This is a genomic window from Klebsiella sp. 18074 (assembly GCF_902705905.1).
Lineage (GTDB): Bacteria > Pseudomonadota > Gammaproteobacteria > Enterobacterales > Enterobacteriaceae > Klebsiella > Klebsiella terrigena.
This window is the reverse complement of sequence record NZ_CACSIS010000012.1, coordinates 56899-170325: the sequence shown is the minus strand read 5'-3', so window position 1 is coordinate 170325 and position 113427 is coordinate 56899. Positions and strand designations below refer to the sequence as shown.

Annotated in this window: 99 protein-coding genes and 2 pseudogenes (2 of these 101 cut by a window edge); 50 read left to right on the top strand and 51 right to left on the bottom strand. The window is 60.6% G+C overall.

What is annotated here, in order from left to right; genetic code table 11:
- The 6 genes in view from GVK32_RS13980 to GVK32_RS13955 are tightly spaced (at most 27 nt apart) and all read right to left on the bottom strand, a layout consistent with a single transcriptional unit that may run on beyond the window.
- On the bottom strand, nt 1-355 hold the 5' portion of the coding sequence (locus tag GVK32_RS13980; protein ID WP_159868771.1) for an L-2-amino-thiazoline-4-carboxylic acid hydrolase. 128 nt of this gene lie to the left of the window's left edge; only the first 355 of its 483 coding nucleotides appear in the window; it begins with the start codon at nt 353-355; its stop codon lies off the left edge, out of view.
- 17 nt (nt 356-372) lie between these two features.
- On the bottom strand, nt 373-1530 hold the full coding sequence (locus tag GVK32_RS13975) for a branched-chain amino acid ABC transporter substrate-binding protein (protein ID WP_159868768.1): 1158 nt from the start codon (nt 1528-1530) through the stop codon (nt 373-375).
- A 27-nt stretch (nt 1531-1557) separates the two neighbouring features.
- Nucleotides 1558-2277, bottom strand: coding sequence for an ABC transporter ATP-binding protein (locus tag GVK32_RS13970; RefSeq protein WP_159868765.1), 720 nt, complete (start codon nt 2275-2277; stop codon nt 1558-1560).
- On the bottom strand, nt 2270-3037 hold the full coding sequence (locus GVK32_RS13965; protein ID WP_159868762.1) for an ABC transporter ATP-binding protein: 768 nt from the start codon (nt 3035-3037) through the stop codon (nt 2270-2272). The genes GVK32_RS13970 and GVK32_RS13965 overlap by 8 nt, the downstream gene beginning before the upstream one ends.
- Nucleotides 3034-4143, bottom strand: coding sequence for a branched-chain amino acid ABC transporter permease (locus tag GVK32_RS13960; RefSeq protein ID WP_159868759.1), 1110 nt, complete (start codon nt 4141-4143; stop codon nt 3034-3036). Before GVK32_RS13960 ends, GVK32_RS13965 begins: the two co-directional genes overlap by 4 nt.
- A gap of 8 nt (nt 4144-4151) precedes the next feature.
- Nucleotides 4152-5102, bottom strand: coding sequence for a branched-chain amino acid ABC transporter permease (locus tag GVK32_RS13955; RefSeq protein ID WP_132511445.1), 951 nt, complete (start codon nt 5100-5102; stop codon nt 4152-4154).
- A 171-nt stretch (nt 5103-5273) separates the two neighbouring features.
- On the opposite strand from GVK32_RS13955, the gene GVK32_RS13950 reads away from it, so the two are divergent.
- The 4 genes from GVK32_RS13950 to GVK32_RS13935 all read left to right on the top strand — a co-directional run bounded on the left by GVK32_RS13950 (nt 5274) and on the right by GVK32_RS13935 (nt 10567).
- The gene (locus tag GVK32_RS13950) at nt 5274-6203 is read left to right on the top strand and encodes a LysR substrate-binding domain-containing protein (protein ID WP_159868756.1); all 930 of its coding nucleotides are present in this window, start codon (nt 5274-5276) and stop codon (nt 6201-6203) included.
- A gap of 226 nt (nt 6204-6429) precedes the next feature.
- Nucleotides 6430-8310, top strand: a complete 1881-nt coding sequence (locus GVK32_RS13945) for a beta-glucoside-specific PTS transporter subunit IIABC (protein ID WP_159868753.1) — start codon at nt 6430-6432, stop codon at nt 8308-8310.
- Nucleotides 8307-9725 (top strand): glycoside hydrolase family 1 protein, encoded by a 1419-nt coding sequence (locus GVK32_RS13940; protein WP_159868750.1) that lies wholly within the window; start codon nt 8307-8309, stop codon nt 9723-9725. Before GVK32_RS13945 ends, GVK32_RS13940 begins: the two co-directional genes overlap by 4 nt.
- A 2-nt stretch (nt 9726-9727) precedes the next feature.
- Nucleotides 9728-10567: a PRD domain-containing protein gene (locus tag GVK32_RS13935; RefSeq protein WP_159868747.1), complete on the top strand. Its 840-nt coding sequence runs from the start codon at nt 9728-9730 to the stop codon at nt 10565-10567.
- Between the two features lies 1 nt (nt 10568).
- On the opposite strand, the gene GVK32_RS13930 is transcribed toward GVK32_RS13935, so the two are convergent.
- The 5 genes from GVK32_RS13930 to GVK32_RS13910 form a co-directional block, all read right to left on the bottom strand.
- Entirely contained in the window at nt 10569-11573 is a 1005-nt protein-coding gene (locus tag GVK32_RS13930; RefSeq protein WP_159868744.1) for a LacI family DNA-binding transcriptional regulator, read from the bottom strand.
- 23 nt (nt 11574-11596) lie between these two features.
- Nucleotides 11597-13006 carry a sucrose-6-phosphate hydrolase gene (locus tag GVK32_RS13925; protein ID WP_159868741.1) on the bottom strand — a complete coding sequence of 470 codons (1410 nt, stop codon included), beginning with the start codon at nt 13004-13006 and terminating at the stop codon, nt 11597-11599.
- On the bottom strand, nt 13006-14376 hold the full coding sequence (locus GVK32_RS13920; protein ID WP_159868738.1) for a sucrose-specific PTS transporter subunit IIBC: 1371 nt from the start codon (nt 14374-14376) through the stop codon (nt 13006-13008). Before GVK32_RS13920 ends, GVK32_RS13925 begins: the two co-directional genes overlap by 1 nt.
- A gap of 94 nt (nt 14377-14470) precedes the next feature.
- A complete protein-coding gene (locus tag GVK32_RS13915) occupies nt 14471-15988 on the bottom strand; it encodes a carbohydrate porin (RefSeq protein WP_159868735.1) in 1518 nt (505 codons plus the stop codon).
- A 167-nt stretch (nt 15989-16155) separates the two neighbouring features.
- The gene (locus tag GVK32_RS13910; protein WP_123706892.1) at nt 16156-17079 is read right to left on the bottom strand and encodes an aminoimidazole riboside kinase; all 924 of its coding nucleotides are present in this window, start codon (nt 17077-17079) and stop codon (nt 16156-16158) included.
- A 255-nt stretch (nt 17080-17334) separates the two neighbouring features.
- Here GVK32_RS13910 and GVK32_RS13905 point away from each other — a divergent pair, with 255 nt between their 5' ends.
- The 3 genes from GVK32_RS13905 to GVK32_RS13895 all read left to right on the top strand — a co-directional run bounded on the left by GVK32_RS13905 (nt 17335) and on the right by GVK32_RS13895 (nt 19644).
- Nucleotides 17335-17976, top strand: coding sequence for a helix-turn-helix domain-containing protein (locus GVK32_RS13905; protein ID WP_159868732.1), 642 nt, complete (start codon nt 17335-17337; stop codon nt 17974-17976).
- Nucleotides 17977-18118: 142 nt separating this feature from the next.
- Nucleotides 18119-18502, top strand: a complete 384-nt coding sequence (locus GVK32_RS13900; RefSeq protein WP_159868729.1) for a DUF3302 domain-containing protein — start codon at nt 18119-18121, stop codon at nt 18500-18502.
- Nucleotides 18502-19644, top strand: coding sequence for an HlyD family secretion protein (locus GVK32_RS13895; RefSeq protein WP_159868726.1), 1143 nt, complete (start codon nt 18502-18504; stop codon nt 19642-19644). The genes GVK32_RS13900 and GVK32_RS13895 overlap by 1 nt, the downstream gene beginning before the upstream one ends.
- Nucleotides 19645-19704: 60 nt before the next feature.
- On the opposite strand, the gene GVK32_RS13890 is transcribed toward GVK32_RS13895, so the two are convergent.
- The 3 genes from GVK32_RS13890 to GVK32_RS13880 are packed head-to-tail and all read right to left on the bottom strand — an operon-like array spanning nt 19705 to nt 22709.
- Nucleotides 19705-20508: an ABC transporter ATP-binding protein gene (locus tag GVK32_RS13890; protein WP_159868723.1), complete on the bottom strand. Its 804-nt coding sequence runs from the start codon at nt 20506-20508 to the stop codon at nt 19705-19707.
- The gene (locus GVK32_RS13885; protein WP_200842877.1) at nt 20505-21533 is read right to left on the bottom strand and encodes an iron ABC transporter permease; all 1029 of its coding nucleotides are present in this window, start codon (nt 21531-21533) and stop codon (nt 20505-20507) included. Before GVK32_RS13885 ends, GVK32_RS13890 begins: the two co-directional genes overlap by 4 nt.
- Before the next feature lie 57 nt (nt 21534-21590).
- Nucleotides 21591-22709: an ABC transporter substrate-binding protein gene (locus GVK32_RS13880; RefSeq protein WP_159868717.1), complete on the bottom strand. Its 1119-nt coding sequence runs from the start codon at nt 22707-22709 to the stop codon at nt 21591-21593.
- A gap of 270 nt (nt 22710-22979) precedes the next feature.
- On the opposite strand from GVK32_RS13880, the gene GVK32_RS13875 reads away from it, so the two are divergent.
- Together GVK32_RS13875 and GVK32_RS13870 are read left to right on the top strand one after the other, a co-directional pair.
- Nucleotides 22980-23375 carry a hypothetical protein gene (locus tag GVK32_RS13875; RefSeq protein ID WP_159868714.1) on the top strand — a complete coding sequence of 132 codons (396 nt, stop codon included), beginning with the start codon at nt 22980-22982 and terminating at the stop codon, nt 23373-23375.
- A gap of 188 nt (nt 23376-23563) precedes the next feature.
- Entirely contained in the window at nt 23564-24067 is a 504-nt protein-coding gene (locus GVK32_RS13870; RefSeq protein ID WP_159868711.1) for an RcnB family protein, read from the top strand.
- Nucleotides 24068-24149: 82 nt separating this feature from the next.
- On the opposite strand, the gene GVK32_RS13865 is transcribed toward GVK32_RS13870, so the two are convergent.
- Nucleotides 24150-24740 (bottom strand): YSC84-related protein, encoded by a 591-nt coding sequence (locus GVK32_RS13865; RefSeq protein ID WP_159868708.1) that lies wholly within the window; start codon nt 24738-24740, stop codon nt 24150-24152.
- A gap of 539 nt (nt 24741-25279) precedes the next feature.
- Between GVK32_RS13865 and GVK32_RS13860 the strand changes: the two genes are divergently transcribed.
- From GVK32_RS13860 to GVK32_RS13850, 3 genes are all read left to right on the top strand, one after another.
- A complete protein-coding gene (locus GVK32_RS13860; RefSeq protein ID WP_159868705.1) occupies nt 25280-26458 on the top strand; it encodes a M20 aminoacylase family protein in 1179 nt (392 codons plus the stop codon).
- A 19-nt stretch (nt 26459-26477) separates the two neighbouring features.
- Nucleotides 26478-27254, top strand: a complete 777-nt coding sequence (locus tag GVK32_RS13855) for an ABC transporter substrate-binding protein (protein ID WP_041144462.1) — start codon at nt 26478-26480, stop codon at nt 27252-27254.
- Nucleotides 27255-27435: 181 nt separating this feature from the next.
- Nucleotides 27436-28389, top strand: a complete 954-nt coding sequence (locus GVK32_RS13850) for an aldo/keto reductase (RefSeq protein WP_159868702.1) — start codon at nt 27436-27438, stop codon at nt 28387-28389.
- 41 nt (nt 28390-28430) lie between these two features.
- Here the strand turns inward: GVK32_RS13850 and GVK32_RS13845 are convergent, their stop codons facing one another.
- The 4 genes from GVK32_RS13845 to GVK32_RS13830 form a co-directional block, all read right to left on the bottom strand.
- On the bottom strand, nt 28431-29219 hold the full coding sequence (locus tag GVK32_RS13845) for a MoaF C-terminal domain-containing protein (protein WP_159868699.1): 789 nt from the start codon (nt 29217-29219) through the stop codon (nt 28431-28433).
- Nucleotides 29220-29243: 24 nt separating this feature from the next.
- Complete coding sequence (locus GVK32_RS13840) at nt 29244-30020, bottom strand: SDR family NAD(P)-dependent oxidoreductase (RefSeq protein WP_159868696.1); 777 nt, start codon at nt 30018-30020, stop codon at nt 29244-29246.
- 87 nt (nt 30021-30107) lie between these two features.
- A complete protein-coding gene (locus GVK32_RS13835; RefSeq protein ID WP_159868693.1) occupies nt 30108-31841 on the bottom strand; it encodes an arylsulfatase in 1734 nt (577 codons plus the stop codon).
- A gap of 72 nt (nt 31842-31913) precedes the next feature.
- Entirely contained in the window at nt 31914-33104 is a 1191-nt protein-coding gene (locus GVK32_RS13830) for an anaerobic sulfatase maturase (RefSeq protein WP_159868690.1), read from the bottom strand.
- A 68-nt stretch (nt 33105-33172) separates the two neighbouring features.
- Here GVK32_RS13830 and GVK32_RS13825 point away from each other — a divergent pair, with 68 nt between their 5' ends.
- The 4 genes from GVK32_RS13825 to GVK32_RS13810 all read left to right on the top strand — a co-directional run bounded on the left by GVK32_RS13825 (nt 33173) and on the right by GVK32_RS13810 (nt 36633).
- Nucleotides 33173-33376 carry a hypothetical protein gene (locus tag GVK32_RS13825; protein ID WP_159868687.1) on the top strand — a complete coding sequence of 68 codons (204 nt, stop codon included), beginning with the start codon at nt 33173-33175 and terminating at the stop codon, nt 33374-33376.
- A gap of 152 nt (nt 33377-33528) precedes the next feature.
- Nucleotides 33529-34212 carry a LuxR family transcriptional regulator gene (locus tag GVK32_RS13820; protein ID WP_123706908.1) on the top strand — a complete coding sequence of 228 codons (684 nt, stop codon included), beginning with the start codon at nt 33529-33531 and terminating at the stop codon, nt 34210-34212.
- Nucleotides 34213-34328: 116 nt separating this feature from the next.
- Nucleotides 34329-35516 carry an MFS transporter gene (locus GVK32_RS13815; RefSeq protein WP_159868684.1) on the top strand — a complete coding sequence of 396 codons (1188 nt, stop codon included), beginning with the start codon at nt 34329-34331 and terminating at the stop codon, nt 35514-35516.
- A 1-nt stretch (nt 35517) separates the two neighbouring features.
- Nucleotides 35518-36633, top strand: coding sequence for a class II histone deacetylase (locus tag GVK32_RS13810; protein WP_159868681.1), 1116 nt, complete (start codon nt 35518-35520; stop codon nt 36631-36633).
- A gap of 51 nt (nt 36634-36684) precedes the next feature.
- On the opposite strand, the gene GVK32_RS13805 is transcribed toward GVK32_RS13810, so the two are convergent.
- From GVK32_RS13805 to GVK32_RS13790, 4 genes are all read right to left on the bottom strand, one after another.
- On the bottom strand, nt 36685-37236 hold the full coding sequence (locus GVK32_RS13805) for a DUF3156 family protein (RefSeq protein WP_159868678.1): 552 nt from the start codon (nt 37234-37236) through the stop codon (nt 36685-36687).
- Nucleotides 37214-38713 carry an APC family permease gene (locus tag GVK32_RS13800; RefSeq protein WP_123706912.1) on the bottom strand — a complete coding sequence of 500 codons (1500 nt, stop codon included), beginning with the start codon at nt 38711-38713 and terminating at the stop codon, nt 37214-37216. Before GVK32_RS13800 ends, GVK32_RS13805 begins: the two co-directional genes overlap by 23 nt.
- Nucleotides 38714-38897: 184 nt before the next feature.
- Nucleotides 38898-39263, bottom strand: a complete 366-nt coding sequence (locus GVK32_RS13795; protein WP_123706913.1) for a cupin domain-containing protein — start codon at nt 39261-39263, stop codon at nt 38898-38900.
- Nucleotides 39264-39276: 13 nt separating this feature from the next.
- A complete protein-coding gene (locus GVK32_RS13790; protein ID WP_159868675.1) occupies nt 39277-40578 on the bottom strand; it encodes an FAD-binding oxidoreductase in 1302 nt (433 codons plus the stop codon).
- Between the two features lie 156 nt (nt 40579-40734).
- Here GVK32_RS13790 and GVK32_RS13785 point away from each other — a divergent pair, with 156 nt between their 5' ends.
- From GVK32_RS13785 to GVK32_RS13750, 8 genes and pseudogenes are all read left to right on the top strand, one after another.
- Nucleotides 40735-42219 carry an aldehyde dehydrogenase family protein gene (locus GVK32_RS13785; protein WP_159868673.1) on the top strand — a complete coding sequence of 495 codons (1485 nt, stop codon included), beginning with the start codon at nt 40735-40737 and terminating at the stop codon, nt 42217-42219.
- A 135-nt stretch (nt 42220-42354) separates the two neighbouring features.
- A pseudogene (locus GVK32_RS13780) lies at nt 42355-43251 on the top strand (NAD(P)/FAD-dependent oxidoreductase); the annotation flags it as partial.
- Between the two features lie 333 nt (nt 43252-43584).
- Nucleotides 43585-44670: a YncE family protein gene (locus tag GVK32_RS13775; RefSeq protein WP_159868670.1), complete on the top strand. Its 1086-nt coding sequence runs from the start codon at nt 43585-43587 to the stop codon at nt 44668-44670.
- A gap of 59 nt (nt 44671-44729) precedes the next feature.
- Nucleotides 44730-46928: a TonB-dependent siderophore receptor gene (locus GVK32_RS13770; protein ID WP_159868667.1), complete on the top strand. Its 2199-nt coding sequence runs from the start codon at nt 44730-44732 to the stop codon at nt 46926-46928.
- Between the two features lie 127 nt (nt 46929-47055).
- Nucleotides 47056-48432, top strand: a complete 1377-nt coding sequence (gene pheP, locus GVK32_RS13765) for a phenylalanine transporter (RefSeq protein WP_159868663.1) — start codon at nt 47056-47058, stop codon at nt 48430-48432.
- Between the two features lie 186 nt (nt 48433-48618).
- Nucleotides 48619-49824 carry an MFS transporter gene (locus GVK32_RS13760; RefSeq protein ID WP_200842876.1) on the top strand — a complete coding sequence of 402 codons (1206 nt, stop codon included), beginning with the start codon at nt 48619-48621 and terminating at the stop codon, nt 49822-49824.
- A 17-nt stretch (nt 49825-49841) separates the two neighbouring features.
- A complete protein-coding gene (locus GVK32_RS13755; protein ID WP_159868638.1) occupies nt 49842-50870 on the top strand; it encodes a sugar phosphate isomerase/epimerase in 1029 nt (342 codons plus the stop codon).
- On the top strand, nt 50867-52018 hold the full coding sequence (locus GVK32_RS13750; RefSeq protein WP_159868635.1) for a Gfo/Idh/MocA family protein: 1152 nt from the start codon (nt 50867-50869) through the stop codon (nt 52016-52018). Before GVK32_RS13755 ends, GVK32_RS13750 begins: the two co-directional genes overlap by 4 nt.
- Before the next feature lie 38 nt (nt 52019-52056).
- Here the strand turns inward: GVK32_RS13750 and GVK32_RS13745 are convergent, their stop codons facing one another.
- Both GVK32_RS13745 and GVK32_RS13740 read right to left on the bottom strand, forming a co-directional pair.
- Entirely contained in the window at nt 52057-52473 is a 417-nt protein-coding gene (locus GVK32_RS13745; protein ID WP_159868632.1) for an Exc2 family lipoprotein, read from the bottom strand.
- A 52-nt stretch (nt 52474-52525) separates the two neighbouring features.
- On the bottom strand, nt 52526-52732 hold the full coding sequence (locus GVK32_RS13740) for a hypothetical protein (protein WP_159868629.1): 207 nt from the start codon (nt 52730-52732) through the stop codon (nt 52526-52528).
- A gap of 49 nt (nt 52733-52781) precedes the next feature.
- Here GVK32_RS13740 and GVK32_RS13735 point away from each other — a divergent pair, with 49 nt between their 5' ends.
- Nucleotides 52782-53762, top strand: a complete 981-nt coding sequence (locus tag GVK32_RS13735; RefSeq protein WP_159868626.1) for a LacI family DNA-binding transcriptional regulator — start codon at nt 52782-52784, stop codon at nt 53760-53762.
- Nucleotides 53763-53764: 2 nt separating this feature from the next.
- On the opposite strand, the gene GVK32_RS13730 is transcribed toward GVK32_RS13735, so the two are convergent.
- Nucleotides 53765-55009 carry a mechanosensitive ion channel family protein gene (locus GVK32_RS13730; protein WP_159868623.1) on the bottom strand — a complete coding sequence of 415 codons (1245 nt, stop codon included), beginning with the start codon at nt 55007-55009 and terminating at the stop codon, nt 53765-53767.
- A 77-nt stretch (nt 55010-55086) separates the two neighbouring features.
- Nucleotides 55087-56514 carry an MFS transporter gene (locus GVK32_RS13725; RefSeq protein ID WP_159868620.1) on the bottom strand — a complete coding sequence of 476 codons (1428 nt, stop codon included), beginning with the start codon at nt 56512-56514 and terminating at the stop codon, nt 55087-55089.
- 109 nt (nt 56515-56623) lie between these two features.
- Here GVK32_RS13725 and GVK32_RS13720 point away from each other — a divergent pair, with 109 nt between their 5' ends.
- Together GVK32_RS13720 and GVK32_RS13715 are read left to right on the top strand one after the other, a co-directional pair.
- Nucleotides 56624-57493, top strand: a complete 870-nt coding sequence (locus GVK32_RS13720) for a helix-turn-helix transcriptional regulator (protein WP_159868617.1) — start codon at nt 56624-56626, stop codon at nt 57491-57493.
- A 93-nt stretch (nt 57494-57586) separates the two neighbouring features.
- Nucleotides 57587-58367: pseudogene (locus GVK32_RS13715) on the top strand (hypothetical protein).
- Here GVK32_RS13715 and nfsB read toward each other — a convergent pair.
- From nfsB to GVK32_RS13700, 3 genes are all read right to left on the bottom strand, one after another.
- Nucleotides 58364-59017, bottom strand: coding sequence for an oxygen-insensitive NAD(P)H nitroreductase (nfsB, locus tag GVK32_RS13710; RefSeq protein WP_159868614.1), 654 nt, complete (start codon nt 59015-59017; stop codon nt 58364-58366). The pseudogene GVK32_RS13715 and the gene nfsB sit on opposite strands and share 4 nt — an antisense overlap.
- Nucleotides 59018-59156: 139 nt before the next feature.
- The gene (locus tag GVK32_RS13705; protein WP_159868611.1) at nt 59157-59525 is read right to left on the bottom strand and encodes an MmcQ/YjbR family DNA-binding protein; all 369 of its coding nucleotides are present in this window, start codon (nt 59523-59525) and stop codon (nt 59157-59159) included.
- Nucleotides 59525-60106, bottom strand: a complete 582-nt coding sequence (locus tag GVK32_RS13700; protein ID WP_123706931.1) for a TetR/AcrR family transcriptional regulator — start codon at nt 60104-60106, stop codon at nt 59525-59527. Before GVK32_RS13700 ends, GVK32_RS13705 begins: the two co-directional genes overlap by 1 nt.
- A gap of 191 nt (nt 60107-60297) precedes the next feature.
- Between GVK32_RS13700 and GVK32_RS13695 the strand changes: the two genes are divergently transcribed.
- Nucleotides 60298-61398: an MBL fold metallo-hydrolase gene (locus GVK32_RS13695; RefSeq protein WP_159868608.1), complete on the top strand. Its 1101-nt coding sequence runs from the start codon at nt 60298-60300 to the stop codon at nt 61396-61398.
- Between the two features lie 32 nt (nt 61399-61430).
- Entirely contained in the window at nt 61431-61772 is a 342-nt protein-coding gene (locus tag GVK32_RS13690; RefSeq protein ID WP_041144482.1) for a RamA family antibiotic efflux transcriptional regulator, read from the top strand.
- Between the two features lie 36 nt (nt 61773-61808).
- On the opposite strand, the gene GVK32_RS13685 is transcribed toward GVK32_RS13690, so the two are convergent.
- Nucleotides 61809-63953 (bottom strand): TonB-dependent siderophore receptor, encoded by a 2145-nt coding sequence (locus GVK32_RS13685; RefSeq protein ID WP_159868605.1) that lies wholly within the window; start codon nt 63951-63953, stop codon nt 61809-61811.
- A 153-nt stretch (nt 63954-64106) separates the two neighbouring features.
- Here GVK32_RS13685 and GVK32_RS13680 point away from each other — a divergent pair, with 153 nt between their 5' ends.
- A complete protein-coding gene (locus GVK32_RS13680; protein WP_159868601.1) occupies nt 64107-65729 on the top strand; it encodes an alpha/beta hydrolase-fold protein in 1623 nt (540 codons plus the stop codon).
- Here GVK32_RS13680 and GVK32_RS13675 read toward each other — a convergent pair.
- Nucleotides 65658-65906 (bottom strand): DUF1158 domain-containing protein, encoded by a 249-nt coding sequence (locus GVK32_RS13675; protein ID WP_159868598.1) that lies wholly within the window; start codon nt 65904-65906, stop codon nt 65658-65660. The two genes, GVK32_RS13680 and GVK32_RS13675, sit on opposite strands and share 72 nt — an antisense overlap.
- 496 nt (nt 65907-66402) lie before the next feature.
- On the opposite strand from GVK32_RS13675, the gene GVK32_RS13670 reads away from it, so the two are divergent.
- Genes GVK32_RS13670 through GVK32_RS13660 form a run of 3 tightly spaced genes read left to right on the top strand, consistent with a single transcriptional unit; the run spans nt 66403 to nt 73377 of the window.
- Nucleotides 66403-69126, top strand: coding sequence for a cation-transporting P-type ATPase (locus tag GVK32_RS13670; RefSeq protein WP_159868595.1), 2724 nt, complete (start codon nt 66403-66405; stop codon nt 69124-69126).
- A 53-nt stretch (nt 69127-69179) separates the two neighbouring features.
- The gene (locus GVK32_RS13665; protein WP_159868592.1) at nt 69180-70259 is read left to right on the top strand and encodes an efflux RND transporter periplasmic adaptor subunit; all 1080 of its coding nucleotides are present in this window, start codon (nt 69180-69182) and stop codon (nt 70257-70259) included.
- A 13-nt stretch (nt 70260-70272) separates the two neighbouring features.
- The gene (locus GVK32_RS13660; RefSeq protein WP_159868589.1) at nt 70273-73377 is read left to right on the top strand and encodes an efflux RND transporter permease subunit; all 3105 of its coding nucleotides are present in this window, start codon (nt 70273-70275) and stop codon (nt 73375-73377) included.
- On the opposite strand, the gene GVK32_RS13655 is transcribed toward GVK32_RS13660, so the two are convergent.
- Nucleotides 73374-74102, bottom strand: a complete 729-nt coding sequence (locus tag GVK32_RS13655) for a phosphodiester glycosidase family protein (RefSeq protein WP_159868586.1) — start codon at nt 74100-74102, stop codon at nt 73374-73376. The genes GVK32_RS13660 and GVK32_RS13655 overlap by 4 nt on opposite strands.
- 49 nt (nt 74103-74151) lie before the next feature.
- Nucleotides 74152-75267 (bottom strand): YbdK family carboxylate-amine ligase, encoded by a 1116-nt coding sequence (locus GVK32_RS13650; protein ID WP_159868583.1) that lies wholly within the window; start codon nt 75265-75267, stop codon nt 74152-74154.
- A gap of 363 nt (nt 75268-75630) precedes the next feature.
- On the opposite strand from GVK32_RS13650, the gene GVK32_RS13645 reads away from it, so the two are divergent.
- Genes GVK32_RS13645 through GVK32_RS13615 form a run of 7 tightly spaced genes read left to right on the top strand, consistent with a single transcriptional unit; the run spans nt 75631 to nt 83672 of the window.
- Entirely contained in the window at nt 75631-77295 is a 1665-nt protein-coding gene (locus GVK32_RS13645; protein ID WP_159868580.1) for an ABC transporter substrate-binding protein, read from the top strand.
- 18 nt (nt 77296-77313) lie between these two features.
- Nucleotides 77314-78267, top strand: coding sequence for an ABC transporter permease (locus tag GVK32_RS13640; RefSeq protein ID WP_159868577.1), 954 nt, complete (start codon nt 77314-77316; stop codon nt 78265-78267).
- 2 nt (nt 78268-78269) lie between these two features.
- Entirely contained in the window at nt 78270-79163 is an 894-nt protein-coding gene (locus GVK32_RS13635; RefSeq protein WP_159868574.1) for an ABC transporter permease, read from the top strand.
- 3 nt (nt 79164-79166) lie between these two features.
- A complete protein-coding gene (locus GVK32_RS13630) occupies nt 79167-80210 on the top strand; it encodes an ABC transporter ATP-binding protein (RefSeq protein ID WP_159868571.1) in 1044 nt (347 codons plus the stop codon).
- Nucleotides 80200-81210 carry an ABC transporter ATP-binding protein gene (locus GVK32_RS13625; RefSeq protein WP_159868568.1) on the top strand — a complete coding sequence of 337 codons (1011 nt, stop codon included), beginning with the start codon at nt 80200-80202 and terminating at the stop codon, nt 81208-81210. Before GVK32_RS13630 ends, GVK32_RS13625 begins: the two co-directional genes overlap by 11 nt.
- Before the next feature lie 19 nt (nt 81211-81229).
- On the top strand, nt 81230-82414 hold the full coding sequence (locus GVK32_RS13620; RefSeq protein ID WP_159868565.1) for an amidase: 1185 nt from the start codon (nt 81230-81232) through the stop codon (nt 82412-82414).
- Nucleotides 82404-83672, top strand: coding sequence for a Zn-dependent hydrolase (locus GVK32_RS13615; RefSeq protein WP_159868562.1), 1269 nt, complete (start codon nt 82404-82406; stop codon nt 83670-83672). The genes GVK32_RS13620 and GVK32_RS13615 overlap by 11 nt, the downstream gene beginning before the upstream one ends.
- Nucleotides 83673-83700: 28 nt before the next feature.
- Here GVK32_RS13615 and GVK32_RS13610 read toward each other — a convergent pair whose 3' ends face one another.
- Nucleotides 83701-85167 carry a PLP-dependent aminotransferase family protein gene (locus tag GVK32_RS13610; protein ID WP_159868559.1) on the bottom strand — a complete coding sequence of 489 codons (1467 nt, stop codon included), beginning with the start codon at nt 85165-85167 and terminating at the stop codon, nt 83701-83703.
- Nucleotides 85168-85493: 326 nt separating this feature from the next.
- On the opposite strand from GVK32_RS13610, the gene GVK32_RS13605 reads away from it, so the two are divergent.
- Genes GVK32_RS13605 through GVK32_RS13590 form a run of 4 tightly spaced genes read left to right on the top strand, consistent with a single transcriptional unit; the run spans nt 85494 to nt 88470 of the window.
- Complete coding sequence (locus GVK32_RS13605) at nt 85494-86348, top strand: transporter substrate-binding domain-containing protein (RefSeq protein WP_159868556.1); 855 nt, start codon at nt 85494-85496, stop codon at nt 86346-86348.
- Between the two features lie 47 nt (nt 86349-86395).
- A complete protein-coding gene (locus GVK32_RS13600; protein ID WP_041144499.1) occupies nt 86396-87037 on the top strand; it encodes an amino acid ABC transporter permease in 642 nt (213 codons plus the stop codon).
- Nucleotides 87038-87050: 13 nt separating this feature from the next.
- Complete coding sequence (locus GVK32_RS13595) at nt 87051-87716, top strand: amino acid ABC transporter permease (protein WP_128878819.1); 666 nt, start codon at nt 87051-87053, stop codon at nt 87714-87716.
- Nucleotides 87709-88470 (top strand): amino acid ABC transporter ATP-binding protein, encoded by a 762-nt coding sequence (locus GVK32_RS13590; protein ID WP_159868553.1) that lies wholly within the window; start codon nt 87709-87711, stop codon nt 88468-88470. The genes GVK32_RS13595 and GVK32_RS13590 overlap by 8 nt, the downstream gene beginning before the upstream one ends.
- Nucleotides 88471-88520: 50 nt before the next feature.
- Here the strand turns inward: GVK32_RS13590 and GVK32_RS13585 are convergent, their stop codons facing one another.
- Nucleotides 88521-89285, bottom strand: a complete 765-nt coding sequence (locus GVK32_RS13585) for an SDR family NAD(P)-dependent oxidoreductase (protein WP_041144502.1) — start codon at nt 89283-89285, stop codon at nt 88521-88523.
- A gap of 180 nt (nt 89286-89465) precedes the next feature.
- Here GVK32_RS13585 and GVK32_RS13580 point away from each other — a divergent pair, with 180 nt between their 5' ends.
- A complete protein-coding gene (locus GVK32_RS13580) occupies nt 89466-90803 on the top strand; it encodes an aspartate aminotransferase family protein (protein WP_159868550.1) in 1338 nt (445 codons plus the stop codon).
- A gap of 66 nt (nt 90804-90869) precedes the next feature.
- Here GVK32_RS13580 and GVK32_RS13575 read toward each other — a convergent pair whose 3' ends face one another.
- From GVK32_RS13575 to GVK32_RS13555, 5 genes are all read right to left on the bottom strand, one after another.
- Entirely contained in the window at nt 90870-91574 is a 705-nt protein-coding gene (locus tag GVK32_RS13575; RefSeq protein ID WP_076944871.1) for an ABC transporter ATP-binding protein, read from the bottom strand.
- Nucleotides 91561-92397 carry an ABC transporter ATP-binding protein gene (locus GVK32_RS13570; RefSeq protein ID WP_159868547.1) on the bottom strand — a complete coding sequence of 279 codons (837 nt, stop codon included), beginning with the start codon at nt 92395-92397 and terminating at the stop codon, nt 91561-91563. The genes GVK32_RS13575 and GVK32_RS13570 overlap by 14 nt, the downstream gene beginning before the upstream one ends.
- Nucleotides 92390-93223, bottom strand: coding sequence for an ABC transporter permease (locus tag GVK32_RS13565; RefSeq protein ID WP_132511510.1), 834 nt, complete (start codon nt 93221-93223; stop codon nt 92390-92392). The genes GVK32_RS13570 and GVK32_RS13565 overlap by 8 nt, the downstream gene beginning before the upstream one ends.
- The gene (locus GVK32_RS13560) at nt 93223-94272 is read right to left on the bottom strand and encodes an ABC transporter permease (RefSeq protein WP_227697850.1); all 1050 of its coding nucleotides are present in this window, start codon (nt 94270-94272) and stop codon (nt 93223-93225) included. The genes GVK32_RS13565 and GVK32_RS13560 overlap by 1 nt, the downstream gene beginning before the upstream one ends.
- 92 nt (nt 94273-94364) lie before the next feature.
- Nucleotides 94365-95933: an ABC transporter substrate-binding protein gene (locus GVK32_RS13555; protein WP_159868544.1), complete on the bottom strand. Its 1569-nt coding sequence runs from the start codon at nt 95931-95933 to the stop codon at nt 94365-94367.
- A 210-nt stretch (nt 95934-96143) separates the two neighbouring features.
- Here GVK32_RS13555 and GVK32_RS13550 point away from each other — a divergent pair, with 210 nt between their 5' ends.
- Nucleotides 96144-96842, top strand: coding sequence for a GNAT family N-acetyltransferase (locus GVK32_RS13550; protein ID WP_159868541.1), 699 nt, complete (start codon nt 96144-96146; stop codon nt 96840-96842).
- Between the two features lie 70 nt (nt 96843-96912).
- Here the strand turns inward: GVK32_RS13550 and GVK32_RS13545 are convergent, their stop codons facing one another.
- The 4 genes from GVK32_RS13545 to GVK32_RS13530 are packed head-to-tail and all read right to left on the bottom strand — an operon-like array spanning nt 96913 to nt 101658.
- Nucleotides 96913-98481, bottom strand: coding sequence for an FGGY family carbohydrate kinase (locus GVK32_RS13545; protein WP_159868538.1), 1569 nt, complete (start codon nt 98479-98481; stop codon nt 96913-96915).
- Nucleotides 98432-99850, bottom strand: coding sequence for an L-fucose/L-arabinose isomerase family protein (locus tag GVK32_RS13540; protein ID WP_159868535.1), 1419 nt, complete (start codon nt 99848-99850; stop codon nt 98432-98434). The genes GVK32_RS13545 and GVK32_RS13540 overlap by 50 nt, the downstream gene beginning before the upstream one ends.
- A gap of 31 nt (nt 99851-99881) precedes the next feature.
- Entirely contained in the window at nt 99882-100835 is a 954-nt protein-coding gene (locus GVK32_RS13535; RefSeq protein ID WP_159868532.1) for a transketolase family protein, read from the bottom strand.
- Nucleotides 100828-101658, bottom strand: coding sequence for a transketolase (locus GVK32_RS13530; protein ID WP_159868529.1), 831 nt, complete (start codon nt 101656-101658; stop codon nt 100828-100830). Before GVK32_RS13530 ends, GVK32_RS13535 begins: the two co-directional genes overlap by 8 nt.
- Nucleotides 101659-101973: 315 nt before the next feature.
- On the opposite strand from GVK32_RS13530, the gene GVK32_RS13525 reads away from it, so the two are divergent.
- The gene (locus GVK32_RS13525) at nt 101974-102924 is read left to right on the top strand and encodes a sugar-binding transcriptional regulator (RefSeq protein ID WP_159868526.1); all 951 of its coding nucleotides are present in this window, start codon (nt 101974-101976) and stop codon (nt 102922-102924) included.
- A 132-nt stretch (nt 102925-103056) separates the two neighbouring features.
- On the opposite strand, the gene GVK32_RS13520 is transcribed toward GVK32_RS13525, so the two are convergent.
- The 6 genes from GVK32_RS13520 to fepA form a co-directional block, all read right to left on the bottom strand.
- A complete protein-coding gene (locus tag GVK32_RS13520) occupies nt 103057-104148 on the bottom strand; it encodes an ABC transporter permease (RefSeq protein ID WP_159868523.1) in 1092 nt (363 codons plus the stop codon).
- A 2-nt stretch (nt 104149-104150) separates the two neighbouring features.
- The gene (locus tag GVK32_RS13515) at nt 104151-105677 is read right to left on the bottom strand and encodes a sugar ABC transporter ATP-binding protein (RefSeq protein WP_200842874.1); all 1527 of its coding nucleotides are present in this window, start codon (nt 105675-105677) and stop codon (nt 104151-104153) included.
- Entirely contained in the window at nt 105677-106285 is a 609-nt protein-coding gene (locus GVK32_RS13510; RefSeq protein WP_159868520.1) for a DUF2291 family protein, read from the bottom strand. Before GVK32_RS13510 ends, GVK32_RS13515 begins: the two co-directional genes overlap by 1 nt.
- A 12-nt stretch (nt 106286-106297) precedes the next feature.
- The gene (locus GVK32_RS13505) at nt 106298-107239 is read right to left on the bottom strand and encodes a D-ribose ABC transporter substrate-binding protein (RefSeq protein WP_159868517.1); all 942 of its coding nucleotides are present in this window, start codon (nt 107237-107239) and stop codon (nt 106298-106300) included.
- Nucleotides 107240-107365: 126 nt separating this feature from the next.
- Nucleotides 107366-108016 carry an enterobactin synthase subunit EntD gene (gene entD, locus GVK32_RS13500; RefSeq protein WP_159868514.1) on the bottom strand — a complete coding sequence of 217 codons (651 nt, stop codon included), beginning with the start codon at nt 108014-108016 and terminating at the stop codon, nt 107366-107368.
- 67 nt (nt 108017-108083) lie between these two features.
- Complete coding sequence (fepA, locus tag GVK32_RS13495) at nt 108084-110309, bottom strand: siderophore enterobactin receptor FepA (protein ID WP_159868511.1); 2226 nt, start codon at nt 110307-110309, stop codon at nt 108084-108086.
- Nucleotides 110310-110551: 242 nt separating this feature from the next.
- Between fepA and fes the strand changes: the two genes are divergently transcribed.
- The 3 genes in view from fes to entF are tightly spaced (at most 59 nt apart) and all read left to right on the top strand, a layout consistent with a single transcriptional unit that may run on beyond the window.
- On the top strand, nt 110552-111784 hold the full coding sequence (fes, locus tag GVK32_RS13490) for an enterochelin esterase (RefSeq protein WP_159868508.1): 1233 nt from the start codon (nt 110552-110554) through the stop codon (nt 111782-111784).
- Nucleotides 111785-111843: 59 nt separating this feature from the next.
- The gene (locus GVK32_RS13485) at nt 111844-112047 is read left to right on the top strand and encodes an MbtH family NRPS accessory protein (RefSeq protein ID WP_041144522.1); all 204 of its coding nucleotides are present in this window, start codon (nt 111844-111846) and stop codon (nt 112045-112047) included.
- Between the two features lie 10 nt (nt 112048-112057).
- A protein-coding gene (gene entF, locus GVK32_RS13480; RefSeq protein ID WP_159868505.1) for an enterobactin non-ribosomal peptide synthetase EntF crosses the window boundary here: on the top strand, nt 112058-113427 show its beginning. Its footprint extends 2512 nt past the window's final position; the window shows 1370 of its 3882 coding nt (coding positions 1-1370); it begins with the start codon at nt 112058-112060; its stop codon lies off the right edge, out of view.

Here is a 113427-nt window from a genome sequence, read left to right as displayed (position 1 = left end):
AGAGCAGGTGGCCAATCTCGCCGAGGCCCATTTCGTGATACATCTCGGCATAGCGGCAGCGGTTAACATTGTAGTTGTACTGCCGGTCGTCGGCGTCGAGCACGGTGACCTCCAGGGCATTGTCCTTTTCCCACAGATACTGCAGGGCGACAAAGCTCTGAATATCCGCGCCGTTGGGCTCCTGGTCGGCAAAGGCTTTCCCTGCCTCAATGGCGGCGTTCTCAATCGCCTCGCCGATGACCGCCTGGGCGCGCGCTTTGCCTATCTCGCGGACCAGGATGTCGTAAATCGGCTTAATTATCTCTGCTTCAATTTTGCGGCGGGCGAGAATGCCCAGCTCATTATTATCACTCATCACATTGCCTCACTGCGTTACTTCGTGGTGGCGCCGCCAAGCACGGTTTGCGGCTGCCATTTGCCGTCGACGACTTTGTAGACGGTAAAGGTTGGCGACTTCAGATTGCCTTCTTTATCAAAGGCAATTTGCCCGGTGACGCCGGAATAGCTGATGGCGCGCAGGGCGGGCAGGTAGACCGCCGGATCGACGGAGTCGGCTTTTTCCATCGCTGCCGCCAGCACGCGGGTGGCGTCGTAGGCGAACGGCGCGTGCAGCTCGATATGGGTGTGATAGCGCGACTGATAGGCCTGCTCAAAGGCCTTGCCGCCCGGCATCTGCTCCACCGGCAGCCCCGGCTCCAGCGCCACCACGCCGTTGCCCTCTTTCTGCGCCAGCTGCAGGAAGGTCTGGCTGACGAAGCCGCCCGCGCCCATCAGGGTGGCACTGATCCCCAGCTGCTTGATGCGGCGCGCCAGCGGTGCGGCCTGGCTATCGACGCCGCCGAAGAAGATAAGATCGGCGTTTTTGCTGCGGATTGCCGTCAGTACGGCGCTGAAATCCACCGTTTTGTCATCGACGTACTGACGATCGACGATATCGATCCCTTGGGCCTTCAGCGACTTAATAAACTCATCCGCCAGGCCCTGGCCGAAGGCGGTACGATCGTCGATCACCGCGATGCGTTTGGCTTTCAGGGTTTGCACCGCGTACTGGCCGGCAAACTGACCGCCGTCATCGTCGTGGCCCATCACCCTAAAACTGGTATCGAAGCCCTGTTTGGTATACGCATGACCGGTCGCCACCGGCGCAACCTGGGCGATCCCGGCGTCGTGATAGACCCGCGCCGCCGGAATACTGGTGCCGGTATTCCAGTGGCCGACCACCCCCGCCACGCCGCTGTCCACCAGGCGCTGGGCCACGGCTACCGCGGTGCGCGGGTCAGACTGGTCGTCCTCCGACTGCAGCTTAAAGGTCACCGCCTTGCCGCCGATCGTCGGGTGCTGCTTGTTGATATCGTCGATGGCCAGCTGAGCGCCGTTTTCCAGATCCTTACCAATACGCGCGGAAGGGCCGGTCAGCGGGCCGGCAAGGCCGATAGTGACGGTTTCGCCGGCGGCGGACCATGCGGCGGAAGAGGCAAAACCGCTGAGCACAATAGCGGCGCTAAGCGCACTGATTTTTGCTGTTTTCATTGTTTTTCCCTGATGTTGGTTGATGTGTTAAACGGGCATTTCGCCCAGATAAATCTGTGCTATGCGGTCGTCGGCCAGCAGCGTTCGCGATGGGCCGCGCTCCACGATGCTGCCGCTGTCCATGACCCACGCGCTGTCGGTGGCCTCTAGCGCCAGGCGCGCGTTCTGCTCGATCAGCAGCAGCGCCACGCCGCGTTGGCGCAGGGTGGCGATAACGCGAAAAACGTTCTCCACCATCAGCGGCGCCAGCCCCATCGACGGCTCGTCGAGGATCAGCAGTCGCGGGCGGCTGAGCAGGGCGCGGTTAAGCGCCAGCAGCTGCTGTTCGCCGCCGGAGAGCAGCCCGGCCAGCTGATGCTGGCGCTCGCCGAGGCGGGGAAAATGGCTGAAGATGTCGTCCATCTCCCGCTTAACCGCCGCGCCGTCGCGGCGCAGCCAGGCGCCCATCTGCAGATTTTCCAGCACCGTCATGCGGGCGAAAATGCCGCGACCTTCTGGCACCATCACCAGCCCTTCACGCAGCAGCGTTTCGGCCCGGCGCTTGCGTACCGGCCTGCCGTTGAAGACGATGTTGCCGCTAAACGGCTCCAGCCCGGTCACGGCGCGTACGGTGGAGCTTTTGCCCGCGCCGTTGGCGCCGATAAGCGTCGTCTGCTCGCCCTCTTTAACGCTAAACGACACCTCGCGTACCGCCTGGATGCCGCCGTAGTGCACCCCAAGACCGCTAACGGTTAACAGATCAGACATGCGCGCTTCCTCCCAGCCAGGCGGCGATAACCGCCGGGTCGCGACGTACGGTTTCTGGCGTGCCGCTGGCCAGCGTTTTGCCATAGTCCAGCACCATCAGGCGATCGCAGATCCCCATCACCAGCTTGACGTCGTGCTCAATCATCAGCAGCGTTTTTCCGTCGTTGCGGATGCGCAGCAGCAGCTCGCCAAGCGCCACTTTCTCCGCGGCGTTCATCCCGGCGGCAGGCTCGTCCAGCGCCAGCAGGCGCGGGTCGGTGGCCAGGGCGCGGGCAATCTCCAGCCGCCGCTGGTGGCCGTAGGCGAGGTCGCAGGCGCGGTAGTGGGCGAACTGGGCGATGCCGGTATACTCCAGCCAGTGCCACGCCAGCTCGCGGGTTTGCGCCTCTTCGGCGCGGGCGCGGCGGTGGCGGCTCAGCGCCGCCCACAGGCCGTTACGGGTGCGTACGTGGCGGCCGACCATCACGTTTTCCAGCACCGACATCTCGTTAAACAGCCGCACGTTCTGGAAGGTGCGGGCGATGCCGGCGGCGGTGACTTTCTCAATGTTCTTCGGGAAGTAGGGCTGACCGGCGATGGCGAACTCGCCGCTGTCCGCCGGATAGAGCCCGGTTATCAGGTTAAAGCAGGTGGTTTTACCCGCCCCGTTGGGGCCGATAAGACCGTAGATTTCGCCCTCGTTGATGGCGAGCGAGACGTTATCGACCGCCGTCAGGCCGCCGAAGCGCTTGGACATATGGCTGACGCTGAGCAGGCTCATGCTTTGGCTCCTTTATGTCCGGCGGGCCAGATGCCCTGCGGGCGCAGCAGCATCACCAGCACCAGCGCCAGGCCGTAGAAGAGCTGGCGCAAAATTTCCGGGTCAATCAGCACTTCGCCAAACAGCGCCTGCTGCAGCGGGGCGGCCTGACTGCGCAGCAGCTCGGGCAGGGCGGTCAGCAGAACGGCACCGAGGATAACGCCCGGGATATGCCCCATGCCGCCGAGCACCACCATCGCCAGCACCGCAATCGACTCCTGCAGAGTGAAGGATTCGGGGGAGACGAAGCCCTGGAAGGCGCCGAACAGCGCCCCGGCGACGCCGCCGAACGAGGCGCCGATGGCGAAAGCCAGCAGCTTATAGTTACGCAGATTAATGCCCATCGCCCGGGCAACGTCCTCATCCTCACGGATGGCGTGCCAGGCGCGGCCGATTCGCGAGTGCTGCAGGCGCAGGCAGACGAAGATAATCGCCACAATCACCAGCATCAGCAGGTAGTACCATAGCCACAGCGCCGGAACCTTAAAGCCGAACCAGTGATAGGCGCCGCTGAATTTAAGGCCGAACAGGCTCAGCGTATCGACGCCGGAAATACCCTTTGCGCCGTTGGTAATGTTCACCGGGCGATCGAGGTTGCGCATCAGGATGCGGATAATCTCGCCGAAGCCGAGGGTGACGATAGCCAGATAGTCTCCGCGCAGCTTGAGGGTCGGCGCGCCCAGCACGACGCCGCAGCCCGCCGCCACCAGCGCGGCGAACGGAATAATCAGCAGCCAGGAGGTGTGCAGGCCGTCCGGGAACCAGGCCAGCAGCTGCGGAAACGCCTCCAGCAGATGCGGGGAGGCGAGCAGCGCCGCCAGGTAGGCGCCGACGGCGTAGAAGGCGATAAAGCCCATATCCAGCAGGCCGGTGTAGCCGACCACGATGTTGAGCCCCAGCGCCAGCATGATGTACAGCAGGGCGAAGTCGATAACTCGCACCCAGTAGTTGCCGCCGAGCTGGCTGGCGACCATCGGCGCCACCAGCAGCGCGCAGATAAACAGGGTCATGCCGGACCAGAAGCGGCGGGATGCGGCGGGGGCCGCGACGAGTTGTACCGTTGTCATATTTTTTCCTATGCCCGATGCGCGACGCGCTCGCCGAGTAAACCGGCGGGACGGAACACCAGCACCACAATCAGCACCATAAAGGCGAAGATATCCTGATAGTTGCTGCCAAAGACGCCGTGGGTCAGGTCGCCGAGATAGCCGGCACCCAGCGATTCGATGATCCCCAGCAGCAGGCCGCCGAGCATCGCGCCGCGAATATTGCCGATGCCGCCGAGCACCGCCGCGGTGAAGGCCTTAATGCCGGGGAGGAAGCCCATTGAGAAGCTGGCGCTGCCGTAGTTGCTGGCCATCATGACGCCCGCCAGCGCCGCAAACGCGCCGCCGATGGCGAAGGTGAGGGTGATAATGGCGTTGGGGTTGACCCCCATCAGCGTGGCGATGCGCGGGTTTTCCGCCACCGCGCGCATGCCGCGGCCTAAGCGGGTAAATTCCACCAGCAGCCACAGGCCGAGCATGACCGCAAAAGCCAGCGCAACGGTGACGATGCCGGTCACGGTGACGATTGCCGGCGGATGTGCCGCGCTGCCGTGGGTCACGGCGATCGGCTCCATCGGCAGGATCTGCGGGAACATCTGCGGGTTGCGGGTCCAGATAATCATCGCCACGGTTTGCAGCAGCACCGACACGCCGATCCCCGAGATCAGCGGCGCCAGGCGCGGAGCGTTGCGCAGGCGGCGGTAGGCAAAGCGCTCAACCGCCATCGCCAGTAGGGCACAGACGACCATGGCCAGCATCAACGCCAGGCTCAGCTGGGCCAGCGGCGGCAGGCCGGGAAAATGGGCGTTCAGCGCGTTCATTGCCGACAGCGTCGTCAGCGCGCCGACCATCAGAATATCGCCGTGGGCAAAGTTAATGATGCGCAGGATGCCGTACACCATGGTGTAACCGAGCGCGATAAGGGCATAGATGCTTCCCAGCATGATGCCATTGATGAATTGCTGTATGAGTGTGTCCAACCGATTTACCCGACAATGTGCTCAAATTACGGCTACCATCTAATAAATGAATTAAATTGTAAAATACGGATATATTCTTTCTTATTATGATCGCGAATTTATCTATCTTAATGATATTTAATATAATTAAATAACATGTCGAATCTCACTTAGCGCTAAGAAAATCAATATATGAAAAAAACAGAACAATTGGCGGAGCGGGAAGGCTGGGCGGAAAGCGGCCTGGCCAACGATCCGCCGCTGCGGGCGGTGCGCGCCTTTGAGGCCATCGCCCGCCTCGGCAGTATCACCCAGGCCGCTCAGGAGCTGGCGATATCGCCGTCGGCGGTCAGCCATCAGCTGAAGGTGCTGGAGGGATACCTGCAGATCCCGCTTACTGAACGCCAGGGGCGGCGGCTCACCCTCAGCCTGCAGGGGCGGGAATACTACCGCTCCATCCGCGCGGCGTTTAACGTTCTGCGCCAGGCGACCGAGCATCTGGTCGATCAGGTCCAGAACCAGCAGGTCACGATCAGCCTGATCCCGCTGTTTGGTATGGGCTGGTTTATTCCTCGCCTGCCGTCATTCGTCCACGCCAACCCGCAGACCGAAATTAACGTGGTTTACGCCAACCACCGCAACTACCTCAGCGACGCTTCGGATATGTCGATTCGCTTCGGCAACGGGCGGTGGGCGGGATATCAGAGCGAAAAGCTGATTTCCGGCCGAATGGTGGCGGTATGCAGCCGGGCGTTTATCCGCCTGCACGGACATATTGATACCCCGGAGCAGCTGCTGCAGATGCCGCTGCTCCACGACGAGGAGCGCAGCACCTGGAACCAGTGGTTTGTGCAGCAGGGGGTGAAGCGCCCGCCGCGATCGACGGGACCGCTGTTTGAGGACGGGCTATTAACCCTCGCCGGCGTGCAGGCCGGGCTGGGCTGCGCGCTGATGCGCGAGCCGCTGATCGCGCCGTACCTGAACAGCGGTGAGCTGGTGAAAATCTTTGACGCGGCGATCGATGACGGTCGGGATTACTACCTGTGCGTGCGCCAGGACAGCGAAATGACGCCCAACGGCAGGCTGCTGCAGAGCTGGCTGCGCAGCGAAGCGCTGGGCTGAGGTCCCGGGGAACGCCGTTGGTTTAAGAATTTCCTCAACCTGGCTCACACTTTTGCGCAGACCCGATTGAAACCGGGCCGGGCCGCTTAGATAATCCGGCGAAATAGCCCATTTTTATTACGGCGTGCTACTGCGAAAGCAGGCAAGACCAAAATAGGAATGCTCTCCCGCTAAGGGGAGCGTCTCCGTTTTGGTCTTTTTTTTTGCCTCAACACCAGGGAACACTATGAACTATAACGAAACGGCAGACAGAATCCTCCACTGCGTAGGAGGCGCGGAGAATATCCGCACGCTCACCCATTGCGCCACCCGGCTGCGCATGGAGTTCAGCGATCGCGCAAAGGTTAACGCCGCGGAGATCGGTAATATCGCCGGCGTGATAAGCGTGGTAGAGAAAGGCGGCCAGTTCCAGATTGTTATCGGCAACGAGGTCCAGCAGGTCTTTCGCCGCCTGAAAAAGGCGCTGCCGGCGAGTAAAGACCACCCGGCAGGCGATAAAAAAGCGCCGCGACAGGGCGCAGTGGCAAGCGTGATCAGCGTCATCTCGACCACCTTTACCCCGGTTATCCCGGCCATTACCGGCGCCGGGATGATCAAGGCGCTGCTGGCTATTCTCAAGCTGACCGGCGTCATTAGCGAAACCAGCTCAACCTGGCAGCTGCTTAATATCATCGCCGACGCCGCATTCTTCTTCCTCCCGGTTCTGCTGGCCTACGGGGCCTCGATAAAGTTTGAGTGCAACCCGATCCTGGCGATGACCATCGCCGGAGTGCTGCTGCATCCGGGAATCGGCCAGATGCTGGCGGCGGGTAAAGCGGTGGACTTCGTTGGGATCAACGTCCTGCTCTCGGATTACGCCGGGTCGGTGCTGCCGATTATCCTGACGGTGTGGCTGATGTCGTGGGTGGAGCGCTTTGCCGAAAAGGTCACGCCGTCGATTATCAAATTCTTCATTAAACCGATGCTGATCCTGCTGATCACCGCGCCGCTGGCGCTGGTGGTGGTCGGCCCGGCGGGCATTTTGCTTAACGACCTGGTGGCCGCCGGCGCGGCGTCCATCGACCGTCACGCCAGCTGGCTAATCCCGCTGCTGATGGGCACGCTGCAGCCGTTCCTGATTATTACCGGTACCGCATGGGCGATGACGCCGATCGCCACCGGCCAGCTGAGCAAAAATGGCTACGAAATGATTAACGGCCCGGGCATGCTGGCCTCGAACGTGGCGATGGGGGCAGCGACGCTGTGCGTGGCGTTGAAAACCCGCAACAGCAACCTGCGCCAGCTGGCCTCATCATCGGGCTTTACCGCGCTGCTGGGGATCACCGAGCCGGCGCTGTACGGGGTGATGCTCAAGTTCCGTCGCGTGCTGATTGCCGCGATGATCGGCGGCGGCTGCGCCGGGATGTACGCCGGTTTAAGCGGGCTGGTGCGCTATGCCTTTGTCTCCCCGGGCCTCGCGGCGCTGCCGGCGTTTATCGGTGAAAATCCGCTGAATATCGTCCATGCCCTGGTCACCTGCGCCATTGCGATGGTAGTGACCTTTACCCTGACCTGGTTTATCGGCTTCGAGGATATTCCTCAGGAGAGCGACGACGCCAGCGCCGCACCGTCGCCGGCCGACAGCGCTCACGCCGCGGGCGATACCGCAATTTTAAGCCCGCTGCGCGGCCAGGTGGTCGCGCTGAGCGAAGTGAATGACGACGTTTTCTCCGGCGGCCTGCTCGGACAGGGGGTGGCGATTCGCCCGCAGGAAGGGTGCCTGAAGGCGCCGTTTAACGGCACGGTGATGATGTTCCTCCCCTCCTGCCACGCGGTGGGGTTACAGAGCGAAAGCGGCCTTGAGCTGCTGATTCATATCGGTATTGATACCGTTAACCTTAACGGCCAGCACTTTAGCTCGTCGCTGAAGCTGGGGGATGAGGTAAAGGCCGGCGATGAGCTGATTCGTTTTGATATTGCCGCCATTGAGCGCGCCGGCTACGACCTGATTACCCCAGTTATTGTGGTAAACGGTGATAAGCAGCACCCGCTATGGACCACCGGCGCGCCGCAGGTTGACTATGGCGACGCGCTGATGACGCAGGCAGCCGAGGAGGTACGGGGATGATCTATCGTCAGCAGGCCCGCTTTCCGCAGGGCTTCCTCTGGGGAGCCTCAACGTCGGCGTATCAGGTAGAAGGGGCGTGGAATGAGGACGGCAAAGGGCCATCGGTGGTTGATATGCTGAGCCATCCTCCGGGAACGGCGGATTTCCGCGTCGCCAGCGATCACTATCATCGCGTTGAAGAGGACGTCGCGCTGATGGCGCAGATGGGGCTAAAAGCCTACCGCTTCTCGGTGGCCTGGTCGCGGGTGATCCCCGACGGCGACGGCCCGGTCAACCCGGCCGGACTGGGGTTCTACCGGCGGCTGATTGACGCCCTGGTGCGTCATCAGATTGTGCCAATAGTCACCCTGTATCACTTCGACCTGCCCTGGGCGCTGGAGCTTAAAGGCGGCTGGATGAACAGGGAGACCGGGGAGGCGTTCGTGCGCTATGCCCGGCTGCTGTTCAGCGAGTTTGCCGACAAGGTGCCGCTGTGGCTGACCATCAACGAGCAGAACACGATGATCCTGCACCCCGGTGCCATCGGCGTGCCGGAGGACCGCGAGCTGCCGGGTAAAAAGGCGCTCTACCAGCAGAATCACCATATGATGCTGGCCCAGGCGCAGATCTTTGCGCTGTGCCATCGCGAATTTCCCGGGCTGCAAATCGGTCCGGCGATTAACACCACCTCGATGTACGCCGAGAGCTGCAGGCCCGAGGATGCCATCGCCGCCCATAACTGGGAAACGCTGCGCTGCTGGAGCTTTCTCGACGTGGCGGTGCACGGGCGCTACAACGCGCTGGCGTGGGCCTATCTGCAGGACCGGGGGCTGGCGCCGGAGCAGCGGCCGGAAGATGCGCTTATCCTGCAGCAGGGGCGGCCCGATTTTATCGCCATCAACTACTACTCGACGGCGACCATCGCCGCCAGCCGGGGAGACGGCGGCGACGTGGCCCCGCGCGCCGGCGATCAGCAAATTATGCTGGGCGAAGAGGGGGTTTATCGCCCGGCGGAGAACCCGTGGGTCGGCAAAACGCCCTACGGCTGGGTGGTTGACCCGGTCGGCCTGCGCCTGACGCTGCGCAAAGTCTGCGAGCGCTACGGCCTGCCTATCCTGATTAGCGAAAATGGGATGGGCGCTGCGGATAAGCTGGAGCACGACGGGACGGTCAACGACGATTACCGTATCGCATTTTTACAGGCCCATATCGAGCAGATGCGCCTGGCTATTGCCGACGGCGTGACGCTGATGGGCTACTGCCCGTGGGCGGCCATTGACGTGGTCAGCACCCACCAGGGCTACGCCAAACGCTACGGGTTCGTCTACGTCGATCGCGGGGAAAAGGAGCTGAAAGCGCTGCAGAGGGTCCGCAAACGCAGCTTCTGGTGGTATAAGGATGTCATTGCGCGCAACGGTAACCACGACGAGTCTTAGAGATGATTGTTCAGAAGGTGCTTAATAACAGCCTGATACTCTCTTCCGACAGCGATAACAGGGAGGTTATCGTGATGGGGAAGGGGATTGGCTTTAGCAGCAGGCCGGGAGATGAGATTGCCGAGGAGAAGATTGAAAAGCTGTTTGTGATGCAAACGCCAATCAACCGAAGCGGCTACCTGGAGGCGCTCTCGGCGATATCGGATGAGGTTATCGAGATGGCCGCCATGATTATCTCCCGCGCCAATATGCAGCTCAGCAGCAAAGTGCGGGAGCAGATTTTCTTCACCCTTGCCGACCACCTCGATTTCGCCATAGCGCGCTGCCGGAAGGGGATTGCGATTCAAAACCGGCTGCTGCCGGAAGTGCGGCGTTTTTACCCGCAGCAGTTTCGGGTCGCCAGCGAGGCGGTGGCGATGATTCACCAGCAGTACGGGATAGCGCTGCCTGAAGAGGAGGCGGGCAATATCGCCTTTCACCTGGTTAACGGGCAGAGCGAGGGCGATGACGTCGCGCAGACCATGCAGTCGGTGAAAATGCTCAAGGATATTTTTAGCCTCGTGCAGTACCACTTTAAGCAGGAGATCGACACCGGGTCGATTAACTACTCGCGCTTTCTCGTCCATATGCAGTTTTTCCTCCAGCGGCTGCAGGAGGGGGAGCTGGATACCGCCCGGGACAGCTTTCTGCTGGCGCAGGTCGTGAAGGAGTACCCGCACGCCTGGCGCTGCGCCGAGCTGATCCGTGACTACGTGCAGGCCCAGCTGGGAATGGCGCTGGGCGGCAATGAACTGCTGTGGCTGACCGTCCACCTGGTGAGGATCACCGGCTCGGACGAGTAGGCTAGCGGTGACGAATTTGCAGGGTCGCCGGCAGATAGCGCTGCAGCGGCTCCGGGGTGGCGCCGTCGATAAGCTGGCTGATCAGGTCATAGCAGTGCCAGGCCAGCTGGCGATTATCCTGCTGAACGGTATCAATGCGCAGCGACAGCGAGTCGTACAGATAGTGATCGTCGAAGCTGGCGAGGTGGATGCCGGAATCGAGTAGATTATGCTGGCTCATGTAGCGCAGCACCCCTTCCAGCAGGCCGCAGGCGGCGGTGAACAGCGCCTTCGGCGGCCGCCCCAGCCGCGCGCAGAGCGCGGCAAACATTTCATAGCCGGAGCTGGGATGATAGTTGCCGTTAATCACCCATTCAGGGCGGAGCTCAACGCCCGCCTGCGCCAGTCCCTGGGTAAAGCCGGCCAGCCGGTCCCGCGAAGGCGAGAGCCGCGGCTGGCCGCCGAGAAACCAGAACTCCTCGGCGTGCTGGGGAGCAATCCGCGAGATCAGCTCGGCGGTGGGGGTGATGGAGTCGGTCATCACCAGCGGCAGGCTGCTGCCGCTGGGGCTGCGGTCAAACAATACCACCGGCAGCTGCTCGCTGAGCTTGAGGTAATCCGCGTCGTTGTGCATGCAGGAGGCGACGATCAGGCCGTCAACCTGGCGGGCAATCATATTATTGACCACCATGCTTTCCTGGGCCGGGTTTTCGTCGGTGCAGGAGATAAGCAGCTGCACGCCCGCCTCGCGGCACAGCATTTCCAGCTCGTGGGAGAAGACCGCGAAGCCGTAGTTGGTGATTTCAGGCACCACCAGTCCGATGGTATGGCTGCGGTTATCGCGCAGCGAGCGGGCGTGAATACTCGGCTGATAGTGCTGCTCGCGGGCGATGGTCTGGACGCGTTCGCGGGTCTCCTGCGCCACGCGCAGCTCTTTGCCACGCCCGTTTAGCACGAGGCTGGCGGTCGCTTTCGAGACGCCCGCCAGCTCGGCGATATCTTTAATGGTAACGCGTTTGGTTTTCATCACGACAGCATACGCCCGAGAAATTAAAACGCTGATTCTACCATGCATGGCCGCAGCGGCCAGTAGCAGAATGCAGCCGGCGTCGCACCGCTGAAAATCATTTGCCCAGGATACTGCGGGAAATAGCGGCTGCTCATCACGCCTTCTCCGCCGTTAATGAAAATCTCAATGCTTGAGCTGTCGCATAAGATCCGCAGCGCACGCACCTCTCCCCGCCAGTAGCGGTAGAGCGCGTCGTCGCAGGCCAGGCTGCGGCGTTCGAGGCGAATGCCGTCGGCGTCGAGGGTGAGCCTGAGGGCGCCGCCGAAATCAATCTCCAGCGCGTCGCCGGGCGCCACCTCAAAAACCATGTCCATCGGCGCCAGCGGCAGGCCTGGCCCCTGCCAGCCGCGGGCCTCACCGCGCAGGTCCGCCAGCTCGCGCAGCGGATGCTGGTAGAGTTTGCCGTCGCGCAGCTCCAGCTCCCGCAGGCAGGTCATCTGGTGGATCCAGCCGTGGGCGAGGGTCGGCTGGCGCATCTCTTCGCCGTCCGGAACCCCCATCCAGCCGACCAGCAGCCGCCGGCCGTCGGCGGCCAGCATGGTCTGCGGGGCGTAAAATTCGAAGCCGGCATCGAGCTCATAAAGCGCGCCGTGGTCAAAGCGGGCGCTGGCGTAGTCGAAGCGGCCCGCTGTCCACACTGCGGGATAGGTGTTGAGGTAGCGGTCGGCCTCGCGGGCGATGCCCTGAGGGCAGCAGATCAGGATATGCCGGTCGGCGAGCGGGAAGAGATCCGGACACTCCCACATATAGCCGGCGTCGCGCAGGCCGTTGAGATCGCTGCCGGCAATTTCGCCTTCCGCCTCCCACTGGTGCAGATCCGCGGAGCTGAACAGCAGCACCTTACCGCGCTTTTGCAGATCCTGGGCGCCGAGGACCATGAACCAGCGGCCTTCATGCTGCCAGACCTTCGGGTCGCGGACGTGGCCGGTATAGCCCTTTGGCAGCGCCAGCACCGGGCCGGTTTTGCTAAAGGTACCGTCGCCGTTTTCCGTCGCCAGGCACTGCCACGCGGTTCTGCTGCCGTCTTCAAACTTCACGTTGCCGGTATAGCACAGGGTCAATTTTCCGTCGTTATCGACGGCGCTCCCCGAGTAGCAGCCGCTGCGGTCGTACTCTTCGTCCGGCATCAGCGCGATCGGCTCATGCTGCCAGTGCAGCAGGTCGGCGGAGCTCCAGTGCCCCCAGCACTTGAAGGTATGATCGCAGGCTAGCGGGTTCCACTGATAAAACAGGTGATAGCGTCCGGCAAATTCGATAAAGCCGTTAGGATCGTTCATCAGGCCGGTGGTGGGGGCCAGGTGCCACTGCGGATAGTGGCTATCGCGCAGCGCGCGCGGCTGGCCCTGCATCACGGCGCGTAAAATTGCCGGCAAACGTGAAGGAAGTGACATTATTCAGCGTCCGTTTTGTATTTCAGCAGCAGGGAAACGGTAAAGGCCACGCCGAAGGCGATAACCATCCCGATAATATAGTTCAGCAGCGAGCTGGCCTGCACGATAGCCATACCCGGGATCGCCGTCAGCCCGACCGCGGTCATGTAGACGTGCATCGATACTACCCACGCGCCGCCCGCCGCGCCGCCGATAAGGGCCGCGATAAACGGCTTCACGAAGCGCAGGTTAATACCGAATATCGCCGCTTCGGTGATCCCGAGCATCGCGGAAAAGGCCGAAGGCAGGGTAATGGCTTTGATTTTGGCATCTTTGGTTTTAAACCATACCGCCAGACAGGCGCCGCCCTGGGCAATGTTGGCCATGGCCCAAATCGGCAGCAGGAAGTTGACGCCGATCGACGGGTTGCCCAGCAGTCCGGCCTCAATGGCGTGGAAGCTGTGGTGAATACCGGTGATTACGATAACCGAATAGAGGCCGCCGAACAGCAGCCCGGCCAGCCAGCCGGCGTGGGCGATCAGGGTGCTAAGAACAAACGAGATACCGTCGCCCAGCGCGCGGCCGGCGGGGCCGATAATCAGCAGAGCGATAAAGCCGGAGATGATAACCGTCAGGAACGGCGTCAGGATCAGATCGAGGGCGTCAGGAATGACCCGGCGCAGTTGCTTCTCGACGATGCTCATAAACCACACTGCCAGCAGCACCGGGAATACCGTGCCCTGGTAGCCGATCATGGCGATTTCCAGACCGAAAAAGTTCATCGAATGGAAGCCGGAGGCCACGCCCCAGGCGTTGGTGAGCGCCGGGTGGGTTAAGATGCCGCCGAGGGTCGCGCCGAGATAGGGGTTGCCGCCAAATTCGCGCGCGGCGGTGAAGCCAATGAGGATCGGCAGAATGATAAAGGCCGCCGAGCTGCACATATCAAGAATGATATAGATGGCGTTACTCGGATCGACCCAGCCGTAGGTTTTTACCATCCCCAGCAGGCCCATCAGCAGGCCGGAGGCGACGATAGCCGGAATAATAGGGACGAAGATGTTCGACAGCAGGCGCGCAATGCGCTGGAACGGATTGAGCTTTCTCGCCGCAATACTGGCGGCTTCCGACTTGCTGGACTCGCCGATCCCGGCGACCTGGATAAACGCGGCGTAGACTTTGTTGACGATGCCGGTGCCAAAGATAATCTGCATCTGACCGGCGTTATTAAAGCAGCCCTTAACCCCTTCGATTTCGCCGATGGCCTTCTTGTCGGCCAGCGAATCATCGACCAGCACCAGGCGCAGGCGCGTGGCGCAGTGCGCGGCGCTGGCGATATTTTCCTTACCTCCCAACAGCGGAAGCAGCGAGCGGGAAATGTGTTCGAAATCCATAGTACCCTCTGAATGCATTATTATTTGTTGGTTTTATTTCCGCGCCAGCAGAGGACTGATGCCGCGGTTTTTAGCTGGTTTCAGACCCTTGCCGTCAGAACCAGGTCTCCATCTGAATACCGAAGTTCCACTCGCCGCCGGCGTTGAAACCGCTGCTGCCAAAGGAGTCATCGCTGGCGTAGTTATCCAGCTTTTTGCTCCAGTCCATCCAGGTCGCGAACAGGCGCAGCTCCGGGCGGTTAAAGAAATCACCGATTTTGCCGACTTTAAACGTTGGCGCGAAGGTCAGTTTATAGAAACTGCCGTTAACGGCGTTGCGGTCTTTATATCCTTCCGGATGCAGATCCATGTACTGGTAGCTTCCCTCATACGCCAGGGCAAAGTTCTGCGTCACTTCCTGGATCAGGCGCATGTTGAAGGTCACCCATTCATAGCTGTCGCCTTTGACGTAACGGTCTTTACTGCTTTGCGCCAGCACCGCCGGGGCGATATGCCAGCGCTCGCTAAGCGGCGTGGTGCCGTAGCTGGCGAAGCGCCAGGTATCGGCCTGGGAGAGCAGCGCGCCGTCGGAACCTATGCCCTTAACCTCTGCGCCCAGGCCGTGGCCGTAGAGCAGCGCTGTTTTGCTGGTCCCTTCACGCAGGCCGTAAAAACTGTCGTTGTGCAGCCCGACCAGCGCATGGACCCCGTTGTTGGCGGCGTCGGTCTGGATGGCGTCCCCGTTGGCGTCTTTACGGTCGTCGTTATCCTTTGCCCGCAGGCCGCTGACCATCACCTGCACCGGGCCGACGAAGTGGTTCATGCTCAGAATGTAGTTCTGCACGTTGTTGTCGACCTGCTCGAGGTCGCCAAAGTTGCGCCCGTAGAGCGAGAAGTTGCTGCGCGCGCTGTCGCTCCACTTCACGTCGTAGATACCGCCGCCGGTCCCGGCGAGGAAGACCACGTCGGAGTCCAGCCAGTGGATGTCGAAGTTGTCGCGGTCGAAGCGCTTACCGGCCCACAGGGTGGAGCCTTTAAACGGCCCGTCGAAGCTCGGGAGGTTGCCCAGCTCGGCGAACGCCTGGCGAATGTTTAAATCGCTGGAGTCGGCCGACCAGTCGTTATAGGTTTTTTGCCCGTCGGCAAGCATCGCCTTGAAGCGGGTGGTCGCGCCGTTATCCAGCGTCTGCTTATGCTCCAGGTTGAGCTCGACGTAGGTATCGGCCTCGTTGCCGAGGCGGCCAATCGCGCCGCCGGTTTCGCCGGCTGGCGTCAGATAAGGACCGCTTTTGCTGCTGGAGGCCGCATCGTTCATCAGCAGGCCGGAGCGGGCGTAGCCGTGGAACTCAAAGCCGCTCTTTTCATCGGCTTTCTTCTCCAGCTGGGCGGTGCGCTGGGCCACCTGCTGGGTGTTGTCCTGGGTTTTCTGCTGCTGCGTGGTGAGCTGCTCAACTTTCTTCTCGGCCGAGTCGGCGCGGTTTTCCGCAGTCTGCGCCCGGTTTTCCGCGTCCTGCAGGCGCTTTTCCAGGGCTATCAGGCGGGCTTCGATGGTGCTTAAATCCGTTTGCGCATGGGCCGAACCGGCTCCGGTTAGCAAAGTAATAAGGACGGCAAGTGTGCTTTTTTTGTACATGCTGTTCGCATCCCAAAGATAAAAATGAATGATGTGTTGTTTTGCTAAACCGGTTTAATTCATATGTTAAACGCGACATGTAACATAGCGAAACGAATTTTGCTAAACCGATTTAATAATTGTGACGGAGGCAACAAAGCGGGCCGTTGAGGACGGCCCGTGGGGGATCAAAACTGACGATTGAGATCGTGCTGCCAGGGGAGGGCGGTCATGGCGCCTTTGGCGGTGGTCGCCAGCGCGCCGCAGGTTTGCGCCAGCTGCAGCGCGGGCTCAAGCGACGCCAGGTCGGCCGGTATGCCGTTGGCGGCAAGGCCGGAGAGCAGCCCGGCGACGAAGGCATCGCCCGCGCCGGTGGTATCGACGCTGACCACCGGCTTCGCCGCAAAGTGGATCGTCTGCTGCTGAAAAGCCGCCAGCACGCCGGCTTTTCCCTGGGTGACCAGCAGCAGCTCCGGCCGGTAGCGCTGGGTTAAGATGGCGATACCCTGCGCCAGATCGCTGCTGCCGCTGATAAAGACCAGCTCCTCCTCAGAGAGCTTCACCACGTTGGCAAGCGACAGCGCCCTGTCGAGACAGGCCTGCAGCAGCGCCGGGTCCTGCCACAGGTCCTCGCGAATATTGGGGTCGAAGCTCACCCAGCCGCCGACGCTTTTGATCTGCTCCATCGCCGCGAAGGTGGTGCTCCGGCTTGGCTCAGCGCTGAGGGCAATAGAGCAGACGTGGAGCCACTGGCGGGGCGCGAAGGCCGGGAGATCCTCCGGCTGCAAAAAGAGGTCGGCGCTGGGGCGCACCATAAAGGTAAAGGTGCGCTCACCGTGGCTGTCGAGGTCGACCACCACGGTTGAGGTTCTCTGCTGTGGGTCGAGGCGCATATGGCTCACGTCGACCCGCTCCTGACTTAGCGTCTGGTGCATAAAGCGGCCGAAGGGATCGTCGCCGACGCGACCGATAAATCCACTCTCTCCGCCGAGGCGGGCAACGCCTACCGCGACGTTGGCCGGCGCGCCGCCTGGACACTGCAGTAGCCGCCCTCCGCTCTCCGGCAGCAGGTCCACCACCGCATCTCCGACCACCCAAACTTTTGCGTTCATGCTCATTCCACCTCGTTGCTAAACTATATTAAATCGGTTTAGCTTCATTAAAGCATAGCCCCATGCAGATCGAAACGCCGTGATGCCTAAAGTGGGAGACAGGACAAAAAAACGCGGCCCGCGGATTGACGCCGCAAACCGGCCGCCGAGCGTGGCAGGAACTCCAGCTGTGGACTTTTACTCTCTATAAATCTTATGTATATTTTGTCTGGCAATGATTTGTTCAGCGGATTTTTCTGACGGGGAAAGAACGGGGTGAATAGCAGCTTTGGCGATATCTACTCTTCCTACCAGAATCTGGAGCTGAGCACGCATCTCCCCGAGGTTATCGCCTGCGGCGAGGAGGTTGAATGGGCCACCGGCACGCGCTTTCAGCCCGCAGAGGGGTACATCTACTTCCTTTTGCAGGGGCAAATGACGCTGGCGGTGGGCGATGCGCAAAATCTGTTAGGGATTGTGATTGAGCATATGCCGCTCGGCCTGCCGGAACGCTACTTTCCGCAGCTGAACTGGCTCTATCAGTGCCAGGGCCCGTGTCGTTTTGCCAAAGTCACGGTCGCCGATTTTGAGCGCATATTCTTTCACTCGTCGCCAAAATATATGCAAGAGCTGACCACTATTCTGGTCTATATGGGCATCTTCGCGATTGATGCCCACAACGAACGGGGTAATCTGTCGGGTTTTCAGACCATCAAATCGATGCTTTCCCGCTACCTGTTCCGGACCGGGATTGACGCCGGGCAACGTGAAAGCCTGTCCGCCTTTATTATCAAACGCACCAACCTTTCGCGCAGCTACGTTTATCAGGTACTGGCCGCTCTGAAAGAGGGCGGATATATTACGGTGAAAAAGGGCCGGCTAATATCTATCGACCGAAAAATCCCTGATAAATTTTAATTATTCCGCGAGTGGTTATTTACTCCCTCCCGCAAGCTGCCGCGTAAAATAAACTCGCAGCACGCTGTATCGCTATTTCCACCCGGCCTCGGTACACCGTCGGGATGGTATTTATTTCTCTTATTGAACTCTGGAGTATTCGATGACTCTTGACTATATCGCTCTGGCCATCCTGATTGCGGTGGTGCTGATTCTATTTTACGGGATAATTGTGATCCACGATATCCCGTACGAAATTGCCAAAAAAAGAAACCATCCGCACCAGGATGCTATTCACTATGCCGGCTGGGTCAGCCTGTTTACGCTTCACTTGCTGTGGCCGCTGCTGTGGATCTGGGCGACCCTGTGGCGCGAGGAGCGCGGCTGGGGAATGCAGAAGGCGCAGCAGGAAAGTGGCGATCTGCATCGGCACCTGACTCAGGTATTAACCCGGCTGGATACGCTGCAGCAGGAATTAAATACCCTGAAAGGCCATCATCCGCTGCCGGTGGCTGCTGAAGGCGTCGCCACGAAGGAGGATAAATAATGGAAACGCTGCTGCTGCTGTGCTATGCCGCACTCTGTATCGCTATTTTTAAAATATTTCGTATTCCGCTCAATAAATGGACGGTGCCGACTGCGGTATTAGGTGGGATCGTTATTATCGGGGCGCTTATTTTAGGGATGAATTATAACTTCCCCTATACCGACACGGGCAAGCAGGTATTTCGTACGGTGCCCATTGTGTCTCAGACGCGGGGCCGCGTGACCAGCGTTCCGGTTCAGGCCAATCAGATGCTGAAGCAGGGCGACGTGCTGTTTACTATTGACCCCACTCCGTTCCAGGCCAAAGTGGATGATCTCAAGGCGCAGGTAAAAGCGGCCAGCCAGGACGCGTTATCGCTCGACTCGGCGCTAAATAGCGCCCGGGCCAGCCTGGATAAAGCCAGCGCCGAGCGCGACCGGGCCCAGCGGGAGTATGCCCGTTTTGCGGCCGGCCATGACAAGGGCGCCTTTTCCGATCAGATGGTCGATACCCGTCGCCAGACGTGGAAAGCGGACGAAGCCGCGGTAGCGGCCACAAAAGAGAACGTTGTCCAGGCGCGTAATGCCCTGCACTCCGTGGTTCACGGGGAAAATACCCGGGTTGCCTCGCTGCTGGCGCAGCTGCGGGAAGCCGAATTTAAGCTGGAGAATACCGTGGTGCGCGCGCCGTCTGACGGCTATGTGAGCACCGTGGGTCTGCGGCCCGGCACCATGTCGACGGCCCTGGGCCTCGCGCCGGTCATGACCTTCGTGCCGGTGACGGGGAATCAGTCTCGTGAATACGTCGCGGCGTTTCGGCAGAACTCTTTGCAGCGCCTGCAGGCCGGGGAGAAGGCGGAGCTGCTGTTCCCGGCGATCCCGGGCACCGTTTTCAGCGCGGAGATCGTCGAGGTTCTGCCAGCAATCGGTGAAAGCCAGTTTCAGGGCCAGGGCAAGCTGCTGACCACCGATGCGCTAAACGGCCACGGCCGGGCGCTGGTGGTCTTCAAAGTGAGCGATCCGCGCCTGCAAAATTACCGTTTACCGCAGGGGACCGACGTCGAAGCGGCGGTCTATTCCGGACACTTCGAGCACCTGTCGCTTATTCGTAAGATCCTGATCCGCATGAAAAGCTGGGAAAACTACCTCTACCTCGATCATTAATTGCCGCCTCAGGCCGACGCCCCGGTTCAGGGCGTCGGCGCTGCTCAAGGCCACCGCCGCCTACGCCGGCACCGCGCTGCCGACCAGTCCGTCAATAATCACCTGCATGACCCCCTGCGAGCAGGGCTCAATGCGTCCCCGCACGCCGTACACCTCGGCTAAGATCTCCGGCGTAATCACCCGCGACGGCGCCCCCTCGGCCAGCAGACGTCCCTCTTTTAGCATCAGCACGCGATCGGCATGGCGCAGGGCGATATTAATGTCATGCACCACCACCAGGGTGACGATATTGCGTCTTCGGGTCTCTCTGCGCACCAGATCCATCACGTGGAATTGATAGTTCAAATCCAGCGCGCTGAGCGGCTCATCGAGCAGCAGCAGCGCTGGCTGGCGGATAAGCGACTGGGCCAGGCCGACGAGCTGCTTTTGCCCGCCGGAAAGCCGGTCGAGGTAGCTGAGCGCCAGATGTTCAATGCCCAGCTGGCGCAGCAGGAACATCACCTGCTGCTGGCTTTGCGCGTCGTGCACGCCGCCGGCCGCGCGCTGGGCGACGATTATCGACTCCAGCACGTGCAGATGGACGCCCGCCGGCAGCGTTTGCGGCAGATAGACCACCTTTTCCGCCCGCCGGGCAAACGGCAGCGCCAGCAGGTTTTCCCCGTCAAGCGACAGCTCTCCCGTCGAGGGGCCCAGGCCGGTCATCGCCCGCATCAGGGTCGATTTGCCGCTGCCGTTGGGGCCCAGCAGCGCGGTGATTTCACCGCGCGGCAGCCGCGGTACCGTCAGATCGCGGATCACCTGGCGCTTCGAATAGCCGGCGCTGAAGCGCGACAGCGCCAGCCCCGTAGAGATGTGCGGATTCATACGTTCCCCCGGTGGCGCAGAATGATGCTCAGAAAGAACGGAACGCCAACCAGCGAGGTGACGATCCCGACCGGAATAATGGCGCCGGGGATCAGATTCTTCGACGCTACGGAGGCCAGCGACAGCACCAGCGCGCCGATCAGGGCGCTGGCGGGGAGATAAAAGCGGTGATCTTCGCCGAAAATCAGGCGTGCGATGTGCGGAGCGACCAGCCCGATAAAGCCAATCGGACCAACGAAGGCCACCGAAATCGCCGACAAAATGCTGATCCGCAGCAGGGTGGTTAAGCGCAGGCGGCGCACGTTAATCCCGAAGCTCATGGCCCGATCTTCGCCAAGGCGCAGCGCCGTCAGCTTCCATGAGCTCTGCATCGATAGCGGCATCACTACCGCCAGCACCGCCAGCAGGATGCCGACCTTCTGCCACGAGGCGCGGTCAATGCTGCCCATGGTCCAGAACACCAGCCCCTGCAGCGTGTCTTCGTTGGCGACAAACTGCAGCATGGAGACCAGCGCGTTGAAGGTAAAGACCAGCGCGATGCCGAACAGGATAACCCCGGAGGAGGCCACCTGGGTCCAGCGGGTAATGCCGTCCAGCAGCAGGGCGGCCAGCAGCGCGAAGATAAAGGCGTTGGCCGAGATAAACCACTGGCTGGGGATCCCCGGAATGCCGATCCCCAGCACGATGGCCAGCGCCGCGCCGAAGGCCGCCGCCGAGGAGACGCCGAGGGTAAAGGGGCTGGCCAGCGGATTGTTGAGGATGGTCTGCATCTCCGCTCCGGCGAGGCCGAGCGCGAGGCCAACAATAATCGCCATCAGGGCGTACGGCAGGCGGATATCCCAGACGATGACCCGCGTTCCGGCGCTGGCGCTGGCCGGATCGATCAGGGTTTGCCACAGCGTCTGCAGCGGCATCCCGGACGGACCCATCATAAAATCGAGCAGCAGAGAGGTGATAATCAGCGCCGCCAGCAGCAGCATAAAACCGATGCGGCGGCGCACGATGTGGCGGTAGTTGGCCATCACGTCCCGCCCGGCGCCTTGGGCTACGAGGGCGGATTCAGTCGTCGAGCTCATGGGCGCTTACTCACCTTGTTTCCAGGAAAAGACGAAGGGCAGGTCGGGCAGGGTGGTGAAATGGCGCACGATATAGCGGTAGCTGTCATCCGGGCTGAGGCTGCTAAAGGTCTGCGGATAGATATCTTTCGCCAGATACTCCATGCCGACGATATTCCACGGATGGCTGTAGAAGTGGTGATAGATCCCATAGGCCCGCCCGGCCTTCACCGGCGGGATAGCGCTGACGCCGTTCCGCGAGAGCAGAACCTGAGCCTGGGCGTTCACCTCCTGCTGGTTAACCCGGTAGCCCAGCGGCAGAACCTGGCTGTTGCCGCGTTTCGAACCGGTCATGATGTAGGCGTCGGGCTTCATGCTAATCACCTTCTCCAGCGCCACAAAGCCGGAGGCGCCTGGCAGCACCTGCGCGCCGATGTTATTGGCCCCGACCGCTTCAACCAGCCCGCCCCAGCCACTATGTCCGTGGGTAAAGCAGCAGGCGTCGCTGTTGCCCGCCAGCGCCTCCACGAAGACGTTCGCCTTCGGTGCGATGGCGGCGGTTTTCTGGCGAATGGCCTGCAGCTGCTGGCGATAGTAGTCGGTATAGGCTTTGGCGTTGTCTTCGCGGTTGAGCACCTGGCCCAGCAGGTCGATGCTCGGGGCGGTATCCTTCGCCGGATTCACTTCGTAATCGACAAACAGCACCGGAATATTAAGCGCGCCGAGCTTGCTGATAATGCCGCTCTCTTCCAGCGCCGGCTTCGCGCGCAGCTGGGCAATCATCAGGTCCGGCTGGCGGGAAATCACGCTTTCAAGGTCAATATTACCCTTATCGCTAAAGCCCATATCCAGAATGCTCGCCGACTGCGGCCACTTCTGCTGCAGCATCTTCCAGGTTTCAACATCTTGTTTTTTCGCCAGATTATTCCAGGCAACCAGCCGCTTAAAGGGGTTGTCTCGGTCGAGAAGCGCCAGCGCCATAATATCCCGGCCGTCCTGCAGGATGATGCGCTGCGGCTCGTGCTGGAGAGTAATGCGGCGGCCGTCGAGGTCGGTCACGGTGAGCGGGTACTGGGTGGCATAGCCGGACAGCGGGGCGGAGATTAGCGCAGTAAGAATAAGTGAACTTACTGATTTTATTGCCATAATGTGAGTTCCATTTGCTAATTATAAATATAATGATTTTGATAATTATTCTCGTGTGAGAATAAACGGCAGATATATGAAACGTCGATTTCATAGAATGTAACAACTTTGCTGGAGTTTATAAGAACGGCCGCGATCTGTGTTTAACTGCCTAAAAAACAGGCATTAAGCTCTAAGGGCAGTTTTAAGAACTATCCCTAAAGCCAAACGGCAGAATCTTGTGCCATGCTGAATGCGACTCATAACACTAAGCACGTTAGAGAGGAAATTATGAAAAAGGCAATGATTGCGTTATCTGCGATTCTGGTAGCAGCCCCCGTTTTTGCTGCAACCACCACCACACACGCTACTGATGAAACCGTCGCGGCGGCCCATGAAGGGGCTAACACGGCGAAGGAAAAGCTGCATAAGGCCCAGAATGAAGGCGATGAGCTGAAGCTCAAGTCTCAGCACGCGGCTGAAGGCAAAAGCGATAGCCTGGGCAGCAAGGTCAGCGAAGGCACACAGAAAACCTGGAACAAGACCAAAGAAGGTACCGAGAAGGGTTGGGATAAGACCAAAGAAGGTACTGAAAAAGGCTGGAATAAAACCAAAGCCGCCTCCGAGGAAGGCTGGGATAAAACCAAGCAGGGTGCTGACGATTTAAAAAAGAAAGTCACTGAGTAATCACTGACTGTTCTGCATAAAAGGGCCGCGCAAGCGGCCTTTTTTATTGGGTTCTCGCAGACGCCATATCCGCCAGATTATTAAGGTTACCGCCCGCGACAATATGCCAGGAATACTCCTGGTTATCCCGATACTCACCGTTTCTCCACAATCCGCCGGTAAAAAGGAAATATATCAGGAGGTGGACAATGAAAAAGATTATTACTCTGGCAGTTATTTTATCCTGCACGCTCACGTCGCTGGCCTACGCCGACGGCCCGAATGGCAACAACGCTCCCGGCCAGCAGCAGGCATGGAAAAATGAGTCCGGACACGGCAAAAGCGACGGCAATCGTCAGCAGGGGCCCGGCAACGGGCCGCAGGGAAACCAGGCGAACGGCCACCAGGATAATGGCAATCATCGCGGATCGAATCGCGGCGAACAGGGTCGCGTCGGCGCTTCGCAGCAGCATCATCAGGATCGCCACGAGCAGGAGCATTTCGCCTGGAACGGTCACGACTTCCGCAAAGGCCAGCCCGCGCCTGAGCGCTATCGCGGCAGCGCGTACCGGATGAATAACTGGAACGATCGCGGCCTGCCGGCGCCTCCTCAGGGGCAGCACTGGTCCTATATTGACGGCAACTACGTTCTGATTGCGGCGGCGACCGGGATCATCACCTCAATTCTGGTGAATGGTCTTCTCAACAACTAGCCGCTAGCCAGCGGCATCCCGGAGCGGTATTGCGTGCCGCCTCCGGGAGCGCCTGTCGCGAACCTGCGGCGGCGCGACTGCCCTATCTTTTATTCAGCTCGTCATCCGGCCAGTACTTATAGCCGTTAATCATCGCCTGGGCGGCCAGCCCTTTTTCGGTCATTTCGTAGACGTTAACTTTCGAAGGCAGGGACGCGGTCTCCTTCGCGACGCCGTTGGCCGAGGCGCCGACCGGCGCAATGCCCTTATCGTCATATTTCGCCGCCGCGTTGGCATCGGCTCCGACGACATAGCCCCGGGTGATAAAATTATTCAGCGCCGCTTTATCGTGGAAGACCATCACGGTGCGCTGTTGTTTTACCCCCATTCCCACGCCGGCACCGCCCTGGGCCATTTTCATATAGGTATCTTTACCGCTGTGGATATCTTTAACGACGCCATAGCCGCTGCCAAAGCCGAACAGCAGAATTTTGCTACTGTTGCTGGCAAATACCGCGTAGCCGTCGGCATGCTGAATATCGGCGCGGGCTTCCGGGTGCAGGGTATAGAGTTTGCTCAGCGTTTCGTTACGCATTTTTTGAATGCTGGCGCGCTGCTGGCTGGCGGTATCGCCCTGCGCGCTGCAGCCGGCGAGCGCCAGCGCCGATGCCAGAAAAAGGAGCTGATATTTCATTTTTACAATCTGCCGTATGGGTTGCGATAAACGGGATTAGGGCCGGCGATCGTAGAATGAAGTTATGATAAATACCCAGAACTTAAAAGTTTATATTTAAATTTTGCCTGTTTATTAGCTTATTACTCTGTTCTCTGCCGGAGTGAAATAGCCTGCCCGGCAGCGCGTTTTTTAATGCGCCAGGCGCCTACGTATTTTCCCCGGCGCCTTTGATAAGGCGCTGAATAATCATTAGTAAATAAGATGATGGCTCCCTCAGGAATTAGAAATGCTGCTTGCAATAACCGCTTATCCAGATAAGTTATTCACTCTGAGTATATTCTTCATCCTTCAGGTTTTGGCGCCGTCGGAACCTGAATTATTGAAAATATCCTGACCCAATGAATTTTGCTCTGCAGCGCGGCGAACGCCCAGGCGTTTACCCGGATTAGCGGCCGTACACCGCGCCCGACGGGGCGAAAACGGAGAGCGGCCGAACGATTGCCAACGCGAATGCAGGCAGAATGACGGCGGGTATATCTTATTTCCCGGAGACCGGCATGACAGATTTTGTAATTCCCGAAATTAAAGCAGCTGAAGATGAAATGATTGCGATCCGTCATTATTTACATGCCAATCCGGAATTAAGCCTCGAAGAGTTTAATACCAGCGAGCTGGTGGCCGGAAAACTGGCGGAGTGGGGCTATCAGGTGACCCGCGAGCTGGGAAAAACCGGGCTGGTCGGTTCATTGCGCAAGGGCGATTCGCCGCGCACCATCGGGCTGCGCGCCGATATGGACGCGCTGCCGATTTTTGAAACTACCGACCTGCCCTGGGCCAGCACCGTGGCGGGAAAAATGCACGCCTGCGGTCATGACGGCCACACCACCATCCTGCTGGCGGCGGCGAAGTATATCGCTTCTCCGGCCTGCGAATTTAACGGCACCGTGCACCTTATTTTCCAGCCCGCGGAAGAGGCCATCGGCGGGGCGGATTTAATGATTAAAGACGGGCTGTTCGAGCGCTTCCCCTGCGAGCGCATCTTTGCGCTGCACAACATGCCGGGGCTGCCGGTCGGCAAGCTCGGCTTTTATGCCGGCAACTTTATGGCCTCGGCGGATACGGTCAAAATCACCGTTCACGGCTACGGCGGGCACGGCGCTCATCCTGACCGCACGGTTGACCCCATTCTGGCCGGCGCGGCGCTGGTGATGGCCCTGCAGAGCATCGTCGCGCGCAACGTGCCGCCGGGAGAAACCGCCGTTGTCACCGTCGGCACCTTCCAGTCGGGCATCGCCTCCAACGTCATTCCTGAAAGCGCGGTGATGGAGCTGACCGTACGGGCGATGAAGCCCGGGGTCCGCGATCTGCTGATTAAACGCATCCACGAAATCACCGAGTTCACCGCCAAAAGCTACGGCGCAACCAGCGAGATCGAGGTTTATGACTCCTATCCGGTGCTGACCAACAGCGAGGAGGAGACGGCGTTTGCCAGGGCGCTGGCGCTGGAGGTCTTCGGCAGCGAGAAGGTGCTGCCGTCGATCGCGCCGATGAACGCCAGCGAAGATTTTGCCTTTATGCTGCAGGCGCGTCCGGGTTGCTACTTCCTGCTGGGCAACGGCGAGAAGGGCGGCAAGGGCAGCTGTATGGTGCATAACCCAGGCTACGACTTTAATGATGATATTATTAGTACCGGCGCGACGCTTTTCGCCCGGTTAGTTGAAACGCACTGCCGCTGATCTCTGGAGCTCGTAAATAATGAAAAAATCACTTCTGCTGTGGGTTGCGCTGATGGCCTCAACGTCGGCGCTGGCCGCAGAAAATAAGGAAATTCGCTTTGGCGTCGATCCGACCTTTGCGCCGTTTGAATGGAAGGATCCGCAGGGCAAGCTGGCGGGTTTCGATATTGATTTAGGCAACGCCATCTGCCAGCAGCTGCAGGCCAAATGCGTGTGGGTGGAAAGCAACTTCGACGGCATCATTCCGGCGCTGAAGGCGCGTAAATTTGACGCCATTCTCTCCGGTATGTATATGACCGAGAAGCGCAAAGAGCAGATTGGCTTTAGCGACAAGCTCTATAACGGCCCGGTGTTCCTCGTGGCGCGCAAAAATACGCTGAGCGGCAATACGCCGGAGCAGCTGAAGGGTAAAACCATCGGCGTGGAGCAGGGCTCGGCCCAGGAAACCTACGTTAATCAGCACTGGCGTCCGGCGGGAATTAATATCGTGGCCTATCAGGGCGCCGACAGCGTGGTGCGGGATCTGGAGTCCGGGCGTATCGACGGCGCGGTGCTCTCCGGGATGATGGCGGACTACAGCTTCCTGCAGCAGCCTCAGGGCAAAGATTTCGCCTTCGTTGGCGGTCATTTGCAGGACGATAAGCTGTTTGGCGCCGGGGCGGCCATTGGCCTGCGCAAGGATGACGACGCCTTGCGCCAGGAGATTAACGGCGCGATTGCCAAAATTCTTGCCGACGGAACCTATAAAAAACTGGCCGGGAAATATTTTAGCTTTGACGTCTATTCCGGGACATAATGCGGTTATGCAGGCGGCGGGCACGGAAAGCCCGCCTCAGGCTTCCTTTCTCTACTATCATTTCTGACCCTGGCCCGATAACGCAGGACGCAGAATATAAACGAGACCCTCACTCATTCGAGTTGAACCAGGCCGGGCGCGGGCAACCTGAAGGACGACGGGTCAATAAGGAGTGAACGGCATGATGACACGTCCATTGGGCAAAACCGGATTTTCCATTGCGCCGCTGGTCTTTGGCGGCAACGTTTTCGGCTGGACCTGCGATGAAAAAACCAGTTTTGCCATTCTTGATGCATTCGTTGACCACGGCTTTGACGCTATCGATACGGCGGACGTTTACTCCCGCTGGGCGGACGGTAATCAGGGCGGAGAGTCGGAAACGATAATCGGCCGCTGGCTGCAGGCGCGGCCGGGGATGCGTGAGAGGGTTAAAATCTTCAGCAAGGTCGGCTCAGATATGGGGCCCGATGGGCAAAAAGGGCTAAGCAAAGCCTGGATCCAGCAGGCGGTAGAACACTCCCTGCGCCGCCTGAATACCGACTATATCGATCTCTATTTTGCCCACTGGCCGGATCCGCAAACTCCGCTGGCGGAAACCCTGGAAGCCTTCCAGGCCCTGCAGCAGGCGGGAAAAATCCGCGCGACGGGCGCGTCGAACCTCGACGCGCAGCAGCTGTCGGCGGCGCTGGAGGTGGCGCGTAAGGGTGGCCTGCCGGCCTGGCAGGTGCTGCAGCCGGAATATAATCTCTATCACCGCTCCGCCTTCGAAGGCGCGCTCTGCGATCTCTGCATCAGCCGCGAGATTGGCGTGGTGACCTACTACAGCCTGGCCTCCGGCTTTTTAACCGGCAAATACCGCCAGCAGGCTGACCTGGCGCAGAGCCAGCGCGGCGGCGGTATCGCCAAATATCTCAATCCGCGCGGGATGCGCATCATCGATACCCTCGAAGAGGTTGCCGGGCAGCACAACGCTAAGCCGGCGGAGGTGGCTCTCGCCTGGCTAATGAGCCGGGAAGGGGTGACCGCGCCGATCGCCAGCGCTACCAGCATCGCCCAGGTTGAGAGCTTTGCCCGCGCCGCCGGGCTGACGCTCAACGCCGCGCAGCTGGCGCGGCTCGAGATCGCCAGCGCCTGATGGCCGCCTGCCGGAGCCGTCGGGCTCCGGCTTTCCCCCGGCTAGCGGTGCGTCGTCACGTTCAGCACCTGCGCGCTGGCGCCGACCGGAAAGTTGCTGATCGCGCTAAAATCACTTCCCTGATAACCCATGATCTTCCCGTCGGTACGCATCTGCTGCAGATCGATAAGGATCACCCCGAGAGTCGGAATAATTTTCTCCCGCCAGACGAAGAGATACAGATCGTCGGCGACCGCCACGTAGTGACAGCGATCGACATCCGCCAGCCCCTTCTCCACGCCGTCCAGGCACTGCCAGGCGTACAGATTCTCATTGAGATAAATGTGCTCGTAGCGCTCCGTCGGGCTATAGATGTACTGATTGCGCATGCCGATGAGCGCCTGGCTAAAGGCCGGCAGCGGCCCCGGGCGGCGGTCGAGGCGCGCAAAGTGGAAGGTCGCTTCAACGGCGGTCAGCGGGAGCCCCTGCTCGACGCGGCTAAATGCGTCGAGGCGGGCGGCGGGCTCCGTCGGCAGCTGGCCGTAAACGAGGGTGGCGTTGCCCGCGCTGAGGTTGCAAATGGCGCTAATACTGGCGTTTTCGGCGTCGGGATTGAGGAAGTCGATAAACAGAATATCGGGACGAATAGCCGTCGCGCGCCAGGCGACGGGTCGCCCGTTCCAGCGCAGCGTCCGGGCGTCTTCAATCACCAGCTGCTGCTCGCCACCGTCGGCGAGAGAGAAGGTCAGGGACTTCCCGGCGGGCAGCGCGGCGTCGGCCAGGAGGTTACCGTGGGGCGCAAAGCCGTCGGCAAGCGCGCCGACCTGAATAAACACAGCTTCTGCAGTCATAGGGATCCTTACGGTTTAAAAGGGTTAAGAAAACGCCAGAGTGGGAACATCGACCGCGCTGGCGCCGCCGTCGGCGACCAGCGTTGAACCGCTGATAATCGACGCCTGAGAGGAGCAGAGAAACCGGCAGGCGAGGGCAATCTCCTGCGGGCTGGCGGGGCGACGTAGCGGCACGTCGCGGCACGCCTGCTGATAGGCCTGCTCGAGGCTGATGCCCTGCGCCGCCATCAGCGGCTGCATCTCCTCGTCGGCCATCGGGGTGGTGACCCAGCCGGGGCAAATGGCGTTGGCGCGCACCCCCTGCGGGCCATAGTCCCGCGCTACCGAGCGCATCAGGCCGATCAGCGCGTGCTTGGCCGTAACGTATCCGCAGGCCTGCGGCCCGGCGGTGAGGGACGCAATCGAGGCGACAAACAGCACGCAGCCCCGGCTGGCGATCAGCGACGGCAGGCAGGCGCGGACGCTGGCAAAGGCGCTGTTGAGGTTGCCGTCGAGCGCCGCCCGCCACTGCGGGTCGCTGGTGTCGGCGGCGGCGCCGTAGCCCATTCCACCGGCGCTGCAGATTAAAACGTCGATCCGGCCCGCCCGTTCGCTAATCGCCGGCAGCAGGCGCTGTCGCCACTCGTCGCCGCTGGCGGCATCCCCCGCCAGCGCCACGGCGTCGGTCTCCGCCGCCAGCGCCTGCAGGGGGGCCTGACGGCGGCCGATAATCACCACCCTGTCGCCCGCCGCGGCCATCAGCCGGGCGCAGGCGGCGCCAATGCCGCTTCCTCCGCCGGTTATTACCACCACTTTGCCCATCACATCTCTCCCGAAAACGTCGTCTTTCTACCTTATGAAGGGGATCGCCGCCCGGCTATCGTCCAAAAGAACGAATGCCGGGGGCGATTAGTTGCTGTGGGTCACAGGGATCGCCAGCGGAGCCGGGACGGGCCGCATCGTTTGCGGATCGACGGCGAGATAGCGGCCGGTTTTACCGTCGATACCGGCATAGTCGATAAGCCTGCCGTCGGCGTGAACCACCATGGTGCGCCCAGCGAAGGCATCATAGGCCCGGCTCATCTCCTGCACCCGCTGCGGATATTGTGCGGCGACATCGTGGGTTTCCAGTGGGTCATTCTTGAGGTTAAACAGTCCCCAGGGCGCGTCGCCGGCCTGCGGGAAGGTGCGCACCAGCCGGCGCAGCTTCCAGTCGCCATCGATCCATGCGGCCTGGTTATGCAGCTCGACGCCGTAGCGGGAGCGCGGCGGCTGCTGGGTTTCACCGGTCAGATAGCGCTTGAAGCTAACGCCGACCATCGGCAGAACCGGCGCTTTCGCCAGCGGTTTGCTGGCGTCAATCCCGGCGAATTCGTACAGGGTCGGCGCAACGTCGTATACCGCCATGGTGCTGGCGTCGATTTTGCCGTTGCCGACGATGCCGGGACCGGAAATCATAAAGTCGGTATTGATGCCGCCCTGGCCGCTGGTGGTTTTGTGGTAGCGGGCGTAGGGGGCGTTGCTGACGTTGGCCCAGTGCGGGCCGTAGGAGACGAACGAGCCTTTGCGGCCAACGTTCTGGTAGCTGTTATCAAACTGCTTCCAGAACGCCGGTTCTGATTCGTAATAAAAGCCCTCCGCCGGGTTGGCGCCGTTGTCGGTTAAAAAGATCAGCAGGGTATTTTTGTCGCGTCCGGTCTGCTTCAGCGTCGCCATGAGCGTGCCAATCTGCGCGTCCATATTGGCAATCATCGCGGCGTAAACCTGCATCACTTTGGCGGTGTACTTCTGCTGCTCCGGGGTCAGCGCCCGCCACTCTTTATCCAGATCCAGCCCCGGCAGCGGTGCGTCGTCAGCCAGGATCCCCAGCGCCTTCAGGCGGGCAATGCGCTGGCGGTAGACCTCGGCATACCCCTGCTCGTACTGGCCTTTAAAGCGTTCAATCCACTCGTCGGGGGCCTGCAGCGGATCGTGCGGGGCGGTAAAGGCCAGCCAGGCGAAGACAGGCTGCGCCTGCGGCGTCTCTTTGATCCACTGATTCATCTGGCTGGCGTAGGCTTCGCTGGAGTAGAAATCGGCGGGGAGCGACACGCGCTGGCCGTCGCGGGTGTAGAAGGTGTGGAACGCCTCGACGGTGCCCAGCGGTATCGCATCGTCAAAGTGGCTGGTGCCGCCGCCCATAAAGGCGAAAGAGTGGCTAAAACCGCGGTCTTTCGGCGTGGCGCCGGGGACGAATCCCAGGTGCCACTTCCCGGCCATCAGCGTGTTATAGCCGGCGTCCTTAAACCGCTCGGCCATGGTGGTGACCCGGTCGGTAAGGCGCAGCTCGTAGCCCTCTTTGCCCAGGGTGCTGTCGTACCACCACATCCCGCCCATGCCGGCCTGCTGATTGGTGTTGCCGGTCAGGAGCATCGAGCGGGCGGGGGCGGACATCGGCGAAGTGTAGTACTGGCTCATGCGCACCCCCTGTTCGGCCATCGCCTGCAGGTTCGGGGTGGGGATTTCGCCGCCGAAGGGGCTGATATCGGAGTAGCCCATATCGTCAGCAATGATAACGATAATATTGGGACGTTCGGTGTCGGCGCTATGCGCCGCAGCGGAGAGGATCAGGCTCACTGCGGCGGTCACCGCTTTTTTATTCATCGTCTATTTTCCTTTCAGATTGGGGAGTCGATCGCCTCCCGGGTCGCGGGGGCGATAGCGGGCTACTCTCGGCTAGCCGGCGGTCTGCTGGCCGTCGATATAGGCGGCGCGCCAGGCGCGCAGGCCGTTCAGGCTGCGGGGATAGGGGCGCAAAGGGGCGAGGATTTCACTAAAAAAGTGGAAGTAGCCGGCGCACAGCCGGTTGTATCCCGCGTCGTTGAGATGGGCGGGGCATCCGCCCTGGCACACTATTTTCACCGCGCAGCTTTGGCACTCCCGGCGCCGGCTTTTGTCAACGCCGAAAGGGAGGCGGGTGGCGCTCTCGACCGCCTGCGCCAGGGGGCGATCAGCTATCTGGCCTAAGTGATGCTGGCGGTTAATCAGATGATCGCAGGCGTAGAGCTCGCCGTCCGGCTCCAGCACCAGGTTGCTCCCGCAGCGGGCGGCGTGCACGCAGCTGGCGCTGGTGTGGCTAAAGTATTGCCCCCACGCCTGTTCGATATTGATGACAAAGACCCGCCCGATATCGCCGCGCCGACGCCACTGCCGCCAGATAGCGACCATAAAACGCCCCCAGCCGTCGGCGCTCAGCTGATAGCCCTGCTTCAGGGCGTCGCCCTCGCTCATTAGCGGCTGAAACTGCAGGTAGCGGGCGCCGAGGCTGACCAGGTTATCGTAAATCGCGGAGGCGTGGCGGGCCATGGCGTCGTGCACCACCACCAGCAGGTTAAACGCCACCTGATGCTGATGCAGCAGGGCGATGCCGCGCAGCGCCGCCGGATAGCTGGGCTGGCCGCGCTTATCCGGACGATGAAGGTTCTGCAGCGCTTCGCTGCCCTCGAGGCTGACGCCGATCGTAAACCGATGCGCCTTAAACAGGCGGCACCAGGCATCGTTGAGCAGAGTGGCGTTGGTTTGCAGGCTGTTGCTGATGGTGACGCCGGCGGGCGCGTAGCGCTGCTGCAGCGCCAGCGCCTTTTTATAAAAACTCAGGCCCGCCAGCAGCGGCTCGCCGCCTTGCCAGACGAAGTTAATCTCCTTCGCGCCGGCGGGCTGGCTGGCGATGTAGCGGCGGATAAACGACGCCAGCATCTCCTCGTCCATCTTCCGCACCGGCGTTTCTCCCTGCGGATAGTAGCAGTAGCGACAGGCGAGGTTGCAGGCCGGACCAATGGGTTTAATCAGGATATGAAAGGGCACCTGCGCCCGCGGTTCAACGGCCAGCGGAATTTGCTGTTGGCGTAGTGCGGCGATATTCAGCATCGTTTAGATCCTATTTATTATTTCCACCGCGACATTATTCGGGCAGCAGAAAAGCCAGGGCTTGCATCATGATTAAGCGCCTGAGGATAATTATTGCGGCAAGGTCCATTAGGTATAGAGGAGTGGTTTTAAAAGGCTATCGTTCTAAAGGACGAGATCGTGACAAAAAAGCGCGTGCGTTAAGCGGTAAAAAAATCCGCGACGGAAAAGTTAATAACTTCTGTTTATGTTTTATCGTCTGGTCGATAACGCAAGGCTATGTTGATTATTAACTTATTAAATAACAGTATGTTAAATAAAATATTGTAACCCATATCACATTGTTAACATGTTAATGATTGTGTTACTTAAATGTGAAATGTATGCTTTGAGATAGTGTTGGTTATCCGCGTTTCGCGTACTTTTACTTCGACGGGAGAAGCTCATGTCTGCGTTATTAAAAGCCGGTCGTAATGATGCGATAATTACCCGTTGTCTACAGACTATTTCCCAGTTAATTCCACTGTCGTCGGCGGTTTTTTATCGGGTTAATAATTGTTTAAAACCCGAACACTATATTTTGCATAATATTTCCGCCACTACGCACCGGCAATATCTGGAGTGTTTTCAGCCGCTGGACCCGCTGCTGCCGTCCCGCTTTAGCCATCAGGCGATTACCATGGCGGCGATGACGCCCGGCGTCTGCGATCGCCATCGCCACTATTACCATGAGTTTATGCTGCCTAATAACGTCCGCGACATGACCGAGGTCTTTATTCGCCGGGAGCGGCGGATTATTGCCGGCATCTCCCTGATGCGCGACGTGCCTTTCTCCAGCGAAGAGCGCCTGCGCGCCCAGGCCGTGCTGCCGCTGGTGGAGCTGGCGATCCATGATTTTCTGCAGGACGAAGACGATCTGCCGGCAATGCTCACCGCCAAGGAGCGTGAAATTGTCGGTATGGTGCGGGAAGGGGCCAGCAACAAGCTGATTGCCCGCCAGCTGGATATTTCTCTCTCCACCGTCAAGACCCACTTACGCAACATTTTCGCCAAGACGGAAGTGGTCAACCGCACCGAACTCGTTTGCCGAACCTGGATGCCATCCGCTCAGCGCACGCTGCATCCGTAATCTGACCCATCGCATCCCGCGCGCGCCGCCGACCGCGGCGTTTTCCTGATGCCTGACGGTATCACTCCCCGGATAATTATCCGGGGGGAGACTTTTTGACTGGAGCACGCATCACGATGTCGAGCACCCCCGCGACCGAACACGCCTTAACCCAGCCGTCCGGGCTGGTCTTCACCGCTCGTTTGCTGGCGGCGATTGTCATCTTTGCCGCTATTGCGCCGGGGATCCTGATGACCGCGCCGGCGGTGGCGGCGCAGCTGGCCAGCGAGTGGCGGCTAAGCCCCGGGCAAATCGGCTATCTCTTCTCCGCGGAGCTGGGGGCGATGAGCCTCGCGACGCTGCCGGCCTGGTGGTGGATGAGCCGCCTCAGCTGGCGTCGCGTCGCGCTGTGCGCCTGCGCGGTGTTTCTGGCGGCGAACCTGGTCTCGGCGGAGGTCAGACAGTATGAAACGCTGCTGATCGCCCGCTTTGTCGCCTCGCTGGCGGGCGGCACGCTGATGATTCTGTGCATCAGCTGCGCGGCGGGTACCGCCAACCCTTCGCGGGTCTATGCCTTCTGGGTGCTCGGCCAGCTGCTGCTGGGGGTGCTCGGGCTGCTGATCCTCCCCGGCCTGTTTGCCAGCTTCGGCCTGAAGGCGGTGTACCTGATCCTGGCGGCCATCATGCTTTGCTGCCTGCCGCTGGTCGCGGCATTCCCTCTGCGCTTTCAGCCGATGTCCGCCTCCGGCCTTCGCCCCTCGGTGGCGCCGCTGCGCAAGGTGTTGGCGGTGCTGGCGGTGCTGAGCTTTTATATCAGCCTCAGCGCGGTGTGGACCTTTATCGGCACCATCGGCAGCGCGGCAGGATTGACCCCATCGCACATTGGCATGGTGCTGGCGGCGGCAACGGTATTCGGCATTATCGGCGCGGGAGGGGCGGCGCTGCGCGGCACCCGGCGCCCGGACCGCATCCCGGTATGGCTGGGCTACGCCCTGCTGATTGCGAGCATCGCGCTGCTGGTCGGTCACCCGCTGCTGATGCGCTTCGCGCTGGCGGCGGTGCTGTTCAAATTTACCTGGACCTTTGTCCTGCCTTTTATTCTCGCGCGCGTCGCCGGGCTGGATAACAACGGTCGCCTGATGAACAGCATCAATCTGGTGATTGGTGGCGGGATGGCGGCCGGTCCGGCGCTGGCCGGCGCGCTGCTGCAACATTTCGCCAGCGCCGACGCGCTGCTCGCCGCGGCGGGCGGCTGCGCGCTGGTCTCTGCAGGATTGATTCTCGCGGCTTCGTCCGCCGGGAAAGGGTTAGCCAACGGAGGATAGAGTGAAAAGAAAAACCGGTTTCTTCTTTGATGAACGTTGTTTCTGGCACAGTACCGGCCTGCACGCGGTGACGCTGCCGGTTGGCGGCTGGGTCCAGCCTCCGGCAGGGGGCGGCCACGCGGAATCGCCGGAAACCAAGCGGCGGATGAAAAACCTGATGGACGTGTCGGGGCTGACCCCGCAGCTTCAGCTGCGCAGCGCCGATGCCGCCAGCGAGGAGGATTTACGCCGTATCCATCCCGACCACTATCTGGAGCGTTTTAAGGCTATCAGCGACAGCGGCGGCGGCATGCTGGGTAAAGAGGCGCCGCTGGGGCCGGGGAGCTATGAAATCGCCTGCCTCTCCGCCGGGATGGCCTGCGCCGCGGTGGAGGCGGTACTGCACGGCGAGCTGGATAACGCCTATTCCCTGTCGCGCCCGCCGGGGCACCACTGCCTGCCGGACCAGTCGATGGGCTTCTGCTTCCTCGCCAATATTCCCATCGCCGTCGAACGCGCGAAAGCGTTGCATGGCCTCGGCAGGGTGGCGATCCTCGACTGGGACGTGCACCACGGCAACGGCACCCAGCATATCTACCTGCAGCGCGACGATGTGCTGACGATCTCCGTGCATCAGGACGGCTGCTTCCCGCCGGGCTATGCCGGAGAGGAGGATCGCGGCGTCGGCGCGGGTGAAGGCTACAATATCAATATTCCGCTGATGGCCGGCGCCGGGGACGACAGCTGGCGCTATGCGCTGGAAACGATCGTTATTCCGGCGCTGGAGCGCTTTGAGCCGCAGCTGATTATCGTTGCCTGCGGCTACGACGCTAACGCCATGGACCCGCTGGCGCGGATGCAGCTGCACAGCGACAGCTTTCGTGCGATGACCGGGCTGGTGCAGCAGGCGGCGGATCGCCTGTGCGGCGGTAGGCTGGTGATGGTGCACGAAGGGGGCTACGCGGAATCCTACGTGCCGTTCTGCGGTCTGGCGGTGATGGAAGCCTTGAGCGGGATAAAAACCGAGGTACAGGATCCGCTGCTGGCGTTTATTCAGCAGCAGCAGCCGCGTGAGGCCTTTACCCGCTTCCAGCGCCGGGCGATTGATGAGCTGGCGAGCCGGTTTGGCCTGCAGTAAGCGCTTTGCGTCTCTCCGCCAATGCGGGGGAGAGACGCGCTCCCGTTTCGCCTAATCCCCCTCCCGCTGCATCCACAGACCGATGGCCTGATCGAGCATATTCATGACGCTCAGCAGCAGCATGCGCTGCTGCTTTTCGAGCCGCAGATAGCGCCGCAGCGGCGGCATTTTACACACCACTTCGCTGGCCGCCCACGGCTCAATGCAGCAGCGCCAGCGTTCTCCGCTGCAGGTCAGGGAGAAGCGCCGGTAGTCCAGCTCGCTCAGGGTCTGCTGCAGATTGGCAAAGCGATTGAGATAGTCGGCGAGATCGGCAGTGTCCTCTCTGCCGAGAAAACGGATGGGCTGACGTTTCAGCCAGCCGGGCTGGTGGGCGCGGATCCTGCCCTGAGCGGGCCGGGACAGCGGCCCCTCGATGACAAACTCGCAGCTGTGGATGCTCGCCATAAACAGCCGTTTCTGGCGCACGCTATAGGTCACTTTTGCGGCGGGCGTGAGGTGTAAAACCGCGCTCCGCTCGCTGAGTTTTTCGCTGTGCCAGCCCGCGAGGTCGCGCTGCACGGCGTTCATTAACGGCGAATCAAACCAGAGGACGGAGGGCATCAGGCGCTATCTCCCCGGCAGAATTTCTCTCATAGTGGCTCATTGCGCGTTCAACCACCTCTTCAACCTCCAGCGGTCGGAACGGATTGACGCGCTGGACGCACACCGTCCAGAACAGGGCGTAGGCGGCGGTGATCCCCAGCATAATGCCGAACGGCACCAGCACTTCTCGGCTGTCCATTCCCGGCGGCGTAATGTTGAAGATGGCGATAATAATCCCGACGCTGGAAATAATTTGCGGCAGCGGGAACCACGGCGAGCGGTAGGCGCGGGGGAGGTCCGGGCGGCGAATGCGCAGCGCCACCACCGACAGGGTGACCAGCAGATAGGCGACGCCCCAGGCGCAGACGGCGGCGAGGATCAGCGGCACGATGCGGTCGAGGTCGCCGTTCAGGTACCAGGCGTGCAGGCAGGGGATCGCCACGCCGATGGCGATGGCGATCACCGGTGTCTTAAAGCGTGGATGCAGCCAGGTGAGAAAGCGGGGCAGGGCGCCGTCCAGCGCCATCCCGTAGATGATGCGCGGCACCGCCGCCATCAGGGTGTTGATGGTGGCACAGCCCGCCAGCAGCAGGCCGACGCCCAGCCAGTACTGTCCGGCGTGGCCCATGACCCGCTCGGCAAACGCCGGGATCGCCATCGGCGTATCCAGCAGGTGGACGTTATTGGCCGCATCCAGCACCACGTTCTCCACCTGACGGTTAATCGCCGCGCCGTAGATAAACATGCAGCTCGCCACGCCGAACAGGCCGAGGGCCATCGCCCGCGGAATGGTGCGGTGGGCCTGCTTAATCTCCGGCGCCATCGGCGTCACCAGCTCGCAGCCGACGAACATAAACATCGCCATGCCGATATAGCCGAACAGACCGGAGATATCGCTGACGTCAAGCGGCGTACCAAACCAGCCCGAGAGATGGGTCACCGGGGCCATAAAAATACCGCACAGGCCGAAGATGGTCAGGGTGGTCCACATCCCGAAGGTGAGCACCACTTCGACCTTGCCGAAGACCTCGACGCCGACGGCGTTCAGCAGGCCGAAAATCACCACCATCCCGACGCCAACCATCCAGGTATTCTGGTGCGCGGCCATCTGGGCGTTGATCGACTCGAAGTTCACCAGCGCCATGATCCCGGCGAGAATGGTCTCGGCGGTGCCGGCAAAAATATGCACGATCAGATAGGCGCACAGCGCGCCGGTAATGGCGAAAAAGCGGCCCATACCGCAGGCGATATAGTCATATACCGAACCGGTGGTCGGGATCAGCGTCGCGGCTTCGGCAAAGGTGGTGACCTGCGCCTGCATCATGATAAACGCCAGCAGCACCGCCAGCGCGAAGGTGTCGCCGCCCATGCCGAAACCACTGGTGACGGTCAGAATAACCGGGCTGGCCATAATCAATCCGACGGAGCTGGCGAGCGTGGTGGGAAAGCCGACAACGCCGCGATCGAGATGGCGGGCGAGCCTGTTACTGAACATAGTCAACCTCTGCGCAATATAGGGGAGGGCAGGGAGTGGCCGCCTGGGAACAGCCATTCCGGATAGTCATAATTTAAGCTGGTATCCGGCTCAACGAATATCGTCCTGAAGGTGGAGAGCGGCGGTTGATTCTGTGACGCAGTGCATGATTACCGCCCCGCTGTCGGGGGCGGCGTGCGGGAAGCTAGCGGCCTTCGACGTTGGCCAGGTAGTGCTTCACGAAGCGCGGGGTGAGGATCTTCCACTCCACTTCGGTTCCCTGCTTAACAAACCAGCTATCGCCGGGGACGAAGCGCTGGGCCTCGCCGCCGGCGACGGTTAGCTCAACTTCCCCCTCCAGCACGGTGGCGTGTTCGGTAAACGGATAGGTCATGGTAAAGCTCCCGCGAGTGGACGAAAACAGGCCGCAGGTAAAGGCATCCTGCGGTTCGCCGTAGATCATCGCCCCGGCAACCTGCGGGTCGCCTTCGGTTGGCGTGGCGCCCAGCAGGCTGACGCTGCCGATAGGCTGCAGTTCGGGGACCGGTTGATTGAGTTTAAAAGCGTGCATAGCGTTCTCCTGGTTAACTCCGGCCTTTCCAGTAGCCGGCGGTTTGGTGCATCAGTTTTCCGGCGGTGACCAGCAGCAGGCGCAGGCTGTCACGACCGTGGATTGTCGCATGGGGGATGCTGCTCATCAGGCGGTAGCGGTCCGAGCCGCCGTTGATCCCCTCGGCGAGAATTTTGCACACGATGTGCGAGGGGGTGACGCCAAAGCCGGAGTACCCCTGAACGTAAAAGACGTTGTTGTGCTCGCGCAGGGTGCCAATTTGCGGGAACAGGTTGGCGCTGCAGGCCATCGGGCCGCCCCAGGCAAAGTCGATGTTGACATCCTTGAGGTAGGGGAATACCTGCCCCAGCAGCGTGCGGTTCCAGGCGGCAAAATCGTTGGGCGTATATTCGACATAGCGCGTGGCGCTGCCGAACAGCAGGCGGTTCTCTTTGGTAATGCGGTAGTAGTTAATCACCGGGCGAATATCGCTGAAGGCGCCGCGCAGGGGGCTGATGCGTTCGATCAGCTCGTCTAACAGCGGAGCCGTCGATATCTGCCAGGAGTAGGTTACCAGGGTCTTGTTATAGATCTCCGGCTCCAGATTGTTGAGGAAGCTGTCGCAGGCCCACAGCAGCTTTGCCGCCCGGACGCTGCCCATCGCGGTGCGGACGCGCACCTCTTTGCCGTAATTCACCTCGACTACCGGCGAGGATTCAAAAATCTTCACCCCCAGAGAGTGCGCCGCCGTCGCCGAGCCGAGCAGCATATTCAGCGAGTGGATCTGCCCGCCGCCCATGTGCTTGAGGGCCCCGCAGTAAACCTCGGAGCCGACAATCTGCTGCACCTCTTTGCCGGTATAGAGGGCGATATCCTCATTCGGGGTCGCCGCCTTGAACTCTTTTTCCCACTGCTGCAGCGTTTTCAGCTGCCGCTGGTTATAGGCGAGGTAGCCGTAGCCCGGCACGAAATCCGCATCGATATTGTATTTTTTAATCCGTTCGCGAATGATCCCCGCGCCGAGGTTAGAGATTTTAAACAGCGTCTCCAGCCCCTCTTTACCGACGTGCTTTTTCACCGCTTCGATATCGTGGCCGATCCCGGCCATCACCTGGCCGCCGTTGCGCCCGGTGCCGCCGTAGCCTAAATGGCGGGCCTCGAGCACGACCACGTTGGTGATCCCCTGTTCCGCCAGCTCCAGGGCGGTGTTGATGCCGGAAAATCCGCCGCCGATGATCACCACGTCGGCTTCAATGTCCTCCTGCAGCGCCGGAAAATGGAGCTGGTATTTTTTCGTCGCGCCGTAGTAGTTCAGCGCATCGATTTTGATATTCATAGCGTTACCCTGTCTTGCCTGGCTAAGGCCAACATCACAGCATGCCGGGAACCGGCTGAATATCGTTCGGAAGAATGACGTTCTTTAGAACGATGTTCAGCGCGCGAAGCGGGTGCTGTGATGGTGGGAATTTCCTGAAAAAAACGGGTGTCACCGATGAACGAAGTCACTTTACTTGCAGAAGTCAGCGCCTTTTTAGCCCGGCCCCACGGGCAGTTTATTGCCGGAGAAGCCCTGGCGGGCCACGGCCGGATGCTGGCGGTGATCAACCCGGCAACCGGCAGAGCGATTGCTGAGGTGACGGAGGCAGATGGCGGGCAGGCCGCCCGCGCGATGGAGAGCGCCCGCGAGGCCTTCGACGGCTGGCGCGCGCTGCCGGCGCTGCAGCGCGGCGCCCTGCTGCTGAAGCTGGCGGATAGCCTGGCGGCCCACCGCGAAGAGCTGGCGCAGCTCGAGAGCCTCTGTTCGGGAAAAACCATCACGCTGGCGCGGATGCTCGAACTGGATCAGTCGGTGGCGTTCCTGCGCTACTTTGCCGGCTGGGCGGGCAAGGTTACCGGCGAAACCCTCGACGTTTCGCTGCCGTCGATGGCCGGGGAGAAATACACCGCCTTTACCCATCGCCAGCCGGTCGGGGTAGTGGTCGGGATTGTGCCGTGGAATTTCTCGATAATGATCGCCATCTGGAAGCTGGCGGCGGCGCTGGTGTGCGGCTGCACTATCGTCCTGAAGCCGAGCGAATACACTCCGCTCACCCTGCTGCGGGTGGCGGAGCTGGCGACGGAGGCGGGGATCCCCGCCGGAGTCATTAACGTGGTCAACGGCGCGGGGGGCGAGATAGCCCAGCGCCTGATTAGCCATCCGGCCTGCGCTAAGGTCAGTTTTACCGGTTCGGTGGCGACCGGCGAGAAGGTGCAGCGCTCGGCGACCGCCGGCGGAAAGCGCGTCACCCTTGAACTGGGAGGGAAAAACGCCGCCTTGTTTCTCGACGATCTCAGCCCGGAGGCGATGGCGGACGGCATTATCGAAGCGGGCTATCTCAATCAGGGGCAGATCTGCGCCGCCGCCGAGCGGTTTTATCTGCCGCAGGGCAAGCTGGATCGCGTGCTGGACCTGCTGAAGCAGCGGCTGGCGGCTTTCCAGCCGGGCTCGCCGCTGGATGAGCGCACGCAAATGGGGCCGCTGGCTAACCGGGTACAGTATGAAAAGGTGCTGAACCTGCTGCAGACGGCGCGGGAAGAGGGCGACACCATCGTGTGCGGCGGCGAAGCGCTGCCCGGCGACGGCTACTTTATCTCTCCGGCGGCGGTCAGGGTGCGCAGCGAAAGCAGCACCCTGATGCATGAAGAGACGTTCGGCCCGGTGTGCAGCTTTATTGGCTATCATAGCGAAGAGGATGCGCTGTCCCGCATCAACGCCTCGCCGTTTGGCCTCGCCGCCAGCGTCTGGTCGGATAATATTCGCAAGGCGCTGCGCTATTCGCAGGCTATTGATGCCGGTATCGTATGGATCAACATGCACACCTTCCTCGACCCGGCGGTCCCCTTTGGCGGCATGAAAGGCTCGGGCCTCGGGCGCGAGTTTGGCAGCGCATTTATTGATGATTACACCGAACTTAAATCCGTGATGGTGCGCTATTAGTGGCCGACGAGCCTGACGAAATATACTCTTTAGGGTTTAACTCTTGTCGGAAATAAAATAATACTTTGGGCTAATATTTAAATCATCCTCCCTCCGGCCGCTAGCTAACAACTTAGTGGCCTTTTTATTTACCTCATAAAAGAGAACTGTATTTTCCTCGACAGCGCCGAGCAGGCAAAACGCTTCCATCAGCAGATGCTTAACCTGTTCCTCAGGCATTCGGCTAACCCGCAGAACCTCGGCAAGGTGAATATTGCGATTGGCGGCGGCGGGGCGACGGGCGTCGAGCTGTCGGCCGAGCTGCACAATGCGGTGAAAGAGCTGCAGCGCTACGGCTATAAGCGCCTGACCAACGAGGCGCTGAACGTCAGCCTGGTTGAAGCCGGCGAGCGTATTCTGCCGGAGCGTATCTCCCTGGCCGCGCGCGATGAGCTGACGAAGCTGGGCGTCAACGTGATGACCCAAACCCTGATTACCCGCGCCGACGGACAGGGTCTGCATACCAAAGACGGCAGCCTGATTAGCGCGGATCTGATGGTGTGGGCGGCCGGCATCAAGGCGCCGGACTTTATGCGCGAAATTGCGGGCCTTGAGACCAACCGGATTAACCAGCTGGTCGTTGAGCCGACGCTGCAGACCACCCGCGATAGCCATATTTTTGCCTTCGGCGACTGCGCCGCCTGCCCGCGTCCGGAGGGCGGATTTATTCCTCCGCGCGGCCAGGCGGCTCACCAGATGGCCCTCTTCACGGCGAATAACATTATTGCGCAGCTGAAGGGACGACCGCTGAAATCGTTTGTCTATCGCGACCGCGGCTCGCTGGTCTCGCTCTCAGGCTATACCACTCTCGGGAGCATTATGGGCCATCTGCCGGTGGGGCCGATGATGGTGGAGGGCAGGCTCGCGCGCCTGGTCTACGATTCGCTGTACCGCATGCATCAGGTGACGCTGCACGGCTACGTGAAAACCGGCCTGCTGATGCTCTCCGGCGGGATCAACCGCATCATTCGTCCGCACCTCAAGCTGCACTAAAGATGAGATAGCCTCCCGGACGGCGACGTCCGGGAAGGCGCAGCGTCCCGCACCCAGGCTGGCGACAAATTCCTCCGCGTATCATGTTATAAAATCAGCAGATTATTGTTTTTGCCCGCAACGGAAGCGATTACGCTTGCCTGAGTGTCGATAATGAGTATAGTTCTCATTCTTCTTTTTGTTTGCAGGCTAAGTAGGGAATGACCTGCGTCAGTGAGTCGCTCACAGGGAAACAGCGAAGGCGTAGGGTGGGGCTCGGTACGGCAAGGCTGAAGCAAAAAATATCGGCCAGGAGCTACCATCAGGTCATTGATTATGTAAAGGATTCCTCCTGTGAAATATGCTATTCCGGCCCTCGCGCTGGCTATCTCTGCGGTCCTAAGCGGCTGCGCCGCTACCCATACCCCTCCCGTTGCTCAACCGGCTGTCGAAAGCGCCGCCGCTGCTACCGTGGCGCAGCCGCTGAAGCGCGAGCTGGCCGAAGGCCTCTATGAAATGGCGCTAAGCCCGAAAGGCGATGCGCTGTACGTTGCCAGCGCCGAAGGTTTTAAAGACGTGCAGGGCGGGGCGGTCTATAAGCTCGACCCGAAAACCCTGAAAACCATCGGCCTGAGCTACACCGACCTGAAAAACTTTGCCGTCCAGATAACGCCGGATGGCACAACGCTGTTCGTCACCAACTCCCTCGACGGCGGTATCAGCGTCATTGACACCGCCACCGGCAAAGTCAAAAAGCGCCTGCTGTTTAGCGAGCGCAACGAGAAGGGGCTGCCGTACGGCGCGCGCCAGATCCTGCTGCTGAACGATACTCTCTACGTGGGTGCGGTTGCCGATCCGGCGCAAATCTGGGTGGTTGATGCCAACACGCTGAAGCTGAAAGCGCGGATTAAAAACACCGGCAAATGGATGACCGGCCTGCACTATTCCGCGCAAACCGGGCGCCTGTACGCGGCCAACGGCGGCGGAGAGATCCTCGTTATCAACCCGCGTAATAACCGCGTTGAGCAGCGCTGGAAGCCGCTGGGCGACAAGCCGGCGCTGCTGCTGAATATCGCCGAAGATAGCGAAACTGGCCGCCTGTTCGTCACCGATAACTCGAAAGCGAAAACCACCCTGGTGCTGGATATTCACAGCGGCAAGGTGATCAAGCAGCTCGACGTGGGCGACTCGCTGGCGGTGCTGTTCAACCCGAAACGCAATGAGATTTATATCTCCCAGCGCGAGTCCGGCAAGGTCATCAGCCTCGACGGCACCAGCTATGCGCAGAAGCGCGAGTGGGATATCCCGGCTAACCCCAACAGCCTGCTGCTGTCAGCCGATGGTCAGACGCTGTTCGTGACCGTCAAGCAGCCGTTTAATAAAGATCATTCGACCAAAGGTCCGGACAGCGTTGTCCGCATCGACCTGGCGAATCAATAACTAAAATTGGCCCGCCAGCGGGCCCTTTGTTTCACTTTTTCTCCTCCACGGGACACATTATGCACGTCACTCATACTTCATCCTTCCCGCTGCGTAAAACGCTGCTGGCGTTAACGATTGGCGCCATCGCCCAGGGCGCTGCGGCGGCGGAAGACGCCAGCGCCGGCAAAAAAAACGAAGAGGTTATGGTCGTCCAGGCGAGCGAAGGCGGCGATTTTAAAGCCGGCGGCGACCTGGTGGTGCCGGCCTTCCTCGACGGGCAGATTGCCCACGGCGGCCGCCTCGGCATGCTCGGCGAACAAAAGGCGATGGACGTCCCCTTTAACGTCATCGGCTACACCGCTAAGCTGATTCAGGACCAGCAGGCGCGCACCATTGCCGACGTGGTCAGCAACGATGCGGGGATCCAGACGGTGCAGGGCTACGGCAACTTTGCCGAAACCTACCGCATTCGCGGCTTTAAGCTCGACGGCGACGACATGACCATGGGCGGCCTCGCCGGCGTGGTGCCGCGTCAGGTGATGGATACCCAGATGCTGGAGCGCGTGGAGGTCTTCAAGGGCGCCAACGGCCTGCTCAACGGCGCGGCCAGCAGCGGCGTCGGCGGGATGATCAACCTTGAGCCTAAGCGGGCTGAGGATATCCCAACCGCCAGGGTGGGCGTCGACTATACCTCCGATTCTCAGGTCGGCGGCAGCCTCGACCTCGGCCGTCGTTTTGGCGACGATAACCAGTTCGGCGCGCGCGTCAACCTGGTGCATCGCGAAGGCGAGGCGGCGGTGGAAAACGACCGCCGCCGCACGACGCTGGCCTCACTGGGGCTGGACTACCGCAGCGACCGCTTCCGTTCATCGCTCGACTTTGGCTACCAGAAAAAAACCTTCCACGGCGGCGAGATGGGGGTGAACGTCAGCGGCGTCGACTTCGTGCCCGCGGTGCCGGATAACCGCAAAAACTACGGCCAGAAGTGGGGCTATAGCGATATCGAAAACGAATTCGGGATGGCGAAGGCGGAATACGATCTCAGCGACAGCTGGACGCTGTACGGCGCTCTCGGCGGCCAGCATGCGCACGAGACCGGAACCTACAGCACGGCGAAGCTGCTGAATAAAAACGGCGATGCCACCGCCGGGCGTCTGGATACCAATCGGATCATCGACGCCTTCAGCGGCATGGGCGGCGTGCGCGGTGATTTCAACACCGGCGCGATTTCCCATCAGGTCAACGTCGGCTACTCGGCGCAGATCAAGCGCGATAAAACGGCGTGGCGGATGTCGACGAAAAACCCGGCCATCAATATTTATGACGGCCATGACGTGCCGATGCCGGATAACACCCTGTTTGGCGGCAACTACTTCGACCCCCTGACCACCTCGCGCAGCCGTACTCAGGGCTGGCTGCTGAGCGATACGCTGGGCTTTTTTAACGACAAGGTGCTGCTGACCGCCGCCGCCCGTCATCAGAAGGTGGTGGTGCGTAACTACAGCAATAAAACCGGCGTGGAGGATCCCACTTCGCTCTATACCCAAAGCCGCTGGACGCCGACCGTGGGCCTCGTCTACAAGCCGTGGGACGAGATTTCGCTCTACGCCAACCACACCGAAGCGCTGCAGCCGGGCAGCGTGGCGCCGAATACCGCCGCCAACGCCGGGCAGAGCACCGGGATTGCGCACTCGAAGCAGGATGAAGTGGGCGTGAAGGTTGACTACGGCACCGTCGGCGGGTCACTGGCGCTGTTTCAGATCAAAAAGCCGAACGCGATTTCCGATGCGAACGGCTACTACGGGCTGGACGGCGAACAGCGCAACCGCGGCGCCGAGCTGAACGTCTTTGGCGAGCCGATGCTGGGGCTGCGCCTCAACGGCAGCACGCAGTGGCTCGATCCCGAGCAGACCAAAACGGCTAAGGGCCTCAACGACGGAAAAGACGCGGTTGGCGTGGCGCGCTTCTATGCGGTGCTGGGAGCCGAGTATGATATCAAGCCGGTCGAGGGCCTGACGGCCACCGCTCGCGTTAACCACACCGGTTCGCAGTACGCCGATGCGGCGAATACGAAAAAGCTCGACAGCTATACCACCCTCGATCTGGGCGTGCGCTACCGGATGCGCCTCAACGCCGATCGCAATGAAATGGTCTGGCGCGCGGGGGTGACCAACGTCACCAACGAGAAGTACTGGTCCGGCGTCGATGATTCCGGCACCTACCTGTCGGTGGGCGATCCGCGCACCGTTCGCGTATCGATGAGCTACGATTTCTAAGGCCAAAGCACGGGACGGGCCCGGACGGCTCGCCCCTCGTCGCCGGCAACCAACGCATCTGCGGCTTGAAGTCGGACGAGCATAAGTGTAAAAGGTGCCCCTTCACTAAAAATGACAGGGGATCGACGTGAAAGACGCGTCAACGCAGTCGGAAACCGCAGAACACGGCGGCCCGACGCTTCATCGCGGTTTACAGAACCGACATATCCAGCTCATCGCCCTCGGCGGCGCAATCGGCACCGGCCTGTTTCTCGGCATTGGCCCGGCTATTCAAATGGCGGGACCGGCGGTTCTGATTGGCTACGCCATCGCCGGGGTTATCGCCTTTCTGATCATGCGCCAGCTTGGCGAAATGGTTGTCGAAGAGCCGGTATCCGGCTCGTTTGCCCACTTTGCCTATAAATACTGGGGCCCGTTTGCCGGCTTTCTTTCCGGCTGGAACTACTGGGTGATGTTCGTGCTGGTGGGCATGGCGGAGCTGACCGCCGCCGGCATCTACATGCAGTACTGGCTGCCGGACGTGCCGACCTGGCTATGGGCCGCGGTCTTCTTTATTATCATCAACGCCGTTAACCTCGTGAACGTGCGCCTGTACGGCGAGGCGGAGTTCTGGTTCGCGCTGATTAAGGTGCTGGCAATTGTCGGGATGATCGGCTTCGGCCTGTGGATGCTGTTCGGCGGCCACGGCGGCAGCAAGGCGGGATTCGATAACCTGTGGCGTCACGGCGGCTTTCTGGCTACCGGCTGGCACGGCCTGGTGATGTCGCTGGCGGTGATTATGTTCTCCTTTGGCGGCCTGGAGCTTATCGGCATCACCGCCGCAGAAGCGCAGAATCCTGAAAAGAGCATCCCGAAAGCGGTGAACCAGGTGGTCTACCGTATCCTGCTGTTCTATATCGGTTCGCTGGTGGTGCTGCTGGCGCTCTACCCGTGGGTGGACGTTAAATCTGACAGCAGCCCGTTCGTGATGATTTTTCATAATCTCGACAGCAACGTGGTGGCTTCCGCGCTTAACTTCGTCATCCTGGTGGCCTCGCTGTCGGTTTACAACAGCGGCGTCTATTCCAACAGCCGGATGCTGTTCGGCCTGTCGGTGCAGGGCAACGCGCCGAAGTTTCTCGCCCGGGTCAGCAAGCGCGGCGTGCCGGTCAACTCGCTGATCCTCTCCGGGGTGATCACCTCCCTGGTGGTGTTGCTCAACTACCTGCTGCCGCAAAAGGCGCTGGGCCTGCTGATGGCGCTGGTGGTGGCGACGCTGCTGCTGAACTGGATAATGATCTGCATGGCGCATCTGAAATTCCGCGCCGCGCAGCGTCGTAAGGGACGCGAGTCGAAGTTCAAAGCGCTGCTGGCGCCAGGCGGAAACTATCTCTGCATCGCCTTCCTGGGGCTGATTCTGGTGCTGATGTGCACGATCGACGGAATGCGCCTGTCGGCCGTTCTGCTGCCGGTGTGGATCCTGTTCCTGTTTGTGGTATTCAAGCTGTTGCGCCGTCCGGCGTAACGCCCGCGGCTCCGTCGTCCGACGGAGCTGTAATCCTTTATTGTGATCTTCTTCGCGCTTAGCGCATTTGCTTAAGGATCTTCCTTTTGTAATCGATTACTTTATCCATCGAGAGATTTTGTAATCGATTACTTTTTGAGGGCGGTCAAAATGGTATCAACAGCTGAAGGTCGTGAAAGTGTTCGCGTGCAGCACCGGTTTCTGGTGCCGCGCCTGTCGTTAATGATGTTTATGCAGTTCTTTATCTGGGGGAGCTGGTCGGTCACCCTCGGCCTGGTGATGACGCGCTACGATATGGCGCTGCTGATCGGCGACGCGTTCTCCGCCGGGCCGATTGCCTCAATTTTATCGCCGTTTGTGCTGGGGATGCTGGTCGATCGCTTCTTCCCGTCGCAGAAGGTGATGGCGGTGATGCACCTCGCGGGGGCGGCGATTCTGTGGTTTGTCCCGCAGGCGCTGGTCGCACAAAACGGCGCGCTGCTGATCGGCCTGCTGTTTGGCTATACGCTGTGCTATATGCCGACCCTGGCGTTGACCAATAATATCGCTTTCCACAGCCTGGCGAACGTCGATAAAACCTTTCCGGTGGTGCGCGTCTTCGGCACCATCGGCTGGATTATCGCCGGGATCTGCATCGGGGTGACCGGTATTTCCAACACCACCACCATCTTCAGCCTTGCGGCGCTGTGCTCGGTGGTGCTGGCGCTCTACAGCCTGACGCTGCCCCATACGCCGGCGCCGGCGAAGGGGATGCCGGTAAAGCTGCGCGATCTGCTCTGTGCCGACGCCTTTGCGCTGCTGAAAACGCGCCACTTCTTTATCTTCTGCCTGTGCGCCACGCTGATCTCCATTCCACTGGGGACCTACTACGCCTACACCGCCTCATACCTGGCGGATGCCGGCGTGGCTGACGTCAGCACCGCGATGTCGTTCGGCCAGATGTCGGAAATCGTCTTTATGCTGGTGATCCCGCTGCTGTTCCGCCGCCTCGGGGTGAAATATATGCTGCTAGTGGGGATGCTGGCGTGGTTCGTCCGCTACGCCTTCTTTGCCCTCGGCGTCAGCGAAGAGGGGCGCTTCCTGCTCTATCTCGGCATCCTGCTGCACGGCGTGTGCTACGACTTTTTCTTTGTCGTCGGCTTTATTTATACCGACCGGGTGGCGGGGGAGAAGGTAAAAGGCCAGGCGCAGAGCATGATTGTGATGTTCACCTACGGCATCGGCATGCTGCTCGGTTCGCAAATTTCCGGCGCGCTGTATAACCAGCTGGTTGCCGGACAGGCCGTACCGCAGGCGTGGGTCACCTTCTGGTGGATCCCGGCGGTTGCGGCGGCAGTTATCGCACTGATTTTCCTTTTCTCTTTCCAGTATAACGAGAAAGAGCAGCGCTAATTTTTTCGGAGGTGGTGATGAGAACTATCAAGGGGCCGGGCATCTTTCTGGCGCAGTTTATCGGCACGCAGCCGTCGTTTAACACCCTCGACGGGCTGGCGGAGTGGGCCGCGGGGCTGGGCTATCGGGCGCTGCAGATCCCGTGCAACCATCCGGCTATCTTTGACCTCGAGCAGGCGGCGGCGAGCCAGACCTACTGTGACGAGGTTAAGGGACGGCTGGCGGCGTACGGGCTGGTGATTAGCGAGCTCTCTACGCACCTGGAGGGGCAGCTGGTGGCGGTACATCCGGCCTACGACGCGGCGTTTGATGGCTTTGCGCCCCCCGCGCTGCGCGGAAATCCGCAGGCGCGGCAGCGCTGGGCCTGCGAAAAGCTGCAGCAGGCGGCGATCGCCTCCGGGCGCTTAGGCCTGACGGCGCATGCCACCTTCTCCGGGGCGCTGGCGTGGCCCTATTTTTACCCCTGGCCGCCGCATAATCCGCAGCTGCTCGAGGAGGCGTTTAGCGAGCTGGCCCGCCGCTGGCGGCCGATCCTAGACGGCTTTGACCAGCAGGGAGTGGATCTGTGCTACGAAATTCATCCCGGGGAAGATCTGCATGATGGCGTGACCTTCGAGCGTTTTCTGCAGCAGGTGGATAACCACCCGCGCTGCAATATGCTCTACGACCCCAGCCATCTGCATCTGCAGCAGATGGACTACCTGGCCTATATCGACATCTACCATCAGCGGATAAAAGCCTTTCACGTCAAGGACGCGGAGTTCCGCCGCGACGGCCGCTGCGGCGTTTACGGCGGCTACCAGAACTGGCTCCAGCGGGCGGGGCGCTTCCGCTCGCCGGGGGACGGGGAGATCGATTTTAAGCGGATTTTTAGCAAGCTCACCGAGTACGGCTATGCCGGCTGGGCGGTGCTGGAGTGGGAGTGCTGCCTAAAAGAGGCGGAGGCCGGTGCCCGCGAGGGCAGCGAATTTATCCGCCGCCATATCATTCCGGCCTCCGGGCGCGCGTTTGACGATTTTGCCGCCGGAAGCGAGGTGCAGGGATGATCCAGGTCGGCATTATCGGCAGCGGGTTTATCGGTCCGGCGCATATTGAGGCGCTGCGCCGGGTGGGCGATATTGAGGTGGTGGCGCTGTGCGACCACGGCCTGGCGCAGGCCGAGCAGAAGGCCCGGCAGCTGAACGTGGCTCATGCCTACGGCAGCGTCGAAGGCCTGCTGGCGCATCCGGGCCTGCAGGTGGTGCACAACTGCACGCCGAACCATCTGCATGCGGAGATTAATCGCCAGATCCTGCGCGCCGGGCTGCACGTCTTCTCGGAAAAGCCGCTGTGTATGCGCCCGGAAGAGGCCCGCGAGCTGGTAGCGCTGGCGGAAAAGGCCGGGGTGGTGCACGGCGTGAGCTTTGTCTACCGCCAGTTCGCGATGGTCCAGCAGGCGGCCAGCATGATCCGTGAGGGGCTGGTCGGGCGGCTGTTTTCGGCGCACGGCAGCTATTTGCAGGACTGGATGCTGCTGCAAACCGATTATAACTGGCGGGTGGAGTCGGCGCTGGGCGGGGCATCGCGGGCGATGGCGGATATCGGCTCGCACTGGTGCGATACGGTGCAGTTTATGACCGGACGCCGCATCACCGAGGTGATGGCCGACCTCTCGACGGTGTGGCCGACCCGCCGCGCGGCTTTGCAGGGCGATGCCACCTTCAGCCAGCAGGGTGACGGTCGGGGCGACGAGGAGCGGGCGGTGGATACCGAAGACCGGGGATCGGTGCTGGTGCGCTTTGATGACGGCAGTAAAGGTTGCTTCAGCGTCTCGCAGGTGAGCGCCGGCAGGAAGAATCAGTTGACGGTTGAAATCAGCGGCAGCGCCTGCGCCCTGGCGTGGGATCAGGAGATCCCCCAGCGGCTGTGGGTCGGCCAGCGCGACCGGCCCAATCAGACCTTCAGCGATGACCCCTCCCTGATGCAGCGCGACGTTGCCGGCAGCGCCCACTTTCCCGCCGGCCACATTGAGGGCTGGCCGGACGCCTTCAAAAACATGATTCTGAGCTTCTACCAGGCGGTGCGCGCCGGAGCGATGCCGGATGCGCGCTCCCGGCGGTTCGCTTCGTTTTATGAAGGAGCGGACGTGATGTACATCGTTGAGGCTATTTTGCGCAGCCATCAGCAGCAGCGCTGGGTCAGCGTAGAGCGATAGCGAGGGAGATGCGCCACTTTGGGTGGCGCACTGCCGGGCTATTTCACGCCGAGATAACCATCGAGATAGGTGCCGGAGAGCTCGCGGCCAAACAGCTGGGCGTCCTTATCCTCCATCGACGCGCTCCACTTATCGTCCGCCTTGCGGTCAAAAGAGTGCTCGGTCTTCGTGCCCTGGCTGGCCTGCTGCTTAATCTGCTCGGCCCGGCTTCTGGCGTCATTTTCACTCATCCCCGCCGCGCGATCCTCTTTGCCGAGCTGATAGGTTTTGCTGAACGTCGGCAGGTTTAAGCGGTAATTATCCTGGCGATTCACGGCATAGTTACCGCCGACAAAATCGGAACGGTGGGCGACGAAATAGTAGGCGTGGCGTTCAGGTGAAGACCTGGAGGCGCTGCAGCCGGAAAGAAGGGCCGCCGCGCAGCCGATGGCGACAATCGTTGATTTTAATTTCATTGGTAACATCATCCCTAATTATGAGTTTATTAACTAATTGAAAATATAATAATTATTTCTTTTCAGAAGGCGCAACTAACGCACCGTTGGCGTCTTCTTTGAGCGCTATTTTGCATAAAAAAAAGACAGCGTAAACGCCAGAAGATAAGAGCCCTGATAATTGATAGTTTTCGCCGCGGCCAGCCCGGCGAAGGATTTTACGGCCCGGGCGGGCCATCGCGCCGCTCCCGACGACGCTGGATGCCTGCGGCACGCTCATTTATGATAGCCTGCGTCATATTACGCTTATCGCAGGAAGTGCAGCCCCTATGTCAATTCAGAAAATTGCTCGTCTGGCGGGCGTCTCGGTGGCGACGGTATCGCGCGTGCTCAACAACAGCGAGACCGTTAAAGCGAAAAACCGCGAGCGCGTGCTGCAGGCAATTGAGGAAAGCAACTATCAGCCCAATCTGCTGGCCCGCCAGCTGCGCACCGCCCGCAGCTACATGATCCTGGTGATGGTCTCAAATATCGCCAATCCCTTTTGCGCTGAAGTGGTGAAGGGGATAGAAGAGGAAGCTGAAAAGCACGGGTATCGTATTTTGCTCTGCCACTCCGGATCCGATTTGGCGCGCTCGACCTCCGGGTTGCAGCTGCTCTCCGGGAAAATGGTCGATGGTGTGATTACGATGAACGCGCTCGCCAGCCTGCCGGAGCTGACCACGCTTATCGGCGACGCGCCCTGGGTGCAGTGCGCCGAATACGCCGACGCCGGCAATATCTCCTGCGTGGGGATCAACGATCTTGACGCGGCGCAGGGGGCGGTGCTGCGCCTGGCGCAGAGCGGTCGCCAGCGAATCGCCCTGATTAACCACGACCTGAGCTATCGCTACGCCCGCTTGCGCGAGCGCGGCTATAAAAGCGTGCTGCACGTGCGGGATCTCAGCTATCAGCAGGTGGCCTATGCCAGCGATCTCAGCGCGGCGGCCGGCAAAGCGGCGATGGAAAGCCTGCTGGCGGCGAAAGAGCGGCCTGACGCGGTTTTTGCGGTGGCGGATTCGCTGGCCGCCGGCGCGCTGCGGGCCATTGCCCAGGCCGGGCTGCGGGTGCCGGAAGATATCGCGGTGATCGGCTTTGACGGCACCGAGCTGGCGGAGATGGTCTCGCCGCAGCTGACCACCGTTGAGCAGCCGTCGCGCGATATTGGCCGCACGGCGGTCACTCTGCTGCTGAAGAAAATTGATAACCCGACGGCGGAAGCCGAGCGGGTGATGATGGACTGGCGCGTAATTACCCGCGCCAGTACCTGAGGTCAGGCGCCGATACGCCCGGCCAGGGAGCGAATGTCGTTGCCGGTAGGCGACTGGTGAATGCGCAGACCAAACTCGTCGACCACGGCGAAGATGTGGTCGAAAATATCGGCCTGAATACTCTCATACTCCGCCCACACCACGGTGCTGGTGAAGCAGTAGATCTCAATCGGCAGGCCGTTGGCATCCGGGGCCAGCTGGCGCACCATCATCGTCATATCTTTACGCAGCCGCGGATGGTTGCGTAGATACTCCTGCAAATAGGCGCGGAAGGTGCCGATATTGGTCATCTTGCGTTGGTTCAGCACCGAGAGATCGGCGGCGTTTTGCTGATTCCACAGGCTGATTTCCTCATGCCGCGAGTCCATATAGGGTTTCAGCAGCTTCGCCTGTACTAAACGCTGCTGCTCCTGATCATCGAGAAAATGGATGCTGGTGGTGTCAATATTCAGGCTGCGCTTAATTCGGCGGCCGCCGGAGGCCGACATGCCGCTCCAGTTTTTAAAGGAGTCAGAAACCAGCGACCAGGTTGGCACGGTGGTGATGGTGTTATCCCAGTTGCGGACCTTTACCGTTGTCAGGCCGATATCGATAACCGCGCCGTCGGCGCCGTATTTCGGCATCTCCAGCCAGTCACCGAGCTTGAGCATGTCGTTGGCGGAGAGCTGGATACCAGCCACCAGGCCGAGAATCGGGTCCTTAAACACCAGCATCAGGACCGCGGCCATGGCGCCAAGGCCGCTAATCAGAATGGCCGGCGACTGGCCAATCAGCAGCGAAATCACCAGAATCCCGATGATAATGGCGCTGACCAGCTTTACGCCCTGGAATATGCCCTTCAGCGGCAGCTGCGACGCGGTGGCGAATTTTTGCGAGAGGTTGAACACCACGTCCAGCAGCGAGAAGAAGGACAGCAGGGCATATATCATCACCCACAGCTGAGCGCAGGTGGTTAATATGTCGGCGGCTTCACTGCCTTTTTGTAGCCAGAGAACCGCCTGCACGTTGACGATAATACCCTGAAGGGTAAAGGCCAGCCGGTGAAACAGCTTGTTCTGGGTAATGATCTGCAGCCACAGGTGGCTGCTGGCCTGCGCGCGCTTTTCGAAGGTCCGCAGGACCACCTTGTGCAATATTAAATGGACAACAATGGCGGTCAGAAAAATAATGCCGAAGATAATAATGAGCGAGGTCGTCGGGGTAATTTTGATGCCGGCTGCGGCGATTTGCGATATTAATTCCTGCATAACGTCTCCTTTACATCCAGCGGTTATGATGACCGCTGGATGCCTATTATGCAAATCTCCGGTTACGCGCCGATGAATTACGAGGCGGCGACCAGCGGGCGAATATTCAGATGATGGCGCAGGCGCAGGGCGATGGCGCCGAGCAGCAGCATCATCACCACCTCAACCGCCAGAAAGTCGATCAGCGCCAGCGCGTAGTCGCCGCCGCTGCGCCGGGCGAGGGCTAAAAAGAGCGAACCGAGCAGCGCCGGGCCGAGCCCCAGCGAGGCCTGCTGCAGGGTGCTGAGGATCGCGCTGCCGGCCCCGGCGTCGCTGGCGCTAATGTCGCGCATCCCGATACGGTAAAAGCTGTTGACGATCAGCGCCTGGCCGTAGCCGACCAGCGCGGTGGAAGGCACCAGCGCCAGGGCCGAGGTGCGGGTGGCGAAATGATAAAAGGTCGCCATCAGCAGCAGCAGGCCGATAATCTGCACCGTCAGGCCGATCAGCAAAATCCGCCCCATGCTGTAGCGGGCAATCAGCTTTGGCGCGTACAGCGCGGAGACGAAATAGGCCACCCCAAGGGCGATAAAGCTGTTGCCCGACTGCCACGGCGCCATCCTCATTCCGGCCTGCATGGTCAGCGCCATACAGAACATAAACCCGGACCAGGCGCTGAAAAACAGCAGGGCGGTCGCCATGCCGAAGCGAATGCTGGTGAGCCTGAGCAGGCGCGGAGGCAGCAGCGGCTGCTCGCCGCGACGCTGTTTGCGCAGCGCGCTCGCGCGCATCCATGCCAGCAGCGGCAGCACCGCCACCAGCATCAGCTGCAGCGTCCACGGCCAGTGCAGTTCCGGCCCCAGCGCCATCGGGAATAGCAGGCAGCAGAGGATCAGCGCCAGGCTGAAGGTGCCCTGCCAGTCGATTGTCGAGTGGCCTTCGCGCCGCGTTTCCGGCACGTAGCGCTGGCTAAAGGCCAGCACCAGCAGGCAGATCGGCACGTTGATAAAGAACGCGTTGCGCCAGCCCAGCCCGGCAATATCCGCCGAGACCAGCCAGCCACCGCCCATCTGGCCGACGATAAACGCGATCCCGCCGATACCGCCGTAGAGGCTGATGGCGCGCGCGTGGGCGCTGCCCTTCAGGGTGACGTGCAGGGTGGCGAGGATCTGCGGGACGATCAGCGCCGCTCCGGCGCCCTGTAGCGTACGCGCCGCCAGCAGCTCGCCGATGGAGCTGGCCATCCCGCAGAGCAGAGAGGCGACGCCGAACAGCGTCACGCCCCACATAAACAGGCGCCGGCGACCGTAGTTATCGCCGAGCTTGCTGCCCATCGCCAGGCACACCGCGAAGGCGACGCCGTAGAGCGCGACGATCAGCTCCAGCTGGGTGGCGCTGGCGTCCAGCGAGCGGGTGATGGAATCCAGCGCGACGTTGGTGATTGAGGTGTCGATCAGTGGCAGCATCTGACCGGTCAACAGCAGAAATAAACCGGCGCGGCCGGGTGAAACAGCAGACGAATTCATTGGATCTCTCCATTGCGTCATTCAGCGGATGGACGTAGCATCAACGATAAATTAAACGGGTACCAGTTCCTGCTTATACTGGTATTGGCACTACCATGCTGGAGGTCATATGACCGTAATGCCGCAACGCGCGCCGCTGCCGGTCGCGCCCGACGACAGCCGTAAGCAGCTCGGCGCCTTTCTGCGCGCCCGCCGTGAGAGTCTCGATCCGCAGCGTCTCGGCCTGCCGCGCGTCGGGCGACGACGAACGCCCGGCCTGCGCCGCGAAGAGGTGGCGATGCTCGCCGACGTCGGCGTCACCTGGTACACCTGGCTGGAGCAGGGACGGGACGTTAACCCCTCGGAATCGGTGCTGGTTGCGGTGGCGAATGCGCTGCAGTGCAGCCCGCTGGAGACCCGGCACCTGTTCGTGCTGGCGGGGCTGACGCCGCCGGAAACTGCGCAGGTGACGGTGTGCGAAGGGATAAGCCCCGGCACCCGGCGGATGCTCGACAGCCTGATGCCGCAGCCGGCCAGTATCCAGAAGCCGAACTTCGATATCGTGGCGTGGAACGAGAGCTTCTGTCGCCTGATGGGCCTCGATTTTGCGAGCCTCCCCGAAGAGGACCGCAACTGCATCTACCTGTATCTGACCAACGAAACCTGGCGCAGCCGGATTGAAAACCGCGACGTGCTGGCAACCTTTGTCTCCTATTTCCGCGCGGCGATGGCCGAGCATCGGGGCGATCCGCTGTGGGAAAATAAGCTGGCGCGATTTTTCGCCGCCTCGGCGGAGTTTGAGTCGCTCTGGCACCAGCGCTACGAGGTCCGCGGAGTGGAGAATCAGGTGAAGAATTTCAACCATCCGCAGCTGGGGCGCTTTAGCCTGCAGCAGATGTACTGGTACTCGGCGCCGCGCAACGGCTCGCGGCTGCTGGTCTATCTGCCGATGGATGAGGCCGGCGAGCGGGCGCTGGCGTGGCTGGACAATCAGGGCTGAGAGGGCTTCGCCTGCCGCCGCTCCGTGCCGGCAGGTCGCGGCGCGCTTTCCGTGTCATACTTACGCGATATTGCCGTAGGGATATGACTATCAATGAAAGTGACGCGCAGACAGGAAAAGATTATTCGCGAGGCCGTGAGCCGCTGGCGGGAAGATAACGTCATCGATGAGCGGATGCAGCAGCATTTAAACGCGCATTTAGTTCGTTCTCCCTTCGACTGGCAGCGCCTGAGCCGCTACGCCTTCTGGACGGCGCTGGCCTGCCTGCTCATTGTGCTGTCCAGCCTGTTCGCCGATAGCGACGCGATCGCCTGGCTGGTGGGCCTGTTCAGCAACTCGGCGCTGGCGCGTATTGCCCTGCCGACGCTGATTGCCCTGGCGTGTTATGCCTGGGGCTTTCGCCGCCAGCGGCGAGAAGCGTAGTGGCACTACAGCACCGAGGCGATCCTGTTTACCGCGGTGGCGCTCTGTTTTGCGCTGCAAAAGCGGCTGCGCCAGCGGCGGATGTTTAGCGTCAGCAAGGCTATGGGCCTGACCTATCTGTTTATTGCGCTATGGATTTTGTCGATTTTTGGCAACCACGATCTGGATAGCTGGTACAGCCTTTCGCCGACGCAGTTGCTGCCGTGGGCGCTGCTGTTTGGCGTGGCGGCGGCTCTCTGTATCTATATTAGTCTCAAAACCGATGACGGCATGCTGCGGGGGGTTGGCCTGACGTTTCTCGCCATAAATCTCTATACCCGCTTTTTTGAGTATTTCTGGGAGCATGCATAAGGTGGTGTTCTTCCTGATTCTGGCGGCGTCGCTGGCCGTGCTCGGCCGCTACGCGGAAAGAATCTGGCACGCCGGCGAGCGGCGTGCCGGGGGCGATTAAATCTCGGTAATGGTGGTCGCCTGCGGCAGGCGTGATTTTGGCAGCGCGGCGTTGAAATCTTCGACGCTATGATGGCCGACCGGCACCACCACCAGGCTGGTATAGCCCTGCGCCTTGAGGTCGAACTCAGCGTCGAGGATGGCGAAATCGACGCCTTCAATCGGCACTGCATCGAGGCCCATCGCGGCGACGCCGAGCAGGAAGTTCCCGACGTTCAGATAGACCTGTTTGCCCATCCAGTGGTTGGCGTCGTTAAGATCTTTGCGGTGTATATCGGCAAAGAAGGTGCGGCCCTTGTGGTTCCCCGCTTTGGCTTCCGGCGTCGCGAAACGGCCGTCGGCCTCCTCCTGATCGACCACGCGTTCCAGCCAGGCATCGTCCAGCTCGGTTTTGGCGCAGAAAACCACCACGTGGGACGCATCGAGAATTTTACGCTCGTTGAACACGTAGGTGCCGCTGGCCGCCTTCGCCACCCGCACCTTGCCCTCATCGCTGCTGGCAACGATAAAGTGCCACGGCTGGGAGTTGGTGCTCGACGGGCTGAACTGCAGCAGCGTTTTCAGGTTTTCCGCCTGTTCTGCGGTCAGTTTTTTGCTGGCATCAAATGCCTTGGTGGAGTGGCGCTTTAGGGCGACGGCAACGATATCCATAACTCTTCCTCAGGTTAAATCTCAAGATAGTTTGAGGTTACAGCCCCTTACGGAGCGTTCAGTGAACGAAGAGTACAGCGATGCCGGGGAAATGATAAGAGACAAAAGTGCGATAACACTTATCGCGCTGCGCTGAAAATCATTCAGGGCGCAGCCGTTGCTGGACCTTTTTCGGCAGTTTGTTCACCACCTGGTTCCACGAATCGTCAATCAGCTCTGCCAGCAGATCTTCGCTGATATCGGCGCCGGGAACCACGGTAATCCAGTGCTTCTTGTTCATGTGGTAGCCCGGCTCAATGCTGCGATAAATCTCCTGATTCAGCAGTGATTTTTGCGGCTCGGCCTTGAGGTTCACCAGCGCCCGGCCGCGAACGTGGGTGGTCAGCATAAAAATGCGTCCGCCCACTTTGAACACGTCGTACTCCGGGCCGAACGGCCAGCAGTGTTCGGTAAACGGGTAGGTCAGCGCGATTCGCCGGGCGCTGGCGTGCAGTGAATCGGGAGTCATCAGGCGGCATCCTCATGCAGCGCCTGCCACATGGCCTCAAACCCGAGTGCGATCAGCTCCCGGGCGCGGTTCGGGTCGTGGCTGGCAAATTCGATAGTCGTTTCCGCCAGCGACAGAAACAGCGCGTCGCAGAAGGCGCGATAGGCGTCGCTCTGGAAGATAGCCTTGATCGACAGCTGGCACATATCGTTGAGCTCGGGAAACATCTCTTTAACGCGGGTGCGCGTTTCGTCGGTGATCCTTTCGCTAAGCGCCATCCGGCGGATGGCCTTGTGCTCCATTGGGTTGCGAATACCCCAGTTGATATAGCTGTTCCAGATATTGCGCGCGTTCTCTTTTGGGCGCTTCTCGTTCGGCGTCAGCCCGGCAACCATCGACTCAACCAGGCCCGATTTGATAGAGAGGTACAGCTCGTTGAGCAGATCGTCCTTGGTGGCGAAATAGCGAAACAGCGTCCCCTCGGCAACCCCCGCGCTGCGGGCTATGGCCGACGTTGAGGCGGCAATACCTGACTGGGCGAAGGCGGCGGTTGCGGCCTCCAGTAACGCCTGCTTTTTATCTTCACTCTTAGGACGAGCCACTGCGCTTTACCTCGCACGTAATTAAACCCGGATCTAAGCATGCCTGGTCATGGCACTGCAACGGTGTATGTCAAAAATTGAAAATCGTCTTGACGACTTTCGTCTTCTTCCTAATAATGAGTGCTTACTCACTCATAATCAAGTCTTATAGTAAAACCTTTAGGATAGCAAGGGTTTAGCTTGGTCCGAATATGAACCGTGTCATTGTCAGCGTGGTCGCCATCATGTTATTAGCCTCAGCAACAGCTTTACCGTTTGTGTTAAATGCCGGGTTTGGTAAGGCGCCACAGGGCGCACAGCTTAGCCTCGTTGAACAATCGCCGCACTATCATGACGGCCAGTTTCATAACCAGCTGCCCACGCCGGGCTTTACCGGACAGAAAAATATGCTGGCCGCGTGGTGGGATTTTCTGGTGACCAAACGCGAAAACGCCAGGCCGCAGCAGCCTCTGCCGCTGGTCAATACCGATCTTGCCAGCCTCCCGGCGGGGCAGGACGCGATGGTGTGGCTCGGCCACTCCTCCTGGTTTTTGCAGCTGGCGGGCAAACGCATCCTGATTGACCCGGTCTTCAGCAACTATGCCGCACCCTTTTCGTTTATCAACAAAGCCTTCCCGGGCGACTACCCGTGGCGCGCCGAGCAGATGCCGGAAATCGATCTGCTGATTATCTCGCACGACCACTACGACCATCTCGATTACGCCACCATCAAAGCGCTGATGCCGAAAGTTAAGCGCGTGGTCACGCCGCTGGGCGTCGGCTCGCACCTGCGCTACTGGGGAATGGACGGGGCGATTATCAGCGAAGCTGACTGGAACGAGTCGGTGAAGGTCAGCGATGAGCTCACCGTGCACGTCTTGCCGGCTCGTCACTTCTCCGGACGCGGACTCAAGCGCAATCAGACGCTGTGGGCCAGCTTTATGCTGGTGACGCCGCAGCAGAAAATTTACTACAGCGGCGACAGCGGCTACGGCCCGCATTTCAAGGCCATCGGCGAGCGGTTTGGCGCGGTAGATCTGGCGATTATGGAAAACGGCCAGTACGACCAGGACTGGAAATATATTCATATGATGCCGGATGAGACGGCGCAGGCAGCCGACGATCTCGGCGCTCGCGCGGTATTACCGGGACATGCCGGGCGTTTCGTGCTGGCAAAGCACAGCTGGGACGACCCTTATAAACGGCTGGCTGCGGCCAGTGAAAAGCGGGCATGGCGTTTGCTGACGCCGATGCTGGGTGAGCCGGTTTGGGTCGCCGATAAGACACAATCATTTAATGCCTGGTGGCGGTAATCGCCAGTGTGGTTTAAGAGGAGAGAGGACTTATGACTATTTCCGCTCAGGTGATTGAGACTATCGTCGGGTGGATTGATGACAATTTGCATCAGCCGCTGCGTATTGATGATATTGCTCGCCACTCCGGTTACTCAAAATGGCATCTGCAACGACTGTTTTTACAATATAAAGGGGAGAGTCTGGGGCGCTATATCCGCGAGCGTAAGCTGCGGCTGGCGGCGCGCGACCTGCGCGACACCGACCAGCGGGTCTACGATATCTGCCTGAAATACGGCTTTGATTCGCAGCAGACTTTTACCCGCATCTTTACCCGGACGTTTAACCAGCCGCCGGGCGCCTACCGCAAAGAAAACCATCACCGCGCGCATTGAGACGCATCCGCCGGGGGAGACCGGCGGATGCTTTTCTTACCAGGCGTAGTTGACCGTTGCCGTTACCGTCCGACCAATACCGTAGAAACAGGCGCTATCGCTGGCGCAGGATGCGACGTATTTGGTATCGGCGATATTATTGACGTTAAACTGCACCTTCGCCCCCTGCAGGCGCGGGCTAAGCTCGCCTAACTCATAGCTCACCATGGCGTCATACAGATCCACCGCCGGCACCTTGAAGGTGTTTTTGGCATCACCGTAGCTGGTGCCGATATAGCGCATGCCGACCCCGGCGGTCAGGCTTTTCAGCGCGCCGCCCGGCAGCGTATAGCTGGTGAACGCCGACGCCATATGCGTCGGGATGCGCGCCGGTGTTTTCCCTTCGGTTCCCGCCACGGTGGTGCTGACGGTTTCGGCGTCGGTCCAGGTGTAGGACGCAATCAGGTTCAGGTTGTCGAACACCGTGGCGTGCGCCTCGGCCTCAATCCCTTTTGAGCGCACCTTGCCGCTGTTTTCAAACCATCCCGCCGCGCTGTTGTAGGTGGCGACGTTGCTCTGCGTCAGGTCGTACATCGCGAGAGTCATCAGCGCATTCTGGTTTGGCTGATACTTCAGGCCGACCTCCAGCTGCTTGCCCACGCTCGGGTCGAACGGACCCACCCCCGGCGCCCGGTTGGTTTGCAGGTTAGGTTCAAAGGAGGTGCTGTAGCTGATGTACGGAGAGAGGCCGAAATCAAAGGCGTAGAGCAGGCCGGTGCGCCAGGTGAACTTGCTGTCGTTTTTCTGGCTGCGGCTGGCGTCGGTAAAATCGGTCGTTCGCACCTCCGCCCAGTCGTAGCGCCCGGAAAGCAGCAGCTCCCAGCTCTCCCAGCTCAGCTGATCCTGCAGGTAGACCCCCACCTGGTCGAGATTCTGCTGCTCGTCGCTGGCGGTGCTGAAGGTACTTTCGTCGACGTTAACGCCGTACGCCGGATGGCGCCAGTCGATATCGTACTGCGAGCCGCCGGCGCGACCGAGGTACTGTTTATCCTTGCTGGTCTTATAGTCCAGCCCGCCGATGACGGTATGCGCCAGCTGGCCGCTGGTAAACTGCGCCTCAAGCTGGTTATCAATGCCGAACTCATCGGTCTGGCGCTCCTCGCGCTGGGCGCGGCGCGACAGTACCGAACTGTTGGCGTCGCTGGTGGTGTACACCAGATAGCGATACTTCTGCTTGATGGTGGCGTAGCGGGCGTTCTGGCGCAGCGTAAAGGTGTCGTTGAGCTGATGCTCAAACTCATAGCCGATCGCCGTTTGTTCGCGCCACGACTGGTCATAGTTAGGGTCGCTGACGTTAAAATCGCGCGGAATATAGCTCCCGTCGACGCTGCTGACGGTGCCGTAGCGCGGGAGGAAGTTACGGTAGCCGGCATCGGGATCTTTTTGATAGCTGGTGAGCAGCGTGAAGCGGGTGGCCTGGTTGGGATACCAGGTCAGCGCCGGCGCAATCGCCATCCGCGTCTCTTTATAGTCGTCAACCTGGTTATTCTGCGTACGGGCGATACCGTTCAGACGATACAGCAGGCTGCCGTCATCGCTCAGCGGGCCGCCAAAATCGAAGGCGCCTTCGGCGAGATGGTTGTTGCCGGTGCGGAACTGCACTTCGTGAACCGGCTGGGCGGTGGGGCGTTTGCTGGTCATGCTGATAAGCCCGCCGGGATTGACCTGACCAAACAGCACTGAGGCCGGGCCGCGTACCAGCTCCACGCGCTCCAGCAGCCACGGGTCAACGGTGCCGGTTTGCGAGGAGGCGGTGGCGCCGTAGCTCAGGCCATCGAGATACTTTGGCACGTAGCTGAAGCCGCGCACGAAGACCTCGTCGTTGCGGTTGGACGACCCGCGATACTCGGTAAAGACGCCGGCGCTGTAGCGCAGCGCCTGGGATACCGAGGTGACGTCGAGGGTCTGCATCTGATCGCGGGTGACCACCGAGACCGACTGCGGAGTTTTGATAAGCTCGGCGGCGGTTTTGGTGGCCGAGAGCGTTTTTGTCGCCACGATCCCCTGAAGCGGCGCGGTGGGATCTTCCCCGCTGCCCGCGGTGACCACCAGCGTCTCCTCCGCCGCCTGCACCTGCCCCGCGCATGAAGCCAGCGCCATACCCGTGATCCAGAGTTTTGTTATCTTATTATTGTTAAACATATTTTTAGCTACATCCTTGGTTTTAATTGCCATAGGAGCCCGTTTTCCGCTAAGGGAAAATGTAACGGTCATCACCAACCGTCCAGATGTTATTGCAAATCATTCCTATTTGCATTAGCGTTGTTAACAAATTCTTACAGGGATAATCGGGTAATGAAGATGGCATGGAGTGGTCTGCTGGTGGGGATGAGCGCGCTACCGGCGGCGGCAATGAACTGCGAGTCTCCCTCGCTGCAGGGAGAGCTGCAGGGAAAATTCGATGCCAGCGGTGAGGTCTGTTTTGATCTGCCGACGTTGGGGGAAAACTACGTCACCGCGACCCTCTCCGGCGTAACGGATGCCCGCCTGCTGGATGAGCACAACCGCCGCCTGCGCACGCTGCTGGCGGGGGGACCGGCGGACGGCGAGCAGACGGTGCTGTTTTCTCTGCCGGTCAACCGCCCCTCGGCGCTGGTGCTGCACGGCGAAGAAGGGGCCCGCTGGCGCTTTCAGTGGCGGATGAAGGAGACGACCGCGCTGGCAAAAAACCAGCCTCTGGACCCCGTTAGCCCGCGTCTGCAGCGTCTGACGCGGGAGCTGGCGGCGGGGGGCTCAACGGCGGGCTTCTGGCAGGAGCGCGAGCAGGAGGGAACGCCGATGGTTGAGGCGCTGGACGCCGATCATAAGCGCGTCACCTTTCTGTGGCGCGGGGCGAGCCGCAACGTGTTTCTGCTGGGATCGCCGGCGGGCGATCACGATCCGCTGTTTCGTCTCGGCAGCTCCGACGTCTGGTTCCGCAGCTACGTGGTTCCGGCGGATACGCTGATGCAGTACAAGCTGGCGCCGGACGTGCCGGTGATTGACGGCAGCGCGCGCGACCAGCGGCGGGCAATACTGGTCAGCGCCCAGGCCGATCCGCTGAATCCGCACAGCGTGAACGCCGCCCGCGATCGCTGGAACCGCTATTCGCTGCTGGCTCTCAACCCGGCGCGTTTCTGCACCCCGCAGCGGATGGCGCAGCCGCTGCGCTACGGCACCTTGACCCGCCATCAGCTCTACAGCGACTTTTTGCACAACAGCCGGGAAGTGACTCTCTATCGCCCGCGCCTGCCGCAGCCGGCGCGCTGGACCCTGATGCTGTTCGATGGCAAAACCTACCAGGATGAATACCACTTCGCCAACGTCCTCGATAGCCTGATCGCCAGCCACGCGCTGCCGCCGATTAACGTGGTGTTTATCGACAGCCTCGACCACCCGCGGCGGGCCAAAGAGCTGCCGCCCAATCCCTTCTTCGCTGACTTTATGGCCCACGAGCTGCTGCCCTGGCTGCGCCAGCAGGGGCTGAACCCGACCCGACAAAAAACCGTGGTCGCCGGTTCGAGCTACGGCGGCCTGGCCGCTTCATGGGTGGCGCTGCGCTATCCGCGCCAGTTTGCCAACGTGCTCAGCCTGTCGGGGTCGTACTGGTGGGCGCCGAAGGGGGAGGAGGCGAGCTGGCTGACGCGGCAGTACCAGCAGTCGCCGCGCTATCCGGTACGCTTCTGGCTGCAGGCGGGCAAGTTTGAAACTTCGGGGCCGGACGGCGGGATTTATGCCAATACGCTGGAGTTCGAGCAGGTGCTGCGTGATAAAGGCTATCGCGTCAGCTTCCACCCCTCCTCCAGCGGCCACGACTATGCCGCGTGGTGCGAGGCGCTGGTGGCGGGGATGCGCGATTTCACCGGACTAGCGCTCAAGGGAAAACCAGCGGCGCCAGACCCAGCGCAGCACCAGGTATTCAATCGCGCCCAGCGCTAAAAACCACAGGCAAAACAGCAGGGTGTAGAACTGGTTGAGATCGAGCAGATGAAAGGTCGCAACCAGCTTCTGCGCCAGCGTCAGCCCAAGGGAGGGGGCCGGCAGCAGCAGGCAGGAGAGCAGAGCCAGCAGCAGGATACCGGCGGCACTCATGAGCGTTTCTAGCGGATGTTTCATTATTTGTTAATCATCAGTTAAAAACATATTGTCCGGTAAAAAGAGAATCAATGCAATATCGTTTCGTACGCAATTAAAATATGCTTTAAGTATTATATTTAAACGTTCTCACTCATTTCCCTGTTAATTATTTGGGGCTTATTTGTGATTAAGTTAATTACACTTAAATGTAAGTTAACGTCATTATTAAGCCAGCGCTTTTACAAAAGTATAGGTGCTGTAACCCACCAGCGTAGCAATCAGGATAGCCAGCACAACGTACAGCGCCAGGCGGCGTCCGCGATAGATTTTAGTCATAATGGCCCTCGTTTAATATAGGTTTATTAATCTTCTGTAATAGTTGCTTTGAGAAACAACTTATCACATATTTTGAATTTTGCGAGAGATTAAAAATTTCCCCTGGGTCATTTCTCTCGCCCCGTTAAATTATAATCTTTCATTGGCCAGAAATGATTTCAGGCTTTCCGCTTCACGGAATTTATAAGGAAAATTTATTTTGACCAAAAAGATAAATCCCCGTAATACGCCCCCTTCAGGGGAGGCCGCATCCCGTCAGGCTTATCAGCAGAGCGTGGCTGAAATACTGGCACAGCAAGAGAGTCATGCCGAGGGTCTGACTTCCGGGCAGGCCGCAGAGCGCCTGAAAACCTGGGGCCCTAACGCGCTGCCGGAAAAGAAAGGCAAACCGGGTTGGCTGCGCTTTCTCGCGCATTTTAACGACGTCCTGATTTTTGTCCTGCTGGCCGCCGCCGCACTCACTGCGATCATGGGGCACTGGGTGGATACGCTGGTTATTCTTGGCGTCACCGTGATCAACGCCCTGATTGGCCACGTGCAGGAGAGCAACGCCGAAAAATCCCTGCAGGGCATTCGCAACATGCTCTCCAGCGATGCGCGCGTACAGCGCAACGGCAGGCATGAAACCGTGGCGACCCGCGAGCTGGTGCCGGGGGATATCGTCATTCTGCGCGCCGGTGACCGCGTCCCGGCGGATATGCGCCTGATTGAAACCCACAGCCTGCGGGTGGAGGAGGCGATCCTGACCGGCGAATCGACGGTGGTGGATAAGACCACCGACGCGCTGCAGGGCGAGCTGCCGCTGGGCGATCGCACCAATATGCTGTTCTCCGGCACCACCATCAGCGCCGGTGCCGGCGTGGGCGTGGTGACCGCCACCGGCCAGCAGACCGAGCTCGGCCATATCAACCAGATGATGGCGGGGATTGAGAAGCACCGCACGCCGCTGCTGGTGCAGATGGACAAGCTCGGAAAAGCGATTTTCGTCATCATCCTCGCGATGATGGCCGCGCTGTTCATCTTTAGCCTGGCGCTGCGCGATATTCCTCTCGGCGAGCTGCTGCTCTCCCTGATTAGCCTGGCGGTGGCCGCCGTGCCGGAAGGTTTACCGGCGATTATCTCGATTATTTTATCCCTCGGCGTGCAGGCGATGGCGCGGCAGCGGGCGATTATCCGCAAGCTGCCGACGGTCGAAACCCTCGGGGCGATGACCGTGGTGTGCTCGGATAAAACCGGCACCCTGACGATGAACGAGATGACCGTTAAAGCGATCATCACCGCCGACTGCTGCTACCGCGTCGAAGGCGACAGCTACGAGCCTCAGGGTAACATCTGCCTGGAAGGCAGCAACGAGCCGGTGCAGATTAAGCCGGGCAGCGTGCTGGAAAGCTGGCTGCGCACCATTGACCTGTGCAACGACAGCCAGATCATCAAGGACGAGCGCGGGCTGTGGGGCATTACCGGCGGACCGACCGAAGGCGCGCTGAAGGTGCTGGCGGCGAAAGCGCAGCTGGCGCCGGTTGAAACGTGCCTGATTGCCAAAATTCCGTTCGACTCGCAGTACAAATATATGGCCACTCTGCAGCAGATTGGCGACGAAGAGCGGGTGCTGATTACCGGCGCGCCGGACGTTATCTTCGCCATGTGCCGCCAGCAGATGAGCAAGCAGGGCGCGGTACCGTTCGACCTGCAGTACTGGGAAGATGAGATGGCGCGCTTCGCCCGCCAGGGCCTGCGCATGGTTGCCGCCGCCGGCAAGCCGGCGACCGCCGGCAGCACGACGCTGACCCACGATGATCTGGGCGAAGGCCTGGTGTTTCTCGGCATCGCCGGGATGATGGACCCGCCGCGTCCGGAGGCCATCGAGGCCATTCACGCCTGCCAGAACGCGGGGATCCGCGTGAAGATGATCACCGGCGATCACCCGCAGACGGCGATGAGCATTGGCCAGATGCTGGGGATCACCAATAGCAGCCAGGCGATGACCGGCTACCGTCTGGAGCACATGGATGACGCCGAGCTGGCACAAGCCGCCGTCGAGTACGATATTTTCGCCCGTACCAGCCCGGAGCATAAGCTGCGGCTGGTGAAAGCCCTCCAGGATAGCGGCGAAGTGGTCGGGATGACCGGCGACGGCGTCAACGACGCGCCGGCGCTGCGTCAGGCCGACGTCGGCATCGCCATGGGGATCAAAGGGACGGAGGTCACCAAAGAAGCCGCCGATATGGTGCTGACCGACGACAACTTTGCCACCATCGCCAGCTCGGTCAAAGAGGGGCGTCGGGTCTACGACAACCTGAAGAAGACCATCCTGTTTATCATGCCCACCAACCTGGCGCAGGGGCTGCTGATTATCATCGCCCTGCTGGCGGGGAACATTATTCCGCTGACGCCGGTGCTGATTCTGTGGATGAACATGGCGACCTCCGCCACGCTCTCCTTCGGCCTCGCCTTTGAAGCCGCCGAGCGCAACGCCATGAACCGTCCGCCGCGTAAAACCGGCCAGCACGTGATGGACGCCTTTGCCGTCTGGCGGGTGGCGTTCGTCGGCACGATGATCGCTGTCGCCGCCTTTATCCTTGAGGCCTGGCTGGCGCCGCGCGGCCACAGCCCGGAGTTTATCCGTACCGTGCTGCTGCAGATGCTGGTGACCGCCCAGTGGGTCTATATGATCAACTGCCGTAGCAGCGACAGCTTCTCGCTCAACATGGGCCTGCTGCGTAATAAAGGTATCTGGCTGGTGAGCGGCGTGCTGCTGCTGATGCAGCTGGTCATCATCTATGTCCCGCTGATGCAGACGATGTTCGGTACCGAAGGGCTGCCGCTGCGCTACTGGTTTGTCACTCTTGCCATCGGCATGGTGATGTTCCTGGTGGTGGAGATTGAGAAGCGCCTGACCCGCCGTTGGCGTAAAACCGCCTGAACCTTCGCGCCCCTCCGGGAGGGGCGCGATAACATCAGCAAGGAATTCCCCCTATGAAAAAAATGTTCCGCTGCGCCTTCCTGGCCTGCGGCCTGGCCGGCTACGCCCTCAGCGCCACCGCGGCGCCGGCGATTCCGGTTCGCGTAGCGACCGTCGAACGCGCCGCCCACGTCGATGAGCGGCAGATCCCCGGACGCGTCGAGGCGATTCACGCGGTCGAGATCCGCGCCCGTACCGAAGGCGCCATCGTCGAGCGCCACTTCGCGGACGGCCAGTACGTCAGGCAGGGCGACCGCCTTTTTACCCTCGATGACGCCCAGCCGTGCGCCGCGCTGGCGCTGGCTCAGGCCGAGCTGAAAAGCGCCCGGGCTTCGCTGCGCCAGGCCGAACAGCTGCTGAGCCGCTATCAGCGCCTGAAAAACAACCACTCGATTAGCCGCAACGATGTCGATAACGCGCAGATGCAGCGCGATGTCGCCGCCGCCGCCGTGGAGCAGGCGCAGGCGCGCGTTGCCGCGCAGCAGATTACGCTTGGCTACACCCGCATTGATTCGCCGGTGACCGGGCGCGTGGGCCACAGCCTGTTTCACGTCGGCAGCCTGGTGAATCCGGCCAGCGGCGCGCTGGTGGATATCGTCCAGCTCGACCCGATCCGCGTCTCTTTCGCCTTAGATGAAAACGCTTTTTACAGTAAGGCGGGGCAGCATGACGATATCGGCGCGCTGAAGCAGGCGTGGCAGGCGTTGATTGCCCCCGGCGGCGCGCGCGAAGAGGGCGTGCTGACCTCGGTGGATAACCGTATCGACAGCCGCACCGCCAGCGTCGTGATGCGCGCCGAGTTTGCTAATCCGCAGCATCGCCTGCTGCCGGGCGGCAGCGTGACGGTGATTTTGCGCCCGCGCCAGCAGCAGGAAAGCCTGACCATCCCGCTGGCGGCAGTGCAGCAGGACGCGCAGGGCTTCTACAGCTGGGTGCTGACGGATGATAACACCGCTGCGCTGCGTCGGCTGACGCTCGGCGAGCAGCAGGGACAGCGCTACGCGGTCGCGCAGGGGCTGGACGTCGGCGAGCGCGTGGTGACGGAAGGCGTGCAGCGCCTGCGTGACGGCGCGGCCGTGCGGCTACTGAAATAAGAAAGGAGAAAGGATGCTGACGTTTTTTATCCGTCGCCCGCGCTTTGCGATGGTGATTGCGCTGCTGATAACCTTTGCCGGGGCGGTGGCGCTGAAGCTGATTCCGGTTGAGCAATATCCACAGATTACGCCGCCGGTGATAAGCGTCAGCGCCAGCTGGCCGGGCGCCAGCGCGGCAGACGTGGCCGAGGCCATCGCCGCGCCGCTGGAAACCCAGCTCAACGGCGTTGACCATATGCTCTATATGGAGTCCACCAGCTCCGACGAGGGGACCTACAGCCTGAGCCTGACCTTTGCGGCCGGCACCGACCCCGACCTGGCGGCGATCGACGTGCAGAACCGCGTCTCGCAGGCGGTGGCACAGCTGCCCGCCGAGGTGCAGCAGAACGGGGTGCAGGTGCGCAAGCGGGCGACCAATCTGCTGATGGGGATCAGCCTCTATTCGCCGACGGAAACGCTCTCGCCGCTGTTCGTCAGCAACTATGCCAGTACCCAGGTGCGCGAGGCGCTGGCCCGGCTGCCGGGCGTCGGCGAGGTGCAGATGTTCGGCGCCCGCGACTACAGCATGCGCGTCTGGCTGCGACCGGATCGCATGAATGCGCTCAACGTCACCAGCGAAGATATTGCCCAGGCGCTGCGGGAGCAGAACGTGCAGGGCGCCGCCGGGCAGGTGGGGACGCCGCCGGTCTTTAACGGCCAGCAGCAAACGCTGACCATCAACGGTATTGGGCGCCTGAGCGATGCGGCAAGCTTCGGCCAGATAGCGATCCGCAGCGGCGAGCAGGGGCAACTGGTGCGCCTTGCCGAGGTGGCAACCATCGAGCTCGGCGCCCGCAGCTACAGCTCCGGCGCGCAGCTCAACGGCCGCGACTCGGCCTATCTGGGGGTTTATCCGACGCCGACCGCCAACGCGCTGCAGGTAGCCAGCGCGGTGCGCGCCGAGCTCACGCGGCTACACGTGCGCTTCCCGGCGGATCTCACCTGGGAGGTGAAGTTCGACACCACGCGTTTTGTGGCGGCGACAATCAAAGAGATCGGCGTTTCGCTGGTGCTCACCCTGCTGGCGGTAGTGGCGGTGGTTTCGCTGTTCCTGCAAAGCTGGCGGGCGACGCTGATTGTCGCGCTGGCGATCCCGGTCTCGCTGATCGGCACCTTTGCGGTGCTCTATCTATTGGGCTACAGCGCCAATACCCTCAGCCTGTTTGCGGCGATCCTCGCCCTGACGATGGTGGTGGACGACGCCATCGTGGTGGTGGAGAGCGTCGAGAGCCAGATGGCGGAAGGCCTGGGCCGCCTTGAGGCCACCGCCCAGGCGCTGCGCCAAATCGCCGGGCCGGTTATCGCCACCACCCTGGTGCTGCTGGCGGTGTTTGTGCCGGTGGCGCTGCTGCCGGGCATTGTCGGCGAGCTTTATCGCCAGTTTGCGATCACCCTCTCCACGGCGGTGACGCTGTCGAGCGTCGTGGCGCTGACGCTGACGCCGGCCCTGTGCGCGCTGCTGCTGCGCCCGCGTCCGGCGCAGCCCGCGGTCGTCTGGCGGCTGTTCAATCGCGGCCTCGCTGGCCTGTGCGACGGCTACGGGGCGCTCGTCGCCCGCATGAACCGCCGTCCGTGGCTGGCGCTGGCGGCGGTCGCGCTGGCCGCCGGGGTGGTGGCGTTCAGCTTCAGCAGCATGCCGAAGGGCTTTCTGCCCGAGGAAGATCAGGGCTACTTTTTCGCCAGCGTCCAACTGCCGGAGGCGGCTTCGCTGGAGCGCACCGAGGCGGTGATGGCCCAGGCGCGCGAGCTGCTGCTGGCCAATCCGGCGGTGGAGGACGTCATTCAGGTGTCGGGCTTCAATATTCTGAACGGCACCAGCGCCTCAAACGGCGGGTTTATCTCGGTGATGCTGAAAGACTGGCACCGGCGGCCGCCGCTTGATCAGGTGATGAGCAAGCTGCAGGGGCAGCTGCTGGCCCTGCCGGAGGCGACGATTATGGCCTTTGCGCCGCCGACGCTGCCGGGGTTGGGCAACGCCTCGGGCTTTAACCTGCGCATTTTGGCCCAGGCCGGGCAGTCGTCGGCGGAGCTGGAAAGCGTGGCGCTGCGGGTGCTGCAAATCGCCAACCAGCATCCGCAGCTGAGCCGGGTCTTTACCACCTGGAGCAGCAGCGTGCCGCAGCTGACGCTTACCGTCGACCGCGACCGTGCCGCTCGCCTGGATGTCCCGGTTTCGCGGATTTTCAGCAGCCTGCAGACGGCATTTGGCGGTACCCGCGCCGGCGACTTTAGCATCAATAATCGGGTCTACCACGTGGTGATACAAAACGAGATGCAGTGGCGCGAGCGGGCGGAGCAGATAAGCGAGCTCTACGTGCGCAGCAACCACGGCGAGCGGGTGCGCCTGAGCAATCTGGTCACCGTCACCCCGGCGGTGGGGGCGCCGTTTATCCAGCAGTACAATCAGTCCCCGTCGGTTTCGATAAGCGGCTCGGCGGCTGAGGGCGTCAGCAGCCGGGCGGCGATGGCGGCGATGGCGGCGATTCTGCAGGCCCATCTGCCGCAGGGCTACGACTACGCCTGGAGCGGGATTTCGTGGCAGGAGCAGCAGACTGGCAACCAGGCTATCTGGATCGTGCTGGCGGCGGTGGCGATGGCGTGGCTGTTCCTCGTCGCGCAGTATGAAAGCTGGACCCTGCCGGCGAGCGTGATGCTGTCGGTGCTGTTCGCCATCGGCGGAGCGCTGCTGTGGCTGTGGGTAGCCGGCTACGCCAACGACGTGTACGTGCAGATTGGCCTGGTGCTGCTCATTGCGCTGGCGGCGAAGAACGCGATCCTGATCGTCGAGTTTGCCCGGGCGAAGCGCGAAGAGGGGATGTCGATAGCCGATGCCGCCCGGGAAGGGGCCACCCGCCGCTTTCGCGCGGTGCTGATGACCGCGGTCTCGTTTATTATCGGAATCGTGCCGATGATGTTCGCCACCGGCGCCGGGGCGCAGAGTCGGCGGATTATCGGTACCACCGTGTTCAGCGGCATGCTGGTGGCGACGGTAATCGGCATACTGTTTATCCCCACGCTGTTCGTGCTCTTTCAGCGCCTGCGCGAGTGGGGACATCGCCGGATGTCGGCCCGGCGCTAGCGGGCTTCTACCGTAATCATGCTGACGAACGGATGGTACTGCCAGGGCACGCCGCCGCCCTGCCGGTACATTTTCGAAATGGTGCCGTCGAGGTAGAGCATCTGCCGGACGTTGAGCTTTGACTGCGCGTAGCAGGCGAAATCGTAGAAGTTGGTTTCGCGCTCGCTGAGCATGAATATCACCTGACCCTGGCGGGTGAGGCCGACGCCGTTGCGCAGCTTGCGCGACCCGGCGGACGGCTTCAGCCGCCAGTTTATCCTGCCGTTTTCAATCAGCATCGGGCCGGACTGCACGGCGTAATCGATGGCCGGCGACGGCCGGTATTTATCGATGCTGACGATCCCCGCCTGCTGGCCTTTAACAAAAAAGACCCCGCCGGGACGAATGAAAAAGTTGCCGCCGCCGGAGGCGCGGTTGAGGGCAACCTGCTGTTTGCCCTTTTCGATATAGAGCCCCAGCGGCGCATAGGCCTTATCGTAAATCCCGCCGTTCATCGCCATCCGCACCCGGCCGTCGCGGTTGATATCCGCCAGCAGCGATCGCAGCGAGCCCCAGGCGCTGCCGGCGTCGTTTTTCCAGTACATGGTGATCCGCTCCTGCTGCGGATTGACGGCGTAGCTTTGCAGCGTCAGCGACGGGTCGGTGAGGGCGCATTTTGCAGCGGCAAAGGCCGAAAACGGCAACAGCATCAGCGCGACGAGTCGCGGCGAGAGGCGCGGGAGCATGGGCATTCCTTGAGGCGGTAAAGGCGGGCAGTATACCTTTTTGCCGCCGCTACGCCGCCCAGATCTCGCAGTGCTTTTGCACCAGGCCGATCAGCGAGCCGCCGTTGGCGACAAATTCGCGCATCCGCTGGGCCTCGCTGCGATCCCGCTGCGCCTGGCGGACGATGGCGTCAAGGGCGCTGGTGGCGTTGAGCCTGTGAGCGAAGGGCGCCAGGCGCTCCGCCAGACGTATAATCTCTTCCCGGACGCTGCGCTGCTCGCCGGAGTGGACGTCGGTAACGATCCCCTCGAGGCCGTAGCGGCAGGCCTGATAGCGGTTGAAGGGATAGAGCAGATAGTCCTCGGGCTGCGGCTTAAACGGCCTTTCCGCCAGCAGCCAGCAGGCAATTATCTGAATATAGCCGGCAATATTCACCGCCTGGGCAATCGTCAGCGGGGTATCCATCACCCGCACCTCGACGGTGCCGAAGCGCGGGCTGGGGCGAATGTCCCAGTGCAGATCCTTCATGCTGTCGATCATGCTGGTATAGCTGAGGCGCCGGAACAGCCCGTTAAACGCCTGCCAGTCGGTAACCCACGGCATCGGACCGTTGTCGGGGTAGGCGGAAAAGAGGTTCAGGCGGGCGGTAGCGAATCCGCTGTCGGCCCCGTCGAGCCAGGGCGATGCCGCGTTAAGGGCAATAAAGTGCGGCACGTAGCGCGACAGCCCGTGGACAAGGTAAATCGCATCGTCGCCGCTTTGGCAGCCAACGTGGACGTGCTGGCCGAACACCGTTGACTGCTGGGCGAGGTAGCCAAAGTGCTCGACGGTTTTCAGATAGCGCGGGTTGCTGCTGATCTGCTGGCGCTGCCAGGCCTGAAACGGATGGGTGCCGCCGCCGCAGATTTGCAGATGCTGCTGCGCGCCGGCGCGCAGTATCTCCTGCTGAATCGTTGTCAGCTGCGCCATCGCCTGGTGGATGTCGCGGCAAATCCCGGTCGCCACCTCCAGCATGCTCTCGGTGATATCGTGTTTCACCTCCCCGGCGGGAATGGCGTCCTCCACGGCGGCAATCAGCGCCGAGGAGTCCTGGCTCAGATCGTATCCCGGCGGGTTGACCACCTGCAGCTCCAGCTCGATACCAAGCGTAAAAGGCGCCGAAACGTGAAAATCAGGTAATGACATGGCGATTCCTTGCGTACGGATATGCAGGAAGTATAGGTAAAATATCTCAGGCTCAGCGTCGGCTCCCATTAGACGATCGGCACGGGTCCTTATAAATAAAGCAGGATTATGAATTTATTTTATATTAAGTTACGCTACGTTATTATTCCCTGCCGCGACAAAATAGGCTGGTGCAGTTCTGCAACATATTTCACAACGGCGGTGCGCAAGCATAAGCTGTTATTATTTTATTAATACATATCATGTAGATAGTATAATTTATTCTTATTTTATAAGCGCTTTCACACTTATTTTCCTTGCTTTCAGAAGTGGTATGGATCTTGCCTGTTAAATAACGACTTTTTATTTAACAGGGACAATGTGATGCTCAAAAATACCTTACCTTTGCGTAAACGCCGCCCCCTCGTCGCCGCGGCCGGGGCGCTGGCGCTGCTGACCTCCCTGCAGGCGAGCGCCTCAACGCTGCGGATCGCGATGACCGCCGCCGATATCCCGTTAACCCTCGGCCAGCCTGACCAGGGCTATGAAGGCAACCGCTTTACCGGCATCCCACTGTATGACGCGCTGGTGGAGTGGGACCTCTCGCAGGGGGAGAAACCGAGCGGTCTGGTGCCGGGCCTGGCGACGGAGTGGCACGTCGACCCGCAAAATCAGACCCGCTGGATCTTTACCCTGCGCCCCGGGGTGAAGTTTCATGACGGCACCGAGGTTAACGCGGACGCCATCGTCTGGAACGTCGATAAGGTCCTGAACAAAACGGCCCCGCAGTATGCCCCAGGGCAGATCGGCAATACGCTGTCCCGCATGCCGACGCTGACCGGGGCCGAAAAAATTGACGATCGCACCGTGGCGCTCACCACTTCCGAAGCCGATGCCCTGCTGCCGTACAATATTACCAACCTGTTTATCGTCTCGCCGACGGCATGGCAGAAGCTGTATGCCGCGGTGCCGGCCAGCGCCGGCGATACCGCCGCGCGCAGCAAGCTGGCGTGGACGGAGTTCGCCGCCCACGCGGTGGGCAGCGGTCCGTTCAAAATGGAAAAACTGGTTCCCCGCCAGCAGCTGATCCTCGATAAAAACCCGGACTACTGGAATAAAGATCGCATCCCGCGGGTCGATAAGGTGGTGCTGATCCCGCTCCCGGAGGCCAACGCCCGCACCGCGGCGCTGCTGTCGAAGCAGGTGGACTGGATTGAGGCCCCGGCCCCGGACGCGGTGGATCAAATTAAATCCCAGGGCTTTAAAATCTACGCCAACACCCAGCCGCACCTGTGGCCGTGGCAGTTCTCATTTGAAGAGGGCTCGCCGTGGCAGGATATTCGCGTGCGCAAGGCGGCCAACCTGTGCCTTAACCGCGCGGAGCTGAAGAGCTACCTCGGCGGCTATATGACCGAAGCGACCGGCGTCTACGAGGCCGATAGCCCGTGGCACGGCAAGCCCACTTTCCAGATCAAATACGACCCGGAAACCGCCCGTAAGCTGATGACCGAAGCCGGCTACAGCGCCGGTAAACCGCTGCACGTCACCGTCGCCACCTCGGCCTCCGGCTCCGGACAGATGCAGCCGCTGCCGATGAATGAGTACATTCAGCAGAGCCTGAAAAGCTGCTTCTTTAACGTCGACATCAAGGTGACCGAATGGAACACCCTGTTCACCAACTGGCGCCTCGGGGCAAAAGACCCTTCGGCAAAAGGCATTGATGCCATCAACGTCAGCGCGGCGGTTAACGACCCTTACTTCGGCATGATCCGCTTCTCGACCGCCAAAGCGTTCCCGCCGGTGGCGACCAACTGGGGCTACTTCTCTACCCCGGAAACCGAAAAGCTGGCGACCGCGGTGAAGCACGCCTTTACCCCCGATGAGATGAATAAAGCGGCCGGCGAGCTGCACGCCGCGCTGGTGGACCAGGTGCCGTTCCTGTTCGTCGCCCACGACGTAGGGCCACGAGCCATTTCGCCGGCGGTGAGCGGCGTGGTGCAGCCGCAGAGCTGGTTTATCGATCTCAGCCTGGTGAGTAAGAAAGAGTAATCGTGACGGGAGCCAAAGATGATCAATACGCTGCTGTACCGCGTTCTGCTGGCCGTGCCGACCATGCTCGGCGTGGCGGTAATCTGTTTCATGCTGGTGCAGATTGCGCCGGGGGATCCGCTGGTGTCGGTGATGCCGCCGGACGCCTCGGAGGCGCTGCGCCAGACGCTGATGCAGGCCTACGGTTTTGATAAACCGCTGCCGCTGCAGTTCGTTCACTGGCTGTGGCGAGCGCTGCACGGCGATCTCGGGATGTCGGTCGCCACCGGACGCCCGGTGATCGGCGAAGTGATGACCGCCGTCAGCTACTCCCTGCGCCTGGCGCTGCTGGCGACGATTATCGGCTTCGTGCTCGGCAGCCTGTTCGGCTTTGTCGCCGGCTATTTTCGCAACAGCATCATCGATCGCCTGGCATCGGTGCTGTCGGTGTTTGGCGTCAGCGTGCCGCACTACTGGCTGGGAATGCTGCTGGTGATCGCCTTTAGCGTCAAGCTGGCGGTTTTACCCGCCACCGGCGGCGGGCCGATCGGCGAAATCGGCTGGCAGTGGGACTGGCAGCATCTGCAGTTTATGCTGCTGCCGGCGGTAACCCTGTCGGTGATCCCGACCGGGATCATCGCCCGCACCGTGCGCTCGCAGGTTGCCGATATTCTCAGCCAGGAGTTTATCGTCGGGCTGCGTGCCCGTGGCCTTGGCGAATCGCGCATTTTCCTCCACGTGGTGAAAAATGCCGCCCCCACCGCGCTGGCGGTGATGGGGCTGCAGGTGGGCTATCTGATGGGCGGCTCGATTCTGGTGGAAACGGTGTTCTCGTGGCCGGGCACCGGCCTGTTGCTCAACACCGCTATCTTCCAGCGCGATCTGCCGCTGCTGCAGGGCACCATCTGGGTGCTGGCGCTGTTCTTCGTGCTGCTCAATTTGCTGGTGGATATGCTGCAAACCGCCCTCGACCCACGCATTAAGAGGAGCTAACCATGGTGGATACCTTGACGACAAAAGTGCGACCCGCGTCTGTGGCCATCCCCGCCCGCCAGGGCTACTGGCGCGGCGTATTCCGCCGCCTGCTGCGCGATCCCGGCGGCGTGGCGGTCGGGTCAATCATCCTACTGCTGCTCATTCTGGCGCTGTTTGGCCCGTGGCTGATCGCGAAAGACCCTTACCAGACGTCGATGTTTCTGCGCCTGAAGCCGATTGGCACCGATGGCTTCCCGCTGGGCTCCGACGAGCTGGGCCGGGATATGCTGTCGCGGCTGATCCTCGGCACCCGGCTGTCGCTGTTTATGGGGATTGTCCCGGTAGTCTTCGCCTTTTTCATCGGCGGCGCCATCGGCATCGTTGCCGGCTACGCGGGCGGCAAAACCAACACCTTCATCATGCGCACCGTCGACGTGTTCTACGCCTTTCCCTCGGTGCTGCTGGCGATCGCGCTTTCCGGAGCGCTGGGCGCCGGCATCGGCAACGCGCTGCTGTCGTTAACGCTGGTGTTCGTCCCGCAGGTGGCGCGCATTGCCGAAAGCGTCACCGCCCAGGTGCGGCACATGGACTATATCGACGCCGCCCGGGCAACCGGGGCCAGCGCGCTGACCATTATCCGCGTTCAGGTGTTGGGCAACGTGCTGGGGCCGATCTTCGTCTTCTCAACCGGTTTAATTTCGGTCTGCATGATCCTCGCCTCCGGGCTCTCGTTCCTCGGCCTCGGCGTGCGTCCGCCCGAGCCGGAGTGGGGATTGATGCTCAACACGCTGCGCACGGCGATTTACACCCAGCCGTGGGTGGCGGCCCTGCCGGGATTGATGATTTTTATCACCTCCATTTCGTTCAATATCCTCGCCGACCGCCTGCGCGCGGCGATGGCGATCAAGGAGTAAACGATGCAACCTTTTGTCAATATTGACCTCGGCGGCCCAGCCCAGCCGCTGCTGCAGGTCAACAATCTGTTGAAGTACTTTCGCGCCGGTGGCGGAAAGGGACATGAAGTGGTGCAGGCGGTGGATGACGTCAGCTTTACGGTGGTCAAAGGTGAAACGCTGGGCGTCGTCGGGGAGTCGGGCTGCGGGAAATCAACCACCGCGCGGCTGCTGATGCAGCTCCTGAACCAGGATCGCGGGGAGCTGGTTTTCGACGGGCTGGAGGTGGGTTCCTCCCGCCTGCCGATGAAAGAGTACCGTCGCCAGGTGCAGATGGTGTTTCAGGATAGCTACGCTTCACTCAACCCGCGGATGACCATGGAAGAGAGTATCGCCTTCGGCCAGCGCGTGCACGGCGTCAGCGCGAAGGAGGCCAGCGAGTACGCGCGCTATCTGCTGGCGCATGTGGGCCTTGAGCCGGGGCGCTTCGCCCACCGCTATCCGCACGAGCTCTCCGGCGGCCAGCGCCAGCGGGTGAATATCGCCCGCGCGCTGGCGATGAAGCCGCGGCTGGTGATCCTCGACGAAGCGGTTTCGGCGCTGGATAAATCGGTGGAGGCGCAGGTGCTGCAGCTGCTGCAGGAGCTGAAGCGCACGCTGGAGCTGACCTACGTATTTATCAGCCACGACCTGCACGTGGTGCGCTGGCTGTCGGACCGGATCCTGGTGATGTATCTCGGCGAGGTGGTGGAAATCGGGCCGGCGGAGCAGCTGTTTACCGCTTCGGCCCATCCCTATACCCGGGCGCTGCTGAGTTCGATGCCGTCGATGGACCCGCGAAACCGCACCCTGACCTCGCCGCTCAACGGCGATCCGCCCAGCCCGATCTCCCCCCCGGCGGGCTGTCGCTTCCATACGCGCTGCCCGCACGCCAGAGCGGTCTGCGCCGAGGTGAAACCCACTCTCGAAAGCGTGGGGGAGGGGCACCAAAGCGCCTGCCTGATGGCGCAGCCGGCGTCGCCCTGGCATCACGCTGTCACCGTACGGGAGGTGCGCCATGTCGCATGAAGCCTTTGTCCATATCCGCGATCTGCGGGTTGAGTTCCGCCGCGACGGTCAGACGATCAATGCGGTCAACGGCGTCTCTTTTGATGTGCAAAAGGGCGAGGTGCTGGCGCTGATTGGCGAGTCCGGCTCCGGAAAAAGCGTGACCCTCAGGGCGCTGATGCGCCTGCATCCGCCTAAAAGCAGCGTCCTTTCCGGAACCCTGCGGGTGGATGGCGAAGCGGTGCTGGAGATGAACGCTTCCCGGCTGCGGCGCTATCGCGGCGCGCGCTGCGCCATGATATTTCAGGAGCCGCTGCTGGCCTTCGACCCGGTCTATACCGTCGGGCAGCAGATCGTCGAAGGCCTGCGCCGCCATGAAGGGCTTTCGCGCCAGGCGGCAAGAGAGCGGGCGCTGGAGGCACTGCGCCAGGTGCGCATTCCGAGCCCCGAGCGGCGGCTGGATGCCTATCCCCACGAGATGTCCGGCGGGATGCGCCAGCGGGCGATGATCGCCCTTGCGCTGTCGTGCAACCCGCAGCTGCTGCTGGCGGATGAGCCGACTACCGCCCTCGACGCGACGGTGCAGATCCAGATCCTGATCCTGTTGCGCGAGCAGCAAAAGGAGCGCGGCCTGTCGATTATCTTTGTTACCCACGACATCGGCGCGGCGGTGGAGATTGCTGACCGCGTGGCGGTGATGTACGCCGGGCGCATCGTCGAAGAGGCGTCGATGGAGGATATTCTCTACCGTCCGCGCCACCCTTATACCCAGGTTCTGCTGGGCAGCCGCCCGAAAGAGGGGCTTAAAAAAGGCGATGCCCTGCGCTGCATCCCCGGTTCGCCGCCGGATCTGGCGCGCCTGCCGGCGGGCTGCGCGTTTGCCGAGCGCTGTCCCCACGCGAGGGCGGCCTGCGGGCAAAGCCAGCCGGCGACGGAGCAGGCTGGCCAGCGCCACGTGGTGAGCTGCCATCGCTGGCGGGAGCTGGCCGCCAGCGTCGAGAGCCCGGCGCAGTACGCCTGAATTAATTAAGGAGACAAGCATGCAGGATGATATTCGCGCGTTTATGCCCTATCCGCCGCACCTGGTGCCGCACGCGCACGGCGGGCCGCTGAGCGGCATGACCTTTGCGGTTAAAGGTCTGTTCGACGTGGCGGGCTACCCGACCGGCGGCGGCAATCCGCATCTGCTGGCGCTCTCGGGGATTAAAAGCCGCACCGCGCCGGTCGTGCAGAGGCTGCTGGATAGCGGCGCTCGCTTTATGGGTAAAACCCACACCAGCGAGCTGGCCTATTCGATGAGCGGCCACAACGTGCATTACGGCACCCCGCGCAACGGCGCGGCGCCGAATCATATTCCCGGCGGCTCCTCCTCGGGGTCGGCCTCGGCGGTCTCCAGTGCGGTCTGCGATTTTGCTCTCGGCACCGACACCGGCGGTTCGGTGCGCACGCCGGCGAGCTACTGCGGGCTGTTCGGCCTGCGCCCCAGCCACGGGGGGATCTCCCTCGACGGCTGCCAGCCGCTGTGCGCCACCATGGACACCTGCGGCTTCTTTGCCCGCTCGGCGGAGGTCTTTCGCGCCGTCGCCGAATGCCTGCTCGGCGGCGAGCGCCCGGCGGTAGATGGCGTCAGGCTGACCAGCCACGAGGCGCTGTTTTCGCGCCTGCCGCTGCGCAGCCAGCAGGCGCTGCTGCCGGTACGCCAGCGCCTGGGCCGCGCTTTTGGCGAAATCGCCTCGCTCAGCGCGCCGCTGCCGGACGTCGACGAGATCTATCTCGCCTTCCGCCAGATCCAGGGCTATGAAGCCTGGCAGGCGCAGGGAGAGACGATTGAGCGCTACGGGCTGCAGCTGGGGCCGGACGTGCGCGAGCGCTTTCTGTGGGGAAAAGCGGTGACGGCGGCACAGTTCGACAGCGCCTGCCAGCTGCGGGCCCGCTTCAGCGACTGGTGGGATCGGCAGCTGGGCGAGGCCATCTTAGTGCTGCCGACGGTGCCAGACGGTGCGCCGCTGCTGACGGCGCAGGCCGCTGAAATTGAGGCGGTACGCCGCCTGTCGCACGATCTGCTGCTGATTTCCGTGATGACCCGGCGCCCGCAGGTGACCCTGCCGGTCGCCCAGGTGGGCGGCCTGCCGCTGGGTATTTCATTTTTGGGGCCGCGCGGCAGCGATCGTCTGCTGGTGGAGCTGGCCGCCGCATTTGTGCAAGGAGAAGACCATGAGCAGTGATGTCCTTTTTACCCCGGTTGCCGGGATTGACGCCGGTCGGGTCAACGGCGAACGGCTGTGGGATTCGTTAATGGCGCTGGCGGAGATTGGCGCGACGCCGAAAGGCGGCTGCTGCCGTCTGACCTTAACCGATCTCGACAGGCAGGGGCGGGATTTGGTGATCGGCTGGGCGAAAGCGGCCGGGATGAGCGTCAGCGTGGATAAAATCGGCAACGTCTTTATGCGCCGGGAAGGGCGTAACCCGCAGCTGCCGCCGATTGTTTCCGGCAGCCATATCGATACCCAGCCCACCGGCGGCAAGTTTGACGGCAACTACGGCGTGCTGGCGGCGCTGGAGGTGGTGCGCACGCTCAACGATCTTGAGATCGAAACCGAAGCGCCGATTGAAGTGGTGTTCTGGACCAACGAGGAGGGCTCGCGCTTTGTGCCGGTGATGATGGGCTCCGGGGTCTTTGCCGGCGTGTTTGCGCTGGAAGAGATCTATGCCGTACAGGACGCGGAAGGGAAAACGGTGGGCGAAGAGCTGGCGCGCATTGGCTATATCGGCAGCCAGACGCCGGGGGAGCGGCCGATCGGCGCCTATTTTGAAGCGCATATTGAGCAGGGTCCGATCCTCGAAGCCGAAGAGAAGGTGATTGGCGTGGTGCAGGGCGTGCTGGGCATTCGCTGGTACGACTGCGTGGTCAGCGGCCAGGAGTCACACGCCGGGCCGACGCCGATGCGCCTGCGCAAAGATGCCCTGCAGGTGGCAACCCACATTATGCAGGAGGTGGTGGCGATCGCCGGGCGCAGCGAAGAGGGGCGCGGGACCGTGGGCCGGGTGCAGGTCTATCCCAACAGCCGCAACGTGGTGCCGGGCGAAGTGACCTTCTCTATTGATATGCGCAACCTCAGCGACGCGCTGGTGGATGAGATGGACCGCCAGTTGCGGGAGTTTATCGCCAAAGTCGAGCAGGAGAGCGGCCTGGCGGTGGCGCTGAAGGAGGTCAGCCACTATCCGGCGGCGCCGTTCCACGCCGAGTGTCAGGCGGCGATTGCCGCAGCGGCCCAGCGGCTGGGCTATCCGGCCCGCGAGATCGTCTCCGGCGCCGGGCATGACGCGGTCTACATGAGCTATCTGGCGCCCACCGGCATGATCTTTATCCCCTGCAAGGACGGCATCAGCCATAACGAAATCGAGTACGCTTCGCCGGAGCACGTCACCGCCGGCGCTAACGTGCTGCTGCAGGTGATGCTGCAGTACGCCCGGGCGGTATAGTCCTGCGCAACGGTAGCCCTTTGCCGGGCTACCCCATCTGCTCCAGCTGGCCGCACAGCACCTCAACCCCCTGCTCGATGGCGTCGGGGTTGATGGCGTGGAACCCCATACGAAAGAAGTTATCCGGCGGCGCGTCGCTGAGAAAATGGCGCGCGCCGGGCTCAATCAGTACCCCCGCATGGGCGGCGCGCCAGGTGAGCTGCTGGGTATTGATATGTTCCGGCGTCGCCAGCCAAAAGGCGTTGGCGTACTCGCTGCCGGGGATGATCCGGCACTCCGGGAGATGGTTCTGCAGGGCGCTATTGAGCCGATCCCAGCGCTGGGCCGAGTCGTAATGGTAGCGCCGCAGGTGCGTTTCATAGTGCCCCTGGGCGAGGAAGTGCGCCATCTGATACTGAATATTGGTGGGCGGATGGCGATAGATCAGGCGCCGCAGCGCCCGCGCCTCGTCGATAAGATCCGGGTCGGCCACCATAAAGCCCAGGCGCAGCCCCGGCGACAGCGCTTTTGACAGGCTGCTGACGTACACCACCCGCCCGCTGCGATCGCTGGCCTTCAGCGCCGGCAGCGGGTTGAGCATAAAGTTACTCTCCGAATCGTAATCATCCTCCACGATCACCGCGTCGTGGCGCGCGGCGTATTCCAGCAGCTGGCTGCGCCGGGCCTTGCTCATCGCCACGCCGGTGGGAACCTGATGGCCGGGCGTCACGTAGTAGTAATCGCAGGGGGCCTCGTTGAGCACAATCCCTTCGTCATCCACCGGATGCGGCACGATGTCGGCATCTGCCAGCAGGAAGGTATTGATCGCCTCGCGAAAGCAGGGATTCTCCACGCCGACCCGAGTGGTGGAGGACATCAGCAGGCGGGTGAGCAGGTAGAGCGCGTTCTGCGAACCGAGGGTGATCAGGATTTCATCCGCAGCGGCCACAATCCCGCGCTTCGGCAGCACCCGGGTGCGGATTTGCTCAATCAGCATCGGCACGTCCTGGTCAACATGATCGACCACCCACGCCGGGTCGCGCACGCCGCCGTGCAGCCAGTTGGCCGCCGAGCGCCAGGTGGCCAGCGGAAACTGGCGGGTATCCGGCTGGCCGTAGATAAACGGATAGCGGTAGTTCATCCAGCCGGCGGGTTTGAGAATCGACTCCTGCTGGCTGGGCGTCATCTGCAGCCGGGCGCCCCAGCGTGGTGCAGCGGCCTCGTCCTGCGGTGCACTTTGCACGGCGGCGCCGGCGGCGGGCTGCGCATAGTCCGGGTGCAGATAGAACCCGCTGCGCGGCCGGCTGATGAGATAGCCTTCGTTGACCAGGCTTTCAAAAACCAGCGCCGTGGTATTGCGCGAGACCCGCAGCTGGCTGGCCAGCTGACGGCAGGAAGGGAGCGGAGTATCGGCGGCGAAGAAGCCGCTCAGAATGGCGTCAATCAGCGTCTCTCGCACCTGTTCCTGCAGCCCGCGATGCGGGTCGAAATCGACGTGTAAAAGGTGACGAATCATGCTCAGCTCCTTACGCAAATAGGGTATCGGACATGCTGCAAACTCCATACCACCCTGAAAATGTCTGACACATCTGCGCGGCGAATCTGGCTCTATGGGGAAATTGAAAACGCTCCCTACAGTAAGAACCGACCTCATCGGGCTATTTTATCGGCCATTTTGGCCCCGGGCAGTGCTTAATCTGGTGGCAACAATAGTCGCCCGATGGGGCGGTTTAAATTAAATATTCATCAGTTGCGGATCGGAACGTCCGTCGGCACATATTTTGCAAAACCTTTCCGTGTTCCGGAGTGAACCAGTCTGGCGAATTAATAAGGGGTAGATTGATGAAAAAATTATTGGGTTCAGTTTGTCTGGGTGCCGTTATGGCAATGGCCTTTTCCTGGCATGCCGCCGCCGCCGCCGATCTTCCGGCAATAGAAAAATCGGGCACCCTGAAGGTTGCGACCGAGGATGACTACGCGCCTTTTAACTTTATGAATAACGGCCAGGCGGATGGGTTTAACAAAGATATGCTCGATGAGTTACGCAAATACGCGAAATTCAACGTTGACCAGAGCATCCTGCCGTGGACCGGCCTGCTGGCGGCGGTCTCAACCGGCCAGTACGATATGGCTCTTACCGGCGCGGTGATTACCGATGACCGGCTGAAGGTGTTTGACTTCACTCCGCCGTGGGCGTCGGCCCAGCACTACTTCGTGAAACGCGCCGGGGACAACTCCCTCGACACCATCGCTGCCCTCAGCGGCAAAAAGGTCGGCCTGCAGGCCGGTAGTGCGCTGCTGGCGCGACTGCCGGAGCTGAAAGCGATGCTGGAGAAAACCGGCGGCAAGCTTGGGCCGGTGGTGGAGTATCCCTCCTATCCGGAAGCCTATGCGGATCTCGCCAACAAGCGCCTTGACTACGTGATTAACGTGGTGATTTCGGTAAACGACCTGGCGAAGTCGAAGCCCAAGGTCTTTGCCAAAGGGCTGGCGGTGTCCGGTCCGGGCTATATGGCGTGGCCTATTCCTAAAAACTCACCGCAGCTTTTGGCCTATATGACCAAATTTATCAACCATATGCGTGAAACGGGGCGTCTGACTGAGCTGCAGAAAAAATGGTTTGGCGAGACCTACGATAACCTCCCGACGGAGGCGATAACCAGTCCTGAGCAGTTCCATAAGCTAGCGGGTCTGTAACACGTCGCGGCGGGCAACCGCCGCCTGTTGATGCGAAGGAGGGCCACATGGATGCAATTTCCTGGCAGTTATTGATTGAAGGCGCGTGGACGACCCTCTGGATTTCGGCCATCGCCATCGCCCTCGGGGTGGTGATTGGCCTGCTGATCGCCCTGGTGCGGATGATGCGAATTCCGCTTGTCGACCAGCTGCTGGTTGTCTATATCAGCCTCGCCCGCGCCACGCCGCTGGTGACGCTGGTGCTGTTTCTGTTCCTTTCGCTACCGACGATGGGGATTAACCTCGATAAGAACCTGTCGGCAATCGTGGCGTTGACGCTGAATACCTCGGCCTTTAACGCCGAGATCTGGCGCAACGCGTTTCGCACTTTCCCCCGCGACCAGCGCGAGGCCGCCGAGTCCGTCGGCATGCGGCGCTGGACCTACTTCCGCTACATTATGCTGCCGCAAATGTGGATCGAGAGCCTGCCGGCGCTGGTGAACGAAATGTCCTTTTTGATCAAAGGCAGCCCGGCGATTGCGGTGATTGGGGTGGTGGATCTGACCCGCGTCACTAACCGCATCTCCTCGGTGACCTACGAACCCCTATCGCCGATCCTCGCCGCGGGGCTGCTGTATGTGGTCATTATCGGGCTGCTGCTGAAGCTGCAGAGTATGGCGGAACGCAAAGCTAAACGCCTGGCGCGCTAAAACAGGAGATCCTATGAATCAGTGGGCCGTTATCTGGTCGGTGCGCGAGAGCTTTATTGCCGGTTTGCTTGCCACCCTTGAGCTCTTTATCATCGCGGCGCTGGCCGGTTTATTTATCGGGATTGCGCTGTGCTATCTCAGCGAATATCAGAAGAAGTTCCTTAACCGGCTCATTATTGGCTTCGTCAGCCTGATGCGGGCCATTCCGTTTTTAATTCTCGCCTATCTGCTTTATTACGGACTGCCGGAAATCGGTATTAGCCTCGAGGCCTGGACGGCGGGGCTGGTGGCGCTGATTATTTATCATGGCGCCTATTTCTTTGAAATACTGCGCAGCCAGCGGCGGGTCTTCTCCAGCGGCTATATTGAGGCGGCGGTGGCCCAGGGCTTTTCGCGCTACAAAATATTTACCCGCATTATTCTGCCCAATATCGTCTCGTCGGCGCTGCCGCTGATGGGAAACCAGCTGATTATTTGCCTGAAAGATACCGCCTTCCTGAGCATTATCACTGTCCAGGAAATTACCGCCGCCGCCAACAGCGTCCAGGCGACCTATTTTATCCCGTTCAACGCGTTTATCGTCGCCATTGCGCTCTACTGGGCGATCGGCATTCTGCTGGAGCTGCTGGTTAAGCGGCTGAGCGCCTGGGGAGCGAAAAGAGGAATGAGCCATGCCTGATTCAACCGCTGTCAGCATTAAAAACGTCTCCAAACAGTTCGATAATATTGAAGTGCTCCGCGACATCAACCTGACGGTTGAAAAAGGCTCGGTGGTCAGCATTCTGGGGTCGTCGGGCTCCGGAAAATCGACGCTGCTGCGCTGCATGAACTGGCTGGAGCAGCCGGATCGCGGCGAGATCCATATCAGCGGCCTGCGCCTCGGGGTCGATGAACGCAGCGGCCGGGCGATGTCCCACCGTCAGTTGTCGAAGGTGCGAGAGCGGGTGGGTATGGTCTTCCAGAGCTTTAACCTGTGGCCGCACCTGACCGTGCAGCAGAACGTCAGCGAAGCCCTGCTGCACGTAAAGGGCATGAAGCGCGGCGAAGCCAACGAGATAGCCCTGCGCCAGCTGGAGAAGGTTGGCATGGCGCACAAGGCCGACGCCTGGCCGATCACCCTCTCCGGCGGGCAGAAGCAGCGGGTGGCGATTGCCCGCTCGCTGGCCATGTCGCCGGAGGTGATCCTGTTCGATGAACCCACTTCGGCGCTGGATCCTGAGCTGGTCAACGAAGTGCTGGGAGTGATGAAAGCGCTGGCGGCCGAGGGCTACACCATGGTGGTGGTGACCCACGAGATGGACTTTGCCCGCCAGGTCTCCGACGAGGTGGTGTTTCTGGAGAAGGGGCTGCTGATCGAGAAAGCGCCGCCGGAGAAGTTCTTCACAAACCCGGACTCCGAGCGGGTGCGGCAGTTTTTGCAGAGCAGCCGCTAGCGTTAAAAAACCCGGTCGGCTGGCCGACCGGGCTTTCTCAATACGCTGCTTTAATCGCGATCGATAGCGAACGGCTGCCATGCCTGACGTACCGGCATCACCTCCACGCGGTTGATATTCATATGATCCGGCAGGGTGGCGATATAGAACATCTGCCCGGCAATATCCTGCGCGCTCAGCGGCGTGGTGCCGCGATAGAGGTTATCGGATGCCGCCTGGTCGCCTTTGGTGCGAACCAGGGTGAATTCGGTCTCGGCGATCCCCGGCGCGAGGTCGGTGACCCGCACGCCGGTCCCCAGCAGGTCGCAGCGGAGGTTGTAGCTGAACTGCTTCACGAACGCCTTGCTTGCGCCGTAGACGTGGCTGCCCGGATAGGGCCACTGGCCGGCGATCGAGCCGATGTTGATAATCGAGGCCCCGGCGCCGTGCTTAATCAGCGTCGGCAGCAGCGCATGGGTGACGTTGACCAGCCCGGTGACGTTGGTATCGATCATCGTTTTCCAGTCCTGCAGGTCAACCTTTTGCGCCGGCTGCGGCGCCAGCGCCAGCCCGGCATTGTTGATTAAGGTTTTAATATCGGCGAAGTCCGCCGGCAGCGCGGCCACCGCCGCCTCCACCGCGTCGCTGTCGCGCACGTCGAGCTCGATAATATGCACCGGCACCTTCTGGCTCAGCGCATCCTTCAGCTTCTCCAGCCGCGCCAGACGGCGGCCGCTAAGCACCAGCGACCAGCCGGCCTCGGCAAAAACCTGCGCCGCCGCTTCGCCAAAACCCGAGGTTGCCCCGGTAATAAATACCACGTTGTTGGTCGTCATTTCATTCTCCTGTGTGCCTGGTTCACCCACTATAAAAACCGGCGGCGGGCGCGCACAGGGCCAGTCGTCATGCGGCGATGTGACACCGTGTCACATCGCCTGCCGCGCACTGGCTCTATCCCTTTTTCGCCAATGCGCCCAATGATAGTGACAACAACAACGCCATCAGAGGGGCAGGGTATGAAGCTGGCACTACAAGACGATGTATCGGTAAGCAACGATGACGTACGCCAACTGGATCGCGCTTATGTATTTCACTCATGGTCGATGCAGGGCAATTTGAACCCGCTGGTGATTGCCGGAGCCAAAGGCTGCGAGCTGTGGGATTACGAAGGTAAAACGTACCTTGATTTCAGCAGCCAGCTGGTCAACGTCAATATCGGCTATCAGCATCCACGGGTGCTGGCGGCGATGAAGGCGCAGCTGGAGGAGCTGGTGACCATCGCGCCGGCTACCGCCAACCTCGCGCGCGGCGAAGCGGCGAAGCGCATCGTCGAGCTGGCGCCGGAGGGCTTTAGCAAGGTGTTCTTTACCAACGCTGGCGCGGACGCCAACGAAAACGCGATCCGCATGGCGCGGCTGTATACCGGGCGCGATAAGGTGCTCTCCGCCTACCGCTCCTATCATGGCAATACCGGCAGCGCCATTGCCGCCACCGGCGACTGGCGCCGGGTGCCGAACGAGTATTCGCGCGGCCACGTTCACTTCTTCAACCCGTACCTCTACCGCAGCGAATTCAATGCCACCAGCGAAGAGGAGGAGTGCCAGCGCGCGCTGGCGCACCTGCGCAGAATGATCGAGTGCGAAGGTCCCGGCGCGATTGCCGCGATCCTGCTGGAGTCTATTCCGGGCACCGCCGGGATCCTCGTGCCGCCGGATGGCTATATGCAGGGCGTGCGGGCGCTGGCCGACGAGTTTGGCATCGTGCTGATCCTCGATGAAGTGATGGCCGGCTTTGGCCGCACCGGCAGCTGGTTTGCCTTTGAGCAGGATGGGATTGTGCCGGATCTGGTGACCTTCGCCAAAGGGGTTAACGCCGGCTACGTGCCCGCGGGTGGAGTGCTGATTAGCGAGCCGATCGCCCGCCACTTTGACGACCACTTCTTTGCCGGCGGTCTGACCTACTCCGGCCACCCGCTGGCGATGGCGGCCATCGTGGCCACTATCGACGCGATGAAAGAGGAAAAGATCGTCGAAAATGCGGCGACGATTGGCAACGGCGTACTGCGCGAGGGGCTGGAGGCGCTGGCGCAGAAGCACGCTATCATCGGCGAGGTGCGCGGGCGCGGGCTGTTCCAGGCGCTGGAGCTGGTCAGCAGCCGCGCGCGCAAAACGCCGCTGGCGGCCTCCGATATGGCGGCGATCAAGGGCGCATTAACCGAAGCCGGCCTGCTGGCCTTCGTGGTGGAAAACCGCATCCACGTGGTGCCGCCGTGCACCATCAGCGCGGAGCAGGTTGCTAAAGGGCTGGCTATTTTTGACGCGGTATTCGCCCGCTTTGCCGCTCTGGCGGAGTAGAACAGACGCCGCGGCCGCTTCCCGGATAAGGCGTTTACGCCGGGAGCGGCCTGCGGTTCGCGAACCTCAGCTCATCCGATGCTCGCCGTTAACCAGCGCTTCGCGGTCGAAGAAGCGCTGGATCGCCCCTTCAGCCATAAACGCCGCCCGGTCCGACATATGGGCCACCACGTCGGCGTCGTGGCTCACCAGCAGATAGGTCATTCCGTGCTCCTGCTTCAGCCGGTTCAGCAGGTTGAGGATCTCCGCCTGTACCGACATATCCAGCGCCGACGTCGGCTCATCTAGCAGCAGGATCTGCGGGCGCAGCAGCAGCGCGCGGGCAATCGCCACGCGCTGGCGCTGGCCGCCGGAAAGCTGGTGCGGATAGCGACGCGCGGCGTCGGCGGGCAGCCCAACCTGCTCCAGGGCGGTCGTCACCCGCTGCGCAATATCGCTGATGCCGTGAATCTCCAGCGGCTCCGCGAGGGTGCGCCACAGGGTATGGTTTGGATGCAGCGAGGCGTAGGGATCCTGAAACACCATCTGCACGTTGCGCCGCAGCGGGCCCTGGAAGCGAACGCCCGGCGTAATGGCCTTGCCGAACAGCGCCACCTCGCCGCTCCAGTCGCGCTGCAGCCCGCCCAGCACCCGCAAAATGGTCGATTTTCCGCAGCCGGAAGCGCCGATAAGGCTGAAGGTTTCCCCGGCGTCAACGCTGAAGCTGGCGGCGGAAACCGCCGTTTTAGCGCCGAAAATGACCCGTAACGCCGCGAGATTAACGACCGTCATGCGTCGCCTCCGTAAAAGATTGATTTCTGTCGAGGGTCGGCAGCATCCGGCCGTAGGTCTGCGCGTCGGGACGGCAGGTCCACAGCGTGCGGGTATAGGGGTGAGTGGCCGCAGGCAGGTCGCGCGCCGCCATCCCGTCGACCTGCGCCCCCTGATACATCACCAGCACCCGATGGCAGTGCTCGGCGACCAGCGGCAGGTCGTGGCTGATCAGCAGCATCGCCATCTGCCGCTGCTCGCACTGTTCGACCAGCAGCTCGAGGATCTGGTTGCGCAGGCGGGCGTCGAGCGCCGAGGTAGGCTCATCGGCAATCAGCACCTTCGGGTTATTAAGGAGCGCCAGGGCGATCATCACCCGCTGGCCCATGCCGCCGGAGAGCTCCCCCGGATAGCGGGCCAGCACCGGTAAATCGAGGCCCACGGCGGCCACGGCGGCTTTCACCGCCTCCAGCCGCTGGCGGCGGTTCAGGCGCTGGTGGAGCGTAAGGGCCTCCTCCAGCTGCGCCTGGATGTTGAGCACCGGGTTTAGCGCATAGCGCGGGTCCTGCAGCACCATCGCCATATCGTTGCCGCGCAGCGCGCGCCAGCCGCGGCTGCTGAGGGTTAGCGCGTCGCGGCCCAGCACGTTGAGCGTGCCGGCGCTGACCGCGCCCGGCCTGCGCACCAGCCCCATCAGGGCACGGGCGGTCATCGATTTCCCGGAGCCCGACTCGCCCACCAGCGCCAGGCGTTCGTTGCCGAGCGTAAAGCTTAAATCGTTCACTACCCGGGCGCTGGGGTAGTCAATGGAGAGTCCCTGGACGTTGAGTCGGGTATCAGTCATGTTGTGGCTCCAGTACGTCGCGCAGGCCGTCGCCCAGCAGGTTAAACGCCAGGCTGGCAATCAGGATCGCCGCGCCGGGCGTGGCGGCAATCCACCACTGGTCGAAAATCACCTGCATCCCATCGGCGATCATCGCCCCCCATTCCGCCATCGGCGGGCGGGCGCCGAGGCCGAGAAAGCCCAGCCCGGCGGCGGCGAGGATGATGCCCGCCAGATCCAACGCCAGGCGCACGATGGCCGAAGGCAGGCACAGCGGGAGAATGTGGCCCATCAGCAGTCGCCGGCCGCCAATGCCCATCATTTCCGCCGCCGCCAGGTAGTCGCTGTGGCGCAGGCGCTGAATTTCACTCCGCGCCTGGCGGGCGTAGGCCGGCCAAGCGGTGAGCGCCAGCGCCAGCGCGCCGTTGACCAGCCCTGGGCCGAGCATGGCGACAAAGGCAAAGGCCAGAATCAGCCGCGGCATCGACATCACCACGTCGGTAAAACGCATCAGCCCGCGCTCCAGCCAGCCGCCGTAGTAGCCGGAGAGGATGCCCACCAGCAGACCGGCGGGAAGGGTGATCAGAGTGACCAGCGCCACCAGCCCCAGCGCCGGCCGGGTGCCGTAAATCAGGCGCGAAAGCAGGTCGCGGCCGTAGCTGTCGGTGCCGAGCCAGTGTTGGGCGCTCGGTCCCTGCAGGCGGGCGGCGGCATCCTGCCAGTTGGGGTCCAGCGGCGCCAGCCACGGCGCGAACAGCGCCATCAGCACCAGCAGCAGAATAATCACCAGCCCGCAAAAGGCGGCGGGGGAGCGGCGCAGGCGGCGTAAAAACAACCAGGTCGGCATCAGCGCACCCTCGGGTCGGTTAACCGTACCAGCAGGTCGGTAAGGTTATTAATCAGGACGAAGCTGGCGCCAATCAGCAGCGTACCGCCCATGATCGCCGTGGTGTCGCCGGCAAACAGCGCGGTGGTGAGATAGCGGCCGATTCCCGGCCACGAGAAGACGGTTTCGGTGAGCACCGCGCCTTCCAGCATGGCGGTCCAGGCCAGAGCAATGACCGTCAGCAGGGTGCCGCGAATATTGGGCAGCACGTGACGAAAGAGGATCGTCATTTCGCCGGCCCCTTTGGCGCGCGCCAGCAGGACGTACTCTTTGTTCATCTCGCTCAGGCAGGCGGATCGCGTCAGGCGGGTGATGCTCGCCAGCGAGTAGTAGGCCAGCAGCAGCACCGGCAGCAGCAGGTGGCCGACGGCATTTTTAAACGCCTCTCTATCACCCGACAGCCAGGTGTCAATCAGCGCAAACCCGGTGCGCGGCTCGACGCTGTACTGATAAATATCGTCCAGCCGCCCGGGGCCAGGCGTCCACTGCAGCCTGGCGTAGAACAGCGCCAGCATCAGCAGGCCGAGCCAAAAAATTGGCACCGAGTTGCCGAGCAGCGTAAAGGTGCGTACCGCCAGGTCCCAGGGCGAGCCGACGTAGCGGGCGCAGAGCACGCCGGCAGTTACGCCAAGCAGGGCGCCAATAATCAGCGCCAGCGTCGCCAGCTCGAGCGTTGCCGGGAAGGTGGAGAGCAGGTCGTGAAGCACCGGCTGGCCGGTCGCACTGGCGATGCCAAGATCGCCGTGCGCGAGCTGGGTCAGATAGTGCCAGAACTGGACCGGCAGCGATCGGTCAAGGCCGAGCTGATGGCGTACCTGATCGTAGGTGGACTGGCTGGCGTGGTCGCCGACGATTTGCAAAACCCGGTCAACCGGCGACAGCGCCGAGAGCGCGAAGGTCACCAGCAGCAGGCCGAGCAGAGTCAGCGCCAGGGTGAGCAGCCCCTGAAATAGCGCGAGCAGAGGGCGCTTTGCGCGCCGCTCCGCTCCGGTGGGTGAAACAGCAGACATGGTTATTCCGTAGGTAAAGGGTGCCGTGTGAACGTGGCGGATAACATCCCCGGAGCGCGGCGTAAATCCGCGTCCGGGTGGCTAAAGCGTCGCTATTTGCTGACCCGATCGTACCAGACCATATCGGCGTTCAGCCCCTGCTGGTAGCCCTTGACGTTGTCGCGAACCACGATCTGCGTTTTCCCCTGATCGACAAACACGTACGGCGAGCTGCGCTGCAGCTCTTCCTGCATCTGTTTATAGAGTCCGAGGCGTTTGGCGGCATCCGGCTCGGCCACCGCCGCGAGGGTGGCTTTATTCAGCTCCGGGATTTGCCAGCCGTTAAGACCGGCCACGGTGCTCGATTTCCCGTCGTTGTAAGCAAAGGCGCTGGCGTTGGAGTGGGCGTCGAAGTAGTCGGGGATCCACAGGCGAATCGCCGCCTGATGCTGCTTCGCTCGCACGCGGGCGTACACCTGGCTGCCGGCCGCCGGCAGCAGATCGATCTTCACGCCGCCCTGGGCGAAGCTGGCCTGCATTGACTGGGCGATGGTGATAAACGGCGGCTTGTTTTCGACATCAAGGGTGAAGTGGGCGTCTTTAATTCCGGCTTTGGCGAGGATTGCTTTGGCCTTCGCCGGGTCGAATTTAAACGGATTGTTGTCCAGCGCCCCCGGCAGACCCACTGGCAGGAAGCTCTGGTGGACAAAATACTGGCCCTTGAGCAGGTCCTTCGTGATGCCGTCGTAATCCACCAGCCAGCGTGCGGCTTCCCACAGCGCCGGGTTTTTCAGCAGCGGGTTGGCATCGTTGCCGGTGTTAAACGCCAGGTAGTTCTGTTCCGCCGACGGAATGCTCAGCACCTTCACGCCGGGCTTGCCCTGCAGGGCGGCAATCTGATCGGCGCCCAGATCGCGCGCTACGTCGGCGTCACCCTGCTGGATCAGCAGGCGGCGGGAGGCCGGATCGGGCACGTTTTTGATGATGATGCTTTTCAGCTTCGGCGCGCCGGTGGGCGAGCTGTCGTTGGCCTCCAGCACGATGGCCTGATGCGGCTGGTAAACGCGCATTTTGAAGGCTCCGCTGCCCGCCGAGTGCATCTTCAGCCAGCCGTTGCCGAAATCGTTATCTTTGGCATTCGGCGCCACCAGCTTTTCATCGACGATAGAGGCGATAGGCGTGGAGAGAATATTCAGCGCCACCGCCGGGCTCACTTCGGCGCTCCAGTGCAGCACCAGCGTGTGGTCATCCACCTTCTTCAGCTGAGCGGCAATATTGTCCGGCTGCCAGCCGAGAACGTTGAGGATAAAGGCCGGGGATTTATTCAGGGTCACCGCGCGGGTGTAGGAGAAGATAATATCTTCCGGACGTACCGGGTTGCCGGAGGCGAACTTCGCCTCGGGCTTGAGCTTCACGGTCAGCGTTTTCGCTGCCGGGTCCGCCTGCCAGCTTTCGGCCAGAATAGGGGTGATTTTTTCAGGGTTGTCGCGGTCCGGCTGCACCAGACGCTGGTAGAGGCTCGGTACCGTTTGAATGCTGGAGAGTTCGTTGGCTTCCGCCGGGTCGAGGCTGACGATATCGTCGAGGCCCTGGGCAACCACCAGGGTGGTTGGCGGCGTGGCGGCATGGACGGCGGCGGATAGCGCGGTCAGCACCAGTAATGACAGCAGTTTTTTAGTCATGAGCAATCCCTGAAAAATGATGTTTTGATTATTGATGTGCCGCTAAATTAGGCCCCTTCACCAAAGGCGTAAAGTCAAAATACGGATAAGCTTATGCTTAAAAAGCATAATCAATATCATCGGGCGATGAGTGAAAAGTTACGCCGCCGTCTTTCTGCGCGCCGCGCTTCTTGATATAACAATTTGATCACAATTTAACGGAACGTGAAAATGCCGGAAATCAATCAGTATGGCCAGCAGGTGAACGATATGGTCGTTGGCTGGCAGGGCGCCAGCGTGCTAAAGCGCAGCGCGTTAACGGGACGCTATTGCCGGCTTGAGCCGCTGGATACCCGGCGACACGCCGCCGATCTGTTTGCGGCCTACGCCCTGGGCGACGACAGCGACTGGACCTGGCTTGCCAGTACGCGCCCCGAAACCGTGGAGGCCACCGCGCACTGGGTGGCAGGCAAAGTCGGCGACGACGCGCTGGTGCCCTTTGCGGTTATCGATCTCGGCTCCGGCCAGGCGGTGGGGCTGGTGAGCTTTATGGCGATTGAGCAGGCGATGGGCTCGGTGGAGATCGGCCACGTCACCTGGTCGCGGAAGATGAAAAATACCCCGCTGGGCACCGAGGCGGTTTGGCTGCTGCTGAAGTACGCGTTTGCCGCCGGCTACCGGCGCCTGGAGTGGAAGTGCGACTCGATGAATATCGCCTCCCGCCGGGCCGCCGAGCGGCTGGGCTTTACCTGGGAGGGGCGCCTGCGCCAGAAGATGGTGCGCAAGGCGCGCAGCCGCGACAGCGACATGCTGTCGATTATCGACGGCGAATGGCCGCAGCGCGACGCCGAACTGCGGGCGTGGCTGGCGGCGGACAACTTCGATGCCGAGGGGCGGCAGATAAAACGGCTGGATGAGTTCAGTCGGTGAGCGGGATGCGGATAGAACAGGAATATATCGCGTCTATCCGCAGGTTTCATGGCGGGTCTGATGCCCGCTTTTATGTCGATGCTTTTTGCCGCCGGGTCTGTTCAACGGTGAACCGCCATTCATGCCAACGCTTTTGTAGCCGCTCATGGCGTACCATATTGGGTTGAAAGCTAACATGTTCAGGTAAAAACTGGCGCAGTTCCTGCGTTGTTAACGTTAGTAAAGCCTTACGGGCCAGTAATGCGGAGCCCATTGCCGAGAGTTCTGTGACATCGCTGCGCATGACCGGGCAGCCCAGTAAATCGGCCTGATACTGCATCAACCAGCTATTTTTAGTTGGCCCGCCGTCAACCATCAGGGCCGCCAATGCAAAATCATCGTGCTGGCGCATTGCCATGGCAACGTCAGCTATTTGATAGGTAATTGATTCCAGTGCGGCGCGTACCAGGTGAGCGCGCTTCACCCCTCTGCTAAGTCCACGGATGATTCCTCGTGCGTTTTCGTCCCACCAGGGGGCTCCGAGTCCGGTTAGGGCGGGAACAAAATAGACGCCCAGCGTGGACTCTACCGAGGCGGGCAGTTCGTTGAGCTGCTTCGTCAACTCTGCCGGTGATAGTGAATCCAGCCCGGTGCTTTCCACCATCCATGCTACTGCGTCGCCGGTATGCGGAATGTTCCCTTCCAGGCCATAAACCAGCTGCTCTCCGTCGTGCCATGCTACGGTAGTCGCTAATGTGTCGACATCGAATTGCGCTGATGGTACTGGCGCCATCACGGAAGAACCGGTGCCATACGTTGCCTTCACACAGCCGGCGGCTCCCAAACCGTGGGCGAACAGTGCCGCGTGCGAATCGCCGATCATCGCCATAATCGGGATGTCGTCGGGGATGCCATGACAGTTTTTGGTATAGCCAAAAAAACCGCTGGAGGGGCGTATTTCAGCCAATGCCTGACGGGGAATGGCAAACAGAGCCAGCATATCTTTGTCCCAGCCAGCGGTGTGCAGGTTAAAAAGCTGGGTACGTGCGGCGTTAGAGTAGTCACAGTAGAAGGCGCTGCCTCCGCTCAGATTCCACAAAATCCAGCTGTCCACGGTACCGAGGCATATCTCCCCCTGTTCTGCCAGAGCAAAGCCGTTTGGCACAGATTCAAGCAGCCAGCGCATTTTGGAGGCAGAGAAGAGTGGGGCGACGGGGAGGCCGGTAGTCGCTTTAATCTGCGCTTCTTTACCCTGCTGACGCAATGACTGGCAAAAATCCGCCGTGCGCGAACATTGCCAGGTTATCGCGGCGGCCAGCGGACGGCCGCTGCTGCGATACCAGCCCACAGCGGTTTCACGCTGGTTGCTGATGGCCAGCGCCGCGACATTCTCCTTCCCTACGGCTTCGATAGCCTGCATCAGAATGTCCGTCGAGGCGTCAACCAGCAGTTCAGCCGACTGCTCCACCCAACCTTCCCGCGGCGTGCTGATAGCCAGCGGGCGGGTGAAGGTGGCCAGCACCTCGCCGCGAGTGCCAAACGCGACGGCCTTCGCATTGGTTGTTCCTTCATCAAGGGCGATGATTATCTCTTTTTTGGCCACAATGCCCTCACTGATGCAGATAGGTATTAATGCCGAGGTAGCGCGTAAAGGCTTCATGCAGGATCTCGGCGCTGGCGGAGTGGTTCATCGCCACATGATGCTCAAAACCGTTACGGCAAATCCATGACAGCAGCTGCTCCAGATGCGGAACCTGAATAACCGCGCGGCAACCTACGGTATCCAGCGGATCGTCAACTGACTGGCCCGTGCCAACGTAGGCTTTGATTTCGCCGGTTAGATCGTCGGTGCTCAGGCGGAAATAGGTCAGCTGTCCGCTCTTCATCCTGCCGTGTACCGCACCGCAGGTATTCTCCTTGCCGACGGTCGTCCCGATGATATCTGCGGTGCCCATATGTGGCGACTCGAGGCTTGCAGCGGCGAAGTTGCCGCAGTGAAACAGCACGCATTTATCTCGATCGTCGCCAAAGTTGTTATTCCAGTCGGCGATGGAAGCCGGATTGAGGTTACTGCTGGCCAGTGCATACATCGACAATGCGCCCATCACGTCGACCTCGCAGGCGCTGGGCATCAGCTGTCCGGACATGATGCTCATAATGGAGCAAACGTTGATTCCGAGGTTTTCCTGTAATGATGTCCAGCACTGAATAGCGGTGGTATCGATATCGTTGGCAACGATCCACTCACCTATCACCACGAACAGCTTGGCCATCGTGACTATTTTGTCTGCTGGAATGGCACTGGCATCGGCATTATCGAGCAGGAGGCGGCGTTTTTCATCAACGCGGATATCGTCATCGCGTAGTCGTTTTATGCGGGTAAAAACTTCGGACAGATCGAGGGTTTCTACGGCGATGCCCAGCCGCTCAAGCAGCTTTTCGCTATAGCGAACGGTGTTAAAACCAGCCGGACGCGCGCCGATTGCCCCCACGCGGACTCCGCGCATGCTGCTGACGACCCGGCAGATCTGTTCAAAACGCAGAAGGTCTTTTTCAAACACGTTGCCGCTTAGCGCGCAGACGTGCTGTGTAGTCAGCGTAAAGGGGATTCCGTACTGGCGTAGGTTGTTGCACAGGGAGATTTTGCCGCAGAAGCTGTCGCGACGCGTCGCCAGCCCCATTTTATCGAGGTTATCTTCTTCGGCCTGAACCAGTACTGGCACGCCCAGGCCGGAAAGACGCAGCGTTTCAGCGATCGCTTTTTCATCCCCGAAGTTAGGCAGTAGCACCACTACACCGTGAATTTCGTCCCGGTGGGCGCGGAACAGTTCGGCGCAAACCTTCGCGTCTTGGCGCGTTTCTACGCCGCCCAGTTCGGTTTGCGTATCGTTGAGCATAATAGTGTTAATCCCCAGGCGAGCAAACAGGGCGGTCGCCTGTTCGCGCGCTTCTGCCACCAGATAGCTCGGGAAAAAACCTCGGTTGCCGATAATGACACCCATCGTGAGTTGTTGCGGAATACGGGACATCGTTCATTCTCCAGTAAGATATTCGATCTTGTTATTGTTTTGCGTACGCCTGAAAAAGGGCCGTGGCGTTTTTAACCACGCCAGCTGCGTCGATCTCATGTCGGGCGCGGGTGGCGGAACGGTCGCCGGCAATAGCGTATTCACCGTCCGGGATACCGAGACGGCGCAGTGGGATCGCGCAGCCCGCTTCGGCGAGCACTTCTGCCACCAGGCTTCCGACACCGCCGTTAATGTTGTGTTCTTCTACGCTAATGACGGCTTGGTGCGGCCTGAGCGTCGCCAGAAGCTGTGCCCTGTCGCAAGGACGAATAGACGTTACACTGATAACCGAGGCGTCAATACCGTTTTCCGCCAGTCTTGCCGCGGCGGCAACAATCTCATGCACCGTAGAGCCCATGGCGACCAGAGCTACGTCGGTGCCTTGACGCAGGACATCAATCTTACCTGGCGTAAAGCGATAGTTCTCATCATGCAGCTCCGGTAGCGCTTTGCCATCAAGACGGATATAGACCGGGCCGACGTGGGCCAGCGCATAGTCGATGACCTGGCGGCATTCGCGCGGGCAGGAAGGTGCATAGATTTCGATGTTACCGAAACCGCGCAGGACGGCTATATCGTCAATACTATGGTGCGTGCTTGCCAGCGGGCCGTAGCTGGCACCGGCATTGAGGCCAAACAGTTTCACGTTGGTATTGTTGTAGCAGACGTCCACTTTTATCTGTTCGTTGGCGCGCGAAATTAAGAACGGGGCCGCATTACAGGTGACGGCAATTTTCCCTCCCAGCGCCAGGCCCGCCGCCGCGCCGACCAGCGTTTGTTCGGCGATACCGACGTTGACCAGACGGCCGGGGAATTTCTGCATAAATGGCGCTATTTTTGCCGTTGAGGTTGAGTCGGCCACTACCGGGACCACGTCCACTCCGCGTTCGACGGCATCTATAAGAGCATTCACCATTACCGTGGCGAGATGTTCGCTATTACTCATCTTTCAGTTCCTCCAGAGCCAGTTCAATTTCTTCACCTTTAGGTACCCGGTGATGCCATTCGGAACGCCCCTGAATAAAGGAAATACCGGCCCCCTTAGTGGTATTAGCGATGACGACGTGTGGTTTGCCATGAGGCTGCAACCCTTCCAGGGTAGCGACAACGTCAGCCATGTCATTACCATTACACTCGGTGACTTCCATACCGAAAGCACGCCACTTTTCATCCAGCGGGTCAGTATTCATAATGTCTTTGGTTAATCCCGCCAACTGAAGGTTGTTTTTATCATTGATAATAAAAAGATTATCCAGCTGGTAGTGCGCAGCAACCAGCGCGGCTTCCCAGTTGCTGCCTTCCGCTAACTCTCCGTCTCCGGTGACGACGAAAATGCGGCGTTTACTATTATCCCGCTTGGCCGCCAGCGCAATTCCGACGGCGACGGGAAGACCGTGACCCAATGCGCCGGTATTCAACTCTATCCCCGGTGTTTTATGGCGAACCGGATGCCCTGGCAGATGTGAATCAGCGTGTTGATAAGTAGCGAGCCAGTCCGTCGGGATAAATCCGGCTTCCGCCAGCACGCAGTAATAGCCGCCGACTGCATGCCCCTTGGATTGGATATAAATATCTCGTTCGTCGCTGTCTTGCAGCTGTGGCGAGCAGTTAAGGATGCGGAAGTAGAGGGCCGTCAGCAGTTCTACCTGCGATAAATCGGCCCCAGTGTGACCACCTGCAGGGCTTTCAGCATTGATTACGATGATGCGACGGCGAATTGCCCGTGCTTTCTTTTCTAACTCCACAATGGAGAGCGAAAACGGATTCATAAAATACCTCTTGAATGTTAATTCTTTACTGAATAATTATTCAGGAAGGGCAAGAAAAAACGTCAGATGCTTCTGGCAAGCTAAAAAACAACAGAAACAACGGATTATTTCTCATGTTGAATATATATTCATTACTGATTTATTATTCACATAGATAAGATATGCCCTGCTAGTGGCTTTGTCCACGACTTGTACAGGCTATTTTCTAAGAAAAGAGAAAACGATCACATTTGGATCGTTTGGGGAAAGAGCAGGAAGCTTGTTATCTATTCAGCTATGCATAAAAATAACGAGGAAGAATTTAAGGGGAACGCTATGTCTAAGCAGGATGAACAACGTTTGCTGGTGAAAATTGCCACGCTTTATTACAGCGAGAACAAAAAGCAGTCCGAAATTGCCTCATTGCTGCACCTGTCGCAATCTTTTGTTTCGCGCGCGCTGACGCGCTGCCAGAAAGAAGGGCTGGTAAAAATCACCGTTGTTCAACCAACGAATATCTTCGTCGAGCTGGAAAAAGCGATTGAAGAGCGCTTTGGTATTCGTCAGGCTATAGTCGTGGATGTCGGCGAGAATGCCGGCTATGCGCAGGTTAAACATGCTATTGGTAGCGCCGCCGCGCACTATGTTGAAACACGCCTGCGTCCAGAGGACCTGGTGGGAATTTCTTCCTGGAGTAGCACCATTCGCTGCATGGTTGATGAAATGCATCCGCAAAATATTCGCGCCGCTGGCGTAATTCAGCTCTTAGGCGGCGTGGGTCCCAACGGTAACGTGCAGGCGACGATTCTTACCCAGCAGCTGGCGGCTCACCTGGATTGCCCGGCATGGCTGCTGCCTTCGCAAAGTATCGAGCATTCGGTTGAGGAGAGATCCCGGCTGGTTAACAGCCCTGACGTCGCGGCGGTAGTGGCAAAGTTTGCCGAGGTTGATGTGGCAATTGTTGGCATAGGTGAACTTGAACCATCCCAGCTGCTGAAGAACTCCGGCAACTATTATAATGAAGAGATGCTTCAGCTCCTGGCACAACGAGGCGCGGTAGGTGATATCTGCCTGCACTATTACGATGCGGCCGGAAATCCCGTACTGAGTCATGAAGAAGACCCGGTGATTGGTATGGAGCTGGAGCAAATTCGCTCGTGTCGGCACGTGATTGCGCTGGCTGGAGGAGTGGAAAAAGGCAATGCCATTCGTGGCGCGCTGGAAGGGAAATATATTGATGTCCTGATTACGGACTTCGCTACCGCCCGCGCGTTAGTGAAAGAATAAAATAGTGCCGACGCGTTGCAGATGGCTGGCTGAGTCGGTGCCGATCGTGCATCTGTGGGGATAGTCAGAAGCGGCAGAATCAGCGGTTAACTCAGCAAGCTCCCCGTGGTGCAGGCCACGGGGAGGAAGGGGCTACTTACTACCTTCAATTACCGCCTTCTGGGCGACAACCGCCGCCTTTTGCTGCATTCGGTTTTGCATTTGATCGATAATCACCGCAACGATAATCACCACCCCTTTAATCACCATTTGCCAGAATTCGCTCACTCCCATCATGACCAGACCATCAGCGAGGAAACCGATAACGAAAGCGCCGATTAGCGTACCCAGAATGGTTCCGCGACCGCCAGCCAGCGATGTTCCGCCAAGCACAACTGCGGCAATAGCGTTCATTTCAAAAGCGGTACCGTTGGCTGGATGGCTGGCGAGCAGCTGTGCGGAAACCACGATCCCGGCAATTGCGGCGCAAAAGCCTGAGAGCGTATAAACCAGCACTTTGACCTGTTTGACCTTCACGCCGGAGAGTTCGGCCGCGCGCTCATTATCGCCAATGGCGTAGACGTGGCGGCCAAACGGCAGGCGACGGGCGACATAGGCGATGATTAACGCCAGCACGATCATCATCCAGATAGCCCATGGAATACCTAATAGCGTACCGGCGCCAATTCCGTCAAAGCCGGTGTTGCCCAGCTGCGGATTGCCGGCAAGACCTGGGAAAGTCTGCCCATCTGAGGTGAGCATGGCCGCGCCGCGCAGCACGTACATGGTACCAAGAGTACAAATGAAAGGTGCCACGTTGTAGCGAGTGATAATCCATCCATTTACTGAACCAATTAACGCTCCAATCAGCAATACAATCGGCACAATGACCCACACGCTTGGGAAAATGGCGATGCCAAACATCGGCAGCACAATGCCTTTTGTGATAAGCCATCCGGCAATCATGCCGCAGAGTCCCAGCGTGGCGCCGATCGAAAGATCGATACCTGCGGTAATAATAACGAAAGTGATCCCAAGGGCCAGAAACGCGTTGATGGCGATATGTTTAATCATGATCACCATGCTGCCGGCGGACAGAAAGCCAGGCACGGTAATAGTAAAAAAGCCGACTATTAAAAATAGAGCAATGAAGGTACGCAGCTTTAGCAGAAGCAGCAGTATGTTTTCGCGAGACAGCGATGTCCCGCTACGCGGCGTCAACGCAACAGATTGTGTTGTTTTCATAGTTAAAACCCCTGAGCACTTGCTAAGACGAGCGCCGATTCTTCGGCCTGGTCACGAACTATATCAGCGGTGAGTTTGCCGCCTGACATCACCAGAATACGGTCGGAAACCGCCATAATTTCTTTCAAATCTGAGGTAGAAAAGACCACGGCAATCCCTTGCTGCGAGAGCTGCACCATCATGCGAAATACATCAGCCTTGGCGCCGATATCTATCCCTCGGGTGGGCTCATCGAGAAACAGGACTTTCGGGTTGGTCAGCAGAGAGCGTCCAATCACGACTTTTTGCTGGTTGCCGCCGCTGAGGGCCTGAATTTCCACCTCCGGGGAGGAGACCTTAATCGACAGGCTGCCAATGGTGCTGGCGACGACGGCCTCCTCTTCTTTATCCGCGATGGTCAAGCCGCGCTGTAAGCGTCGCCACAGGCTGGCGATCGTTAGGTTGCTGGCAACCGAGGATATAGGGAAAATACCGGTCCGCTTACGGTCCTCCGGTACCAGGCTCATGCCCATGCGGATTCGTTCGGCGGTTGCCAGCCGCTGTGGCACAGGCTTGCTATCCAGCCACAGCTTGCCGAAGTAGCTGCGTTCGGTACCCAGCATACATTCGAAAAGCTCGGTTCGTCCGGCTCCCATCAGGCCGTAAATACCAACGATCTCCCCTGCGTGGACTTTAAAACTGACGTCATTGACCACCCGGTTACCGGCGGCGTTAACGCAGGTGATGTGCTCAGCTTCCAGAAGCGGTACGCCGAAAGTACGTCCCGGTTCGAGGAAGCTGCTCACTGGGTCGCTGCCGAGCATTTCCCTGACAATCCACGGAACGTCGATATCACGTACCTTTGCTTCGGACTGGAATTTGCCGTCGCGTAAAATGGTGATGACATCACCAATAGCCATCAGTTCTTCAAGACGGTGAGAAATATAGATAATGGAGACGCCCTGGCGGGTTAGTTCACGAATCACCCGAAACAGGATCTCGACTTCAGTTTTACTCAGGGCTGAGGTGGGTTCATCAAGGATCAGAATATCTGCATCTTCGGCCAGCGCTTTAGCAATTTCGATAAGCTGCTGCTGACCGACTTTCAGGTTGCCGACTAATTCACGGGGCGAAATCGGCTGATCCAATCTTTTGAGCAGTTCGGCGGCGCGTTTTTCCTGCTCGGCCTCATTAATCGGCGTGATGCCGCTTTGCAGCTCACGGCCGAGAAAAATATTCTCGGCCACGTTCAGATTTTCGAAGAGGTTCAGTTCCTGATGCACCATACCGATACCGTGCATGGCGGCATCACGCGTGCTGGAAAAATGCACCGTTTTGCCGTTTAGCCGTATCTCACCGAGGCTGGGCTGCTGGACTCCAGCCAGAATTTTCATCAGCGTAGATTTTCCGGCGCCGTTTTCACCGATAATCACATTAACCTTGCCGCGCCAGACGTTATAGTCAACGCTATCCAGCGCGACGGTACCGGGGAACAGCATCGAGATACCGTGAGTGCGGAGAATAATATCGTCCTCAAGGGGCGTGCTCATTACGGTGTCTCCTGTTGCAGTACCAGAGCTGCGGCATCTTGCGCCTCACCGTGGCTCAGTGTGACCGCGAAGATGACGGTGACGGATTTATCTTTCCAGCCAGCATCCACTTTGGGTAACCGTTTCGCCGCCTCGCGGTTGTATGCTCGCGAAAGTTGGGCAAACTGCACCTGGTTAGTGAAATCTTCAAACTTAAACCCGCTGGCATCGCGAATCGCATTTCCGCGCATGATCGGTCCGACCTGAACGGCGAGCGGCCGACCGTTGAGGCTGAACGTGAGTTTTTGCTCACGATCGCTGCTCACATCAACCGCGGAGACCTGCTGGGTCAGACGAACAAAAACGCTGCGGGGCGTACTCGAGGATGTTTTTAATTCGCTCTCCAGCGCATTGGCATCCAGGGCATGTTGGTTTGCTGAGTCGATAACGCGCGTTTGCCAGGTTTGCTGCGCGATCTGCTGCGGACTCAGGTTGTCGAAGCCAGGTTGTGCATTCGGGTCGGCGGGCAGAATCGGTTTACCATTTTCGTCCAGATTTACCACCGTGCAGGCCGTCAGCAACAGGGTGGCGCACCCTATCAGCGCGACACCCCATTGTTTTAATAACATAACGTCTCCGCCTTACTCGCTGAGGTTAAACATGTTGAGTTTTTTAGCGTTGGATTGATCGATAAGAATGCAATCCATCAGCTGCTTCTCTTCCTTCTGGGCTTTACCGTTTTTCAGGAAGAAGTCCGCTTGCTCAACGGCCATCTGGGCTTGTTTCCAGCCCGGCTGCAGTACGGTGGCTTTGATATTGCCATTGTTAAGGATGGAGTCGCGGGTGTAGTCACTGCCGTCGAAGCCGACAACGATGACATCTTTTTTACCCGCGGCCTTCAGCGCGGCTTCCGCACCCAGAGCCATGGTATCGTTTCCGGAGATCACGCCGACGATATCGGGATGGGTTTGCAGGATAGATTCCATACGGGTGAAGGCCTCGGTTTGGCTCCAGTTGGCCGTTTGCTGGGCAACCATTTTCATGTCCGGGTAATCATCCAGAATATCGTGATATCCCTGAGAGCGAACGCCAGCATTGGTGTCTGACTGGCGGCCCAGCAGTTCCACATATTTGCCTTTGCTGTTAAGCAGTTTGGCGAACTTCTCCGCTCCCAGCTGGGCACCTTGATAGTTATTGGAGACGATCTGGGCGACGGCGATACCGGTTTTGTTGATTTCGCGATCGATTAAAAAGGCCGGCACGCCCGCCGCTTTTGCTTTCTCCAGCGGTCCGACGGTAGCATCGGCACCGGCATTATCGAGAATGATGGCTTTGGCTTTACGGGCGATAGCCGTTTCAATCAGCTGGTTTTGCTTATTCACGTCGTCATCATGGGAAGCGATAAGCGTGGTGTATCCCAGCTCTTTAGCTTTTGCTGCGGCACCATCCGCTTCGGCTTTAAAGAACGGGTTATCATGAGAAGGTGTGATAATGGCGATAAGGCCATTATCGGCGGCAAACAGCGAGCCGGAAGCGGCGATCGTTGCAGCGAGTAGGGTAGATTTAACAAAGTTAGCTTTCATCTTTTTCTCCACATTGAATATTTATTCAATAATGATTTATTATTCAATGTAACGATAAAGCCGAGTTGTTGAACTGTCTATGGTTTAGGCAGCTAATTTTTTAAAAGGAGAAAATGATCACGATTTTCAGCGATAGCGGGTACAGGTGATAATATAGGGGGGGGTAATTAACCAATTGATACGAATAGTGATATTTTCGAGATTCGCGCTAAATGCGGCATTGAAGCGTAAATGCAGTGTGTCGGCATCCATGGCGATAATTTGCGCACTATGAAAGCCGGGCAGGTCGGTGGCATATGTGGACCAGGCCTTAAACCCACTCTCTTTTGCCGAGAACGCCAGCGTCAGCGCCAGTGCAAAGGGCAGGCCGCTGGCCGCCAGCAGCGGTTTTTCCGCGGCGTTGATAATGCTGCTTTCGAGCTCCGCCGCCAGCGCCGGGGTAAAACACCGCTCAATATCAATCCCTATCGGGTAAGAGGAGACCACCGCCAGGGCGCTGTTTTCACAGTGGCTGATGCTGCCGAACCACGGCGCGGGCCACAGCGGCTGGCGCTGCTCGCCGGGCGGCGGCGGCACTTTTTCGCCAACTTCGCGCAGGGCGTGCACGGCGGCGATGCGCCCGGCAAGGTGTTCGGTCTGGCGCTTGCGGCCGCCAGCGGCGAGCAGGGCGTGATGGGGCAGCCACAGCAGATCCGCGGGCTGGAAGCTGGCAGGGTCGAAATCAATCCGCTGAAGCAGATGGCCGGCAAGGAGAAGCGTGCTGTGACGTGTGTGCATGAAAGGATGTTAACCGATTTGCCCGCCGCCCTCTATGGATGGAGGGCGGCGGGATTCAGGCGAGCAATCAGAAGTGAGTGTTGATGCCCATATACCAGGTACGGCCCGATTCGTTATAGGTTTCGGCACCCGCGCCGTACATATAACCGGTGGTACCGCCGGTAGTTTGGGCGTTACCCGCGCGCCAGTGGCGCTTATCGAAGACGTTATCCACGCCGCCGGTCAGGCTGACGTATTTGGTGACGTCCCAGGTCGCGCTCAGGCCGAGGATGCTGTATGGGCTAACCTCGTTCTTCTCGCTGCCGGTAACCGGTTCGCCCTTGTAGTTATACTTTTTCGGCTCCTGCTTGCCGTACCAGGTAAAGGTCGACTGCACGGAAACATCGTCGTATACCTGCCAGCTGAGGGTCGAGTTCAGGGTATATTCCGGGATAATCGACAGGCGATCGCCGGTCTTTTTGTTTTTGCTCTGCAGCATGTAGGTGATGTTGTTGGTCCAATTAACGGTCTCGCTAACCGGCACGTTTAACGTCCCTTCCAGGCCTTCAACCACTGCTTTCGGCACGTTCTCCCATTTGTACAGGTCGGTACCTGCCGCGTTTTGGTAGACCGGAGAATAGCCCGCTTCAATTTTGTTGCGGTAGTCGTTGCGGAACCAGGTCGCGCCAGCCAGCCAGCCGTCGTGCTTGAACTCAAGCCCAATCTCTTTGTTGATGCTGGTTTCCGCCTTCAGATCGTCGTTACCCTGCAGGTAGCATCCGGCATTGCTGGCGTAGCAGCCCTGACCCCTACTGTACAGAATGTAGTTCGGGTTGGTCTGGTACAGGCTCGGCGCTTTATAGGCGCGGGCAATACCCATCTTCAGGGTAAAGTCGTCGCCCAGGCCCTGGGACAGGTTCAGCGACGGGCTCCAGTTATTGCCGACGATGCTGTGGTGATCGAAACGCAGCGCCGGCGTCAGCATGGTAGAGTCGGTCAATTCCATGTTGTTCTCGGCGAACAGCGAGAAGATTTCCGCTTTTGAATACGGGCTGCGGCCGGTGCTGTCGTAGCCTGGAATCGTTCCGCCCATTAAGGTCTGGGTATTGGAGGCGTTATCCTTCATCCGCTGCTGGTTCCATTCGCTCCCCAGGGTCAGGTTCTGATTGACCCACAGGTCGAACGGAATGCTGATTTCGCTGTGCAGCATCACGTCGGAAAGGTTGGTATCGGAGAACTGGTTGCTGTTGAAGATCCCTTCTGTGCCCCCGGCCAGGCCTTCGCCCTTACGTGAGTTGCGGGTGTGCTCGTACTGCGCCCAGTTGCTGGTGGTGATACCGTTATCCCAGCCGCCGTTCCAGGTGACGGAGTAGGTGTTACGGTAGAGACGGTTGGTCTCTTTACCGTAGTTCTCTTTCACCAGGTCGTTGGTGTTGGTGTTCTGCGTGTCGCCCGCGTAGAGGTTGCCCTGGCGGCTGTAGCCCGACTCAAACTCCAGCGACTGCATCGGCGCGAAGTCCCAGCGCACGACGCCGTTGATGTTTTTGTTTTCGACCCCTTCGCGTCCGGCTGGCAGGGTATCGGCGTAGATGCCGGTACGTTCGGACTGATGCCCCTGGTTAATATCCCAGGCATCGGCCTGCGTTTTGTCGAGGTTGCCGTAAAGGCGGAAGCTGAAATCGCCGCCCAGCGGGCCGTTGAGGCTAAAGTCGGTGCGCTTGGTGGAGCCCTCGTCTTTGTGTTCCGGGGCGTTCATATAGGCATTCCATGAACCGTGCCACTCGTTGCTGCCTTTTTTGGTGATGATATTGACCACGCCGCCCGCCGCGCCGTTGCCGTAGCGCGCCGCCGCCGGGCCGCGAATAACCTCAATGCGTTCGATCATTTCCGGCGGTACCCAGCTGGTATCGCCGCGGGTGTCGCGCTCGCCGCGCCAGCCGAGACGAATCGAGTTGCGGCTGGTGACCGGCTTACCGTCAATCAGGATCAGGGTGTTTTCCGGGCCCATACCGCGAATATCAATCTGGCGGTTGTTGCCGCGCTGGCCGCTGGTGGAGTTACCGGTCAGGTTAACGCCCGGCATGGTGCGGATGATTTCTGAGACATCGCGGGCCGGCGGACGTTTACGAATTTCATCGGCGGTGATGGTGGAGACGCCGGGAGCCTGCAGGTTCTGCTCCGCCGCGGTAACCACCATGGTTTCTTCGGCGGCCGTTTGTTTGCTGTCTATAGTCTCTTCCGCGCACAGCGGGAAGGCAACACCATAAATTCCCAGATTGACCAGCAAGGCCAGGGATTTGATCCTGTTATTCATTTTAATATCATCCAGCTGTCTGTTGCCGCTTTCCCCAAAGACCTCTTCCCACCGGGAGAGGTGACGGCATGCACCAATGTTGTCAGGAGAGGGCAAATGCCTGCCATCTCTGACATGTTTTTAGAAGTTACTCATACCAACGCGCGGTAATACGCTATTGCAAATGCAAATAGTTATCAATAATATTATCAACAAAATATTACGTTTATTGATAAATATCACGATAAACATAGGGTTATTGAATGTTCAAAACAGGAAGCGATGACTGGTGGCGGAGCCTGAGCGGCCCTCAGTCGGAGGCGTCTGGCGATGCGTACCGGGTGACGTTCTGGTGGCGGGACCCAGCGGGCAGCGAGGCCACTTCGGCGACGCGGCGGGTGTGGATCTATATCACCGGCGTCACTGACCACCACAAAAATGCCGTCCCGCAAACCCTACGGCGCCTCCCGGGCACCGATGCCTGGCAATGGCAGACCACGCTCTCGTCGACCTGGCGCGGCAGCTACTGTTTTATCCCTTCCGAACGCGATGACGATTTTGCTCCTGAGATTTTTAACGGCGATGCGCCGGACCGCACCCTGCTGCGCGAGGGCTGGCGACGCCTGCTGCCGCGCGCGGTAGCCGATCCGCTCAATGTGCAAAGCTGGAAGGGCGGGCGCGGCCACGCGGTCTCGGCGCTGGAGCTTCCTCAGGCGCCGGAGCAGCCCGGCTGGGCGCTGCGCGATGAACGCTTTGCCCCGCCGGTCTGCATCCAGTGGCGCAGCGCGCGGCTTGGTAACAGCCGTCGGGTGTGGGTTTATGCCACCGGCGACGGCGCGGCAAAAGAGCGCCCGCTGGCGGTGCTGCTGGACGGCCAGTTCTGGGCCGAGAGCATGCCGGTATGGTCGCCGCTGGCCGGACTGACCCGCGAGGGCCGGCTGCCAGCGGCGGTGTATCTGCTGATCGATGTTATCGATAACGCGCACCGCAGCCGCGAGCTGCCGTGCAACCGCGATTTTTGGCTGGCGGTACAGGAGGAGCTGATGCCGCAGGTGCGCCAGGTCGCGGAATTTAGCGACCGGGCCGATCGTACCGTCGTGGCCGGGCAGAGCTTTGGCGGCCTGGCGGCAATGTTCGCCGCCCTGAACTGGCCGCAGCGTTTTGGCTGCGTGCTCAGCCAGTCCGGATCCTACTGGTGGCCGCACCGCGGCGGCGCGCAGGATGGCGCGCTGATTGAAGGCCTGAAATCGGGCGAACTGCGCGCCGACGGGCTGCGAATCTGGCTCGAAGCCGGCGAGCGGGAACCCCTTATTTTCCGCGCCAATCAGGCGCTTTTAGCCCAGCTGCCGCCGCCAAAACGGTCGGTTTTCTGGCGCCAGGTTGACGGCGGGCACGATGCGCTGTGCTGGCGCGGCGGGCTGACGGCAGGACTGATTCAGCTGTGGCAATCCGCGGAGCCCGTCCCATCGGGACGCCCGGCAGAACCGAATCATTGATCGTGCGCGAGGGCTGCGGATGCGGCCAGCAGGATAGCGAGTATTAACAGGAGTTTGACATGCAATTCAGTAACCCCTTCGATAATCCGCAAGGGCAGTTTTACATTCTGCGTAACGAGCTGCAGCAGTACAGCCTGTGGCCTCATCACTGCGCGCTGCCGGAGGGCTGGACGGTAGAGTGTCCGCCGCAATCGCTGGAAGCGTGCAATGCCTGGCTGGCGGCGAACTGGTCAACCCTCACCCCCGCGCACTACGCGTCCTAAGGAGCCGATGATGACCACTCGTTTACCGCTGGTTGCCGCGCAGCCGGGGATCTGGATGGCGGAGCGGCTGTCTACGCTGCCCGGTGCCTGGAGCGTCGCTCACTACGTCGAGCTCAGCGGCAGCCTCGATCCGGCGCTGCTCGGCCGGGCGATCGTCGCCGGCCTGGCCCAGGCCGATACGCTAAGCCTGCGCTTTTGCGAAGACAACGGCGAAGCCTGGCAGTGGGTCGATGAGGCCCGTCGCTTCGACGAACCGCAGCACCATGACCTGCGCGAGGCGGACGACCCGCACGAGGCCGCGCTGGCCATTATGCGGGCCGACCTCGGACAAAATTTGCGCATCGATAGCGGTAATCCGCTGGTCTGTCACCGGCTGCTGCGCACGGCGGATAATCGCTGGTACTGGTATCAGCGCTATCATCATTTACTCGTCGATGGCTTCAGTTTCCCTGCCATTACCCGCCAGATCGCCGCTATTTATCGTGCCTGGCAGCGCGGAGAGGCGACGCCGGATTCGCCGTTTACACCGTTCGCCGAGGTGGTGGACGAGTATCAGCGCTACTACGGCAGCGACGGCTGGCTGCGGGACAAGCAGTTCTGGCAGGAGCAGCGCAGGACGCTGCCGGCACCGGTCTCGCTCTCCGATGCGCCGCTGGCGGGACGGGCAACGGGGACGGAGATCTGGCGCCTGAAGCTTAACGCTGACGCCGCGACGTTCAGCCGCCTCGCCGCCGGCGCCCCGCAGTGCCAGCGCGCCGACCTGGCGCTGGCGCTGACCGCGCTGTGGCTGGGGCGTCTTTGCGGGCGGATGGACTACGCCGCCGGCTTTATCTTTATGCGCCGCATGGGATCGGCGGCGCTGACCGCGACCGGGCCGGTGCTTAACGTCCTGCCGCTGGCGATCAATATCGATGCCCAGGAAACGCTGGCCGAGCTGGCGCTGCGCCTCGCCGGACAGCTGAAAAAAATGCGCCGCCACCAGCGCTATGATGCGGAGCAAATCGTCCGCGATAGCGGCAAGGCTGCCGGCGATGAGCCGCTGTTTGGCCCGGTATTAAATATCAAAGTCTTCGATTACGTCCTCGATATCGACGGCGTGCAGGCGGTAACGCACACCCTGGCTACCGGCCCGGTTAACGACCTTGAGCTGGCGCTGTTCCCGGATGAAGCCGGCGGCCTGTCGCTGGAAGTGCTGGCCAATAAGCAGCGCTACGATGAGGCCACGCTGCGCGCGCACGTCGAGCGCCTCTCCGCGCTGCTGGCCCAGTTTGCCGCCGATCCGGCGCTGCGCTGCGGCGAAGCGAACATGCTGTCCGCGCGGGAAACGCAGCGGCTGGCGGAAATCAATAATACCGGCATTGCGCTGCCCGCCACGACGCT

What these genes read in the sequence shown, in the direction of transcription:
- GVK32_RS13975 (WP_159868768.1), bottom strand. Translation starts at nt 1,530, where the DNA reads ATGAAAACAGCAAAAATCAGTGCGCTTAGCGCCGCTATTGTGCTCAGC.
- GVK32_RS13970 (WP_159868765.1), bottom strand. Translation starts at nt 2,277, where the DNA reads ATGTCTGATCTGTTAACCGTTAGCGGTCTTGGGGTGCACTACGGCGGC.
- GVK32_RS13965 (WP_159868762.1), bottom strand. Translation starts at nt 3,037, where the DNA reads ATGAGCCTGCTCAGCGTCAGCCATATGTCCAAGCGCTTCGGCGGCCTG.
- GVK32_RS13960 (WP_159868759.1), bottom strand. Translation starts at nt 4,143, where the DNA reads ATGACAACGGTACAACTCGTCGCGGCCCCCGCCGCATCCCGCCGCTTC.
- GVK32_RS13950 (WP_159868756.1), top strand. Translation starts at nt 5,274, where the DNA reads ATGAAAAAAACAGAACAATTGGCGGAGCGGGAAGGCTGGGCGGAAAGC.
- GVK32_RS13945 (WP_159868753.1), top strand. Translation starts at nt 6,430, where the DNA reads ATGAACTATAACGAAACGGCAGACAGAATCCTCCACTGCGTAGGAGGC.
- GVK32_RS13940 (WP_159868750.1), top strand. Translation starts at nt 8,307, where the DNA reads ATGATCTATCGTCAGCAGGCCCGCTTTCCGCAGGGCTTCCTCTGGGGA.
- GVK32_RS13935 (WP_159868747.1), top strand. Translation starts at nt 9,728, where the DNA reads ATGATTGTTCAGAAGGTGCTTAATAACAGCCTGATACTCTCTTCCGAC.
- GVK32_RS13930 (WP_159868744.1), bottom strand. Translation starts at nt 11,573, where the DNA reads ATGAAAACCAAACGCGTTACCATTAAAGATATCGCCGAGCTGGCGGGC.
- GVK32_RS13925 (WP_159868741.1), bottom strand. Translation starts at nt 13,006, where the DNA reads ATGTCACTTCCTTCACGTTTGCCGGCAATTTTACGCGCCGTGATGCAG.
- GVK32_RS13920 (WP_159868738.1), bottom strand. Translation starts at nt 14,376, where the DNA reads ATGGATTTCGAACACATTTCCCGCTCGCTGCTTCCGCTGTTGGGAGGT.
- GVK32_RS13915 (WP_159868735.1), bottom strand. Translation starts at nt 15,988, where the DNA reads ATGTACAAAAAAAGCACACTTGCCGTCCTTATTACTTTGCTAACCGGA.
- GVK32_RS13910 (WP_123706892.1), bottom strand. Translation starts at nt 17,079, where the DNA reads ATGAACGCAAAAGTTTGGGTGGTCGGAGATGCGGTGGTGGACCTGCTG.
- GVK32_RS13900 (WP_159868729.1), top strand. Translation starts at nt 18,119, where the DNA reads ATGACTCTTGACTATATCGCTCTGGCCATCCTGATTGCGGTGGTGCTG.
- GVK32_RS13895 (WP_159868726.1), top strand. Translation starts at nt 18,502, where the DNA reads ATGGAAACGCTGCTGCTGCTGTGCTATGCCGCACTCTGTATCGCTATT.
- GVK32_RS13890 (WP_159868723.1), bottom strand. Translation starts at nt 20,508, where the DNA reads ATGAATCCGCACATCTCTACGGGGCTGGCGCTGTCGCGCTTCAGCGCC.
- GVK32_RS13880 (WP_159868717.1), bottom strand. Translation starts at nt 22,709, where the DNA reads ATGGCAATAAAATCAGTAAGTTCACTTATTCTTACTGCGCTAATCTCC.
- GVK32_RS13875 (WP_159868714.1), top strand. Translation starts at nt 22,980, where the DNA reads ATGAAAAAGGCAATGATTGCGTTATCTGCGATTCTGGTAGCAGCCCCC.
- GVK32_RS13870 (WP_159868711.1), top strand. Translation starts at nt 23,564, where the DNA reads ATGAAAAAGATTATTACTCTGGCAGTTATTTTATCCTGCACGCTCACG.
- GVK32_RS13865 (WP_159868708.1), bottom strand. Translation starts at nt 24,740, where the DNA reads ATGAAATATCAGCTCCTTTTTCTGGCATCGGCGCTGGCGCTCGCCGGC.
- GVK32_RS13860 (WP_159868705.1), top strand. Translation starts at nt 25,280, where the DNA reads ATGACAGATTTTGTAATTCCCGAAATTAAAGCAGCTGAAGATGAAATG.
- GVK32_RS13855 (WP_041144462.1), top strand. Translation starts at nt 26,478, where the DNA reads ATGAAAAAATCACTTCTGCTGTGGGTTGCGCTGATGGCCTCAACGTCG.
- GVK32_RS13850 (WP_159868702.1), top strand. Translation starts at nt 27,436, where the DNA reads ATGATGACACGTCCATTGGGCAAAACCGGATTTTCCATTGCGCCGCTG.
- GVK32_RS13845 (WP_159868699.1), bottom strand. Translation starts at nt 29,219, where the DNA reads ATGACTGCAGAAGCTGTGTTTATTCAGGTCGGCGCGCTTGCCGACGGC.
- GVK32_RS13840 (WP_159868696.1), bottom strand. Translation starts at nt 30,020, where the DNA reads ATGGGCAAAGTGGTGGTAATAACCGGCGGAGGAAGCGGCATTGGCGCC.
- GVK32_RS13835 (WP_159868693.1), bottom strand. Translation starts at nt 31,841, where the DNA reads ATGAATAAAAAAGCGGTGACCGCCGCAGTGAGCCTGATCCTCTCCGCT.
- GVK32_RS13830 (WP_159868690.1), bottom strand. Translation starts at nt 33,104, where the DNA reads ATGCTGAATATCGCCGCACTACGCCAACAGCAAATTCCGCTGGCCGTT.
- GVK32_RS13825 (WP_159868687.1), top strand. Translation starts at nt 33,173, where the DNA reads ATGATTAAGCGCCTGAGGATAATTATTGCGGCAAGGTCCATTAGGTAT.
- GVK32_RS13820 (WP_123706908.1), top strand. Translation starts at nt 33,529, where the DNA reads ATGTCTGCGTTATTAAAAGCCGGTCGTAATGATGCGATAATTACCCGT.
- GVK32_RS13815 (WP_159868684.1), top strand. Translation starts at nt 34,329, where the DNA reads ATGTCGAGCACCCCCGCGACCGAACACGCCTTAACCCAGCCGTCCGGG.
- GVK32_RS13805 (WP_159868678.1), bottom strand. Translation starts at nt 37,236, where the DNA reads ATGCCCTCCGTCCTCTGGTTTGATTCGCCGTTAATGAACGCCGTGCAG.
- GVK32_RS13800 (WP_123706912.1), bottom strand. Translation starts at nt 38,713, where the DNA reads ATGTTCAGTAACAGGCTCGCCCGCCATCTCGATCGCGGCGTTGTCGGC.
- GVK32_RS13795 (WP_123706913.1), bottom strand. Translation starts at nt 39,263, where the DNA reads ATGCACGCTTTTAAACTCAATCAACCGGTCCCCGAACTGCAGCCTATC.
- GVK32_RS13790 (WP_159868675.1), bottom strand. Translation starts at nt 40,578, where the DNA reads ATGAATATCAAAATCGATGCGCTGAACTACTACGGCGCGACGAAAAAA.
- GVK32_RS13785 (WP_159868673.1), top strand. Translation starts at nt 40,735, where the DNA reads ATGAACGAAGTCACTTTACTTGCAGAAGTCAGCGCCTTTTTAGCCCGG.
- GVK32_RS13770 (WP_159868667.1), top strand. Translation starts at nt 44,730, where the DNA reads ATGCACGTCACTCATACTTCATCCTTCCCGCTGCGTAAAACGCTGCTG.
- GVK32_RS13755 (WP_159868638.1), top strand. Translation starts at nt 49,842, where the DNA reads ATGAGAACTATCAAGGGGCCGGGCATCTTTCTGGCGCAGTTTATCGGC.
- GVK32_RS13750 (WP_159868635.1), top strand. Translation starts at nt 50,867, where the DNA reads ATGATCCAGGTCGGCATTATCGGCAGCGGGTTTATCGGTCCGGCGCAT.
- GVK32_RS13745 (WP_159868632.1), bottom strand. Translation starts at nt 52,473, where the DNA reads ATGAAATTAAAATCAACGATTGTCGCCATCGGCTGCGCGGCGGCCCTT.
- GVK32_RS13740 (WP_159868629.1), bottom strand. Translation starts at nt 52,732, where the DNA reads ATGAGCGTGCCGCAGGCATCCAGCGTCGTCGGGAGCGGCGCGATGGCC.
- GVK32_RS13735 (WP_159868626.1), top strand. Translation starts at nt 52,782, where the DNA reads ATGTCAATTCAGAAAATTGCTCGTCTGGCGGGCGTCTCGGTGGCGACG.
- GVK32_RS13730 (WP_159868623.1), bottom strand. Translation starts at nt 55,009, where the DNA reads ATGCAGGAATTAATATCGCAAATCGCCGCAGCCGGCATCAAAATTACC.
- GVK32_RS13725 (WP_159868620.1), bottom strand. Translation starts at nt 56,514, where the DNA reads ATGAATTCGTCTGCTGTTTCACCCGGCCGCGCCGGTTTATTTCTGCTG.
- GVK32_RS13720 (WP_159868617.1), top strand. Translation starts at nt 56,624, where the DNA reads ATGACCGTAATGCCGCAACGCGCGCCGCTGCCGGTCGCGCCCGACGAC.
- nfsB (WP_159868614.1), bottom strand. Translation starts at nt 59,017, where the DNA reads ATGGATATCGTTGCCGTCGCCCTAAAGCGCCACTCCACCAAGGCATTT.
- GVK32_RS13705 (WP_159868611.1), bottom strand. Translation starts at nt 59,525, where the DNA reads ATGACTCCCGATTCACTGCACGCCAGCGCCCGGCGAATCGCGCTGACC.
- GVK32_RS13695 (WP_159868608.1), top strand. Translation starts at nt 60,298, where the DNA reads ATGAACCGTGTCATTGTCAGCGTGGTCGCCATCATGTTATTAGCCTCA.
- GVK32_RS13690 (WP_041144482.1), top strand. Translation starts at nt 61,431, where the DNA reads ATGACTATTTCCGCTCAGGTGATTGAGACTATCGTCGGGTGGATTGAT.
- GVK32_RS13685 (WP_159868605.1), bottom strand. Translation starts at nt 63,953, where the DNA reads ATGTTTAACAATAATAAGATAACAAAACTCTGGATCACGGGTATGGCG.
- GVK32_RS13680 (WP_159868601.1), top strand. Translation starts at nt 64,107, where the DNA reads ATGAAGATGGCATGGAGTGGTCTGCTGGTGGGGATGAGCGCGCTACCG.
- GVK32_RS13675 (WP_159868598.1), bottom strand. Translation starts at nt 65,906, where the DNA reads ATGAAACATCCGCTAGAAACGCTCATGAGTGCCGCCGGTATCCTGCTG.
- GVK32_RS13665 (WP_159868592.1), top strand. Translation starts at nt 69,180, where the DNA reads ATGAAAAAAATGTTCCGCTGCGCCTTCCTGGCCTGCGGCCTGGCCGGC.
- GVK32_RS13660 (WP_159868589.1), top strand. Translation starts at nt 70,273, where the DNA reads ATGCTGACGTTTTTTATCCGTCGCCCGCGCTTTGCGATGGTGATTGCG.
- GVK32_RS13655 (WP_159868586.1), bottom strand. Translation starts at nt 74,102, where the DNA reads ATGCTCCCGCGCCTCTCGCCGCGACTCGTCGCGCTGATGCTGTTGCCG.
- GVK32_RS13650 (WP_159868583.1), bottom strand. Translation starts at nt 75,267, where the DNA reads ATGTCATTACCTGATTTTCACGTTTCGGCGCCTTTTACGCTTGGTATC.
- GVK32_RS13645 (WP_159868580.1), top strand. Translation starts at nt 75,631, where the DNA reads ATGCTCAAAAATACCTTACCTTTGCGTAAACGCCGCCCCCTCGTCGCC.
- GVK32_RS13640 (WP_159868577.1), top strand. Translation starts at nt 77,314, where the DNA reads ATGATCAATACGCTGCTGTACCGCGTTCTGCTGGCCGTGCCGACCATG.
- GVK32_RS13635 (WP_159868574.1), top strand. Translation starts at nt 78,270, where the DNA reads ATGGTGGATACCTTGACGACAAAAGTGCGACCCGCGTCTGTGGCCATC.
- GVK32_RS13630 (WP_159868571.1), top strand. Translation starts at nt 79,167, where the DNA reads ATGCAACCTTTTGTCAATATTGACCTCGGCGGCCCAGCCCAGCCGCTG.
- GVK32_RS13625 (WP_159868568.1), top strand. Translation starts at nt 80,200, where the DNA reads ATGTCGCATGAAGCCTTTGTCCATATCCGCGATCTGCGGGTTGAGTTC.
- GVK32_RS13620 (WP_159868565.1), top strand. Translation starts at nt 81,230, where the DNA reads ATGCAGGATGATATTCGCGCGTTTATGCCCTATCCGCCGCACCTGGTG.
- GVK32_RS13615 (WP_159868562.1), top strand. Translation starts at nt 82,404, where the DNA reads ATGAGCAGTGATGTCCTTTTTACCCCGGTTGCCGGGATTGACGCCGGT.
- GVK32_RS13610 (WP_159868559.1), bottom strand. Translation starts at nt 85,167, where the DNA reads ATGATTCGTCACCTTTTACACGTCGATTTCGACCCGCATCGCGGGCTG.
- GVK32_RS13605 (WP_159868556.1), top strand. Translation starts at nt 85,494, where the DNA reads ATGAAAAAATTATTGGGTTCAGTTTGTCTGGGTGCCGTTATGGCAATG.
- GVK32_RS13600 (WP_041144499.1), top strand. Translation starts at nt 86,396, where the DNA reads ATGGATGCAATTTCCTGGCAGTTATTGATTGAAGGCGCGTGGACGACC.
- GVK32_RS13595 (WP_128878819.1), top strand. Translation starts at nt 87,051, where the DNA reads ATGAATCAGTGGGCCGTTATCTGGTCGGTGCGCGAGAGCTTTATTGCC.
- GVK32_RS13590 (WP_159868553.1), top strand. Translation starts at nt 87,709, where the DNA reads ATGCCTGATTCAACCGCTGTCAGCATTAAAAACGTCTCCAAACAGTTC.
- GVK32_RS13585 (WP_041144502.1), bottom strand. Translation starts at nt 89,285, where the DNA reads ATGACGACCAACAACGTGGTATTTATTACCGGGGCAACCTCGGGTTTT.
- GVK32_RS13580 (WP_159868550.1), top strand. Translation starts at nt 89,466, where the DNA reads ATGAAGCTGGCACTACAAGACGATGTATCGGTAAGCAACGATGACGTA.
- GVK32_RS13575 (WP_076944871.1), bottom strand. Translation starts at nt 91,574, where the DNA reads ATGACGGTCGTTAATCTCGCGGCGTTACGGGTCATTTTCGGCGCTAAA.
- GVK32_RS13570 (WP_159868547.1), bottom strand. Translation starts at nt 92,397, where the DNA reads ATGACTGATACCCGACTCAACGTCCAGGGACTCTCCATTGACTACCCC.
- GVK32_RS13565 (WP_132511510.1), bottom strand. Translation starts at nt 93,223, where the DNA reads ATGCCGACCTGGTTGTTTTTACGCCGCCTGCGCCGCTCCCCCGCCGCC.
- GVK32_RS13560 (WP_227697850.1), bottom strand. Translation starts at nt 94,272, where the DNA reads ATGTCTGCTGTTTCACCCACCGGAGCGGAGCGGCGCGCAAAGCGCCCT.
- GVK32_RS13555 (WP_159868544.1), bottom strand. Translation starts at nt 95,933, where the DNA reads ATGACTAAAAAACTGCTGTCATTACTGGTGCTGACCGCGCTATCCGCC.
- GVK32_RS13550 (WP_159868541.1), top strand. Translation starts at nt 96,144, where the DNA reads ATGCCGGAAATCAATCAGTATGGCCAGCAGGTGAACGATATGGTCGTT.
- GVK32_RS13545 (WP_159868538.1), bottom strand. Translation starts at nt 98,481, where the DNA reads ATGAAGCCTTTACGCGCTACCTCGGCATTAATACCTATCTGCATCAGT.
- GVK32_RS13540 (WP_159868535.1), bottom strand. Translation starts at nt 99,850, where the DNA reads ATGTCCCGTATTCCGCAACAACTCACGATGGGTGTCATTATCGGCAAC.
- GVK32_RS13535 (WP_159868532.1), bottom strand. Translation starts at nt 100,835, where the DNA reads ATGAGTAATAGCGAACATCTCGCCACGGTAATGGTGAATGCTCTTATA.
- GVK32_RS13530 (WP_159868529.1), bottom strand. Translation starts at nt 101,658, where the DNA reads ATGAATCCGTTTTCGCTCTCCATTGTGGAGTTAGAAAAGAAAGCACGG.
- GVK32_RS13525 (WP_159868526.1), top strand. Translation starts at nt 101,974, where the DNA reads ATGTCTAAGCAGGATGAACAACGTTTGCTGGTGAAAATTGCCACGCTT.
- GVK32_RS13520 (WP_159868523.1), bottom strand. Translation starts at nt 104,148, where the DNA reads ATGAAAACAACACAATCTGTTGCGTTGACGCCGCGTAGCGGGACATCG.
- GVK32_RS13515 (WP_200842874.1), bottom strand. Translation starts at nt 105,677, where the DNA reads ATGAGCACGCCCCTTGAGGACGATATTATTCTCCGCACTCACGGTATC.
- GVK32_RS13510 (WP_159868520.1), bottom strand. Translation starts at nt 106,285, where the DNA reads ATGTTATTAAAACAATGGGGTGTCGCGCTGATAGGGTGCGCCACCCTG.
- GVK32_RS13505 (WP_159868517.1), bottom strand. Translation starts at nt 107,239, where the DNA reads ATGAAAGCTAACTTTGTTAAATCTACCCTACTCGCTGCAACGATCGCC.
- entD (WP_159868514.1), bottom strand. Translation starts at nt 108,016, where the DNA reads ATGCACACACGTCACAGCACGCTTCTCCTTGCCGGCCATCTGCTTCAG.
- fepA (WP_159868511.1), bottom strand. Translation starts at nt 110,309, where the DNA reads ATGAATAACAGGATCAAATCCCTGGCCTTGCTGGTCAATCTGGGAATT.
- fes (WP_159868508.1), top strand. Translation starts at nt 110,552, where the DNA reads ATGTTCAAAACAGGAAGCGATGACTGGTGGCGGAGCCTGAGCGGCCCT.
- GVK32_RS13485 (WP_041144522.1), top strand. Translation starts at nt 111,844, where the DNA reads ATGCAATTCAGTAACCCCTTCGATAATCCGCAAGGGCAGTTTTACATT.